Here is a 115,343-nt window from a genome sequence, read left to right as displayed (position 1 = left end):
ATAGTCAGATCATAAAGGATTTGCAGGACGCTGCCCAGGTATTGCCTGATTCCTATACAGGAGCTGAAATAGGACGCGCTACCAAAGGCGCCGCAAGAGGTTACCTTGCAAAAGTCTTTATGTATCAGAAAGAATGGGATAAAGTGCTGGAGCAAACATCCGCAATCATCTCTTCAGGGAGATATAGCCTGGAACCGGATTTTTACCAGCTTTTCAGGATTTCACATGAGAACGGTGTTGAATCCATCTTTGAAGTTCAGAATTATGCCGTTTTAGGTAATGGCGATCTGAGTAACAGCCAGTTTTCGCAGGTGCAGGGCGCGAGTGGTAATGGGTTTGGCTGGGGGTTCAACGCACCATCCGATAGCCTCGCAAGAGCATTCGATGCTGCTGGAGATACCTTGCGGAAAAGAGTTACTATCTTATACAGAGGACAAACAACACAGGATGGCGACTTGATCCTGGCTCCTAATCCAATGGAAGGCGTTACTATTCCACGTTACAATGGCAAATCTTATGTTCCGAAAAAGGACCAGGTGTCAGGCGTAAATGAAGGCGCTGCCCAGAATGTACGCAAAATGCGTTATGCCGAAATTCTGTTAATAGATGCAGAAGCCAAGATCAATAAAGGTGATGTTGCAGGCGCGGCTGCTTCATTGAAACTGGTGCGCGATCGTGCCAAACTTCCTTATATAGCTGCACCAACCATCCAGCAGATCTGGAATGAACGATGCCTGGAATTGGCGATGGAACAAGACCGCTTTTTCGACCTCGTTCGTACAGGTCAGGCAAAAAATGTTCTTGCTCCCTTAGGTTTTACAGACATAAATAGCCTGTTCCCTATACCACAGGCGGTAATTGATATTACAAACGGTACGATTAAACAGAACCCCGGGTACTAATAAACGCACTTAGCAATCAGTGTTTTAAGAGGAAACACAGAGGGAACCTGTTTCCAGGTTCCCTTTTTCTTAACGTTTGTAAATAAATCCATGAGCATGAAAAATATCTTTTACTGTGTCTGCTTTTTATTAACCATTGGTTGCGCAAATGCACAAAAAAAAGATGTCAGAACGCCTGCATTCGATGCAACAAAACGACCTAAAAATCTTTCCGACACAGCACTGCTCGAATTAGTACAAAAACAAACATTTAAATACTTCTGGGACTTCGGACATCCTGTTAGCGGACTCGCAAGAGAACGTAGCAACCAGTCGTTCGACTATGGCAATGAAGTGGTGACAACCGGCGGTAGCGGCTTTGGCATCATGTCTATCATTGTTGCTGCTGAGCGCAAGTGGATCACACGTGAGGAGGCCGCAGGGCGCCTAAACAGAATTGTAAAATTCCTTTGGAAAGCTGATAGCTATCATGGAGTATTTCCGCATTGGCTGGATGGCGCCACCGGGAAAACGATTCCTTTTGGCAGGAAAGATGACGGTGCAGATCTTGTAGAAACTTCTTTTTTATTTGAAGGTCTTTTATGTGCAAGGCAATATTTTAATAAAGACAATCAAACTGAACGGGAGATCCGCGACCGTGTTAACTGGATGTGGGAACAGCTGGAATGGAACTGGTTTACACGTGAGGGACAGGAAGTGTTGTACTGGCACTGGAGTCCGAACAACGGCTGGGCGATGAACTTTCCCCTGCGCGGTTTTAATGAATGTTTGATCACTTATGTGCTGGCCGCTTCAGGTGAGCGTTATCCTGTTACCAGTGCTGTGTACGACAGGGGCTGGGCGCAGAGTGATTTCTTTAAAAACGGGAAGGAATTTTATGGAATAAAACTGCCATTGGGCTTTGACTATGGTGGTCCGCTCTTTTTCTCGCACTATTCTTTTGTTGGACTGGACCCGCGTGGGTTGAAAGATAAATACGCCGACTACTGGGAGCAAAACAGGAATCACACATTGATCAATAGGGAGCATTGTGTGCGCAATCCCAACAACTTCAAAGGATACGGAGCCAATTGCTGGGGTTTGACGGCGAGTGATACCTATAATGGCTACGATGCACATTCTCCAGCGAATGATCATGGTACCATTACGCCAACAGCTGCGTTATCGGCATTTCCTTATACTCCGGAATATTCCATGCAGGCATTGAAGCATTTCTATTATGATCTTGGTGATAAGATATGGAGTGAATACGGCTTTGTTGATGCATTTAACGAGGGGCAGAACTGGTATGCTACTTCACATCTGGCAATAGACCAGGGGCCAATTATCGTGATGATTGAAAACTATAGGACCGGTTTGTTGTGGAACTTGTTCATGAGTTGTCCGGAAGTGAAGAAAGGGTTGAAGAAATTAGGATTTCAGTCGCCCGCAATCAATTAGGCCGGCGGGGCTGTATATAATAGCTAAACTGCTTTGAGAGCTATTTTTCAAAACAATGAGAACTGATGTGGCAAAGAATTTTCTCTTTTATTGTGCTTATTATGATGGGGCTTACTGCCAGGTTGCAGCAAGCCACCTATTGTAATCCCATTAATATTGACTATGGTTATTGTCCCATTCCGAATTTTACCGAATGGGGAAAACATCGTGCTACAGCCGATCCGGTGATTGTCATGTATAAAGGCGATTATTATTTGTTCTCCACCAACCAATGGGGGTACTGGTGGAGCAATGATATGCTCAAGTGGAATTTTGTTTCACGCTCGTTCCTAAAACCCTATCATAAAGTATATGACGATTTATGTGCGCCTTCTGTTTGGGTGCAGGGAGATACGATGCTGGTTTTTGGTTCCACTTATTCCACCAACTTTCCTATCTGGATGAGTACCGACCCCAAGGCCAACCAATGGAAAGAAGCTGTTGATTCATTTGATATAGGAGGCTGGGACCCGGCTCATTTTGTAGATGATGATGGCAAACTATATATGTATAACGGGAGCAGCAACAGATTCCCACTATATGGTGTTGAGCTCAACAGGAAGACATTTCAGCCTTATGGTACAAGAAAGGAATTGTTATTGCTGGATGACAAACGTTATGGCTGGCAGCGTTTCGGTGAATACCTGGATAATACCTTTCTCGATCCATTCATTGAAGGTGCGTGGATGACAAAGCATAATGGCAAGTATTACCTGCAGTATGGCGCTCCTGCCACGGAGTTTAGCGGGTATGCTGATGGCGTTGCAGTATCCAATAGTCCGCTTGGGCCTTTTGTACATCAGTCTATGCCGATGAGTTACAAGCCCGGCGGTTTTGCACGTGGTGCAGGCCACGGTGCAACATTTAAAGATAAATGGAGCCAATACTGGCATGTAAGTACCATGGTTATTTCTGTGAAGAACAGTTTTGAGAGAAGAATTGGGATCTGGCCTGCCGGCTTTGACAAGGATGATGTGATGTATACCAATACTGCTTTTGGAGACTATCCGCATTATTTGCCGGGAGCAGGTGCAAGCGCTTCTTCAAGCTCTATGCACGAAACATTTACCGGTTGGATGTTGCTGAATTATAATAAACCTGTAACCGTGTCTTCTACATTAGGCGGCTATTTGCCTAACAATGCAGTAGATGAAAATATTAAAACCTATTGGAGTGCCAAAACCGGTGATAAGGGTGAATGGATACAAACTGACCTGGGTGATATCTCAACGGTAAAGGCGGTGCAGATCAACTATGCAGACCAGGATGCTGCGTTCATGGGTAAAAAGACTGATATTTGCCATCAGTATAAATTATACTATTCTGCCGATGGAAAGCAGTGGAAAGTATTGGCAGATAAAAGCAACAACAAAGAAGATATACCACATGAATATGTAGAGCTGCCTAAAGAAGTGCGTGCACGGTATATCAAGCTGGAAAATATACATATGCCTACCGGGAAATTTGCGATCAGCGGGTTGCGTGTATTTGGAAAAGGCGATGGCGAGAAGCCGGAAGCTGTAAAGCAGTTTATCGTGTTGCGTACCGAGAGCGATAAACGCAGTGCATGGATAAAATGGGAGCCAGTAGAAAATGCTTACGCTTACAATATCTATACGGGCGTTGCGCCGGATAAAATGTATAACTGTATTATGGTACATAACGCCAATGACTACTTTTTCAAAGGCATGGATAAAGAAAAGAAGTATTATTTCACCATAGAGGCGATTAATGAAAATGGCGTATCGCAACGTATTAAGACAATTGAAGCAGAATAATGGCAACAGCCGGTAAATAGTTATTTCCCTGAAATGCAGGATATTGGTATAGCAGACTGCATTATTCAACATGAATAAAACAGATTTAGAATTATGAAAAAGACAATTGTTATAGCGTGTTCAGTGCTCAGCATGACATCGGTCTTTGCTCAAACAAAGACTGCTTCGGATGCTAAAATGAACAGTTTTGTTACAAACCTGATGGGCAAGATGACAACAGAGGAAAAGATCGGTCAGTTAAACCTGGTAACACCGGGTGGAACAGTGACGGGCTCTGTTGTAAGCTCAGACGTAGACAATAAGATCAGGAAAGGACAGGTGGGTGGTTTGTTTGGTATTACAGGGCCTGAAAAGATCCGTAAGGCGCAGGAAATAGCGGTAAATAATTCCCGTTTGCATATACCACTCATTTTCGGTTTGGATGTTATACACGGTCACAGAACCATATTTCCTATTCCGTTAGGGCTTTCTGCTTCATGGGATATGCCAATGATCGAGCGCAGCGCACAGATCGCCGCAAGCGAAGCAACAGCCGATGGTCTTAGCTGGGTATATTCACCTATGGTAGATATTGCCCGTGACCCGCGCTGGGGACGTATTGCGGAAGGTTCCGGTGAGGATGTTTACCTGGGTTCACAAATTGCCAAAGCAATGGTAAGAGGTTACCAGGGGAATGGGTATGACGGCAGAACCGTAATGGCATGTGTAAAGCATTATGCTTTATACGGTGCTGCGGAAGCGGGACGCGATTACAACTCTACCGACATGAGCCGCATCAAAATGTTTGAGTATTATCTGCCTCCTTACAAAGCTGCTATCGATGCAGGTGTAGGAAGCGTCATGAGCTCATTTAATGATGTAGACGGTGTGCCGGCAACAGCTAACAAGTGGCTGATGACCGATCTGCTGCGCAAGCAATGGGGTTTTAAAGGCTTTGTGGTAACGGACTATACAGCTATCAATGAAATGATAGATCATGGCATTGGCGATCTGCAACGCGTATCTGCCGAAGCATTAAAAGCAGGTATCGATATGGATATGGTGGGAGAAGGCTTTCTGAGTACAACAGCTAAATCTTTGAAAGAAGGAAAAGTAACCCTCCAGCAGATCAATGATGCTTGCAGAAGAATACTGGAGGCAAAGTACAAACTAGGTTTGTTTGAAGACCCCTATCGTTACTGCAATGAAACACGCTATGCAAATGAATTGCTGACAGTGGAGAACAGGAAAGCGGCACGTGAATTTGCTGCCCGTTCTATGGTATTGCTCAAAAACAGCAATAACGTATTGCCTTTACAAAAAAAAGGAACGATTGCATTGATAGGCCCATTGGCCGATAACCAGCGCAATATGCTTGGAACATGGGCGGTATCCGGCGATTTTGACAAAGGCGTCACCATGCTGCAGGGTATTAAAAACGTAGCAGGTAACGATGTAAAAGTGGTTTATGCCAAGGGGTGTAATATCTCTGATGACGAAGAATTCGCTAAAAAAGTGAATGCCTTCGGGGTAGAGATCGATATAGACAAACGTAGTCCCCAGGCAATGATAGACGAAGCGGTTAGTGCGGCAAAGCAGTCGGATGTAGTAGTAGCTGTATTGGGTGAAGCTGCCGATATGACCGGTGAGTCGAGCAGCATGTCGGACATCAGTCTGCAGCCGGCCCAGAAACGTTTATTGCAGGCGCTGAAAGCAACAGGCAAGCCGGTGGTATTGGTATTAATGAGTGGCAGGCCGATGACGATAGTAGAAGAAGATAAAAACATGGATGCTATTCTTGAAGCATGGTTCCCGGGTACAGAAGCGGGGAATGCAGTAGCAGACGTATTGTTCGGCAACTACAATCCTTCCGGAAAGATCACTGCAAGCTTTCCAAGAAATGTGGGTCAGATCCCGGTGTTTTACAACCATAAGAATACAGGTCGCCCTTATCGTGGTGGTGCTCCTAAGTTCAGATCGAACTACCTGGATGTGTCGAATGATCCATTGTATCCGTTTGGATATGGCCTAAGCTATACCACCTTCTCTTACGGTGATGTACGTATCAGCAAACTGAACCCTAAGGGCAATGAAGTAGTAACGGCGACCGTTTCGGTAAGCAATACAGGCAAATATGCAGGTGAAGAAGTAGTACAGCTATACATTACAGACCCCGTTGCAACCGTAACGCGTGCGGTGAAAGACCTGAAAGGCTTTCAGAAAATAAGCCTTCAGCCGGGGGAAACCAAAGAAGTAACATTTAAGATCACCACAGAGGAACTCAAATTTTACAATACAGATCTGAAGTATGACTGGGAGGCCGGAGACTTTATCATACAGGTTGGCGGTAACTCAAGAGACGTGAAATCTGCCAAGGTAAATTGGAGTAAGTAAGCAGGAGTATTCATGAGAAAACGAAGCTGGGCAATAGTCGTTTAGACATGTTTGAACCAGCATCCACAGGGCCGGCCATTGTTTAATGGACCGGCCCTGTTTATTTATTCTACTGCTACCTGGAAGATGATGGGTTGAAAATTATGCATCCTGCATTTTTCCCCGAAGGCAACACCTGGTATCCAGCGCGGTGATTCGCGTATGACCCTTAAGGCCTCTTCAATAACCTTTGGATGAATGCCTTTGGTATCGCCGGAGACTGCAACCTCGCTTACGGTGCCATCAATTTCTACGGCAAAGGAAACATTTACTTTAGCCTGGGCTTCGGTTTGTTTTCTTTTCAGTTTAATGTATTTGGCTCCCACACTGGTATTGATGTTGTGGTTTATATAATTCATCCAGGCCTTGCTGCCGGCTGGAAAGGTGGGTGAAGCAATCAGTTCCTTTTCATCATATTTTTTCAGCGGCAGATCCGGCCGGTCGAATACGTGATCGTCGACGGCTATGGCCTTAATGTTTGTAGCACTGTCTATTCCATAACCAAACCTCGTAAATGTTGTTTTTTTCCAAAGGGCAATACCGCCATTAGACTCCCGTGCGTAGAGGTTCTGTTTTCCTATGGTATTATCTTTACTATGTTCAGGATTTTCGCGAAGGTCTATAGCGTAATAGAACAGCCTTTCTGTTCCATTTGTTTTCAGTGATATGGAGCGACAGGGATGCCGGAGCATGGCAAATGGCGCCTCTCCTTTTTTAACTTCAAGTAAAGTAGTGGTATCGCTGTCGAAATCGATGTAGTAAAGTGTATCCAGTTTTGGAAACTTGTAATAGGCACGTTTCTCCTTCGGGATTATCCACTCTTCGTGTCCGGTTGCCTGGTTATAGCAGTTGCCATTTTTTAGTGTAGACACGGAAGTTATACCGGGGAGCAGGTAATCTTCAATCTCCTTATCGGACATGGCTGAGGTAGAATGAGCTGTCCGGCTGTAGGTGATCTGTCCTTCGAAAAAGTTGTTCTGTGCATTGGCAGACAGTGTGGCGAACAAACAGCAGATGGATAAACAGAAGGCTTTAAATGGCATTCAAAAGGGTTTTGGAGTCGAAGGTATTGTAAACTTTTAATTTAATGGCGGCGATGTAGTGCTTTTAGGTTGCCTTGGAATAACTACGCCTGAGGCTTAAACCAAGATGCTGTAAAAAAGAGACCCAGACGGTGGAAAGCAGTAGTGATAAGCCTGTTATACCCAATCCTGCTTTATACAAGGTAAACGCTATCAACTGCATTTTATAGGCTATTGACAATGCGAGTATGCCAAATTCTCCCGTATGAGAAAGCAATGCACCACCCAGTAAACTTTGCTCCCAGTTAAATTTCAGCAACCTGAAAACAACAGCCGAAAGCAGGCTATTACTTATAAAAACAAGTAAGGTGCCCAGTAATACAAAACTATAATTCTGAAAGAGATAAGGAATGTCGAGCCTCAGGCCGATGGAAACGAAAAACAGCGCTACAAAAAATACCTTGAAGGGATGAAGTGCGTGTTCCAGCCATCTGAAGGTTTTTGCCCTTCCTATGTAAACGCCGGCTATAAAACTGCCTAATGCGCCGCTAAGGCCTGTTGCTTCGGCCATCGATCCAAAACCTAAACAAATGAGCAGGCCGGTGAACACCTGCAGATCATGATCCTTTTCCAAGGATACCAGGAAGCGCGGAGTGATCAACTGCCTTTTTCCTCTCACTCTTTTTAACATGAAAAAGAATGCAATACAGGCTGCAGCGGCTATAACGATAGCGAATATGTTAAGCGTGTTGAAGCTTTCTCCTTTCCATATATTCATAATGGTGAGTACCGGTGCAAATAATACATCCTGGAAAATGAGCATGTTCAATATGGTAATACCAAGGGATGTTTTTAAAAGGCCATTCATGCTCAATAAGTCGCTAACGACGGGCGTGCTGTTAAATAGAAAAAGAATGGCAATAAGTATCACGCTTTCTGTAGGTAAATGAAGCATATAGCCTGCAACAAAAGAAAGCAGGAAACTTAGTGCTATTTTCATGGATTGAGCCACTACAGGTTGCAGTAGCATTGAATGGCTATCGGGTACATTTATTTCCATACCAATGAAAAACATAAACAGTAGTATGCCTACTTCCCCGATGGCTTCTATCTCTTCTGCATTATTGAAAATGCCCGTTACATAAGGTCCTAACAATATCCCGGTTAGGATATAGGCAATGAGGTATGGTTGTTTTAGTTTCCTGAGCAGAAGCATAGCTCCCAGTGTAGTAAGGCACATGATACAAATTGCCCCGGCCATAGTACTCATAGCGTAGAGAAATGGTTTATTCGAGATTCAATATTTTAAATACTTCCAGGGAGATGTAGTGGCTGTTTTCCTGTAAATCGGCTAAGGTGCAGTATTGAGAGGCTAATGTGATGGCCTTTTCGCCGTTGTGTGATATCAAGTTCAGCTGGAAAGGAGCGTGCCCCCACACGTCTACTGCACTGCCTTTCATACATGCGAAGATCTTTTCAGCATCCTTGCCAATACCCTCTAACTGATAGTGGCAGAATGCTACATAGCCTTTAATGGTTTTGATATTTACTTCTATGGAGTAAGATGTTTGCATAAGTACTATACAGATTACAATAACAGGTTTGCACCCGTTTTTACGGGTGCAAACGAGGTGAAAGCCAATAACAGCTTATTTGATCTCTATTAAGCGAGGCGCTTTTTTCTTTGCCGATTCAGTTTTAGGAATAACGAGTTTCAGAAGCCCGTTTTCATACTTCGCCTCGATGTGGTTTTGATCCACTACATCTTTAGGCAGTTCAAAACTGCGTTGGAACGATTGATAGCTAAATTCCCTGCGGGTGTAGTGGTCGTCTTCTTTGGTGTATTGGCTGTCCCTGGAAGATGAAATGGTAAGTGTGTTGCCTTCTAACGTAATTTTGAAATCCTTTTTTTCCATGCCGGGGGCAGCTACTTCCACTTCAAAATTGTGGTCGTTTTCCCTGATGTTCACCGAAGGTACGGTGGTGCTGGTGGACGAGAAATTACTGTTGCCCCAGTTAAAAAGTTCACGGCTAAAGAAATCATCAAAGAGTGGCAGCAAACTTCCATTGCTTCTTTTAACGAGTGTCATAAAACCTCCTTTTTAAGTGTTAAACAATAATATGAATGAACTTATATAAAACCACGATCAAGTGCTGTGCCAGGCCACCAGCTTCAGTTTGCGCCCTTACGATTTGTCATTTTGTACGAAAAAATGACAGTAAAGAATGTCATTTTTTCAAGCTCATCCATAAGGGTGTAATCGTCAGGATTTACTTATTTAACGGCTCTTTGCTTCGCTTCATCCGTAATTGGCGTAAAAAGGTTCACCAGGTTTCCATCCGGGTCCCTTAGTAACAAAGAGCGATTTCCCCACGGCATTGTTGTTGGTGGCTGAACTATAGCGTTTCCCAGGTATTCGGCCAGTTGAGCATAACTTGCATCTACGTCTTCCACCCTGAACTCGATGATCACTGACCGGTTAGCACCTGGAGCCGCCACTGCTTCCCCTCCGAACAAGGACAGCGTATTGGTACTGCCGATCGCCAGGGTCGCCAATGGTGTGCGCAGTTCAGCGAAGTCTTTCGTATATACAGTTAATGGCGTGCCTGCTATTTTTTCATAAAATGCCACTAGCCGCTGAACATCTGTCGTAATGATCCTTGTTGATGTAAAATACATGTGTTGTGTTTTTTGTAAGCACAAACCTAATTGGGGCAAGTGACAACCCTATGTCAGTGGTAAATCACGGCTTATATTTGATACTAATTCAGTTAAAAACATACAGCATTCAGTTTTTGTATTCCTGAACAGCGCAGCTACAGGCATCTTGCACGAAAATCATAAAATGAAACAAAAAGCAATTCAAATCCTCCTGGCACTGTTCCCCGCTTTACTGTTCGCTCAGGAGAAAGCCGTACAAAAGCTCATTAACGGCAAACCTTGCGATACCTGCATTGTGAAATATAACCTCAGCTATTCCAATGTGCTTCCTTATGTATTCATTGGTGCCACGCCAAATCCGGAAAGGTTATACCGGGAATATAGGGCGTTTAAAGAATCGATCCCCGATCAGCCATTTGAGCAGAATATCTTTCTCATTACTGACAGTATTTTAAATGTTGTTTTTCTTACGGGAGAGGATGAAAATGCAGATCGCTCAAAATCATTCTTCAAATGGGACGAAAATTATGACTATAAAGAGATTGAAATAAGCATCGAAAAAAATAAAAAGCAATATGGCGGCTGGCAGACGCTCAGTAATTTAGATTCCATCAAGGACTATAGAATCAGCCGTATCCGTTACAGTGAGAAAACGCAGGGCTATATTGTTGCGAAATGGAAAAGCAGCCACCAGACCGGGGAACTCCACTTCATGTACAACGATGTTGTTGAAATAACACTTCGTAGAAAGAAATCAAAGGAAATATTGCGCAAACTTATCATCAGGCGTCAACTGGATAGGCCTGTACATTTTTTCTATTGGCAATCAGAGATCACTTCATCGAATGTAAAAAAGGTGATACATGACTTCCTGGATATGCCATTACGCAAAGTGAATTTCCTGCGTGGCGATTCGGCTGCCCGGTTTGAGTTAAACCAGGGAAATATTGGTGTACTTTTCTTTAAGTGGCTCGAAACCGGGGAAGAAATCGAATATTCTTTCACGGGAACCGGCGATTGGCAATCCATTCAGCGCCTCAAGCATTCTCTGTCGGAAGGGGCCTTTTTACTGCTTGACCAGGAGGACATACCGCCGGGAAAAACACAATCACTCTATCTAAGGTATAAAGGCCAGCCGGGGTCAATTCATAAAATAGAAATACAGGGAGTGTCGAACATCGGGCAAACTTCTTTTTTCAAAGTAACAGCGGGCTTTATGCTCGCTTTACTTTTGTTTGCAGGATGGTATTTATTAAAGCGGCGCCTGCATAAAAAACAGATAGCGGCACTCAACAGGAAAAATAAAGATATAGAAACACGTTTGTCGTTATTAAGTGGTCAGTTGAACCCACATTTTCTTTTTAATTCACTCCATGCCATACAAGGAACTATAAATAGCAATAATATCGGCGAAGCGAATAATTACATTGGTGATATAGCCCGGTTTATGCGGAATAGCATGGACTATAGCAAGAGAGAATTTGTTTCCTTAGCGGAAGAGCTATATCTGGAAGCCGATTACCTGCAACTGGAACAACGACGTAAATATTTTACATTTGATCTCGTTATCGGTAAGGAGGTCAATGCTTCGCAGATCGATTTTCCGCCACTATTGTTACAGCCGGTATTGGAAAACAGTGTCCGTCATGCGTTTGGGAAACATACGAAGCCGGTTTTACATATTCAAGTCTCCGGGAGCAATCGCGATCTTGTTGTTTCCATTACTGATAATGGTGAAGGCTGGAATATGAAAGGGCGGGCAGAGGGCCATGGGCTTGGACTGGTAAGGAAACGAATAGAACTGATCAATGAAAAAATGCAGCACATGCGAATCTGCATGAACATACGGTCGGTACAAGATGAAGGAACCATCACTACTTTTACATTTGAAAACTGGCTTATATGAATGCTTTAACCTGTTTCATAACCGATGACGAACCGGCGGCTATTGAAAGCCTTAGCAGGCTGATAGAGCTTTATTGTCCTTCGCTGCATATAAAGGGTTATGCAACGAATACAGCGGATGCTGCTGCATTTTTAAATAAGGAAGATGTGGACATTTTGTTCCTTGATATACAGATGCAGGGTGAAACGGGCTTTGATCTTCTGAAACAGTTGAAAGAGCCGGGCTTCCATTTGATTTTTGTTACCGCATTTGATGAGTTCGGCATAACGGCCATTAAATTTTCCGCAACCGACTACCTGCTGAAACCGGTGGATCCACAGGAACTTATTGGCGCTATTCACAAAGTGGCGACACGTAGGCGGATTCAGCAGAAGCAAATGCAGTTGCTGTTGCAAACGCATATGCTTCCGGGTAGCCAGCAAAAGCGGATAGCGCTTGCCGATCAGTCCGAAATAAAATATGTGCTTATTAGCGATATCGTATGCTGCGAGGCAGATAACAGCTATACTACATTTTATATTGGAGACGGTAAGCAGACGGTTATGGTTTCCAAACCCATTGCGGAATACGAAATGCTGCTACAGCCTTACGGATTTATAAGGGTACATCAGTCGTGGTTGGTAAATACTCATAAACTTGAGAGTTATAAACGGGAGGATGGAGGGTTTCTGCGTATGCAAAACGGTATGAATATACCTGTAAGCAGACAGCGGAAGCATTTGCTAAAGGCTTTATAGTGTTGCCATTCACTTTCTAACGGTAACGTTACAATACTAAACACATTGCTTAGCGTTGCAGTTCCATTTCCTTTTAGTCGGGCAGCAAAGGGAAGTGCCCGATTAGGGGTGTTACTTTGCAACGTATGAAAGCATCCGAATAGGCCGTAGCATTTTTCATTTGGTAACAAATGTGGAGCAATATTGTAGTTGACAATTTCAACTTTGCAGTATTGAATCTAAAACGTTTCCAAATGAGAAGACATCTTATCGTTGCTGTATTAGCAACACTGTTTGTAAGCGGACTGAAAGCACAGATTTCCGATACTGTAAAAAATAATTTCTGGCATCGTCAACCGCCGCATTATGGAGCCCAACAGGCTGTAGAAGCAGAGTCTTTGTTTCCGATGTTTTTTACGGGAGGTTACCACGCTTGTGTGGGTTATAGATATGGCAATTGGCGTTTGCGGGCGAGTGTTATCAATGGTGGCGACTATAATGCCGAACCTGCAGGACTAAAAAATCAGAAAGATGATTTTAAGCGCTTTTACAAAACTTCGCCCGGCATCTTCCTTGGATATAACATCTGGAAAAACCTCGAACTCTATACCTTTTTGGAGATGCATACTTTTGCCATCGAGCAAAAATCTACAGGTCTTCGTCAAAACATCCGCAGCAACGATTTTGGCGGTGGCATCAGCTACCAGTTCTTTTTGGGGAAATATGTGTATCTGCAACCCGGTCTTCACCTATACCTGCGAAGCGACAAAAGCCTGGATTTTAATGGTGTAAAATACAATATTCCAAATGCCGATTTCGCCCCTGTTATCCGTATCGGTTTCCGATTGTGGGAAAAACACTAATTAATTTTATAAAGAAAGCAATACCTGATTTAGATACGTGCAGGTTGTTGCCTGTGGTTCGCATAGGTTACGTCAACGATTATCCGGGACCGCTAAGCGTACGTAGGGAAGTAGCGGATTGTGCCACTTTTAAGGAGTACTCAGGGCGTTTTTTGTAACTTCGTTTTCCAATATCTTTTGAGGAAATGAAATGCAGAATTCCGAAGCTCTTAAGAAAGAAATACTGGGAAATTGCAGTTTAACCGAACGGCAGTGGGAAGAATGTTTATGTTCTTTTACCTATAGAAAACTACGGGCAGGTGAACTTTTGTTAAACCAGGGAGATGTTGCCCATTTTGTAGCGTATGTTCAATCCGGCGTTTTGGTATATTACCGGTCAATGGAAACGGGGGATGATTACACGACGGATTTTGGCTTTTCGGGTGATTGGGTATGCGATATGTACAGCAGGCTGAACAGCAGGCCCGCTTCCATCAATATCAAAGCTTTGGAAGATTCGGACGTTTTTATTTTGTATCAAAGCGAACTTGAGAAACTGCTGGTAAGGTTCCCTGCTTTGGAAAAGATGATCCGGATTCTGACGGAAAGAGCATTTTTAAAATTGCTTCATCAATCTTTGCATTTACAGATTATCGATGCCAAAGAACGTTACCTGAAACTGCTGGAAGAAAATCCCGGAATTTTGCAAAAAGTACCTTTGTATCATATTGCCAATTACCTCGGTATCGCGCCGAAATCGCTGAGCAGAATCCGAAAAGAAATTGCGGGAGAATGAGTGGTTTTGTTTTCTGATTTAAATGTTGGATAGGTAGAAGTTGATTATACAGTTGCAGAATATGCCCTCATTTGTTATTATCTGGTTGATGTGGTATGCTAATATGCAATCCCAGCTTTGAACTTTGAAAACAGTTTATACATTTTCGACAGCTTCATCATTCTCCTGAATGACCTGGTAACCGCAATGGAGCGCTTACTAAATCGAAGCAGGCAAATAATGTTTAGTTAACCGGCCCCAATTTTGGCGACTCAACCCCATTATCGCGCATCAACTTAAAAACCTTCCTTCGCCACTGCCTTTTTGCTGCTTTAATATCCTTATTGGGTGGAATAATATTAAGGGCATCAGTAGAATGATAAGGTCGCCCTACTTTAGGTTTATAATCTATGGGATCTGCTGCTAACAATAAATGATAATCAGCGGTGGGGCTAGTTGGTTCATCCAAATCAAAGAGCCACCAGTCTGCCTGAGTCGTAAATCTGGCTTCTTTTTCCGCTAGCGCCTCCATAAGAGTACCCAAGTCGGATTTGTCAGTAATCAAATCCAAATCATATAAATCCTTTTGTGCTGCCCTTGATGAAATACTCATTAATTTGAGATGCCCTATATCTTTTACACTAACCAATCGGTAGCCCTCCACAATGTCAAATTCATCCAGCAAAGGCGCATTTTGAATAATTTCCACCTTAATAGTTTTCGCTCCAACAGCAAGTAAAAGCCTGATAAAACCAAACTGTTCACCCTCTTCCACATTTTCCAGAATACACCTCCTGATCTCAGATGCATTGAATTCCTTTTCGATTTCCGCCATAATATACTCCATACCTGTCTGACCCACCATCTGACCGGAAAACAAATCAAGATCAATAGATTCTCGGTGATTAAAACGCAAGGCAAGATTGGTGCCTCCAGCTAAACCAAAACCCTGCAAAGAAGGTAAAGCCTGTAATCGCGTCAGGGTTTGGCGCAATTCTGTAGAAACCGCATCAACAGTAGACATGAAAATGATTAATTACGTGAAGTATTATACAGCAGACTTACCCAGTCGTTTAGCTAGGGAAAACCTTTTAAAGCGAGGTATGTGGTAACGATCAGCAATAAGTTCACAAACGGTGTTAGGCACCTTTTCTTTTGTATGCTGAAGTACAGTAGCAATTTCTGTGTTAGAATAGATACTTTCCAGCTTGGCAATATCGTCTTTAAAACTATTGCGATCAGTGTAATATAAAGCCCTGGGTATGATTAAATTCATATCCCTTTCAACATCTAATCTATCAGGCTTCATGTCCCAAAATAGGTAAGATGGAAAAATAGTGGCGATATTTACATCCCTTTTCACACTACAAATTTAGTCATTCCTGATATAATAAACAAGAATCAATCGGTATATAAAATATTGATTAATAAATAGTTACGCATTTTCCAATACCTGCACCTAATAGAAATAAGACTTTTGCCCAGATGTACAGTTGAATAGCCCGGTAGGTCGCGGAATTATCGGCCTGAATGCGCTTAAATCTTTCGGTACAGCTTTTCACGCTGCATTCTGTCCCATAATTGACCTGATCGATCATTATGTGGCCAGTGACAGAGGGTTAGTAACCGTCAACCTGCATATTTACAGCGACAGCATACATCATATGGTAATGTTGGCTTTAAAACCGACAGAACATTTTGGCAACGTTGCATATTTTTTAAAAATGCTAAGCTAATTTGGTTTGTTATATACCGATTGGTATATTTGTGTTATGAAGTTCTCGCCACGAAATGAAGATACCAGGCAGTTTATCATTGAAAGTACAGCAGCTATTTTCAATCAGAAGGGGTATTCCGGTACTTCATTGACTGATCTTACTGAGGCAACAAAACTTACAAAAGGAAGCATCTACGGTAATTTTGAGAACAAAGAAGCAGTAGCGGCGGCCGTATTCGAATACAACAGTAAACAGCGTGTTGACGCGATGAACGCAGCAGTGAACGCAGCCATCACTTACCGGGAAAAATTGCTGGTATATGCCACATTTTTCGGCGTTAACAGCGGCAAATTATTTCCAAAAGGGGGCTGCCCTTTCTTAAACACAGGGGTCGAAGCCGACGACACAAACGAAATGATGCGCCGCAAAGTAGCAGACGCTTTGTTAGCCTGGAAAAAACGAATTACGGACCTTATTCTACAAGGCATTGAAGCTGGCGAGTTTAAAGAAGACACCGACGCAAACAGCATTTCAATTTCATTGATTGCTCTTGCCGAAGGCGGTATTTTTATGAGTAGTGTTACCAGGAACCATATATACACACGTGCAGTAGCTGCTACTGCCAGCACCATTATTGGGAATATTTGCCGGACATAAACTTTTTTTTAATCAATGATATACCGAGCGGTATATAAATAACAATAAACAATGAATACTACAAACAACACCGTGCTCATCGCAGGCGGCAGTGCAGGAATAGGATTGGAAATAGCCAAATTATTAGATGCAAATGGTAACACATTAATAATCACGGGGCGCAGCAAAAGCCGGCTTGATGAGGCAGCGTCATTGCTAAAAAATGCTGTTACAATAGTTTCTGATATTTCAAGTGAAGGTGACAGGCTCGCCCTCGCGGAAAAACTTCAGGCGGAATACCCGCAATTAAATATGGTGATAAACAACGGTGCTGCCGCCAGCATATATCCGCTGGTAAATGCACCGGCTGAAGCAATGCCAACCGTACAGCATGAAATAATCACTAATTATGTATCGGTGCTGGCACTCAACAGCTTGCTACTGCCTGTGCTGGCCAGGCAACCGGAAGCGGCAATCGTAAATGTAAGTTCTGTGGTTGCGTACGTTCCTGGTATTTTAGCTACTTACTCGGCGTCGAAAGCAGCCCTTCACTCTTACACACAATCTCTACGATGGGAACTCGGAAAAATACATCCTAATATTAAAGTATTTGAGCTTTTCCCGCCGCTGGTGAATACCGAATTTTCAAAACCGATAGGGGGCGAAAAAGGCATACCTCCACAAGAGGTAGCTCAGGAACTACTGGCAGGTCTTGCAAGCGATACCTACGAGATCAGGGTGGGAATGACAGAACAACTTTATCGCTTGTTTCTATCGTCGCCTGAACAAGCATTTGCGGCTATGCATACATCGGAAAGAAAATAGAATATGCTGAATAGAGTCGTGATAACAGGTTTAGGAATCATTACTGCCGGTGAGTGTACAAGCCTTCCGGAACAATATTGTTTCAGGAACCAACTTTGTGGATACAATTTCGTGATTTGACGCTTCATCCTTCTCTCACCCCATCACCCGGGCTTCTTTGGGCGGATTTAGTTCAAGGAAAGCGATGTCAAGGAGAGGGATGTATTATATCGATTCCCTTTATATGTGTTGTACAGCTTTATATACTGCTCTGGGTTATTCCTTCAAAAAGGACATTGTCTCGAAATTTATATCTCTAACGATTCAATTTTATGGAGAAAAATTTCGGGTATCTGGACCAATTTTAGAAAATCGCCCATTTTTTGTAATTTAGGTTTATGAATAACCGATTATGAACAGTTTAAATATATACACCAAACTGGAAACATTGCCGGCGAACTTAAAGCAGGAGGTCTCTGACTTTATTGATTTCCTTATGCAAAGGTCTTCCTCCAAAAAGAAGAAGATTGTTCCGCAGTTTGGTAGTGCAAAAGGAAAGATCAAAATGTCTTCGGATTTTGATGCACCAATTGATGATTTTAAAGAGTATATGTAATGGAGTATTTGTTAGATACTCATAGTTTCCTTTAGTTCATTAATGGTGACGAACAGCTTTCCAACAAAGCAAAAACAGTTATCACAGATCCGGAAGCAATTAAATATATTAGTATCGCTTCCTTTTGGGAAATAGCTATAAAGCTAAATTTGGGGAAACTGCATCTTGAAATGACTTATCCAGATTTAAGAGAGCAGGTTATAATTAACGGGTTTGAAATATTGCCTATCACATTTGAGCATACAACAACACTAGCAACTCTCGAACTTCATCACCGCGATCCATTTGACAGAATTATTATTTCGCAGGCCCAAAGCGAGCGACTTGTCTTAGTTAGCAAAGATGAGAATTTCAATAAGTACAAATCGTTGAAATTATTGTGGTAATGCCTACCAAGCTTGGTTATATTCTGTACGATTATCGACCTTATTCCTGTTTGATCTTAGGAAACTAGTTATCTTAATGGAATGTTAGATTATCAATTGGTTTTGAACAGCCCGTCTAAAAAAGGATCGGTAACGCTTATATACGTCCCCAAAAACTCATTTTACAGGACCTAAATACTTTCGAGTTAAATTTGATTCGAATACCTTGAACTTAAAGAGCCTTCAAATCCAGTGACTTGAAGGCCCTTTAAATTTTAGTCGGGATGACTGGATTCGAACCAGCGGCCTCTTCGTCCCGAACGAAGCGCGCTACCGGGCTGCGCTACATCCCGAGGGGATTGGGGAGGTCAAAGTTAGAAGGATCCGCTTTTTTGTCAAAAAATCATGAGGCATCCCTGATAAAAATCATAAAAACATGCCGCCGGAGACTTCTATGCGCTGGGCTGTTATCCATTTCGCATCATCGGTGCAGAGGAAGGCTACTACGCTTCCGATGTCGTCGGGCAGGCCAACACGGCCTAAGGCTGTTTGCGAGGCGAGGAGGGCATTTAACTGCGCGTTGTCTCTTACTGCGCCGCCGCCAAAATCGGTTTCGATAGCGCCAGGGGCTACTACATTCACTTTAATACCACGTGAGCCGAGCTCTTTTGCCTGATACCTGGTGAGGGTTTCTATCGCCCCTTTCATGGAAGCATAAGCAGCATAACCAGGCTGACTGAAACGCGCCAGGCCGGATGAAATGTTGATGATGCCGCCGCCGTCGGCCAAATGAGGTAATGCTTTTTGTGTAAGGAAGAACACGCCTTTGAAATGGATGTTCACCAGCGAATCGAACTGCTCTTCTGCGGTGTCGGCAAAAGGGGCGTGATAACCGGTTCCTGCATTGTTCACCAGGTAGCTCAGTTTCTCTGTTTTAAAGGTTGATTTCAGGGTCTCTGCAACCTGCTGCCAGAATGCATCGAAACTGCTGCTGTCGGAGACGTTGAGTTGTAAGGCTGCGCCTTGTTGTCCCTGGTTCGCGATCTGCTGTACTACTTCTTCGGCTTCGTCTTTTTTGCTGTTGTAGGTGATAATAACATCAAGGCCTTTTTGGGCGAGGCTGATGGCCATGTTCCTGCCCAGTCCGCGGCTGCCGCCGGTTACTAATGCTATCTTGCTCATAAATTGTGTTTACAGTGTTATAATAACACAAAGTTGAGCAGGAAAAGGTTCATGATTATGGTGACTGTTTCAGATTAAATGGTGACTACTTCCTTTTTTGAGGCCTCACGAACGGCTTCACGGTATTGTTTGGGTGTCATTCCTTCAAAATGCTTGAAGAACTTGGTGAAATTGGATGGGTCGTACGTGAGCTTCTCCGCAATAGCGGATATGGGGGCATTGGTATTGACTATCAGATCTTTTGCTATTTCCAGGATCCGGTGCTCGAAGAAATAACAGGGAGCTTTTCCGGTGGTGAGTTTAATGGTATTGCTCAGGTGGGTGGGATGAATATGTAATACGGCTGCCAAATCCCTGATCTCGAACATATCGGCTGTTTTGCCGGAGAGGATATCCTCGAGGTGATTGTCTATCGCTTTCAGAAAGTTGGCCAGGATCTCCTCCTGGCGGGCGGCTATCTTTTTGGGTAATTTTATCGTTGCCATCTGCTGTTCCTATTGCTCCTATCGTTTAAAGATACGATTCCGGCAGGTGTTTGCGAATCTATAGTGATTAAATCTCCGGCTGTCTTATACTGAATAGTTTTAATTCTCATGGGATTGGCCGTATAGGGACTGCTCCCCGCTGCTGTTATAGTTTAATGGCTGTTCTTATGATTTAATATTTACGATGCCGCGGATTGGTGCGGCGGTATAGTGATCAATTTTCCGTTACGCTAATATTTACAGCTTGATGGATGATCGCAGCGGGGTTGTGATTGCTATTATTGCTTTTACGGTTCAACAATATGATTTGACGGGGGATGACTGGGGTAAAAACAGTTATGATCTGAGGCGCTGCGGCAACAAATTAGCGAATTTTTTGCCCGGTTTTATCATGGTTGATGCAGGCTGTGCAGCGGTAAGGCTGTAGCATGACGAATGGCACGGTATTTTAATGTTCTATAGTTAGAAAATGAACGGTGATTTCCTGGGTTTTGCATTGTTTTATTCCCCGCCTCTAAGAAAGCGGGTTAAATAAAAAGGAATAAGCGTTCAAACAGAAGGTGTGTCCCATAAGGGGTACACCTTTCTTATGGAAATCAACGGATCGTATTTTTTCATCTTTAATCTTTCACCTATGAGCGACGTAAAAGATCTTTCGAACCAAGAGGCTATCGATAAAATCAAGGAACTGGCGAAGGCCGCAGATATTTGTTTGTTTACTACGGCGTTAACCGAATTGCCGCTTATGTCGAGGCCGATGAGTGTCAGCGAAGTGGATGACAGCGGTAATCTCTGGTTTATGAGCCGCAAGGGCAGTGATAAAAATGAAGATATCGCGGCTGACGACCGTGTGCAGCTTTTCTTTTCCAATAAGGGAAGTTATGAATTCCTGAGTATCTATGGACGCGCGGTAATTGTTGAGGATACGCAAAAAGCAAAGGAACTATGGACGCCCATTGCCAAAACCTGGTTTAATGAAGGGCCTGAAGATCCGGAGCTGACATTGATACGCGTGCACCCGGAAGACGCCTATTACTGGGATACGAAGCACAACAAAGCTGTTACCTTGCTGAGTTACCTGGCCGGCGCTATCACCGGTAAGGAAATGAATAATGGGGTTGAAGGCAAAATAACTGTTTAATTCAGTAAAAAATTCGTACTTCGTGTTGTATAAAACAGCACAAGCTACATGGCTTTCAACTCCCAGGTTTTTAAAACAAGAGCATTAACGGCAGTGATCTTCGCTGCTGTTATGCTGGCAGGTCTGTTGGTAAATCAATGGACCTTTTTCGTTTTGTTTAGTGTGATACATGCCGGCTGCTGGCTGGAATACCAGAAGCTGGTGGGTGAAATAGATCCCGAATACCAGCAGCTGAATGTGCTGCATAAGTATGGGGTGATTATCCTCGGCTGGGGTTTTATGATGTGGATGACGGGTAGCCTTTATCATATAGGCGACTTCCATTTGAATGAAACGGGCTGGTGGATCTTCCTGGGTTGTTTTATTGCTGTGCCTGTTTCCGAGATCCTGTTTTCAAGGCAATTCAATTTCAAACAACTGGGGTACTCGCTGCTGGGGTTCGTATATATTTCTTTGAGCTGGGGACTGATGATGGAATTGCGCAGTCAGTTCACTTATGCCGGCGCCGGTGAATTTGTTGACCTGGGATGGGTTTATCCTGTTGTACTTATCGCCTCTATCTGGATCAATGATACGATGGCTTATATCGTAGGTTCTTTTATAGGGAAAACTCCTTTTTCACCTATTTCTCCCAAGAAAACCTGGGAGGGCACTGCAGGCGGCGCTATCCTGGCTGTGGTTGCTGTTACTTTAGGCGGCTATTATTTATGCGGGTTAAAAGATATAGGGGCCCTGATCGGCATCTCCACTATAGGCGCCGTATTTGGAACTATTGGAGACCTGCTGGAGAGTAAACTGAAAAGGATGGCCGGCGTAAAAGACAGCGGCAGTATTATGCCCGGGCACGGCGGTTTCCTGGACAGGTTCGATTCCCTGTTACTTGCTACTCCTTTTGCATGGCTGTTTCTCCGGTTTTTTATCTAGCGGCGGTTGCTATATCTTTGGCGCTTAAATTCTAATCATGACCATTCACAGAGAAGGATATAAATCTATAGGCATCGGCGCCCTCATCTTCGGTGTCATAAACGTGATATCCTTTACTTTCTTAAGCGGTATCATTCCCTGGCTGGCCGCTGTCATCTTTTTTGTAACGCTTTTCGTTTTTCTTTTCCTGGTTTCTTTCTTCCGCATTCCTAAACGGGGATTGACCATTGACGATAATAAGATCATTTGTCCCGCCGACGGTAAGGTGGTGGTGATAGAAGAGATCACGGATGTGGAGTACTTTAAAGATAAACGCATTCAGGTGAGCATTTTTATGAGTCCTGCCAATGTGCATGTGAATCGTAATGCCATTACCGGAACTGTAAAATACAGCCAGTATCATCCCGGCAAGTACCTGGTGGCATGGCATCCAAAATCTTCTACTGAAAACGAAAGGCATAGTGTTGTACTCGAGAATGCCAAAGGAACCATACTGGTTAAACAGATTGCCGGAGCGCTTGCAAAGCGGATCTGCAACTACCTTAGTCCTGGTCAGCCTGTTCAACAGGGTGAGGAAATGGGCTTTATCAAGTTTGGCAGCCGTGTAGATGTATTATTGCCTGTAGGCACCAAGGTTGATGTTGTTTTAAACCAGGTGGTGAAGGGTGGTGTTACTGTTTTAGCTACCTGGTAATCCTGCTGAAGGACAGCTTCTTACATTCTAAATACCGCTTGTCCTAATTTTCGTGGCATTAACAATCTATTGCAGGAACAGGACTTAATTTTGTACTGTATTATTTGTAATTTGTAAGGGTGGGAGACCTTCTTTCAGAATTAAAAAATAAGCAATGAAACAGTTAATGATACTTTTGGTGGCTGTTGTTGCAGTTACCGCAGTGCGGGCGCAGGTTCATACGGCGCTGGCGCCCGATCAAAACCCGCAGTATATGCAAAGCCAGCAGAAATATATGGGGATCAAAGATTCCCTGCTTGCCGGCTCCAATACAACCATACAGGATACTTACAAGGCGTATGATTTTTACCAGGCGCGCCTGGAGCGTCGTGCGCAACGCAGGGCCAACCGGTACGAGGTGCGCAGGCTGATGGCCGAGAACAGCTGGTATGCCCCCGGTTATTATAACAATGGTTATAACTACGGCGGTGGATACAGCCCGTTCTTTAACAACTATTATGGTTCCGGTTTCTTTCCGCGTGTAGGTTTCCGTACCGGTAACTGGTGGTTCAACTGGTAGTATTTATTGGCCGATGGTTTAACTGAATAAAAAGCTCCAAACAAATAACATGAATAAACGTTTCGTTGTTGCTGCCTGCCTTATGGCGGTTGTTGGCAGCACAGCCCTTTCTTCCTGCTCACGTAAGGTGACCAGGCTTGATCCTTCTGAAACAGTAGATGTAAGTGGTAGTTGGAACAATACCGACAGCCGCATGGTTGCCGATGAAATGATTGCAGACATATCAACGCGTCCGTGGCTGGCGGAGCACCAGGGGAAAACAGGTAAAAAGCCCGTTGTTATTGTTGGCATGGTAACGAACAAAAGCCATGAGCATATAGAAGCGGAAACTTTCATGAAAGACCTGGAGCGTTCTTTTATCAACACCGGCAAAGTATCGCTGGTGCAGAGCGGCAAAAAGCGTGAAGAATTACGTGCGGAACGTGCCGACCAGCAGACCAACGCTTCGGCTTCCACGATGAAGAAGTTTGGATTGGAATCAGGCGCCGATTATATCCTGCAGGGATCTATCAACTCTATTGTTGACGCGTATAAGCGTAAGAAAACGGTGCAATACCAGGTAAGCCTGGAGTTAACCAACCTTCAGACCAATGAAGTTGTGTGGATCGGCGACAAGAAGATCGCCAAATACGTAAAAAACTAATTTAAAGCCTTCAGGTATATGTTTAAGAACAGGCAGGCATGGATAGCTTGGCTATTGATGCCTGTTTTTTTTTCCTGCGCCACTTACCACGAAAGGGTTCAATCTTATTACGATGGATTGCGGGCTAATAATTACCAGCAGGCGAACCGTGTGCTGGTACGTAACAAGCTGATCCAGGCCAGGCGTAACAGGTTGCTGTTCTATCTTGAAAGAGGGTCTGTTGCGCACCTGCTGCACCAGTACGATACCAGTAATTACTATTTCAATCTTGCAGACCAGTTCATGGAAGCTCCCGGCAGCGCATGGGATATTGCTGTTGGCACTATCACCAATCCCATGATGCAAACTTACCGGGGCGAAGACTTTGAACGGTTTATGGTGCATTATTACAAAGCGCTGAATTACCTGTACCTGCATAAGCCGGAAGATGCTATTGTTGAGGCGCGGCGTATTACGCTTACCAACAATGCCCAGAAGGATAAGTTCAACGACAAGAGCAGCCGTTATAGCCAGGATGCTTTTTCCCTGATCATGCAGGGGTTGCTTTACGAGTCGCAAAAGGATATCAACAACGCATTTATTTCTTACCGTAATGCTGCCGATCTGTACCTGCGTCAGCCCGATCATTCGTATTATGGAGTGCCTATACCTGAGCAGCTTGAATTTGATCTGTTGCGTACAGCAGCCATGATGGGTTTTACCGACCAGGTGACTTACTATGAAAAGCAGTTTAATCTGCGTTATAAGCCCGAACCAGCGCTTGCAGGCGGTGAGCTGATCGTTTTCGTGGAAAATGGTTTAGCGCCTTATAAAAAGGAGGATAATTACTTTTTTACGCTTATAAAGAATGAGGCGGGTTTTTTCTTTACCGATAATAATAACCTGCGTCTTCCTGTCGACTTTTCGGTAGGGATCGATGCTACCAATCTTTCTGTCAAGGATATTGGTTTGTTCCGCCTGGCGCTGCCATCGTATGTTATTCGTCCGTTGGGAAATTCGCAGTTTGAGACAAGTGTGGAGGGGAATGTTTTGAATGGCCAGAAGATCCAGGACATCAATTATGTGGCTAAGAATGTATTAAGTGAGCGTACCCTGAAAGAGATGTCGCTGGCATTGAGCCGTCTTCTTTTAAAGAAGCTGGCAGAGAAGCAGGTAAAAGATAAAAATGACGCAGCAGGGTCGGTGCTCGAGATCGTAAACTTTCTTACTGAAAAGGCGGATACCCGTAACTGGCAGTCGTTACCCGCGAATATTTATTACCTGCGGATCCCTTTAAAAACGGGACAGCAGCAGGTGAAGCTCACCAGTGGTGGGAACCTCATTACTACCATCGATGTAGTGGGTAATGGCGGTATGCAGTTTTATAATTATCGCAAAATGTAAGTACCGGTTACAAGGCTACCGGTTGTTGCTGTGGCAACAGGTATTTGAAAATACTCCAGCGTTTCAGGAAAGCGTATTTGTTTTGCTTTTCTTCTTCTCCATGAACTTCAGAGTGGTGTACTTTAAAATAGGCCAGGTTACCGGTTCCGTTCATCTGTACCAGTATGCTGCCATACAGGCGCACGTGGTAAGGGATGCCTTTCTGATAAAAGTGCAGTTCAGCTGCAAACTGTTGTGTGTCTGAAGCTGTGACAGGTAAACGATTGGTGCAGAACACCAGGTTTCCATCGGGATCAATTTCAAAATGATGAAGTAAGCTTACAGGTAGTCTGTGATCGGCTTCGTCATATACATATAACATAGCCTGTTGTAGTTCAGTTATTTTGGTTCTGTAGTCAAACGCGTGAACTGTTTTACTATGAGTTTCCATACGGTACGATTTATATGAAAAGAGTGCTTTTTGCCACGGCTGCTTTGATGTAATATAAGACAAAAATCGTGCACTTTCTTCTAATATGAAATGTATATATGTGTAACAGCTTCTTTCTGTTTAAACGGATTTTTGGAGTAAAAAACAAAGGGAACTTTAGCGCAAATTCGGGGTACGCGTTCCTCAATATTGATTGTAATGACAGTTAGCGGATGACAGATTGGGGTGTTTGGATGGTGAATGGGGAATTGATTGCGGATGATGAATTGTTTCAGGAGTGCGGGCGATCGCCGAAGAGTTTTTTATAGATACTGTTTTGGGAGAGGCTGATGATTTCGCCGGGTTGCATGGAGCCGAGTGTAATGTTTTCGATGCGATAGCGGATGAGGCGAAGTGTTGGGAAGCCAATGGCGGCAGTCATGCGGCGTACCTGGCGGTTCTTTCCTTCTTTTAATACAAGGCTGATCCAGGGTGCGGGTATTTCTTTACGGACGCGGATGGGTGGAACACGCGGCGGCACTTCGGGGGCGGGATCTAAAAGAGCAGCTTTACAGGGAAGCGTATGGTAAGGTTTGCCATCGAGTTGAATGGCGGTGCCTTGCCGGAGTTGTTGTAATGCGTGTTCATTTATATCGCCATCGACCTGAACCCAGTATTCACGTTCATGGAGGAAAGAAGGATGCAGCAAACGATGGTTTAAACGCGTGTCGTTTGTAAGCAGCAGCAAACCTTCGCTATCGTAATCCAATCTTCCTACAGGATACACATCCTTTGGTACGTTGAAGAAATGTTTGAGTGTATGCTTTTCGCCCTCGGCTGAAAACTGAGAAAGGACGAGATAAGGTTTGTAGATGATGAAGTACTTGAGCATAAAATAAAAAGTCCCGCAGAAGCGGGACCTATTATATGGATGGGTTAGTAAGTAAGGGAAAATAAATTCCCGACACAATATTAAAAATAGTTTTTTCTAACGCAAAAAAAAATCACAGGAATTTTATTCACAATTTTTTGGAACCCTGTGAATTACGATGGCTGAAAGGCCCTGCTTTAAAGGGATAGCTCACGTACCCAAGTGTTGTTACTGCAGAGGCGCCGGGAAATGACAATCGCTGAAACTATTGATATAGCTGCATTACAGCGATTGTGTGTTGTAATACATCTATGCTTTTTTAAAGGAACAGGCTGTTGCCGGCGGGTATAAAAAAGGTTATTCAGGCAAGTTGTTTTTGCCAGATTAAATTTTCCGGAAGCAGCATGCCTATTACTACCTTTGGCGTCTAAATAGGACTTGTTTATGAAATTTCCGGCTTCTGTAAGTGTACAGCAAATAGCGGCAATCATTGGAGCAACCGTTGTGGGAGATGCTTCAGCCCAGGCAAATGGCATTAATGAAATTCACCAGGTGGAAGAAGGCGACCTGGTTTTTGTTGATCATCCAAAGTATTATGATACCTGTTTAAAGAGCAAGGCTTCGCATATCATCATCAATACCGACAAGGTTGAAGTACCTGCTGGTAAAACGTTATTGGTGACGGATCAGCCTTTTGAAGCCTATCTTAAGATCGTGAACCATTTTCGTCCTTTTGTTGCTGCAACGGAGCCGGTGAGCGATACATTGGTAAAGGGGGAGCATACGATTGTGATGCCTAATGTGTTCATTGGAAAGCATGTTACCATAGGCAGCAACTGTGTGATCTATCCTAATGTGACGCTTATGGATTACACGGAGATCGGTGATAATGTAGTGATACAGGCGGGTACCGTTATAGGCAGCGATGCGTTTTACTATAACACCAAAAAGGACAGGGAAGTGTGGTATAAGCGGATGCAAAGCTGTGGTAACGTGGTGATAGAAGACAATGTTGAGATTGGCGCAGGCTGTACCATAGACAGGGGCGTTACTGCTTCTACGAGGATTGGCAAGGGCACCAAAATGGATAATATGGTACATATTGGTCATGATACGCAGGTGGGTAAAAACTGTTTATTTGCTGCGCAGGTAGGTATTGCCGGGGCTACCGTTATAGAGGATGGAGTGGTATTATGGGGCCAGGTAGGTGTAAGTAAAACGCTTACTATCGGTAAAAATGCGGTGGTGCTGGCGCAGAGTGGTGTGCCTTCTTCACTTGAAGGCGGCAAAACTTATTTCGGATACCCTGCAGAAGATGCCAGCGTGAAGCGCCGCGAACTGGTATGGGTAAAACGCATTCCTGAGATCTGGGAGAAGCTGAAGAGCTTATAAGTTATACTTCTGCTGCAGTTCGTGGCAGATATTGGTAACGGACTGCTGTAACGGTGTATACCGGAACTGCGGCAGGTAGCTGAGCAGTTTACTGTTATCGAAATATACCCTGGCCTGCGCTGTGTGTGCTGTTTCTTTGGTTAATAAGGGCGCTTTACCTGTGATAAGTCCCTTAACAGCTTCAAGACGCCATACCAGCGCAGCCATAAACGGGGTTACTTTTTTATGCGGTGGTTTTTTGCCGAAGCAGCGGGCCATGTTGCTGAAGAGTTCTCTATAGCTGCTATTTTCGGCACAGAGGATGAAGCGTTGTCCTGCTATATCGCTTTCCATGAGGCTGATCATTGCCTTTACCACGTCGGCAACATCTACGAATCCTGAAACGCCTTCGGTATACCAGGGAAATTCTTTATAGGCGGATTTAAAGAGTCCTGCGGAGCCTTTGTTCCAGTCGCCTGCGCCGAGTATGATCACCGGGTTTACGATAACGGCCTGTAAGCCTTCTGCTATACCGCGCCATACTTCCATTTCGGCGAGATATTTACTTCTGCCGTATTCGCTGTTACTGGATTCGGGCGTCCAGTGCATTGTTTCGTTGATGGTTTGTTCCTTGCGCATTCTTCCAAGCGCGCCTACTGAACTCACGTATACCAGTTTCCGGATGCCGGCCTGTATGCAGGCGTTCACGACATTTGCGGTACCGTTGATATTGGTTTTATAGAGGATGTTTTTATTGGAGGGGTGAAAAGAAACAACGGCGGCGCAGTGGTATACATCGGTGATGTTTTCCATGGCGGGTTCGAGGGTTAAGATATCGAGGATATCGGCCTTTACCCATTCGATCTTGTCTGCTCCCTTAAAGGTTGGAATTTCAGACCGGTATATCGCTCTTATTTTCTGCTGCTGCTGCACCAGGGCTTGCGCCAGGTGCTGACCTACGAGTCCTGTTGCGCCCGTTATCAGTATCATAGTTTGTTCCCTGTTGGTTGATGATCAGTTGTACTCATAAAACCCCTTCCCTGTCTTACGGCCCAGATTTCCTTCACTGACTTTCTGTTGTTGCAGTGCAGAAGGCTTTAGCCTGGGAGGTTGTCCTAATGCCTCCCATACAATATTACTCACGGCAAAGTTAACATCCATTCCTATCAGGTCCATTAATTTAAAGGGGCCCATTTTAAAACCTGTTGCTTCGAGGAGGCGATCGGCCTGGGCGGGATGGGTGAAGCCCTGTTCGGCGAGGCGTAATGCTTCGAGGTAGTAGGGACGTGCTACGCGGTTTACGATAAAGCCGGGTGCATCTTTACATACTACCGTGGTTTTACCCATTGCCTTTGCCAGTTCCCGGAGCTGTGTTATGGTTTGCTGGCTGGTGGCATTTCCTTTTACAATTTCCACCAGTTTCATCACCGGGGCGGGATTGAAGAAATGCAGGCCTGCTACTCTTTCCGGGTGAGGAATGCCTGCGGCAAGACTGGAGATGGAGATGGACGATGTATTGGAGGCAAGGATCGTTGACGGTGAATTGATGGCTGCGAGCTGTGTGAAGAGGGTAGTTTTTATTTCCATTTTTTCTACGATCGCTTCAATGATCACATCGGCGCGGCAGGACTGTATGTCGCTTGTAAAGTGGAGCCTGGAAAGGGTTCCGGCTTTTTCATCGCTGCTTATTTTTCCTTTTGTGACAAGGGTATCGAGACTTGCAATGATCTGTTGCCTGCTTTTTTCAAGCATAGGTTCCGACACATCGAACTGGATGGTGGTGAAGCCTGCCTGTGCAGAAAGCTGGGCTATACCACTGCCCATTGTACCGGCGCCGCATACACAAATTACTGTGGATTGCCTCATTGACATACTTTTTACAAACATACGTCGTTCATAAGATACTTACATCTTATCCACTAACCGCCATAAACTTCGTTTGCAGGATAAATGATTATTATTTTTACACCATGCGACAGTTAGATTTATTTGGGTTTGATTCGGAGCCGCAGCCGGTTGCGCCAGCACAGAAGAAAAAAGCTGTGACGGTTGTTCCTGCGCCGGAACCGGTTACAGCCAGTGCGCCTGACAGCAACACACTTGTTTTTGCCGATGATAAAATAGGAATTAAGATAAAGCTGAAACGCGAGGTTTCGGTTGTGGGTGATACTACTCCCTCTGCTCCTGTTCCTGTTCCCAAAATGGGAGATGTTGAACCAGATCTGGAAAATGAAAATGCTGCTGGTTTGTTACAGCAGTTGACCATAGAGGATGCCATCAGGGAAATCAGCAATGAAGAGAATGAGGTTGGAGACGAGGTTGCTGCGGCAACAGCGCCTGTGGTGGATGAAGCGCCTGTGATGCGTGAAGCGGCTGCGGCACCTGTTGCTGAGGCCGTGGTGAATGAAGCAGCGATAGCACCTGTTGCTGAGGCTATGGTGAGTGAAGTAGCTGCGGCACCTGTTGCTGAGGCCGTGGTGAATGAAGTGGCTGTAGCACCTGTTGCTGAGAGTGGTTTGGTTGATGAAGATGGCTTGACGGATGCGCGTGATCAGGAGGTGGCGGATGGTGTTGTCAGAGTGGAAGAGCCGGAGTTTATAGCATATGCTGAGGCATCGGATGAAGCTTTGGCTGGCGGGCATGTAAGTGTTGATCATATCAATGCTGCTACAGAGGGATATGTGGGTGAAAATGTTGAATTAGCTGCCGCTATTGAAGAAGCGGATGTGGATATTGATCCGGCTTTGACTACAGGGGAGGATCATCCAGTTGAAGATATTATTGTTGCTGACAGTGTTCATGAGGCAGCTGTGGTTGAAGAGGAGATTAAGTTAATTGAGGCGCCTGCTGCTGTTGAAGAAGCTGTTTCAAATGCTGAAGATATATTAGCTGAAGAAGCTATTCATGCTGGCGCAGTGGTACCGGAAGATGCATTGGAGCAAACGCCGGAAGATATAAGAACTGAAGAAGTGCCAGCTACTGATGCTATAGCCGGCATTGATACTGCTGTTATAGCGGATGAAGGTATAAAAGAGGTGAAACCTGTAGTGCTTACAAGGCCTTTCCTTGCTAAACCTGCTATTATCGAGATCAGCAGTGATGCGCCGGAAGAAGCTCCTGTAACAGAGCAGGAACCGGACGGTGTTGCTGTTGAAGCGGCTGCTGTAGCGGAGGAACCAGGCGATGTTGCTGTTAAAGCGGCTGCTGTAACGGAGGACCCTGTTGATGTTGCTGTTGAGGCGGCTGCTGTAGCGGAGGAACCGGACGGTGTTGCTGTTGAAGCTGCTGCTGTAGCGGAGGAACCAGGCGATGTTGCTGTTGAAGCGGCTGCTGTAGCGGAGGACCCGGTTGATGTTGCTGTTGACGCGGCGGGTGTAGCTGAGCAGGAACCGGATTATAAGGCAGAAGATGCTCCTGTTCTAACGGAGTTGCGTGCTGACGCTGTAGAAGAAGTGTCTGCGGCTTTGCCGGATGTGACGGATTCTGTGGAGAATGAATCAACCTTAGTAATGCCGGAGCCGGGTAGTGCTATTGCTGCGGAAGGAGATATTGCGCTGCAGGACGAAGTTGTTATAGCAGGCGAAGAGGCTGTTTCTGCCGGGGCAAATGTAATTGCCGGTGAAGATACTGCTGTCGGGGAAACTGCCGGTGAGGATACTGCTGTTGGGAAAACTGCCAGTGAGGATACTGCTGTTAGGAAAACTTCTATTGAGAATACTGCCGCTAAGTATGCTGCTGTTGAGTATACTTCTGTTGAGTATACTTCTGTTGAGAATACTGCTGTTGGGAATACTGCCGCTAAGGATACTTCTGTTGAGAATACTGCTGTTGAGAATACTGCCGCTAAGTATACTGCTGTTGAGAATACTTCTGCTGAGGTATTAACGCAAGAAACGGTTTTGCAGGAAGCACCTGTTGCTGCTCCTTCTGCGGAGGCGGTGGCTGCGAAAGAGATGAAAGCAGCTGATCCGGCGCCTGAATCGTTGTCGGATATTGTAGAGGAGGTTGCTGCCAGGCAACAACAGCCTGCTAAAATAAAAGCACCTAAACTACAGGCGTCGAAAGAACCTGTTGCTCCCAAGAAAAGAGGGCGCAAATCGTTTAAAGAAATTGATGCAGAGTCGGATCTTATCCAGCTGCCCGATGATGAGGCTTTGTTTGAAAAGCAATATTATCCTATCAGCGTTGTTGCGGGATGGTTCAATGTAAATGCTTCGCTGCTTCGGTTCTGGGAAAATGAGTTCGATATTCTTAAGCCAAGGAAGAACCGCAAAGGTGATCGCCTGTTCCGCCCGGAAGATGTTAAAAACCTGCAGGTGATCTATTACCTGTTGCGTCAGCGCAAGTTTACCATAGAAGGGGCAAAAGAGTATCTTAAAACGAATAAAAAGAAGGCAGATACCAATACACAGCTTATTCAGTCGCTCAACAAACTAAGGGGCTTCCTGCTGGAGTTTAAGGCGAATATACATGCCTGATAGCCTGTTTTACAGGCAGGATGCGGCAGTGTTATACCAATAGCGCCGGCTGTGCGGCATGCAGCAGCTTAAAAGAGCAAGCCATGTATATTACGTTTATCAGGAAGCCTGGGCGTTGGCCTGGTGAATGACGACATCGGTATTGGCTGCGGCAAGGCCTACATTCATTTCTACCAGCAGGGATATTATCGACAGGTTTATTTCCTGGCGCAAGGCGTTGAACTCGTCGTTGGACTGTGTCATGGCGGTGAAGTAGTCGACGGTTATAACATGCGCGTTCTTACCTGTGTCGCTGATGAATACAGCTTTACTTAATACGGCGGATTCCTGGTCCAGTCTTTTCTGAATGGCCGTTACTACCATTCTCAAATCATTTACCGTTGCGGATAGTCCTATTTCAAGACGCAGTTCTACTTTTCGCTGGCTGCGCAGGCTTATATTGTCGAGGATGGTGTCCACCATTTGTTTGTTGGGCACGGTGATGTAGGTCTTTTGATCGGTACGGATGCGGGTGCTGCGCAGTCCTATCCTTTCTACTGCGCCGGTGAAGCCATTTACTTTTACCGTATCGCCCATGGTGAAGGGCTTATCGAAGAAGATGATAAAGGATGCGATCAGGTTTTCGAGGCTTTCTTTTGTTGCCAGAGCTATAGCGGCGCCTACCAGGCTGAGGCCGGTAAGCAGGTTGCTGACATTATAGCTAAAAGAGAAATGTAATACCAGCATTCCTCCGATAAGGATGAGGATTACTTTCAGGAAGTCTTTAAAGAAAACGATCAGTTGGTTATTGGAAGCTTCCTGGCTGGCGGAAGCTTTTTCTTCGAGGATGAGTGCAAAGAACATTACCAGTCTTATGCAAAGGCGGATAAAGACAATAATAAGGATGGCGTTGGCAACGGCATCGAGGATGGTGTGCGTTGTTACGCGGTAGATCTTAAAGTCGAATAACGCGGGCAGGGTTAGTTTATCCAGCGCGATAACGATCATGAACAGTGCGAGAAACCATTCGAGCGGGCTTATGATAAGCTCCATGAATGATTGTTTATGAAAGGTTCTGCCTGCTTTTGAGAAGATCCTGAAAAGCAGGTAGGCCAGGTATTTAGAGACAAACCTTTTCACCATTAAGGCAATGAGGATGGTGATGCCTACTGACAGATAGGTTTGAATGGTATTATCGAAAACGACTTTTTGCAATATGGACTGCATAATCGAACAGATTACGGATGAGTGGTGGCAGTTGTAAGGTGTACGTTTGTGCCATCGAAATAAGCATAGGTAAAGTTAGTGATCCAGTCTCCTAAATTTACGTAACGACTGTTATTGTTCAGCGGGAAGTTGAGCGGATAATGCCTGTGGCCGAAAATAAAGAAGTCGTAGTGATGGGTTTTAAGCACTTCGCGGGAATAGATGATGAGCCATTCGTTGTCTTCGCCAAGGAAGTGTTCATCGGAGGTGCCTGTTTTGGCCCTGCTTTTACGGCTGAAGTAGTTGGCGAGGCCAATACCCCAATCGGGGTGAAGTATTCCGAAGAGCCATTGGCAAAAGCGGTTGCGGAATACTTTTTTCAGGAATTTATAGCCATGGTCGCCGGGGCCGAGGCCATCGCCGTGGCCGATGTAAAATGTTTTGCCATTCCATTCGAACACCCTTGGATCGGCATAGACGGGGATGTTGAGTTCTTTCTGAAGATAACCGCTCATCCACATATCGTGGTTGCCGAGGAAGAAGTGAACAGGGATGCCGCTGTCGGTGATCTCGGCCAGTTTGCCGAGGATGCGTACATACCCTTTCGGAATCACGGTTTTATATTCGTACCAGAAGTCGAACATGTCTCCTACAATAAAGATCTCCTGGGCATCGTGGCGGATGGATTCCAGGAAGGCCACCAGTCTTTTTTCTCTTTCCAGGCTGCGTTCGTAATCGGGAACGCCCAGGTGAAAATCGGAAAGGAAATAAATCTTTTTATTCGGAGCCAGTTTCATTCTTGTCTTTCGCTAATCAATTAAATCGTTCAAAATTAGTGTCTTTCGTTGATTATCCGGATTTGTTGTACCGGGGTGCTGCTTAGCGGGTCAGCTATTGTTGTTTGCCGGTTGTTCTACCAGGAAGCAGAAGACCTCTTTGGGGCCGTGGACGCCTACGACGAGTGTTTTTTCGATGTCGGCGGTACGGCTGGGGCCTGTTGCCAGTGTGAGGAACGAAGGCAGCTGATCGTATTTTTCCTTTACGAGCTGCAGGGCATCTTTGATGTCGTATACCAGCTGACTGGTATAGGCGATACAAATATGCACGGGGGCATATACGCTGGTGGTTCTGCCGCTTTGTTGTCCGCTGCTGAGCAGGATGCTTCCGGTGCGTGCTATGAGGGCTTCACAGCCGGTGATGGAGGCGTCGCAGTTGCGCAGGCTTGTGGCATCGAGGGGTTGTTTGATGCCGTGTTCCGTTAAACTGTTCTTCAATTCCGTTTCGTTGGAATAGAGGTGTTTCCAGCCCCTGTTGGCGATGAGCAGCTGCAGTTGCTGCACCATTTCTTCCATGCTTTCGCAGAACGAAAAGCGGCCTTGCAGCGTCGTAAAGTTTTCGGCAAAGGAGAGTTCCAGCTCCTGTTCTGAGGGTTGGAATACGCTATCGGTTCCTTCACTACCCGGAAAAGGAACAGGCACCGGGTGAGTCAGTGCCTGTCTTATTTTCTTTAAAATAGTCTCTTTTGAAGGAGATATTTTCATGATTAATCTTCTGGTTTTTCTTCTACAGGAAGTTTGTTCAATCCGCCATCATAGGGAGGAACGCCTTCGCTGATGCTGCCGGGTTCTGCATGGTGGTGTGGATTTTCAGGATCTATATCCAGCGGCTTCTTGTCTTCGAAAGGACGTTTGCCGATGAGTGATTCCACATCGCTCTGGAACAATACTTCTTTGGTGAGTAATTGTTTCGCAAGTATTTCTACCTGTGTTTTCTTTGCTTCCAGGAGTGCGATGGTGCGAACATATGCCTGATCGATGAGCTTGCGCACTTCATCGTCGATGAGTTTGCCTGTTTCTTCGCTGTAAGGTTTGGTAAACATATTTTCCTGTGAAGGATCGTAATAGCTTACGTTACCTACTTTATCGTTCATACCGTACACGGTTACCATGGAGTAAGCCATTTTGGTGATCTGCTGCAGGTCGTTGGAAGCGCCTGTAGAGATCTTGCCGAAGAAGATGGATTCTGCGGCACGGCCACCCAATGTCATACAAATCTGGTCCATCAGCTGATCGGTATTGTACAGGTATTGTTCTTTTGGTGTGTATTGTGCGTATCCGAGTGCAGCGGTACCCCTTGGAACGATGGTTACTTTCAGCAGCGGGTAGGCGTGCTCGAGGTACCATCCGCAGATGGCGTGACCTGCTTCGTGGTAGGCGATCACTTCTTTTTCTTCGGGGAGGATGATCTTGTTTTTCTTTTCAAGGCCACCGATCACCCTGTCGATCGCATCCTGGAAGTCGCTCATTTCTACAGCGTCTTTGCCTTTACGGGCGGCGATGAGTGCGGCTTCGTTACAAACGTTGGCGATATCGGCGCCGGCGAAGCCAGGCGTTTGTTCTGCCAGTTTGAAGATATCGAGCTTCTGGGAGATCTTGATAGGTTTAAGATGCACTTTGAATATTGCTTCACGTCCTTTTACATCGGGGCGATCGATGCTGATCTGCCTGTCGAAGCGGCCGGGGCGTAACAATGCGGTATCGAGCACATCGGGGCGGTTGGTAGCTGCGAGGATGATGATACCGCTATCGGTACCGAAGCCATCCATTTCAACGAGCAGCTGGTTCAGCGTGTTTTCACGTTCGTCGTTGCTCATGATGGCGTTACGTCCGCGTGCACGGCCGATGGCGTCGATCTCATCGATGAAGATAACGCAGGGTGCTTTTTCCCTTGCCTGTTTAAAGAGGTCGCGAACGCGGCTGGCGCCCACACCTACGAACAGTTCAACGAAATCGGAGCCGCTCATGCTGAAGAAAGGCACCTGGGCTTCGCCTGCCATCGCTTTCGCGAGTAAGGTTTTACCTGTACCAGGAGGGCCTACGAGCAGTGCGCCTTTAGGAATTTTACCTCCGAGAGCGGTATATTTCTTCGGATTTTTAAGGAAGTCAACGATTTCCATTACCTCCTGTTTGGCTTCGTCGAGGCCTGCCACGTCGGAGAAAGTGATATTTACGCGCGTACCTTTTTCGAACAAGGTAGCTTTTGATTTACCGATATTAAAGATGCCTCCTGGTCCGCCGCCGCCGCCGGGGCCGCCCATTTTACGCATCATGAGGATCCAGATACCTGCGAACAGCAGGATCATGAGAAGGGTATTGAAGAAAGGGCCGTACCAATCGGGGTCTTTCTTTACGTCGATATTAAGATCCGGCAGACCCTGGGTTTTAACGTAGTTAGTAATCCTTTCCCTGAAGGCTTTGAGGTCTTCGACACGGAATTCGAAGAGTGGTCCTTTTGTGTTTTCGAGTTTGCCGCGTTTTACTTTATCGGCGTAGTAAGGTTTTGATAAACTGTCGTTTTTAATGTAAACTCTTACCACCTGGTCGGTCATCACCAGGTCAATTTTACTAACATCCCCTTTCGCCAGCATTTTCAGCTTGAACTCCTGCTCGTCTATAGGGGCGGTACTTGTTGGGCCGAGGTGCATGAGATTATAGCCTACAAGTGCGATGGCTATAATTGCATATATCCAGTAGATGCTGAATTTCGGTCCACGTTTCTGCCCTTTGTCATCCCCCTTGTCCATGTTATAGCCAGGTTTTATTTTTTTTTCATCTTGTGCCATACGATCGTTGCTTCAACAAATTGTATTAAAAGTTTAAATACCGGTACTGCTCCTTATCCTATATGTATAAAAATAAAGCACATTGCTTATTAATCCGCGTGTTCCATCACATTTGCGTCGCTCCACATTTCTTCGAGTCTGTAAAACTTGCGGGTATCGGGCAGCATCACATGAATGACGATGTTCACGTAATCGATGATGACCCATTGTAATGCCTGATAGCCCTCGTGTTTATAGGGGGCTTCACCGATCTCGTCTTTAACGGTGGTTTCAACAGAATCACTGATGGCTTTTACTTGTGTAGTGCTGGTAGCTTCACAAATAATAAAGAAATCCGCTACCGATTCAGGTATTTTTCTCAGATCCAGCGAAACGATATTTTCCGCCTTTTTGGCTTGTATGGCCTTTATGATGGTCTTGAAAAGTTTAGAGTTCCTGGTAAGGTTAGATACATTGCTTTTGGGGCGTGTAGCTAAAACGGATAATGGTGCCAATAATTAAACAAGTTTAAATAATGAATAATTGTAGTTTCGCCTCGTCAAAAATAGTCAATCTTTTGCCTGGAAAGCCATTCAACTACATAATTGGGGAACCTTTTACAGAATTCGCCAGTGTCGATAGCACCAACAACTATGCCATGGCCTTTGTTCAAAATGGAGGCGGAAGACACGGAATGACCTGGTTTGCGCACGAGCAAACGGCGGGAAAAGGGCAGCGTGGTAAAGCGTGGCATATGCGGCGGAGTGAAAACATTATGCTTTCAACCCTGCTAAACACAAGCTGGATGCCGCTTTCAGCCCAATTTTCACTTAGTGTGGCGGTATCGCTGGGCATCTATGATTTCTTTGCTGCTCATGCCGGTGAGGAAACGAAAATAAAATGGCCGAACGACCTGTATTGGCGTGACAGAAAGGCAGTTGGACTGCTTATAGAGAACGTTATAAAAGGCAATATTTGGCAGTGGGCTGTGGCAGGGATGGGCATTAACATTAACCAGGTGGTTTTTGATAGCCTGCAGAACGCGGTTTCGCTGAAACAGATCACGGGAAAGACCTACCCGGTAATAGAGATGGCCAAAACACTTTGTGCCTGTTTAGACAAGCGTTACAAACAGCTTTGTGAGCCGCGGCAAGACCTGGTTTTGCTGGAGGAGTACAATGCTGTGCTCTTCCGGAGAAAGGAAAGAACGCGGTTGAAGAAAGGAAGCCAGGTGTTTGAATGTGTCATAGATCATGTTGACAAGCTGGGGCATTTGCATGTACAGCATCCTGTGTTTGAATCGTTCGTACATGGAGAGGTGCAGTGGGTACTGTGATGCCGGTGTTTGCGGGCGCGTTATGGCGCTTGGGTGAGGATTGGTTTAAGGCGGCTTGTAAACGGCTTTAAGACGGGTATATAAAGCGTACAATCTGGTAGCTGAGCCAGATAGCGGGAACCTGATTTTGCTAAAGGCTTTGCTAAAGGAGAACCTGTTTTGCTAAAGATAAATAATGCTTTTGCTAAAAAAAAGGACGATTTTGGAAGAGGTGCCTTAAAGCATGGAGAAAGCTTCTTTAAAGCTTCTCAGGAGCTTCTTTAAAAAAGTCCGTTTTTTTAGCAAATTTAGCAAACGCCGTTACAGTTCCGGGTGTTGTTTAGTTTTCTTCCAATACCTGCTGTGCCTGGTTTTTGGTATCGGGCTTTGTGATGATCCTGGAGATGTTTCCTTCTTCATTTACCAGGAAGGTGGTGCGGTGCGTGCCCATATGTGTTTTGCCCATGAACTTCTTTTCACCCCATACGCCGTAGGCTTCCACGATCTTTTTGTCTTCGTCGGCCACCAGTGGGAAGGGCAGGCTGTATTTTTCTTCAAACTTCTTGTGGCTTTTTACGCTGTCGACGCTGATGCCTATTACGGCGTAACCTTGTTGCTGTAATGCGGTGTGGTTATCGCGCAGGTTGCAGGCCTGGGCGGTGCAGCCGGGGGTATCGTCTTTGGGATAGAAATAGAGGACTACTTTTTTCCCTTTAAAGTCGTGCAGCGAAATGGTGTTGCCATTTTGATCAACGCCGGTAAAGTCCGGTGCTTTGCTTCCTTCTTTTAGTTCCATTGTTTATGCTTTTGGTTACTTTATAGTTTGTTTACGGTATTGTATCACCGGTGTTTTTTTGTTCTGGAATTGCTGCGCCAATCTGCCAATTGTTTTATGGTCCGGGAAATCAGTTCCGGAGATTGATGCGTGTGCAATTAGTACAGGGTTGGCGTTTTGTTCTTGCCATTATCTTCTCTTTTTGCCGGCCGTTTTTTTCGCCGCCGGTTTTACTGCTTTTACGGGCAGGCGGGTAAAACGCAATTCCTGTACCGTTCTGTTGCCGGCGATGTCCTGTACCGATATTGTCAGGGTGTGTTCGCCTTCGGGGCAATGTTCATCGAACTGGTAGAGGTAATCCTGGGTGCTGTGCGTAAAGAGCAGCCATTTTCCATCGAGCTGAGCGCTGAAGTAGCGGACGCTGCCGAGATTATCGGAGCAGCGGATGCGTAAGGTGGATTGATTGGGAAAGGCTTTACCGCTTTGCCAGCCTATGGTTTTTATGACCGGCGGGATGGTGTCGGCAAGCAGCTGTACTTTCCCGAGGTTTCTGAAACTGGCTTTGTACCAGCCTTCCGGGGTTTTATCTGCTTTTTTTACCATACCGTAGCGGTTGTTTTGCAGCTGCATCACAAGCCTGTCGGCATATGCGGCCATGTTATTGTCTTTGAGCGCCAGTTGTACGGTGTAGTTGTCATGAACGGGTACGGTTGGCTGGTGTAACTGGGCGGTGACGGAGGCTGCGGGCCAGGGTGCGGGGCCTGTTTCGCCGAGTACAAAGGGAACCATATCGTAGAAGGCGTTGGCGCCGAATGTTGCTTTTACCGATGTGCTGCCAACAGTATTGGGCTGGTTGGGCGGAAGGGCAATACTGTTCATGGTAAAGAACAGGTTGTTTTGCAGGCTGGCGTCGTAACGGGCGCGGAACTGGATCACGGAGGCGTTGCCTGCCACGTCTTTTATGAGGATGCGGATAGTATGAATGAGCGTGTCGTTGAGGCGGATAACACCTCTATCGGCGTCGGCGGTATAAACGGAAAGTTTATTCCCGGGCAGCTGGCTCAGGTGCTGGATGGTAGGGCCGGTGCTGCTGTAGGTTTTATAATCGATGCTGCCGTTGAGATAGCGCGTATCGGTATAAGAGAAGTTGTTGAGCTGGAAATAACAGCGCAGGCTGTCGTCGACCCATATTCCTGCTTCATAAACGCCGAAGAGGAAGGGGGAGTTATTGGTTTTGTCTTCGGCCCTGATGCCAAAGCTTACGAGGGGGCTTCCCAGGCGAACAAGGCTGTCGGTGGTACGGTAGCCGCTGGCGAGCCTGGTAACCGGTATGCGCCTGGGCGATGCCTGGTAGGTGCTATAGCGGCGATCGTACCAGTACAGGCCTTGCAGGTAGGGGGCGATATTGTCGGGGACGCCTAAGTCGAACAGCAGGGGGTTGAGGTTATAGCCTGTTCTGCTGTCGCGGATCTCGAAGTGGAGGTGCGGGCCTCCCGAGGCGCCGGTGTTGCCGCTGCGGGCGATGAACTGGCCTTTTTTTACCGGGAACTGGTGGGGCGACAGGGAGAAGTCCTGTTCCCATTGTTCGTCGTGGTACTGTTTGGCTTTCAGAAACTGCTCGAGGGTATCGTAGAAGCTGTTGAGGTGTCCGTAAACGGTGACATAACCGGCGGGGTGCTGGATGTAGATGGCTTTTCCGTATCCGCCCTGTTCAATGGATACGCGGCTGATATAGCCTTCGGCTGCTGCGTAAACGGGGAGGTTCTCTTTTTGCTGGGTACGGATATCGAGGCCCATGTGGAAGTGATCTTTACGCACTTCGCCAAAGTTGGCGCTGAGCTGGAGGGGGATGCCCAGGGGATTGCGGAAATAGCCTTTGGGGTAGGCTTCCGGGCGGTTGGGCTGGGCGAAAACAACACTACAGGGTAAGAGCAATAAAATGAGCAGGTTACGCATGAATCACAATTTATTCTGTTAACCCGCAAAATAACGGGCGACATATCGTTCCGAAAACTTAGTTTTGCGCAATTTATCGTGCCGGTACGGGGTGAAATCCAGACCGGTTTTAAAATAAACCGAGCTTTTTTAAAATTAATCGCATTAGCAGCAAGTACCATGCCCAGAGACAATTCCATCAAATCAGTTTTAATTATCGGTTCAGGACCCATTGTTATCGGACAAGCCTGTGAGTTCGACTACTCCGGCACCCAGGCAGCGCGGAGCCTTAGAGAAGAAGGCATTAAAGTGATCCTGATCAATAGTAACCCGGCTACTATTATGACCGATCCCATGATGGCTGACAGGGTATATCTGTTGCCTCTTACCGTGGAAAGCATTGAACAGATACTGGAAGAAAACCAGATTGACGCGGTATTACCTACTATGGGTGGTCAAACTGCCCTTAACCTGGCCAAAGAGGCTGAGGAGCTGGGTGTATGGGAAAAATACAATGTTCGCCTGATTGGGGTGGATATTAAAGCCATCGATAAGGCCGAAGACCGGGAGAAATTCCGTCAGTGGATGATTCAGCTGGGTGTGCCTGTGGCGCCTGCCAAAACGGCCAACAGTTTTCTCGAGGGTAAAGAGTTTGCCCAGGAAATTGGTTTCCCATTGGTGATCCGCCCTTCTTTCACGCTTGGCGGTACCGGTGGTGGTTTTGTGCATAGCAAAGAATTTTTAGATGAAGCGCTGAACCGCGGTTTATCTGCTTCACCCATTCACGAGGTACTTGTTGAAAAAGCGGTACTGGGATGGAAGGAGTTTGAGCTGGAATTATTACGTGACTCTGCCGATAACGTGGTGATCATTTGTACCGTAGAGAACTTTGACCCTATGGGGGTTCATACCGGTGATTCCATCACTGTGGCTCCTGCGATGACGTTGAGCGATACTGCGTTTCAACTGATGCGTAATACCGCTATCATGATGATGCGCGACCTCGGTAACTTTGCCGGTGGTTGTAACGTTCAGTTCTCCCTGAATCCTGAAACGGAGGAGCTGATCGCTATTGAGATCAACCCCAGGGTGAGCCGTTCTTCTGCGCTTGCTTCGAAGGCTACCGGGTATCCTATTGCCAAAATAGCTGCCAAACTGGCTATTGGTTATAACCTGGATGAACTGAAGAACCAGATCACCCAAACCACTTCGGCCTATTTTGAGCCGGCATTGGACTACGTGATCGTGAAAATACCCCGCTGGAACTTCGACAAGTTCAAGGGGGCAAATGATACGCTTGGATTACAGATGAAGAGCGTAGGTGAGGTAATGTCTATCGGCCGTAGTTTTACCGAGGCTATCCAGAAGGCTTGTATCAGTCTTGAGAATGATGCCATTGGTTTAGGTTACTATGGTAAGAGCCTGATGAAGACCGATGAGCTGGTAGAATATATCAAGACGCCGAAATGGGATCGTATTTTCCGTATCAAGGATGCGCTCATGCAGGGTGTAACGGTAAAAACCATTGTTCAGGCTACGCATATCGACCGTTGGTTCATTTACCAGATCCAGCAGATCTGCGATATCGAGAAAGAGATTGCGCATCATACGCTGGAAAGCTTACCGGAGGCATTGCTGAAAGACGCCAAGAAAAATGGTTTCAGCGATGCGCAGATCGCCAAGCTGCTGAAGACAGATTGCTCCGACGACCAGGTGTATGAGAAGCGCAAGGCGCTGGGTATTACCAGGGTTTATAAAATGGTGGATACCTGCAGTGCGGAATTTGAGGCCAAGACGCCTTATTTCTACAGCAGCTTCGAGAACTAAGGTTAGCAGTAAAATAATACAGCAGGTTGTATCTACCGTATAAAACCGGGATACAACCTGTTTTTTTTGGTTATCTACCCTACTTGTCCTTTCTGATCTCCCGGTAGCTTCGTAGCTTGCATTCCTCATGGAAAAGACTAAACCTTCTGCACAGATATTCCAGACGGCTAACCCGGGCCGCTGGCAACGATTTAAATGGACCGGCCGTATCTTTCTTTTCCTGCTGGTTCTGGCGGCGGGCATCACTTATTTTGCACTCCGCAATGTTTATATGCCTACGTTGCCGCAGTTGAAAGACCGGAGCGAGGCAATGAAAAAGGCGCTTCAAAACAACCAGGTGCTTTACCGGGAATCGAAGCTTGCGAAAGAATACCGCGGTTTCCGCAGTTATATCAAAAAGCAGTGGATGAAAGGCCATGGCTGCGGGCAGCATGGGCCGGTATTGAATCTCAGCAACAGCAATTTGTTTAGTGATAGCCTTGGTATAAGGGCCGCGTTCTATGTGGCCTGGGATGCGCAGTCTTATTTCTCTCTCAAGCGGAATATTTCTCATGTAAATCTTATCATTCCTGAATGGTTTTTTATTGATCCCAATGCCGATACGTTAACTACCAATATCGATGGGCGTGCGCTGGAGCTGGTAAAGAAGGCGGGGGTAAAGGTGATGCCGATGCTTACCAATTTTGCCGGCGACAAGTTCAGGGGCGATGTGCTGCATCGTATTTTTCATGATCCTGCGAAGCAAACCAGGCTGGTGAATGATATTGCGAAGGTGCTTTTAAAGAATAGCTTTCATGGTGTGAATATCGACTTCGAAGAACTGACGGAATCCAATAACGAGCCTTTGACGGCTTTCCTGCATGAACTGCACGATACACTTCAGCTGAAGAATCTGCTGGTGACGCAGGATGTGGCTTGTTTCAATGAAGATTATGATTATCCCAACCTGGCGAAGTATAACGACTACCTGTTCCTGATGGCGTATGATGAGTTCTCTGCTGAATCGCAGCCGGGGCCGGTGAGCAGCCAGAAGTGGATAGAGGCGGCTGTTACCCATATCACCCGGATGCTGCCGAGGGAAAAGGTGGTGTTGTGTATTGCGGGATATGGTTACGACTGGCGTGCGCATGAAAAAGGGCAGCCTGTTACTTACCAGGAAGCCTTAAGTGTAGCCCGGCGTTATGGAGCGGATATCAGGTTTGAGGGTGATTCGTATAACCTGCGGTACGATTACAAAGATGATGACAGTATTCCGCATACGGTTTTCTGTACCGATGCAGCCACCAATTTCAATACGTTACGTTTTGCTACCGAATACGGGCTGGCGGGCACTGCGCTATGGCGCCTGGGAAGTGAAGACAGCCGTCTCTGGGATTTTTATGATAAACCTATGAGCAAAGCGGCTTTGCGGTCGTTTGATTTTAATGAATTCAGCAAGGTGGAGAGCACGAATGATGTTGACTATATTGGTGAAGGCGAAGTGCTGGATGTGGTATCGAAGCCTGTTCCGGGACATATAACAGCAGAGGTTGATAAAGATGAAATGCTGATCAGCGATGAGCAATACGATTCTCTGCCTTCGATGTTCGTGGTGAAGAAATGGGGTAAGCCGGTGGGCAAGAAGCTGGTATTGACCTTTGATGATGGTCCCGACCCGGTTTATACGAGGCAGGTGCTTGATACGCTGGCGAAATATCATACGCCGGCGGCGTTTTTCCTGATAGGCATGGAAGCGGAGAATAATATTCCGCTTGTTCGCCGCATTTTCAGGGAAGGGCATGAGATAGGCAACCATACTTTCACGCATCCTAATATTGCGAAGATCAGCGCCCAGCGTGCTAACCTCGAAATGGATGCTACGCGTTTGATCATAGAATGTATTACGGGGCATAGCACTATACTTTTCCGTCCGCCTTTCAATGCCGACAGTGAGCCGGAGACGATGGAGGAAATGATTCCCGTTGCGTTAAGCCGTGACCGTAACTACCTGGCTATAGGCGAGAGTATTGATCCGGAAGACTGGCAGGCAACGGATGATCCATCGTATAACGCCGATACTGTTTTTAACCGGATAGTGCGTATACATGCGGCCAATGATGGTTCCGTTATCCTGTTGCATGATGCGGGCGGGCGGCGTGATGCTACTGTTGAGGCGTTGCCAAGGATCATCCAATATTTTAAAAGCCAGGGATATACGTTTACAACTATCGGCGATCTGTTGGGTAAAAAGAAAAATGAGCTGATGCCCCCGGTTCCCAAAGGCAGTGGTTACTATATTATCCAGGGTAACTTTTTTGTTGCCGAAGCAGGGTATTATGTCAGTCACCTGTTGTTTGTATTGTTCATTGCTTTTCTTATTCTCAGTACTATAAGAATGCTGATCATGGCAGTGCTGGCGGGTTTGCAGAAGAAGAAAGAAAAGAAGCTGTTTGCCTCTGCCCCTGCGGAAAATACAACAGGGGAATATCCGCTGGTATCTATTATTGTTCCGGCTTATAATGAAGAAGTGAATGTGGAGGCTTCGTTGAAGAACCTGCTGTTGTGCGATTATCCCAACTTCGAGGTAGTGTTTGTTGATGATGGCAGCAAGGATACTACGTTTGAAAAGGTGCAGCAGGCTTTTGGCACACATCCTAAGCTGCGGGCCTTTACAAAGATCAATGGTGGTAAAGCTTCGGCATTGAATTTTGGGATAGCACAGTCGAACGCCGGTTTCGTAGTATGTATCGATGCCGATACGCGGTTGCGGCCCGATGCGGTAGGGCTTATGATGCGTCATTTTCTGTTGCCCGGCGAAGGGCCTAAGGTAGGCGCCGTTGCCGGTACGGTGCGGGTTGGTAATACCGTAAATATGCTTACCAGGTGGCAGAGTATAGAATATACTACCAGTCAGAATTTTGACCGTAAGGCTTTTGCTTATGTGAATGCTATTACAGTGGTGCCGGGTGCTATAGGTGCATTCCGTAAAGATGCTCTTCAGGCTGTGGGTGGTTTTACAACCGATACACTGGCAGAAGACTGTGATCTTACTATAAGGTTGCTCAAAGGCGGATATGTTGTTGCCAATGAGTCGGAGGCGCTTGCGTTCACCGAAGTGCCCGAATCGCTGAAGCAGTTTATGAAGCAGCGTTTCCGCTGGAGCTTTGGGGTAATGCAAACATTCTGGAAGAACAGGGATGCTATTTTTAATTTCCGTTATGGATCGCTGGGATGGCTGGCTTTTCCCGACATGCTGTTGTTCAAGTATGTGATCCCTTTCTTTACACCGCTGGCCGATCTGCTGATGCTGATAGGTGTTTTCACCGGAAATGCTTCACGTATAGGAAAGTATTACCTGCTTTTTATGGTGGTAGATGCGGCTATTGCTTTATTTGCCTTTGCATTGGAAAAGCAGAAGCCATGGCAGCTGGTATGGCTTATTCCACAAAGGCTGATCTATCGCTGGCTGATGCTGGTGGTATTGTTCCGCTCGTTCCGCAGGGCGGTAAAGGGAGAGCTGCAATCGTGGGGTGTATTAAAGCGTACGGGTAATGTAACGGATACTAATATTCCGGGAAGCACCGTTTAACTATATATGACGCATTCAACAAAAGGTATTGTATTAAGGACTGTGAAGTATGGCGAAACCAGCGTCATAGCCACGGTATATACCGAGTTGTTTGGCATGCAGAGCTATATGGTTAAGGGGGTAAGACAAAGCACACGTAAATCGCAGGGCAAGGCTGGTTATTTTCAGCCTGGCGCGATATTGCACATGGAGGTATATCATAATGAGCTGAAGCATTTGCAGTTCATTAAGGAATATAGCTGGGCGTATTTGTATAACGAGGTGTTGTTTAATGTAGTAAAGAATGCTGTTGCCATGTACATCGTGGAGCTGCTGCAGCACAGCCTGCGGCAGCCTGAAGCCAGTCCCGAATTGTTTTACCTGATAGAAGATACGTTGAAGCAGCTTGACAGGGGAACGGGAGCGCTGGTGGGTAACCTGCCTGTTTATTTTACGTTACACCTGGGAAGTGAACTTGGTTTCAGGGTGCAGGGAAGTTTCAGCAGGCAAACCCCTATACTGGATTTGAAAGAAGGGTTGTTTGTAACGGAGCCGCCTCTGCATTCTTATTATGTGAGTGGTGAGCTGGCGCAATATGCTTCGCGTATCAACGATATACAATTCTATAATGATCTTGAAATGATAACGATGCCGCGGATGTTGCGGCGTGAGTTATTGGAGTCGTTGCAGCAATATGTAGAGTTGCATATTGCGGAGTTTACGCCGTTGCGTACGCTGGGGATATTACAGGAGATATTGGGTTAAATATGGAAGGATTTGGTTTGATAAAGAAGTTTAATTTGTAATTTAAACTGTCATTGTTCTTAAACCTTGACTAACTAGCCGGGAATTTTTCATGTATAAGTTTAGGTGTTGGATATTTTATTTGATTCTTACAGGTATCCTAATGGGCTGCAAATTCCAACAGGGGCTTTTTAAAAGCTGAAAGATATCTATTAGAAAGTAGAGGGTGGGTTTATAATCCTATAGCAGGAGTATCCTCCATTTCTATAAAAATAAAATAATATGGATTTTAATGAACTAGTTAAGCTTATTATAGAGCCTACATTGTTTCTTGCTGATTTTTCTGCCGGCAAAGAAATGAGAGGAAGCATAGAGTATGAGCATAGATTGCTTAAATTATCATTCTCATACGATTACAATTCCTCTTATGAAGTTGGTGTCTTCTTAATTTTCAAAGGAAATAATATCTTCTATGAATACAATCAGTTGAAGGTGCTTTATTGCAATAAGGATCTTGACTTAACTGCAATTCAATTGAAAGATGAAGATGCATTGAAAAGATGGCTTTTGAACGTAAACAAAATCCTTAACGAAAACCTGAATGAAGTTATCAATAATGCTGCTGAAGTGAGGAGGAAATTGGAGGAGATACGTCAACTTCAGGTTAATAGATTCCAACAAGAAAGGAAAATCAAAAGATTCAATGAAGCAGTAGAGAAATATTGGAGAGCTAAAGATTATTCTGGGCTTGTGAACTTCTTGAAAGATTACAATAAGCCAATTGAAGGAAGTGTAAAATTAAAATATGACTACGCACTGAAAATGTGCGATAACGGAGAATAAGGTTTGTAAACTTGTGCAATCATCTATTGAAAATATAGAATATTTCCTTCTATAGAAAAAGGGTTCGCTATTCATTTGGCGAACCCTTTTTCTTTCTTTAATACGCTTACAGCAATCCCCGCTGTTTCAGCAACGGTTTAATATCAGGGTCTTTACCTCTGAAGTTGCGGAACATGGTATTGTAATCTTCGGTATTGCCTTTTGATAAGATCATATCGCGGATACGCTGGCCGTTTTCTCTGGTAAGGCCGCCATGTTCTTCGAACCAGGCATAGGCGTCATTTTCAAGCATAGAGGTCCAGGTATAAGCATAGTAGCCTGCGGCATAGCCATTGCTCCAGATGTGGAGGAAGTAGCTGGAACGGTAACGGGGCGGCACCTGTGTTAAGTAAAGATTTGTTTTTTTAAGTGCTGTTGTTTCAAAGCTGTCTACATTTTGTTTGGCGCTGCCGGCAGGAATGGTATGCCATTGCATATCCAGTTCAGAGGCTGCGAGTATTTCTGTTAAAGCGTAGCCCTGGTTAAAGGTTGCTGCTTTTTTGATCTTGTCTTTCAGCGCCTGCGGCATTGCTGCGCCGGTTTTATAATGTACTGCGTAGTGATCAAATACCTTGGGGTCGGAAGCCCAGTGTTCGTTGAACTGTGAAGGAAATTCCACGTAATCGCGGGCTACACTTGTTCCGGAGAGGCTCACATATTTCTGGTTGGCGAAGAGTCCATGAAGGGCATGGCCAAATTCGTGGAACATGGTGGTAACGTCATCAAAGCTTATGAGTGCTGGCTGGCCGGCAGCGGGTTTTGTGAAGTTACATACGTTGTAGATCACAGGTTTGGTACCCATGAGGTGCGATTGTTCTACCAGATTGCTCATCCAGGCACCACCGTTCTTGTTGTCTCTTTTATAGAAGTCGCCATAGAACAAGCCTATCTGGCTGCCGTCATGGTCTATCACATCAAAGACCCTTACATCGGGATGGTATACGGGAAGGTCTTTTCTTTCTTTGAAGGTAAGGCCGTAAAGCAGTTCAGCTGCATAGAATACGCCGTTTTGAAGCACTTTATCCAGTTCGAAATAAGGTTTTATTTCTTCTTCATTAAGATCGTATTTGGCTTTACGTACTTTTTCGGCATAGAGGTTCCAGTCCTGTGCTTCCAGCTGGAAGCCACCGTTTTCTTTGTCTATTACAGACTGGATCTCTGCTGCTTCCTGGCGTGCTTTGGCGGTAGCGGCAGGCACCAGTTTACCGAGCATCTGGCTAACAGCCTGCGGGGTTTTTGCCATTTGGTCGCCAAGTTTCCAGGCAGCATAGTTGGGGAAGCCAAGCAGCTTGGCCTGGGTAGACCTTATTTCTGCAATACGGCTGATGGCTTCGCGCGTATCGTTGGTATCGCCACGTTCAGCACGATTCCAGGAGCGTTCATATAATTTTTTGCGGGTATCCCTGTTGGTGAGTGATTGCAGGGCGGGCTGTTGTGTAGTGTTCTGAAGCGGAAGCATCCATTTGCCCTGTTGTTTGGCATCAGTTGCATTTTGTGCGGCTGCATCTATTTCGTTTTGCGATAAGCCGGCAAGTTCTGCTTTATCATTTACTACGAGGCTGCCTGCTTTGGCGGCTGCCAGCAACTGGTTATTGAATTTGGCGCTTAAAGTAGCTTCTTCCTGGTTCAGTGCTTTCAGCTTGTCTTTGTCGGCTTCCGAAAGTTTGGCGCCGGCAAGTTCAAACTTCTGGTAGTAGTATTCCAGCAGGCGTTTGGATTCGGCATCGAGCTGCAGGGAATCGCGACGGGCGTATAAAGCCGATACTTTGCTGAACAATTTACTGTTCAGATAAATGGCATCCCTGTTGGCTGCGAGCTTGGGTGCCATTTCTTCCTGTACGGCCTGTAGCGTAGGATTGGTGTTGGCGCTGGTAAGCAGGTCGAACACATGGTTGGCGCGGCTTAACAGTTGCCCGCTTTTTTCCAGGGCTACTATGGTGTTTTCGAAATCGGGAGCGGCGGTATTGTCTGCAATCTTTTGCACCTCGGCCTGTTGCTCTTTAATGCCGGCTTCCATAGCGGGTTTAAAATCGCTATCCTTGATCTTTCCGAAATCCGGTACGCCAAAAGGCAGTTTACTGGGAGCATAAAATGGGTTGGAAGCGGTTAAGCTGTCGGAACCCGCTTTGGCGTTTTTGTTATTGCTGTCACACGATATCATCATACTTACTGAAGCTGTGAGGATGAATAATGGAATTTTTTTCACGTGTTTCTGTTTGAATATAAAAGAATGAATTAAGGCAGATATTGTTCTTTGATGGCCAGCACTGTTTCATTGGCGTCAAGCGTGAGGATGAACAGGCCGTTTTCAGCTCTTTGTTTCAGGTATTCAACGGCGGGGAGGCTGCCCTTGCCATTATCTGTTCTAACAGCGGTGAACTCGAATTCAGGCGCCAGTTTCAGCGTTCTTTGTTTCCCGTTTTCATTGAGAATATAATAGTCGTTGGGCAGTGACCAGGTGGTATCTCCGTTTTTAATGATGCGTTCCGCATCTCCGCGCTTTCTGGCGGCGGCGACTGCAGGTTTGCCCATCAGGAACTGAACATAGTCGGCATCGATATAGTAGCTGCCATTTTGCTCATATACTTTGTTTATATAGCAATACTGGCCGGTTTCGGGTTTGCTTTGTGGTTTTACTTCCACTTCTTTAACAACGGGTTGCAGCGTAGCGGCGCTGTCTTGTTCCGTTGCCTTGTTTTCGCGGGTGCTTTCCTGGCAACCTTCTGCCAGCAGCAATGTTGCCAATAGCAGGCCTGGTAAGGATCTTTTCATCATAACATCTTAAATAGCAAATGAATGTAGGAAATTAATCGATACCCTAAATGAAAAGCGGCCCCCGGTTAAAAGGACCGCTTTTTTATCGCGCCATAAAAATATATTCAACCTGCATTAACAGACAGGGCATTGTACTGAAGAGGCAACAAAGATGCATTGCAGGACGGCAATATGTTTACCAAATCAGGAAATGTTTGCAAAAGGCTGATTATGCTGCTGGTACAACTATTGCAGCGCTTCCTGTAAACGAAACTTATGCATGCAACACCACCTAATAATCATTTTGACGAGATCAGGAATACTTTGTCGAAAATTGCAAGGGCTTTACATCCGGAGGATAACGACCTGCCTACGATCATTTGTTCCTGGGGCGACAAATTAAGCGGGGCTGAAACCCTTGACGCCCTGAATTTATGGCTGCATGGATTCCTGGATGCTAAAAAAGAAATGGCGGGCGAAGCGGAAGAAATTAAACAGCTCGATAAACTGGAGCCCAATCCTCTTCCTGCGGATACCAGTGATGTATCGGGCTAAATTTGCAATAAAAAAAGAATGGAAATTTATCAGCAGGCCATATCATTAAAAGAGCGTAAAAGAGGATTTCATCTTATTACGAATGAGATAGTGCAGGCTTTGCCGGAGATAAGTAAATTAAAAGCAGGCATGTGCCAGGTATTTATACGGCATACTTCTGCATCGCTTACTATTAACGAGAATGCAGATCCCACGGTAAGGATGGATTTTGAAACTTATTTTACCAAGGCAGTTCCTGAAAATGATCCTGATTACCGGCATAACGATGAAGGGCCCGACGATATGCCTGCACATTTGAAAGCGGCTATGCTGGGAAGTTCAGTTACCATTCCTATTCATAATGGCAGGCTGGCGCTGGGTACCTGGCAGGGTATTTATTTGTGTGAGCACCGTAATTATGGAGGGGCCAGGAGCATTGTTATAACGGCATGGGGCAGCCCTAAATAAACAAATGGTACCCGCCTGTTAAACGGGTACCGGTATTCGGGGGGATGAAATAACTTAGTTTTGCTGCTATGAGTGGACGATATCGTAACGAAATATATCCTGGTCTCGAAGTAGCCATTATCCTGAAAAAGGATCAGCGATCCGGTAAATTAACCTATGGTGTTGTGAAAGATCTGCTTACTTCTGCACCTTTTCATTCCAGGGGTATTAAAGTACGGCTGGAGGATGGGCAGATAGGCAGAGTTGCACAAATAGGACTCCCGGGCGAAGCGGATGATGCCGATTGAACAAAAATGTAATACCTTATCTACAGGAAGCTATTTAATGAATTTCTTCATACGCAGCCATTCCTCTACCTTAGCCGCAGAGCCATCAGTTTCGCTTACAGCTATCTTGAGGTTAATAACAGATACTTCCAGTTTCTGGGTCCAATAAGCAATATCTGCTGCACGGTGAATATTAATACGGGTATCTTTTTGTACTGATCTAATAGTGGAGGCTTCAGTCATAGCAATCGATTTATAATACACAAGCAATTTAATGTTCTTGCTTTATATGTGCAATTAAAAACGGTGTTCTTTATAATGCTTTCGCTTATTTTGCTGTTCGTACCAATTGATTTTTAACATTTCAAAAAGCGGCCTTTTTGTTCCAGGTAACCCAGGATAAAATACACTATTTGCAGGAGCAGCTTTTAGCGCCTCAGGCACAGGCAGATATACCGCTGCCTGCCGGAATTGCACAAAAAATAGTGGTGCTCCGGCAGCATAAATATTACAGGCACCTGGTGGCAGAATTATATGAGGTTGCAACAACCCAATCGGGTAAACTTAAAAATCCGCTGCGGCTTCTTAATCCTTTGGATGAACTATGGAAAACGGAAAATGTGCAGTATGCCAAATTCTTCACGGCTATCAGCAGGTTTCAGAACCAGATCAAAGAAGGACGATCGGAAGCCGATATAGAGGCATTACGTGCATTGGTAAAAAATCCGGCCGGACTGCCATTTTACAGCCATAATGGAACTGTGTCGGAAAACGTGATCGTGGGTTCACTGCAGCCCGTTAAGATGGGCGAAATGATCCACCAGTTAAAGCTGATGGTAGAGCGCAGCGAAGGCTTTTATACTGTATATGCCCACCTGGTTATCAATGGCCGCGCGGTTGAGCTAAGCGGGCTTGTTACAAAATATGATTATTTTATCAGCAATGAAGAATGGTTATACCTGATTGCCGGGTTCCATTTATTAAAGCTGGTTGATTTCTTCAGGAAACACCAGTACCGTTTGATGATTGCAAAATCCGATTTTGCTTCTTTTCAGCAAAAGCTGCTGGCGCCACTGGAAGAAAAGATTCACATTAATTATTCTTTTGTAAAAGCGGGCACGCCGCAGCAGTTGAAGGAACAGGGTATTCGCGGGCAGGCTGAAAAAATGGTATTCCTTTCTGATGCTGAATTTCATGTAAACATTACCCCGGTAATGCGGTATGGGGATGTGGAAATAGAGGTGCGTTCCAAAAAGCAGATCTATTTGCAGGATAGCAAAGGCAATACTTTCCAGGTGAGGCGTAATGAAAGGGCAGAGGATGAATTTATTGGCATGCTGTTACAGCAGCATCCTGACTTTGCGGAACAGGTGGATAATGAGTTCACCTATTTCTATTTACCTAAAGCCGGGTTGTTGTCCGAAGAGTGGTTTCTGCCCGTATTCGACAGCTGGCGTGAAGCAGGTATACAGGTGTATGGCTTTAATGATATTAAGAACAACAGGCTTAACGCCCATAAAGTAAAGATACAAATTGTGGTCACCAGTGGCCAGAACTGGTTTAATACTTCCATGGATGTTCGCTTTGGCAAGAAAAAGGCAGCACTAAAGCAACTGCATAAAGCGGTTCGCAACAAGAGCCGCTATGTTGAGCTTGATGATGGCACCCTGGGAGTTTTGCCGGAAGAGTGGCTGGCTAAGCTGGATGAATACTTTAGCATTGGCGAAATCATTGACGATTTGCTGTCTACACCTAAAATAAACTTTGCATCCGTAAGCCAGGTGTATGAAGATGCGATGCTGGATGAAACGGTGAAGGAGGAGCTTGCTCACTATGAGCGCGAGTTCAGTTCTCCCGATGCTATCCGTGAAATACCTGTTCCCCACGAGTTGCAGGCTACATTGCGGCATTATCAATGGCAGGGGCTTAACTGGCTCAACTTTCTCGACGAGTTTAGTTTTGGTGGATGTTTGTCTGATGATATGGGATTGGGCAAGTCGGTACAGATCATAGCTTTTATTTTATCGCAGCGGCATAAGGTCGCTACCAATAATAACCTTATTGTTGCGCCTACTTCTTTGCTGTTTAACTGGCGCGATGAAATAGAAAAATGGGCGCCGTCTATCAGAGTTTATACACACCATGGTACTTCACGGACTACGGATGAGCGTGTCTTTCACGACTATGAAGTAGTGCTTACCTCGTATGGTATGTTATTATCGGATAATGCGATGTTTCGCCGTTTCCGGTTTAATTATGTTTTTGCCGACGAATCGCAGAATATCAAGAATACCAATTCCCAGCGTTATAAAGCAATGCGCCTGTTACAAAGCCGGAACAGGGTTGTTATAACGGGAACGCCGGTTGAGAATAACACCTTTGACTTGTACGGCCAGTTGTCGTTTGCATGCCCTGGTTTGCTGGGGAGTAAACAGTTTTTCAGGGATGTTTATGCAATACCTATCGACAGATTTAAGGACAGCCGCCGGGCTAAAGAACTACAACAGAAGATACATCCCTTCATTTTAAGAAGAACAAAGCAGCAGGTTGCTACCGAGCTGCCTGATAAAACAGAGATGCTGCTGTATTGTCCTATGGGTGAAGAACAGCGGAAAGCATATGATGCTTATGAGAAAGAGTTGCGTGATTATCTGGAAGGAGAACGTAACGAGGAGCAGCATGTTACTACAATGCATGTGCTGAAAGGGATCACCAGGTTAAGGCAGATCTGTGATGCGCCGGCTTTGCTGGGCGAGGATGCGGTTCATGGAAATGCTTCCGTTAAAATGGAGATGCTGATGGAGCAACTGATGGAAAAAACGGTGAACCATAAAGTACTGGTGTTTTCACAGTTTGTGTCTATGCTTTCGCTCATTGAAAAGGAATTGGGAAAGCGTCATCTTAAGTATGCATTATTAACAGGAAGCACGCTTAACAGGGAAGCTGTGGTAAATGATTTTAAAAATAAGGAAGATACGCGTGTTTTCCTGCTAAGCCTGAAGGCAGGAGGTACGGGGCTTAATCTTACCGAGGCCGACTATGTATATCTTGTAGATCCGTGGTGGAACCCTGCTGTTGAAAACCAGGCGATAGATCGTTGCTATAGAATAGGACAACAGAAAAATGTAGTGGCAGTACGCCTGATCTGTCCCGATACTGTAGAAGAAAAAATGATGAAATTACAGGCTGCCAAAAAAGAACTTGTACAGGATCTTATTCAGTCCGATGTGGTGGCCTTACTGCAAATGGCGCTTGGCATCTCTCATTGATGCCATAAAAATAATTTATAAAAGACTTTACTCTTTTTTATTTATTTTTATAATATGATGTTATTGCCATTAATTTAAACTACCTGTGGACCGACTACAACACTACATCAATTCCGGTGTCATTGAACAATATGTGCTGGGCCTGCTGAACGACAATCAAAAACAGGAATTCGAGGAACTGCTGTTGCGTTCTCCCGGTTTCAGGGAGGAGGTGCTTATGGCGCAGCTGCTTTTACCTCCGGGTGCTACCGAATGGGAGATACCTCCGCCCATAAGTTTTGAGGAACTGAATTACAAAAATGAAACAAATGAGTTGATCAGGCGCAGGAATGCCAGACACCGCCGGGAAACAGATGCAGAACAATTCATTCCTGTAAATGAAAGATCATCGAAGTATATAGAGGAAGACAAAGGCATTATATGGCTTGCTATTATTTGTGTGGTAGTGATGCTGCTTGGTGCGGGAGCTGTTATCTGGTTTTTACGGCAATGATTTTCAACTGTTTGTATCAACTGGCATCATTTGTGCATATAGCCGTTGCAAAGCCCTGTGTGAGCATCACGGGTTATTTGTAACCAAAAATAAACAAATGAAAAAACATTCGATCAAACTGTTAGCTGCTATTGCGTGTGTGTTTGCAATGGCATTATCGGCAAAAGCGCAAAGCCCCTGGCGCTTGGGCATTGGTGTTAATGTTGGTTCGGGACTTGAAGATCCCAAGCCTTTTGTATTAGGTGGCGACCTTCGTCTTCAGAAAGGTTTAGGAAACAGTGTTAGTGCTATTGTCACTACAGGTTATACGCATTTCTTTAAGAAGGATTTTGTATCCTCTGTAGGTATTATTCCGTTAAAAGCGGGTGTTAAAGTTTTCCCTACTCAAAATTTCTATGTTAACCTGGAAGCGGGTGCCGGTTTTGGTACCAACGACGGGTTTGGTACATCCTTCGTATACTCGCCCGCTGTGGGTGTTGCCTTCCAGAATGGCTGGGATTTTAGTGTGAAATACGAAGAATTTACAAAGTATGATTATACCAAGCAGGTAGCCTTACGTGTGGCGTATGGCTTCAGCTTATAGACGATTTCGATATACCCATTAAATTCAAAGAGGTTGTACTGTTGGTACAACCTCTGTTTTTATAAAAACAAAATACTATTATTTAAGATGCCAGCGCAGCTTTCAACCTGCTTTCCAGCGTTTCGTAATCGGTATAGCCCTTTGCCAGCAGTTGAAATTTGCTTTCTGTAACCTGGAGCAATACACATGGAAAGCCATTTACCTGCAGCTGTTTCACGAGTGAAAACTCATAGGCCGCCCTGTCTTTATACTCCTCGCTGGCCAGCCGGCTGTAGAAGAGCTCTTTATTGATGGAGTATTTCTCCAGCAGGTGTTCATAAGCTGCATCATCTGTAAGGTCGCGTCCTTCGTAATGTAATGCATACTGAAGGTCGGCAGCGAATTCTACCTGTCTTTCGGGATAAAACTCCTTGAAAATACAGAGTGCGATCGCTGGTTTTTCTGAATGGGGAAACCAATCGCTTTCTTCCGCGTTATTGATATGCCAGAGGTAATCGCTGCCAAATCGGATACCGGTATATTCTTCCACAGTTTTATAGGCTTTCTGGATGTATCCTGCCGTAGCTGCAATAGGAACCGGTTTTTCAGGCAGTATCATGCCACCCGACAGCACTTCGGTCTGCAGGTCGGGAAAGTTTTCAGTGATCTTTTTAATTACAGGACTAAACCCATAACACCAGCCGCAATAGGCATCGTAACAATAAAAAAGGATCGGTTTCATGATGCAAATTTAGCAAAGAGCAGCCGGATTATTACATCCGTTGCATTTCCCCTGTCCGGGTGAATGCTTTTACCTATATACATGGGCATACCTATGTGTAAGTAGTTGAAAAAAACTTTAAAGTAAAATTTGCTGAATTGCAATAAGGCGCTATACATTTGCGCCATAACAGACTACTTTACTATCGGCAGCTGGCTGCTGCCCATCCTTAAACTCTGAAGCATGAAATCCGTACGCACGCTGTTGCTGGCTATTGGCTTAGCAACTTCCGTATGCTCTTACGCCCAGTTAGAAGGCGATAAAAGCATTAACCTGCACCTGGGAAGCCAGGGAGCAGGTGTAGAACTGAAGTATAACTTCTACAAAAAACTATCGGCAAGACTGGGAACCAGCATTATTCCTGTAGAAGTAAAGAATGTTATCAATCTTGATAACTTCGATACTGACGACCGTTTTGCCGCAAAATTCACCAATATTCACCTCTTACTCGATTACCCGCTTATTGGCCAGGGTTTTCGTTTTGTTGCCGGTGGCGCTTATTTCCTGAAAGCAAAGGGGACCATTGAGCGTACAGCAAAAGAAGAAGCAGGCTTTGGCGATATTACCTATTCGCCTGAGCAACTGGGTACACTTACAGCAGATGTTGACTGGAAGGGCTTTGCTCCTTATGGTGGCTTTGCTTTTTTCAGAGCTTTCCCCAGGCACCGGTTTAATATTACGCTCGACATGGGTACCTATTACCTTGTAGCACCCAAAACCAGGTTTACTTCAACAGGTATGCTTACCGTTGACGATAAAAGTCAGCAGCAGTTTCAATCTAATATGAGCGAATACAGATGGTTGCCTGTTCTTCAGCTCAATTTCAACTTCAAACTCTAATTATCTGTTTTCATGAATACAAGAAATTCGTTATTTAATCTTGCTGTTGTATGTCTTCTTTTCAGCTGTTGTTTACTGCAGGCCTGTAAGAAGCCAAGTGAGGGAGTAGAGGTAACAGTGAACACCGATATCTATACCAGCCCAATGTTATTTCATTTTGCAAATGCCAGCAGCACCGCTACAACGCAGCCTGCCGACTTTGAGGTAACGGTAACCGGGCAAAATGCGACATCTGTTGTAACGCCTGAAGGTGGAAAAACATTTAAAACAAAAGGTGGTGTGCTGGCGCTGATGCTTGAAAAAACAGCAGCTCCATCTGCGGAACATCCGGTTAATTTTTCACTGGTGGCGAATGTAGAGGGTTTTACTCCTGTAGTACAAAATGTAACTATCATCTCCGATTCTGTTTATACGAAAGAAGTACGCCTGGTAGAGTATGCAAAACCTGCAGATGGTACTTCTGCAAGAGTACAACAGGCTACGCTTTTGTCCGGATCGCTTGTAACAGCTGCAACTATTGCTACATCCACTACAGCTTCTACAACTGAAATGGCGTCTATTGCATTACCGGCGGGAACTAAATTTTTTGCTGAGAACGGCACACAGATCACATCTGGTAATCTGGATGCCAAAGTGGTTTATTATGGTACCGGCACACAGGCGTCATTGGACGCCTTCCCCGGTGGTTTTAATGCGAATAATATCCTTGGCGAGAATGGACAGTCTATCCCGGGTGGCGTAACCTTCGTTACTGCCGGCTTTCTGGCTGTTAACATGAAAGTAGGGAATACTGTAGTGAAAAGCTTTTCACAGCCTTTGCAGGTAACTATGCAAATCAGCAGTACGCTTGTTAACCCTAATACGGGCGTTGTGGTGAAGGCCGGCGATATTATTCCTATCTGGAGCCTGGACGAGAAAACAGGACAATGGAAGTTTGAAACAAACGGAACAATCAGCACCAGCGGCGGCAAGCTTCTAATGACCTACAACATGGCGCACCTCTCCTATTGGAATATCGACTGGCCTTATTATATGAATGGCACCAGTTCTTGTTACAAGAGTTCTTCCGCTCCTGTAAAAGTTACCGTTAAGGCCGGGGTGAATTCTTTTTATGGAAAGATATACCTTGCTACAGCAAGCGGACAGCCGCTTACCACTTATGCCGGCGGTATGGCTACTATTTATAATAACGGAGTTTACAATTTCTACGGAAGCACACCCAATATGACCGGGGTAAAAGTAATAGTAGCTGATCAGTTTGGCGTTAAACTGGCTGAGTCTGCTGCATTCAATCCTTGTAGTACAGGAGAGCTCACCGTTACTGTTCCTTCGTCTGTAACGTTTCCTAAATTAACAACGGTGGATCTGAAGATAAATGCACGTTGTTCCAATAAGAATATTGTAGCTAATGTTACCAATGCTGCGTCTCTTTATTTATGGAACGGAACGGCCTATACCTATTACAAAACCGTTTATGTGTATAATGGTGTTGCGAAATTTAACCTGCTAAACGACCAGCGATACAGGATAGACACTTACTATGGCTCAAAAAGTTATTCTGCTGTTATGGATTTCAAATCTGCGAATTTCAATTTCACAGGCGCAACTACCAACGCAAGCCTGACAGGTGTAGCCACTTATAACAGCGGCACAAATATTTATAGAGCTACTGCTGATATTGCAGTGAACTGTAACTAAGCATTGCCTGCCAGTACTACAAAGGCCGCGTTAATTTTAACGTGGCCTTTGTAGTACTTTACCAGCTGTCCATTACATAACCTGTGATCTTCCAGGCGAGAATGAAAATGCCTGTCATAGCCAGGAGTATTACAATAAGGAAGATTATAAATAGCCGGGTTATTCTTCTTTTTTGCCGGCGGGCCTGTAAAGCGCCGGCTTCTCTTATGTGGCCTGGTAGTAGCCTGAAGGAGGCGTTCATAAGGAAAGGGACAATTAACAGGTCGTCGATGTAGCCGAAAAAAGGAATAACATCGGGTATCGCATCTACCGGACTTACCAGGTACAAAAGAGTAATGCCTATCAGCAGTTTGGGAAGAACCGGGGTGTCCCTTTGCTGAACAGCGTAAAATAATATCAGCGATTCCTGTTTGAATATCCGCCACCGGCGCCCGATAATTCCACCTACTCCCATAGGTTTTTTAATATACCTGTATCAAAGATCGTTCCCACTCCTACCAGCGAGCGGGCGGGGATATTTCTATTAATTGATTGATTATCACCTCAGACCCCGTTGTCTTTTTTTTCCCGTTTTCCGCAAGTCATTTTGCGGGAAAAAAATAATGGCCTGCATTTATTTTTAGTGAATGAAAAACTACGCCCAACTTTTACTGCTTTTATTTTTGAGTGTAAGCGCCAATGCTGCTATCCTGACTGGTGTTGTAACCAATGAGAAAGGAGAGCCCCTTTCTTATGCTTCCATTCTTATTAAAGGAACTACCAGGGGTACCACCGCCAATATGCAGGGTGCTTATACGCTCACGATAGAGCCGGGTATTAACACCATAGTTTGTCAGTATGTTGGATACGAACGGCAGGAAAAGAAGGTCTCTGTTTCAAAAGAACCATTAACGCTGAACTTCAGTCTCCTGCCTTTGCAGGATAATATAGGTGAAGTTGTTGTGAAAGCAGGCGGTGAAGATCCGGCTTATGCAATTATCAGGAATGCGATCAAGATGCGTCCTTCCTATGTTGAACCGCTGGATTCATTTACCAGTGAAGCTTATATCAAAATGCTGATAAAGTTGCGAAAAACGCCGGATAAATTTATGGGACAAAAAATAGATGAAAAAACGCGCAAAGAAATGGGGTTGGATTCGGCAGGTAAAGGCGTCGTTTATTTGTCGGAATCACTTACCAGGCTGGCGATGAAAAAGCCGGGTAAGGCAAAGCTCGAAGTATTATCCGGTAGGGAAAGCGGCAGCAACGGTTATGGTTTTAATTTTCCTTCAGTGATCAACTTTTACGAGAACAATGTGAATGTGATGTCTACAGGTTCAATGTCCCGCGGATTTGTATCTCCTGTTGCCGACGATGCATTACACTATTACAAGTACAAATACAGCGGTTCTTTTTATGAAGATGGCAAGGAGATAAGCAGGATTAAAGTTATGCCTAAACGGAAATATGAACCTTTATTTTCGGGCATCATCAATATTACAGAAGGTGATTGGCGCATTCATAGCCTGGAGCTGTTACTTACCAAAGAATCGCAGCTTACCTTGATAGACTCTATGCTGATCAAGCAAATTCAGATGCCGCTATCGTCTGACATATGGCAGGTGAAAGATCAGGTAATTAGCTTTTCGCTTAATATTCTCGGCGTTGAAATGGCGGGAAGTGCTTTAAATGTTTTTAGTAAATATGATACACTGCCTCAATTTGGAGAGAAATATTTTAACAGGGTGGTTATAAGCTATGATACCGGTGTAAACAAGAAGCCCAAACATTATTGGGATAGCATGCGGCCTGTTCAACTGGAACCTGAAGAGCTCAAAGACTATGCTTTTAAAGATAGCATACATGAATTACATTCCGACCCTGCCTGGGTAAAAGCAAACAAGGACTCCATCCGAAAGGCTGAGGCCAGCTTAAACTTCTCTAATGTGTTTGTAAACGGAATTGAAGTATCCGATTATCATCCGGAGCATCCGTGGAGTTTTAGCTGGGAGCCGTTGGGTTCAATGGTAGAATATAATGCTGTAGAGGGCTATGCTGTAAAAATGAAGGCGAAGTTTCAGCAGAAATGGGGAAGAACACGCCGCCAGTTAAGCTTTATTCCTAACCTGCGTTATGGGACCAGTAACACACATTTTTATGCAGCTGGTAGTTTTGTGTTCTCAGGAATAGCCCGGAATGAAGAAGGCGAGTGGGTAGAAAAGCGTAGTAGCTGGCAATTAAGCGGGGGGAAAAGAGTTACACAGTTTAATCGTAATGAACCAATTACTCCTTTCTTTAACTCAGTTTATACCCTGCTGGAACACCGTGCTTATATGAAGATTTATGAAAACTATTTCGGTGAGCTCCGTTATAGTAAGCGATGGGATAATAGCATGCGTTTCAATGTGGCTGTATTGTATGAAGACCGTCTTCCTTTGGAGAATACATCCAACTATTCTTTCTTTAAAAAGAACCGTGAATTTACCCCCAACTATCCTTACGAACAGTTGAGCAGCCAGTTTTCGCGGCATCAGGCAGTGAGCTTTGATATAGAATGGCAATACCAGCCAGGACAGTATTATATACAAATGCCGGACAGGAAAATAGCATTTGGATCTGACTGGCCTGTTTTTGAAGTTGCTTATACAAAGGGTGTGAAAGATATAGCGGGTAGTGATGTAGACTTCGATAAGTGGCGCGTTTCAATATGGGACAATATCGACTTGAAATTAAAAGGTGAGTTGAGTTATGGAGTGAATGCAGGTGGCTTCCTTAACAGCAAGCGGGTGCCCATACAGGACTACCAGCATTTCAATGGCAACCAGTTGATCTTCGCAGGCCGTTACCTCAACAGCTTTCAGTTGGCGCCTTATTATGCCAACAGCACCACGGCATCGCTGTATGGCGCCGGCCATGTGGAATATCATTTAAAAGGAATGCTTACTAATAAAATTCCGTTGTTTAAACGGTTGAACTGGTTCCTTGTAATTGGTTCCAATACATTTTACGTAAACAGCAACAACAACTATGTAGAAGCATTTGCCGGCCTTGAAAATATTCTTGGATTTTTCCGGGTTGACTTTATTGCGTCGTATCTCAATGGTAATAAGAGTTCTACGGGTATCAGGATAGGATCGCCCTTGTTCTCCGGACCACGTTTCGGCAGAAACTAATTTTTTCAGGATTTTGATTTTTCAAATAATTGTCTACCTTCACTAAACTTTAGGGGTGCCTGTATGGGCTGAGATGATACCCTTTGAACCTGATGCAGTTAGTACTGCCGAAGGGAAAAAGTAAAGACAACTTCATGCGCTTTATATAACTTTCACGCGCCTGCATGTCATTCCTAAAGTTAAAATTGTTACAGGAATGACAATTATCTTAAACAATAGTCCCAAAGAAATTGCCGAACGGGCAACACTCGAAAGCATTGTAGCTGCTGAGCTTGGCAGTAAACGCAATGGCGTTGCCGTAGCAGTGAACAATACTGTAATCCCTAAAACGCAGCACGACAGCTATATCGTGCAGCCAAACGACACTATTCTCATCATTAAAGCAACACAAGGAGGTTAAGCTATGAGTAAACAGGAAAAAATGCCTTCACAGCAGGCTGTGTCAACCGGTGCTATCTCCGGTTCCCGTAAAATTTATGTAAAGGGTCTGCTGCATCCTATCGAAGTGGCGATGCGGGAAATAATGCTCTCGCCAACCAGGCTTGGCAATGGAACGCTCGAAGCCAACAACCCGGTGACTGTATATGATGCCAGTGGTGCGTATACCGATGATAATGTAAACATCGATATCAGGAAAGGGCTTCCCCGCCTGCGCCAGCAATGGATCCTCGACAGGGGTGATGTTGAGCCGCTGAACGAACTTTCTTCAGAGTATGGCCGGCAACGGCTGGCTGACGAAAGCCTTTCTCCGCTTAGGTTTGAGCATATTGCCACTCCTTTGCGCGCGAAAAAGGGGGCCAATGTTTCACAGCTGCATTATGCGCGTAAAGGCATTGTAACTGCCGAAATGGAATATGTCGCTATCAGGGAAAACCAGCGGATCACGGATCTGAAGCAACAGCTGAATGGCTCCTATGAAGTCTTAACACAACAGCACCCGGGACAGAGCTTTGGCGCTAATACGCCCCAGGGATTTATTACGCCTGAGTTTGTAAGAGATGAAATTGCTGCAGGACGGGCTATCATTCCCAATAATATCAACCACCCGGAATCGGAACCTATGATCATAGGCCGGAATTTCCTGGTGAAGATAAATGCAAACATCGGCAACAGCGCCGTCACTTCCTCTATTGAAGAAGAGGTGGAAAAAGCGGTATGGGCCTGCCGCTGGGGAGCGGATACTATTATGGATCTTTCTACCGGCAAGAATATTCACGAAACCCGTGAATGGATCATACGCAATTCTCCCGTTCCTATTGGCACAGTGCCTATTTACCAGGCGCTTGAAAAAGTGAATGGCAAAGCAGAAAACCTTACCTGGGAGATCTTCCGCGATACGCTTATCGAGCAGGCTGAACAAGGTGTTTCCTATTTTACGATTCATGCAGGTGTCTTGCTCCGGTATATACCGCTAACAGCAAAAAGAGTAACGGGCATTGTTTCCCGTGGTGGCAGCATCATGGCAAAGTGGTGCCTGGCACATCATAAAGAAAATTTCCTTTATACTCATTTCGAAGAGATCTGTGAGATCATGAAAGCCTACGATGTGGCTTTCTCCTTAGGTGATGGCCTTCGCCCGGGCTCCATCGCCGACGCCAACGATGCAGCTCAGTTTGCAGAATTGGAGACCCTTGGTGAATTGACAAAGATTGCATGGAAACATGATGTACAGGTGATGATCGAAGGCCCTGGGCATGTGCCTATGCATCTCATCAGGGAAAACATGGATAAACAGTTGCGTGAATGTCATGAAGCGCCTTTCTATACGCTTGGCCCCCTGACTACTGATATCGCTCCCGGTTACGATCACATAACATCGGCTATAGGTGCTGCTATGATTGGTTGGTTTGGTACTGCCATGCTTTGTTATGTAACGCCTAAAGAACACCTGGGACTTCCGGATAAAAAGGATGTGAAAGATGGCGTGATCACCTATAAGCTGGCAGCACATGCTGCAGATCTGGCGAAAGGCCATCCCGGCGCGCAATACCGTGACAATGCACTAAGCAAAGCCAGATTTGAATTCCGCTGGGAAGATCAGTTCAACTTATCGCTCGATCCCGATACGGCGCGGTCATTCCATGATGAAACCCTACCAGCGGATGGCGCCAAGGTGGCTCATTTCTGTTCTATGTGCGGACCTAAATTCTGCTCTATGCAAATAACGCAGGAGATCAGGGAGTCTGCTGCCTCAGGCTTGTTTGAAAAGGCAGAAGAATTTAAAATGCAGGGCAGTAATATCTATTCCTGATGTTAGCTGTAATCTCCAGTCCGCACCCGGTAAAAAATGAAGCGGGTATAATTAACAGCTTGTTTAAAGCCGGCCTGTTTCATTTTCACCTGCGCAAGCCTGCTGCCTCTTTGACGGAGGTAAAAGAGCTGCTTGCGGCTATTGATCCGGAATATTACCAGCGAATAGCGCTGCATCACCATCATGCGCTGGCATTGGAGACAGGGTTAACGCGCTTGCATTTTACAGAAGATGCAAGATTAAAAACTGATAAGATCTTTTGGCGCGAACTGGTGGCGGCAGGATTCAGGTTATCGACTTCGCTTCATGATGTTGAAGCTGCCAGATCGTTGTCCACTTGCTTTAGTTATGCTTTTCTGGGCCCTGTGTTCGATAGCATTTCAAAAACGGGATACAGGGCCAATGTCAATCTCTGCGGATGCAAACAGGTGACAGAGGCTGTGTCGCCATTAATTGCGATAGGAGGCATTGATAAACACAACTGTACAAAACCGCTGCAAATGGGGTTTAAAGGAGTGGCTGTACTGGGTGCCATATGGGAGGATAATAGTCCCCTTGAAGCATTCCGGGACTTGAAAGATCAATGGCTTTCAGACGCAAAGCCATTGTTCCCGCCAATAGTATAAACAAAATTATATGTTTAGTAAACTTCAATACATATCACAGGGAGATACACCCGCAGGGCAGCTTCGGAATATACAAACAGCGCTCGATGCCGGTTGTTCCTGGATTCAGCTGCGCGCAAAAACATTGGAAGAGCACGAGGTGCGCTCGTTGGCTATACAGGTACGCGACCGCTGCAAAGCTTACAAGGCTACTTTTATTGTTAATGATTTTGTGCTGCAGGCAAAAGAAATTGATGCCGACGGTATTCATGTGGGCTTATCCGATATGCCGGTTCCCGAAGCCAGGCAATTATTGGGAACAGGCAAGATCATTGGTGGTACGGCCAATACCCTGGATGACGTGCGGCAACGCATCGCTGAAGGCTGCGACTATATTGGCCTTGGCCCCTTCCGGTTCACCACTACAAAAGACAAACTAAGTCCTGTGCTGGGTGCTGAAGGATATAAGGACATTATAACTGCCTTGCCGGCATCTTTTCCTCCCGTTTATGCGATTGGGGGTATTGTGCCTGACGACATCCCTGTAATAGTAGCTACAGGTGTATATGGCGTTGCTGTTTCCGGTGCTATCACTAATGCGGCAGATCCTACAACATTGGTTCATCAATTTAATCAGGCTTTATATGCAGGTGCTTAATATCGCAGATAAAACATTCCGGTCCAGGCTGTTCCTGGGTACGGGGAAATTTGGTACGCCGCAACAGATGGAGGAGGCGGTGCTGGCTTCACAATCTGAACTGGTAACAGTGGCATTGAAGCGTGTTGATCTCACTACCGATTCCGATACATTACTGGCGCATTTACAACATCCGGGTGTTCACCTTTTGCCTAATACTTCCGGCGCACGTAATGCCCGCGAAGCGGTGTTTGCGGCACAACTTGCAAGAGAGGCGCTGGAAACCAACTGGCTGAAACTTGAAATCCATCCCGATCCTAAATACCTGTTGCCGGATGCTATTGAAACATTGAAGGCTACAGAGGAACTGGCAAAACTGGGATTTGTAATATTGCCTTATATCCATGCCGACCCGGTATTATGTAAGCAGCTGGAAAATGCCGGAACAGCAGCTGTAATGCCTCTGGGGGCTCCTATAGGAACAAACAAAGGACTCCGGACCTTCGATTTCCTGGAAATTATCATAGAGCAGTCTAAAGTTCCGGTAATCATCGATGCCGGCATTGGTGCGCCGTCCGATGCGGCAAAAGCGATGGAAATGGGCGCCGATGCGGTGCTGGTGAATACTGCCATTGCAGTTGCCGGCAACCCTGCAAAAATGGCAAATGCCTTCCGTCTGGCAGTAGAAGCCGGCCGTGAAGCCTATGAGGCAAAACTAGGTGCTGTTCTGCAACATGCACAGGCCAGCAGCCCGCTGACCTCTTTCCTGGAATTATAAAACCGCCCTGTTATGTTCACTAATATTTTCGATACCTATAACTGGCATGAGGTAAAACAAAGTATCCTGGCAAAAACGGGAGAAGATGTTCTTGCTGCACTCCATAAGGAAAAACGCTCGCTGGAAGACTTTAAAGCCCTGCTTTCTCCGGCAGCAATACCTTTCCTGGAACAAATGGCGCAGATGAGCCATTTGCGTACACAAAAGCGTTTCGGGAAAACCATCCAGATGTATGTGCCGCTTTATCTAAGCAATGAATGCCAGAATATCTGTACCTACTGCGCATTTAGCCTTGATAACAAGATCAAACGCAGGACACTTTCCGATGCTGAAATTCTACAGGAGGTAAAGGTTATCAAGGATATGGGTTTTGATCATATCCTGCTGGTTACCGGCGAAGCTATGCATACAGTAGGAGTGTCGTATCTGCGTAATGCTATCAGGTTGGTAAAACCCTTCTTCTCCCATATCTCAATGGAAGTGCAGCCGCTTGATCAGGACGACTATGCGCAATTGGTGGAAGAGGGGTTGAATACAGTACTGGTATACCAGGAAACTTATTTTAAGGAAAATTATAAGAAATACCATCCTAAGGGCAAAAAGTCAAATTTTAATTACCGCCTCGAAACGCCCGACAGGCTTGGGAAAGCAGGTATTCATAAAATAGGATTGGGTACATTGATAGGCTTGGAGGATTGGCGCACCGACTGCTTCTTTACCGCCCTGCATTTGCGTTACCTGGAAAAGCAATACTGGCAAACAAAGTATTCTGTTTCTTTTCCCAGGTTGAGGCCTATAGATAAAGAAAGTACTGGCACTGCCGGGAAAAAATCTTTTGAAACCTATATGAATGATCGTGAGCTGGTACAGCTTATCTGCGCCTGGCGGTTGTTTAGTGAAGAGCTTGAAATTGCTATTTCCACACGTGAACGGGAAGTGTTTCGCGACAATGCAGTAAAATTGGGTGTTACCAGTATGAGCGCTGCGTCGAAAACAAATCCCGGTGGTTATGTGGTAGCACCGGAATCGCTTGAGCAGTTCGAAATATCGGACGACAGGCCGGTAGACGTTATTACAGGGATGATCCGGCGGCAAGGTTATGAGCCCGTATGGAAAGACTGGGATAGATCATTTAGCTGACAATAGAAGCGGATATGTTTAACATAGATGAACTGAACAGGTATATGAAGCAGCTGCTGTTGCCCGAGGTGGGTATTGCCGGCCAGGAGCAATTAAAGCAGGCAAAAGTGCTGGTGGTAGGTGCCGGAGGGCTTGGTTGTCCTATACTCCAATACCTCGCAGCCATAGGCATCGGAACCCTGGGGATGGTGGATGGCGATGTGGTGGATGTTTCTAATCTGCACAGGCAGGTGTTGTATATGAATGCCGATATAGGCAGAAATAAAACAGTTGCTGCTGCCGAAAAGCTGGCAGCGCAAAATCCTCACGTTATATTACAGCAGCATCCGGTATTTCTTAATGAAGAGAACTGTGCAGCGCTGATGAAAGATTACGACCTTATTATAGATGGCTGCGATAATTTTGCTACCCGTTATGTCGTGAATGATACAGCTGTTGCATTAAATAAACCACTGGTATATGGCAGTATTCTTGGATACGAAGCGCAGCTGGCTATCTTTAATTATAAAGGAAGTAAACACCTGCGTCACTTGTTCCCGGAGCCGCCAAATCCTGAAGATGTTCCCAGTTGTTCCGTGAATGGCGTATTGGGTACTGTGCCCGGGATCCTGGGCACACTTATGGCCCAGGCTGCTGTTTCTGTTTTGCTGGGTAATCCACAGTTTGTAAATACATTTATTGTACTGAATACACTCACACTCGATAGGGTGAAGCTGAGTTTTTAGACATCGGCTGCTGTATCTTTTTTTGTTTCAATAAATTTCCTTCTTTCAAGGTTCTGTTATAGTTTTGCCTCATCTTAATCTTTCTTCATTTGAGGCAGCTATTAGCAATTTTCCTGTTCACGGCATTCCTTGCTCAAACATTCAGCAAGGCTTTTGTCGTTGTGGATTATTACGCTAATACAGCAGCATTCGCTCAGAATTGCGTGAATAAAAGCCGCCCTTCCATGCATTGTAATGGTAAGTGCCAGATGATGAAGAAGATGGAGCAGCAACAAAAGAAAGATGCAGAAAATGAGCGCAAAGCGGGCCCTAAGCTGGAAGTCATTTCTTCCAAAGCATTCTTTGCAAGTGTTTCTTTTTATGCAACTGGTACCGCAGCAAGTTTCTTCACTTATAATGATAATGCTGTATTTGATAGGGCAATATCTGTTTTCCATCCTCCTGCTATTAGCTAGTTTATTTATTGTTCAATTACAGAAAGCGAATATTGCTTTCCTGTATCCCCATGTCGTTGATCGCCGGTTCTGCTGAGGCTGATCCGCCTGGTTATGCCTATTGCTTAAACAAAAAATAAATGAAGCATTTAATAACGTTGTTAATGCTAGTGGCTATTCTATGCCCTGCATTTTCACAGCAATCAAATAAAATATCCGGCAAAGTGTATGATGCTATTAGTAAAGAGCCTGTCCAGGGAGCGGTAATATCGGCTCCTGGTGTTCGTGCCATGTCTGATGCCAGGGGCGAATTTCATTTGTTGGCGCAGGGTAAACAAATAACAATTGCATCCGTTGGGTTTGACACCGCTTTTGCAGATGCAAACGGAGAAAAGCTTGCAATAGCATTGCGCCCCCATGACAGGCTGTTGCAACAGGTAGTAGTGAGCGCCAACCGCACTGCCGAAAAAAGAAGCGAGGCACCTGTTGCCATTGCTGTTATAAGTAAGGAAACAATAGACGATACCAAGGCCCAGCGTATGGATCAGCTGCTGAATAAAGTGAGTGGAGTGAATATGATCGCACTTTCTAACGAGCAGCATCAAATGAGCATCCGTCAGCCTATTACCACTAAAAGTCTTTTCTTATACATGGAAGACGGCCTGCCCATAAGAACTACGGGCGTTTATAATCATAACGCCTTATTGGAAATGAATATGGCGGCAGCAAAAACAATAGAGGTGATCAAGGGCCCTGCTTCGGCTTTATATGGTGCAGAAGCCATTGCTGGCGCCGTAAATGTGATCACCCAGGCGGCGCCCGCATTTACTTCCGGCAGCATTAGCACACAAATAGACAATCTTGGATATAAACGTGCCGATGCACAATTGGGTACTTCTCTGGGAAAATGGGGCGTTATTGCAAGCGGTTATTATGCCAACAGATCCAATGGGCCGGTTGACTTTAGCGATTTTCATAAGTCTATCGCTACTTTGCGTACCGACTATAAGCCTAATGATAAGATGAACTGGACCAATACATTAGCTTATCTCGATTATAATGCTGATATGACGGGCTCGTTAGACAGTCTCAAATTTGCCCGTAAAAACTATACTTCCCAGCAAACCTTTACATTCAGAAGTGTTTATGCTTTGCGGTACAAGTCAATGCTCAACTATCAGTGGAATAAACAAAGCAGCTCCAGCTTGTCCTTTCTGTTCCGTGACAATTCTATTAAACAGAATCCTTCCTATTCCATATCCGCAATGCCTAATACTACCGACAAGTCGAAGTACAGGGGCCAGATCAACGAAAATGCTTTTCAAACCTATGCACTTTTTGCGCAACACACGCAACGTTTTAATTGGCTGAACAGTAAAGTTATCGCGGGTGCTACCCTCGACCTGAGTCCTCAGCGCTACAATGCCCGGTTTATTACAATCCACAGGGATATAAACTCTGGAATATATGACAGCTACGCCAATTCTGATTCGCTGCTTAGCAACTATAAAACAGGCATTACCAATATGGCAGGTTATCTCGATTATGAGTTTTCTCCTGTGAAAAATGTTAGAATTGTAACAGCCCTGCGATACGATGCGTTTCGTTACGATTACACTAACAAGTTGCCGGCAAACAAGGTTACCGGCGCCGCTTCCACCGTTAATAACTTCAGCAGGTTTACGCCCAAGCTGGGACTCACTTACAACTATAGAGGTATAGGCTTTTATGGTAACTATAGCCAGGGCTATGTGCCGCCGCAGCTTACAGAGCTTTACAGTTCTACAGCAGTAGCGCCTTATCTGCTTCCGCAAACATTTTTTAATTATGAAGTGGGAGGCTGGTTGTCGCTGGTAAGTAATAAGCTGTATGCCGATTGGAGTATCTATTTAATGAATGGCAGTAATGAGATCATTTCTGTGTTGCAGCCCGATAACACCACAATAAATCAGAACGCAGGAAACACAAGGCATAAAGGGATTGAATACGGGCTTACTTATAAAACGGCGGCGGGCCTGACCGTACGTTTCAGCGGATCCGGTTCAAAACATGCTTTCATCCGGAATGTGGCAGGAGGCATTAACTATAATGGCTATGAAATGAGTGGCGCTCCCCGGTTTACAGGTAACGCAGAAGTGACTTATAAACCCACATGGATAAACGGCTTGAGAGTAAGTGCCGAATGGCAGCATGTCTCCGGCTACTATATGGATGACCTCAATAAAACAAGATATAAGGGATACGATGTTCTGAACCTGAGAACAGGATACCAATGGCACGGGCTGGAAATATGGACAAATGTATTAAACCTGTTTAACCAGTATTATGCAACAACAGCTACTGCTGCTTTCAGGGCCAGTGGTACTACCTATTCCTATAATCTCGCAGACCCCCGCAACATTACAATAGGTTTAGGATATAGGTGGTAGAAATGATATGGAAATAACCGCTTTGAACTTGTTAAAGAAAGAAAATAATGTTTCGCAGAAATATATATAAATGGCATCGGTGGGTATCTGTTATTGTAGCTGTCCCGGTTTTATTATGGGCAGTTAGCGGCTTCCTGCATCCCGTTATGACCAATGTCAGACCCCAAATTGCCAGCCAGGTTTTACCTGTAGAACGCATTGACTCGGGGTACATTAAAATGCCGCTTGCCCAGGTTTTAAAACAGAATGGTATTGATTCTTTATATAGCGTAAGGATAATACATATCGATACAAGCTGGTTTTATCAGGTAAAAACAAATGCCGCAGGACGGCTTGAATATTTCAGCGCCCTAAACGGTAACCGTTTGAAGCGCGGCGATTGGCTTTATGCACAATACCTGGCTAAGTACTTTTTGGAAGGTGTAAAACACGATAGTTTAACCATACACAAACAGAAACCGGCAAACGAACCGGTTTCACAGGACTGTTGTGATGCTGCTACAGATTGTGTGATGAATGCTTCCGGGGCAGAAGTGGCAAATGTGGCGCTTGTAACTGAATTTAATGAAGAATATAAACCTAATAACAGGCTTCTGCCGGTATACTGCGTATCCTTTAACAGGCCCGATGGCATTCGCATATACGTAGAAACAGGACAGAGCCGGTTTTCTGCAGCCATAGACGATAAACGGGCCTTATTTACACGTTTTTTCAGTCTTGTACATACCTGGGGATGGCTCTCTTTTTTAGGACCCGGACGTTTGATTGTTGAAGTAGTATTGATGCTCCTGTCGCTGGCTACAACTATTATGGGGTTGTATATTTTCTTTATTTCCAAGGCCCCCCAAGCAAATAGTAATGGCATTGGTAAAGCACGCCGCCGGCACCGTTTCACCGCGTTATTGGCATCATTGTTTACACTAATGTTTTCCATTAGCGGAGGCTGGCATGTTCTATCACATTTCACTGAAGAAAAAGCAGCCGTTACAAAACAGTATGGGCTCCCCGCCAGTGATGTAAAAATCAACCTGGAACAATGGCAAACATTCGCAAAAGGAAAATTATCAAATATTGGACTGGCATATATAGAAGGAAAGTTTTATTGGCAACTTTATCTGATGCCGGAGTTTACAGGCCCAACGGGTAAAGATCTGATGACGAGTAGGAGCGTTGCTGCGAAGCCAGTGATGTATATCGATAGTTACGATAATACAGTGTTACCCGTTGGCGATGAAACATATGCCCGCAGCCTGGCAGCAGCATTAAGCGGATATAAACGATCAGAACAGGTTGCAGCTGTACCGGTCACGAAATTCAATAGCGAATATAGTTTCATAGATAAACGCTTGCCGGTATGGCGCATCGATTATGGCAACAAAGTTTTTTATATCGAAACATCAACCGCCACACTGGCAAAGAAGCTAACAGCCTCCGGCAGGTACGAAGAACGCTGCTTTGCTTTTTTGCACAAACATCATTTCATGGACTTTGCAGGGAAGGCCTGGCGCGACGGCAGCACTATGCTGGGCGCAGGCTTACAAATATTGATGGTTGTTGTTGGACTTATCCTTTATTTCCGTTGGAGAAACAGGAAGAGAAGGCCAGTTGTTTAGGTGCAGAAAATCAGGCAAGCCGCTGTTGCTGTTACACCTGCTTTTGTTCCTGTATCAGTGGAAGCAGGAAGTAAAACCTGCTTCCCGAACCTTGTTCGGTTTGTACACCAATAGTGCCTCCCTGTGCTTCTATAAATTCTTTGCATATCGCCAGGCCCAGTCCTGTTCCTGAGCGATTACTGCCAGGAATTTGAAAATAACGGTCAAATATTTTATCCCTGTATAAAGGGTCTATGCCATGCCCTTTATCCTGTACAGAAAACAGCAGTTGTTTATTCTGTGGTTTCACCTCTATGATTATGTCGGCTTGCTCGGGAGAATATCGGATAGCGTTGGTGAGAAGGTTGATCAATACCCATGCTGTTTTCTCCTCGTCAGCCTTAACGGGAGGAAGACCTCCGGCTACCTGGCTGTCGAGATGTATATGCTTTAATTCAGCAGGAACTTTTACAGCATCCATTGCATAACGGAGTATCTGGTAGGGACTGCTTTCCTGGAGGTTCAGCTGAATATTGCCCGTTTCTACTTGCGACAGGTTCAGCAGCTCTCCTGTTATTTTCAGAAGCCGGCCTGCATCGTCTTTAATACCTTCTATTAGTTGCTGCTGATCTTCATTCAGACCTCCCGTTTCTTTCTTTTCCAACAATTGAACACCAAGTTTGATGGAAGAGATGGGCGTTTTCAACTCGTGCGAAACAGTTGCTATGAAGTTTGTTTTGGCGAAGTCAAGTTCTTTATAAGGCGTAATATTCCTGAGCAGGATAACATGACCTATTTGCTGCTGTTGCGTTTCACCCGTTGGGGTGATAGTGATATTGATGATGTTCTTTTCAAAATAACTTTCTTTACCGTCGGCATATATCTTCATGCTTCGGTCTTTGTTGCTGGCACCGGGTGACATCATATCCTGTATCAGCGCCCGTATAAGATCATTCACTACGGCAACATCCTGTGCCAGCTGGCCCACCAGTTTGGCTGCAGGTAATCCGCAGGCCGCAATTGCAGCTTCATTTGCAAAAAGAATTCTTTTGTTCTCATCGAGCCCGATAACAGGATCGTGCATGTTATTGATAAGTGTTTCTATTCTTTTCTTCTCGATCAGTAGTTTAGACAGGTTACTGTTATGATACTCTTCCAGCTTCTCCGCCATGGTGTTAAAAGACCTGGCCAGGTCTCCGAATTCATTTTGTTTGTTGAAATGTACCCGTTGGGCATAGTTCTTATTGGCAATTTGCCTGATGCTTTCCGTTAGCTCCCGGATAGGGTTGGCAATATTTCCCGGGAGGTTTACCAACAGAACAAAGGCAATGATGAAACAAAGTGTTCCCGCGGTGGCGATCCATAAAGTAGCAGTATCGGCAGTTGCTGCTGCGATATTGGTTTTACGCTGTATGGCCTGCATATTCAGCAGCATTACCTGCGAAAGATCCTGCCGTATTAAACGTGGGAGCAGGGTGTCGGCCAGGTTGGCTTTGAAAAGCTGGTAATGTTCGGCAAGTTGTTGCGTTGCATCCTTTTCTCCGGTTTCGGTAACATTGGCTTTTTGCAATGCCAGGTTTTCTTCGAACTGGTGTATAGAGCCGCCGGGAAGATGAATGCCATCGAGCGCAAGCATCATTTTACGCGAGTACTCTACCGTGTTATAGTTGGATACCAGGATGTTGCGGGTGTCTTTTTTAAGGATATTGATATATCCGGTACCCAACACAGCCAGCAGCAGGATCAGTGCAGATAGCACCCCTGTTCCCAGTATAAGTTTTGCCTTAATACGCATTATGACAGAATTACAAGATCAATATCATTTGAAGATAGCTTTTTTAGTATTTCGTTGAATACATTGGTGGCCATGATCACTTTAAAAAGATTTAAATGGGGCTTGCCAATACAAATGGTGGTAACCTGCTTTTGCTCCGCTACCTCTATAATGCCTTTCCCTATTTTTTTATGTTTAATACGAATGACCTCTGCACCCAGCTCTGTCGCCAGTTTAAAATTGTTGATGAGGTGTCGCTGAGCCGCCAGGCCTATCTTATCCATTTCCTCTCCCGGCGTTTGCACATATAACAGCAACCACCTGGAATGATAGTAAGAAGCAAGACGCGCCGTTTTCCGGATCACCTTTTTGGCCATTTCATGATTGCTGCTGATGCAGGCGAGAAGACATTCATTGCGCGCATGCACATTCCTCGGAAGAACAGTTTCTATTTTACGCTCTACCTGGCTGGCTACTTCCTTTAACGCAAGCTCCCGAAGCTGAAGGATCTTTTCAGGCTGAAAGAAATTTTGCAGTGATACAGCAATCTTGTCAGGTGCATAGATCTTACCCTCTTTCAGGCGTGACACCAGTTCATCGGCAGTAAGATCTATATTCACCACTTCATCAGCCTGCTGCAAAACACTGTCGGGTATTCTTTCATTTACATTGATGCCGGTGATGTTTTTAATTTCTTCCTGCAGACTTTCTATATGTTGAATGTTAACGGCGCTGATCACGTTAATGCCTTCATCAAGTATTTGCATTACATCCTGCCAGCGTTTTTCATTCCGGCTGCCTTCAATATTGGTATGAGCAAGTTCATCGATGATCACAACCTCTGGATGGAGATTCAATACTGCATGCATGTCAAGTTCTTCCAGCTCCTTGCCTTTATAAAACAATTGCCTCCTGGGAATAACCGGCAGCCCTTCCAGCAAGGCATGCGTTTCGGGCCGGTTATGCGTTTCAATATATCCGATCTTCACATCTACGCCATTCCTGAGTAAAGCCCTTGCTTCCTGTAGCATACGATAAGTTTTACCCACTCCGGGGCTCATACCTATATACACTTTGAACTTTCCCCGGCGCGACTGGCGGATGAGTTTGAGAAAATGTTCTGCATTATTGTCTTTATCCATATAGAAGCTGGTTATTACCGGGTCATACATTACCCGGGATCAGAAAATGATAATGCTTTTGTTCTGCTGCTATCGCAGTTTGGCGTTCGGGATCAAATAACATGGCCGTACATAAACAATTCCTGCATCCTTTACTTTGTAAAATTGCATAATTAACACAGGAAGAACAACCACTCCAGAAGCTTTTATCCCGCGTGATCTCATCAAATGTTACCGGCTCAAAGCCTAGTGCCATATTAATGCGCATAATGGCAAGACCGGTCATAATGCTGAATATTTTGGCTTCCGGGTAAAGCTCGCGCGATAGCTCAAATATCTCTTGTTTAATGGCTTTGGCGATGCCTGCTTTGCGAAAGGCTGGGGCTACAATAAGTCCTGAATTAGATACGAATTTCCCGTTGCTCCACGATTCTATATAAGAGAAGCCGGCCCATTTTCCGTCAATGGTTACAGCTATAACTGCTTTCCCTTCTTCCATTTTATCAATAATAGTTTCTGGCGTACGGCGCGATATTCCGGTTCCGCGGATAATAGCCGATGAAGCGGTTTCCATTGAAATCTGCCTGGCAAAATGAGCGTCTGCTGCTGTGGCTCTTCTGATCTCAATAGCGGGGGATGGCTCAGTTTCCATATATATTTAATATTAATTTGCTCCTCTTTCCAGTATACTGAAAGCAGCCGCGTGTACCCCGGCTGGCTTATTGGTTGGCATTACAACCTGAAGTTGACCGCAACGATCACGCGGTTCTCATTCTTCCTCAGATCTGCTTTCCAGTTAGGATCAATAGCGTCATTGCTGAAACCTGTTTGGGAGGTGGTTCCACCAGGTCCTGCGAAATAGGGCACATTCGCAATACGGTGTGCATACTCAATGCGGAACGTGAAAAAATCGCTTGGCATCACATCAAAGGTGGTGCTAAATTGTCCCATTCTAAGCGCTTTTCCACTGGCTATTGCTATATCATAGTCATTGGGTATGGCGCCTGCTACAGCTGGCGTAAAAGCAAGATAACCGCCTGGGTTGGTTACATAGTCGCCTCTTAAGGTCCAGGCAAGTTTATTATTGTTGAACCACAACCTGTGCGCAAGTGAAGTGCCCATCATATAATTGTCTTTTGCCTTCACCCCGTCGCCACTCTGGAAGCCATAGTGGCTGTTTAAGCTGAAAGCAGCCTGTGATATACCTTTGCCATCTGCTGACCTGTTCTTGTAATAACGGGCAACGATACTGTTGTCGTGGTGAAGGCGGCGTACTTTAGATAATTCCGTAGTACCGCTTTTGCTGTCATTCCCATAGTAGAAATTGGCCACCAGCTGCACATTCTCCGAAGGACGGTAGTAGTTCGAGTTACCAAAGCCTATGTTTTTACTCCAGCTGTTATAACTCTGCCATCCGTTGAGCAGCCATAGTTCTGTTTTAAACTTACGCGAAGGATAATATTGAAGCCTGGCTCCCTGGAAATAGAAAGGAGTGAAGTCACATACCATACTGCGTTGATAGCTCCAGTTCTCTTGTAGTACATAACTCTCAAGACCAATATAGCTCATGAAAATTCCCATCTCCACATTTAAACCATAGTCCACATTGAAATGATACCCTGCTGCTGCTTCTCTTATAAACTTTAGATTGCCGGTGCCTGTGTTACGTCCACGATTAACAGACCCGTCTGCTTCCTGAACAATATGGGTCATGCCACCGGTTTGTAACCACAGGCGCCCGATAACATTCTTGTAATTCGATTCTATACCAATGCTCGCCTGGTTGATGGAGAATTCATTACTCCTGCCGGTTGCGGCAGAAATAGTTTGTGTATTGTCTTTGGGACGTGCAAAATTGTAATTGAAATAGCCATCGAGTAAGGCCACGCCTGTAAAGATGGTTTCCCCGTTCTTATCAGTTACGGTCAGCGGAAAATTTCGTTGCCTGTTTTGTCCATTGATCCAGGTGAGGTCCATTCCCTCGAAAGGTATCTTTGTTTTGGGAATAGAATCCTGCGCCAATGCGGAGCCGGCTAATAATGCGTTTAACGTAAGTGCCGCCGCTCCTGCGAAATACTTGTTCATGTGAGTGTGTTGTTTGCGATTTATTTAAGTTGATCTAAAGCGATGTTGAGTTTTAGCACGTTGATCTTAAGCGGTCCCATCATTTTACCCAATGGCGCTTGCGTATGTGCTTCTACCAGGTCGTAGATCTTTTTTTCGGGGATGTTGCGTACGGCAGCGACCCTTTTTACTTGTATACGTGCACAGGCAGGTGATATATCAGGATCAAGCCCGCTGCCCGATGCAGTTACCATTTCGGCAGGGATCTCTGCTTTCTTGACGCCGGGATTATGAACTATGAAACTGTCTATACGTTCCGAAACCGTCTTCAGGTAGTCGGGGTTGGAAGGCCCTTTGTTGGATCCTGCAGAGCCTGCCGCATTATAATCTACGGCAGAAGGACGTCCCTGGAAGTACTTGTCTTCAGTGAACTTCTGCCCAACTTTCTCATAACCTACAATACGGCCGTTTACACTTACGGTTTCACCTTTTCCTTTGCCGGGCGCCATTTTCGCAATGCCGGCGATCAGCAGGGGGTATAAGACGGCGCATAGTACAATCATTACAATGGTCATCTTGAGTGAAGGGAGGATATACTTTTTCATTATTTTATTTTTAAAGAACTACAGGAAAAAACCCACAAGCAGGTCTATCAGCTTAATACCTATGAATGGAACGATGATGCCGCCCAGTCCATAGATCAGCAGGTTCCTTCTTAACAGGGCGCTGGCGCCTATAGGCTTGTAGGCAACGCCTTTTAAGGCAAGTGGAATAAGAACAGGGATAATGATGGCATTGAAGATTACCGCCGCCAGTATAGCGCTCTCAGGACTTTTCAGGTGCATAATGTTCAGCCCTTGTAAAGCAGGGATGGAAGTGATGAAAAGGGCTGGTACAATAGCAAAATACTTGGCAACGTCATTGGCAATGGAGAAAGTGGTTAAGGTTCCTCTTGTCATCAATAGCTGCTTGCCTATTTCTACGATCTCTATCAGCTTGGTTGGATCGTTGTCAAGGTCAACCATGTTGCCTGCTTCTTTCGCAGCCTGCGTGCCGCTGTTCATGGCAACGCCAACATCGGCCTGTGCGAGAGCGGGCGCATCGTTGGTGCCGTCTCCCATCATAGCCACCAGTTTACCGCCTTCCTGTTCTCGGCGGATATATCGCATTTTATCCTCCGGCTTGGCTTCCGCTATAAAGTCGTCAACACCAGCCTTCTCGGCAATGAATTTGGCGGTAAGAGGATTGTCGCCTGTAACCATTACGGTTTTTACCCCCATTCGTCTTAAACGCTCAAAACGTTCTTTGATGCCGGGTTTAATAATATCCTGTAGCTCAATAACACCTACTACGTCTTCATTTACACTTACTACCAGCGGGGTTCCACCATTGGATGAAATTTGTTGCACGCTTTTTTCTGCTTCTGAAGGAAACAGGTTGCCGGCTTTGGCGGCAATATTCTTAATAGAATCAAATGCCCCCTTGCGTATTCTCTTGCCGTCGATATCAATACCACTGCTGCGGGTTTCGGCTGTAAAGCGTATAAATCTTGCCTGCTCGCTTTGTATGGGCCTTGATTTAACACCCTGTTCAGCTGCCAGCTCTACAATGGACTTGCCTTCGGGTGTTTCATCGGCCAGGGATGATAAAACACAGTATTCAATAAAGCTCCGTTCGTCAACATCCTTGATAGGCCAGAAATGAGTGGCCTTACGGTTGCCGATAGTTATTGTGCCGGTTTTGTCAAGCAGCAAAGTGTCAAGGTCTCCGGCTGTTTCCACTGCTTTACCGCTTTTGGTGATAACATTGGCTCTTAACGCCCTGTCCATACCTGCTATGCCAATAGCGCTTAACAGTCCGCCGATGGTAGTAGGAATAAGACATACGAAGAGCGACACAAATGCGGCGATTGTAATAGGCGTATTGGCATAATCTCCAAACGGCTTCAGCGTAACACATACAATAATGAACACCAGTGTAAAACTTGCGAGCAGAATGGTAAGTGCTATTTCATTGGGAGTCTTCTGGCGGCTGGCGCCTTCTACAAGAGCAATCATTTTGTCAAGAAAGCTTTCCCCGGGCTCGGTAGTTACTCTCACCTTAATGGAGTCGCTTAATACTTTGGTGCCGCCGGTTACGGAAGATTTATCGCCTCCTGCTTCGCGTATCACAGGCGCAGACTCACCGGTAATGGCGCTTTCATCGATCGTAGCAAGGCCTTCTACTATTTCTCCGTCCATAGGAATTAGGTCGCCAGCCTCGCAAATAAAGTGATCACCCTTGCGTAGCTGCGAAGACGACACTACATGTATTTCATTCGTAAAGATCTCCCCCACTGCCATTATCTTTTTGGCAGGAGTGTCCTCCCGGGTTTTACGCAGGCTCTCCGCCTGTGCTTTGCCTCTTGCTTCTGCAATGGCTTCAGCAAAATTGGCAAACAGCAACGTAAAAAAGAGAACAATGAAAACAGCCAGGTTATAACCGGCAGAACCCTGTGCTGCATCCCCTGTAAATACAGCATAAAGCGTTACGGCCAGCATAATGGCTGTTCCTGTTTCAACCGTGAACATTACCGGGTTGCGGAAAAGACTTACCGGGTTTAATTTGAGAAATGATTGCACCAGCGCCTCTTTTACAAGAGAAGCTTCAAACAATTTATTCTTTGTATGATGGCTGGACATAATAGAATGTTTTACACTTTTTATAAGTGATTAGTACAAATTGAAATATTCTGCAATAGGGCCTAACGTGAGGGCGGGGAAAAATGCCAGCGCTGCAATGATCATGATAACAGCATAGGTCATGATGCCAAAAGTTGCCGTATCTGTTTGCAAGGTGCCGGCCGATTCAGGTACATATCTTTTTTTAGCCAGCAATCCTGCAATGGCTACCGGCCCTATGATAGGTATGAACCTTCCCAATGCCATGATAAGCCCTGTGCTTACATTCCAGAAAATATTGTTGTCGCCCAGTCCCTCGAATCCTGAACCGTTGTTGGCAGAAGATGAGGTTTGTTCATATAACATTTCTGAGAACCCATGCGATCCGGGATTGTTAAACCAGGCACCGGGTTTCACAGCCCAGTCTATACCGGGATGATGTGCTGCGAAATAAGCCGACAAAGCAGTTCCGGTTAATATCAGGAAGGGGTGAAGCAGGGCTATAAGTGCCGCAATCTTCATTTCCCTGGCTTCAACCTTACGACCCATAAATTCCGGCGTGCGGCCTACCATAAGACCCGAAATGAAAACTGCTATGATAAGAAAAATGAAATAGTTGAGTAAGCCTACCCCTTTACCGCCATAAAAACAGTTGGTCATCATACCCAGCATTTGCATCGCGCCGGATAATGGCATAGAACTGTCGTGCATCGAGTTTACGGAGCCTGTTGATATAACCGTTGTCATCACCTGCCAGTAGGCCGAAGCAGGTACCCCAAGTCTTACTTCCTTACCTTCCATAGCGCTGGCATCAGCCAGCCCCAGCCTATGTAAGGCAGGATTACCGCCGGTTTCAGAAAGCATACACGGCACCATAAAGGTGAGCATGCCCACCGTCATTACACCAAAGATCACATACCCCATTCTGTTGCGCCTGATGAAATAACCAAATGCAAACACCAATGCCATAGGAAGTATTACCTGGGCAACGATCTCAACCATATTTGTGAAATAGGTTGGATTCTCAAGTGGGTGTGCCGAGTTGGCGCCAAACCAACCGCCACCATTGGTCCCAAGGTGCTTAATAGCGATCATGCCGGCAGCAGGACCACGCGACACCTGAACGCTGTCTCCTTGCAAGGTCACAATGCTGTCTTTGCCATCAAAGCTCGCAGGTGTGCCATTAAACGCCAGCAGGCTGGCTATCACAATGGCCAGCGGCAATAATACACGTGTAATGGTTAATGTAAAGAAGACGAAAAAATTACCCAGCTTTTCAGTGGTCTTATGGGCAAAGGCGCGGAAAAGAACAGCTACTGCCGCTACACCTGTTGCTGCCGATACAAACTGGAGAAAGGTGATCACAATCAGCTGGCTCAGGTAAGTAACACCCGTTTCTCCCGAATAATGCTGCAGGTTACAGTTCACCAGGAAACTGATAGCAGTATTGAACGACAGATCAGGCGTCATGCTCGGATTCCCATCTGGATTTAACGGCAGACTGCCCTGGAATAATAAAATGAAAAAGGCATAGATCAGCCATATCAGGTTAATAGATAACAAGGCTGCCATATGCTGCTTCCAGTTCATTTCCTTTGCCGGGTCTATACCACAAACGCGATAAATAAATCGCTCAAAAGGACGTAAAAAGTCGGTAGGCGTTTTCTCTCCGTTAAATACCCGGGCTATGTATTTTCCCAGGGGAAATGCTATGATCAGCGTAAGAAGAAATGTAATGATAACGCCCGCGGTTTCTGTGCTCATGGGACTATTGTTTTTTACGGTTTAAAATTTTTCCGGCCTTAACAGTACGTATATCAGGTAAATGAAAACGAGCACGGAAACAATAAAAAGGATAGACATCATAACTGTTGGATTATATGTTTGCATGTTAGATCTGTTCAAAAAAATCAATGCATTTGTAAAAAATGTAGAAACAGACCAGGCAGATGATAAAGAGTGCGATTGTTAACATGATATGATTTTTAAAATATTGTACTAGCAACCCGGTTGCATTACCTGCCGCATATAAACAGAGTAAAGCGTAATAGGCATTTTTGCCTGCAGAAGCCGCCATTCCACACTGTTGCACGTCATGCGGAAAATGGAAAAGGAGTAAACAAAAACATTCGTCACGGCAGTTTTAACAAGATTGTTGCCTTTTACATATATCTCGTCAGCCAGCTTCATGCACTTTTGGATGCCACGCATATCATGCGCCTGGCACATCCGCTCGGTATAATTGGTAAGTATATGCAGCGTGTTGTTAATGTTGCAGGCGTTTGTTGGCTCTGCCAGCTCATGCCTTACCTCCGGGATATTGTCAGCTATCAAAGCAGGAACTTCATATTGGTTCATTACTGTGAGTCTCATCATTGCGACATTTTAATACAGTAGTGCCAAACCATATGCCTTTGAACTCCCCTAACTGGTACCACCCGCTCTAATGCAACGCACACAAGGCTTGTAGCGTTTCACTGGTTTACACGTGCCAGGTAAAGGCATAAAAAAACCTTCTCATTTTGAGAAGGTTTTATCAGAATGATATCGATAAGCGTATTATGGTCTCACCAGCTTTTTACTCCAGGCTCCCAGTGCTGCAGCATCAAATTTCTCCTTTTCCATCATGTCTATATCCTTATTGATCATCACCATCTGGTTAGCCTTAAGCGTGTCAGGTGCATTGAACTGCGACTTATAATTAGGCGCTACTTTTAGGGTACCCGATAACACCTGCACTTCTTCCCCCGCTTCCTTAGCCCAGGCAATCACGCGGAAAGAAGCCTTACTCATTACGGTCATAACCAGTAACCTCGACTTTAACACAAGCGGACCTGAATCTTTGTTCACTTCTATATACATATCTCCGTCAACCTTTGCTTCCCTTTGACGGGGATAGCCGGCAGCGGGCTGAATAGTAGCATCCTTATCCAATATCCACACTACAGTACTGTCGGCAAGTGTTTTAGTCTGCACGGGGTTGGGTATTACTTCTTTTTTGGGGCCGGAATACAACGGCTCCGTTATCAGGCTATCCTGTGTCTGTGGTCTGGGTTTGCCGGGTCTGAATACGGCGTAAGCAATGATAGCCAGTAATACCACCAGTGATAACCATATGAAGCGTCCCGCAGGACGTTGTGATGTTGCCATAACGCTCGGAATAAGATAGCAAGGATAATACAATTATGGTAAATCGCCCATGGCCCATTGCAACCCCTTCAGAAAATGCTGCGATATCAGCGGATGACTGAAACTTTCCGGCGTATGGCCAAATGCAGAATAGAACGTCCTTCCGCCATCAAAATTACGATACCACGACATAGGATGAAAGGCCCCCATTTTACCATGCTGGTAACTTCCCTCGTCTATCCGCACCAGGAATTGAAGACTATCAGTTTTCACCGACTTGAAATCATAAATTTCATCACGGTAATTAAAGCTGTCAGGCAAGTGGGCCGATGCAGGGAATTGTTTATCCAGGGTAATGATCTTACCTTCCTGGATGGCCGGATGACTCGCAAAATAAGCCCCCACGAGCGAATTGTACCAGGGCCAGTCATATTCGGTATCGGATGCCGAATGTATCCCTACATACCCGCCGCCTGAACGGATATATTGCTCGAAAGCATTTTGCTGCTGCGCGTCCAGCACATCTCCCGTAGTATTTAACCATACTACTGCAGCGTACTTCGATAAATTGTCTTTGGTAAACAAACCGGCATTGGTGGTAGTGTCTACATGAAAACCATGCTGACGGCCCATTTCCATGAAAAAGGCATTACCCTGCACAATAGAGTTATGATGAAAACCCCTGGTCAGCGAAAATACCAGCACCTGTTTAGGCAGACCGGCCGGAATATCGGAATTGGTTTGACTCGAACAGGTGATAACCACAAGCGCCAGCAGGCAAAGCATCGATCGTTGTATGAATTTCATAAAAGGAAATTTACTGATTTAAACGCAGCGGGGAATCATAGAAGCTAAATATCCCAAAAAAGTTATCTTGCCGTCATGATTGACCAGTTCGTTTACGTCGTCCTTTTTATTGTATTGATAGTGGTGGTGTCGAAATATATGAGCAAAAAGCCCGCCACCCCCCAGTTGCCGGCTAATTATCCCGATCTGCTCCAGCAACATGTTTCCTACTACAGACTATTGCCTCCCATTGAGAAAAAGTATTTCGAAGCAAAAATGAATTACTTCCTGCAACATACACGTATCGAAGGGGTGGGAACTACGGTGGATGATCTTGATAGAGTACTGGTAGCGGCAAGTGCTGTTATTCCCATTTTTGCATTCCCCGACTGGCACTATTATAACCTTACCGATGTATTGCTTTATAAGGACACTTTTAACGAAGAGTTTCATATGGAAGGCGCCGGGCGCGCCACATTAGGTATGGTGGGAGAAGGCGCTATGCAAAACACCATGATCTTATCCAAACCTTCGCTGTATGCAGGTTTCGATATCCACTCCCATAAAAGCCAAACCGGTATACATGAATTTGTTCACCTGCTCGATAAATCGGACGGAGCTACCGACGGGCTTCCGGAAAATCTGATAGGAAAAGAATATGCTTTGCCCTGGTTAAAGCTCATGCACAAAACCATGGCGCAAATGCGGCATGGCAAAACGGATATAAATATCTACGGCGCTACCAACGAGGCAGAGTTCCTGGCGGTAACTGCCGAATACTTCTTCAAAAGCCCCGAAGAACTGAAACATAAACATCCGGAACTGTTCGAACTATTACAGCAGATCTTCCACCAGGATCCCGCCCATCCCTCAGGCAAATAATTCTTTCAGGAAAACCAGCAGATACTGCCACGAACGTTTATCGGCAAGCTCATTATAAGCGGCTCCCTTGGAATTATCATTACCGGCTTTCTTCTCGGTAAAGGCATGTACTGCATTACTGAAAGCAACAAACTGCCAGTCGGCTTTGCTTTCACGCATTTCTTTTTCAAAACTTTGCACATCGGCATCCGGTGCATACGGGTCATCGGCGCCATGTAATACCAGTACCTTTGCATTTACAGGAGTATTGGGCCGCGCAGCCTCCTTGGTAAGTCCGCCATGGAACGAAACAACACCCTTTACAGGCAGCCCGCCACGGGCCGCCTCCAGCGCACCGGTTCCGCCAAAACAATAACCTATTACAACTATTTTTTCAGGATTGGCGCCCTTATCAACCAGCGCCTCTATAGCAGCCTTGATACGCTGCTGGTATAGCTGGTAGTCCTTTTTATACTTGCCGGCAAGCTGGCCGGCCTCCTGGGTATTGGCAGGTTTAACGCCTCCGTAAATATCTGCGGCAAGGGCATAATAACCAAGCTCGCCCAACTGATCTACTACCGATTTTTCGTGGTCTGTAATCCCCATCCATGCATGAATAACTACCACGCCGCCAGGCCGGTTGTCACTCGCAACCTCCACGTCGGCAGGAGGCTCTGCATAATAACCAGTCAGCTTCGTGTCTCCATCGGAATAGGAGAGGTTGCCACCCTGGCTGAAGCCCGATGAAAAGGCTGTAAGCATCGACATCAGGAGTAAGGGTACTTTGCGTATCATAGTTTTTCAAGTTTTTTCTCTTCAATAGTGGCTTCTGCCCGCTCTTTCTTCAAACCCACACGCACAAACGCAAACAGGCTCATATACACATTGGCGATCCATACCAGCGAAAAACCGCCGATCAGGTAACCACGCCACCCCTCCAGCAACAACTGAAAATCAGCAAGCCATAAAAAAAATAAAGCGATATAATGACTGAAACAATATTCGCAGGTAAAAAGATAATACCATTTCCGCTGAAATATAGTCCTGCTCTTCTTACTTCTTTCCACACAAAACTCCCGCGGCTCCCGGAATACCTCTTCATGCGTCACCGTCCAGGCAATACAGGCCACAGGCAACGCCAGTGTGAACAACCAGATGAGTTGCATTGAAACAGACATGAAACAATTTTTTAACCCCCAATCTCTTCCAAAAATGCTGCCACTACATCCCCTATGTCCCTGCTATCCGTCATTCTTCCATCTATTTATTATCTTGCCTAAAATAAATTTATGAAAACCGCTATTGTCATCGGGGGAACCGGCCTCGTAGGAAATGCTTTGGTGCTTCAGTTACTGAATAGCACCCATTTCGGGCAAGTGCTGGTCTTTGGACGCCGTTCTTTGGAACTTGTCCACGAAAAATTACAGGAACATATCATCAACTTCGACAAACCTCAGCTCTGGAAACACCTGGTAAAGGGAGATGTCTTCTTCTCCTGCCTGGGAACTACATTGCGGCAGGCAGGTAGTAAAGATGCACAATACCGCGTCGATTACCAATACCAGTTCTCCATGGCTTCGGTAGCTGCTGAAAACAAAGTGCCCGCCTACATACTGGTGTCCTCCGTAGGCGCCGATAGTAATTCCCGCTTGTTTTACACCCGCATGAAAGGACAGCTCGATGAAGGAGTGAGCCGACTGCCCTTTATCCAAACAGCCATCATCAGGCCCGGTGCGCTCTACGGTAGCAGGAAAAAATTCCGCCCCGGTGAAACCGCAAGCGTAGGCCTGCTAAAACTGTTGAATGCAGTAGGAATTCTTCGAAAATACCGCCCCATTACAGGTAAACAGGTGGCAAACGCCATGATCCAGATCGCACTCGGCGAAAAAAGAGGTGTTACTATATACGAAAACGACCAACTCTTTGAGTTGGCCGTTAAATAGTGAGGGGATGCCCTTTAGAAAAAAGACATCCCCCGCCGTTTTTGTGGGCTAGTACGTAGAGCTTATAGTCCTAGCCCTATTCCGAAGACCCAGGGATTACTTTTTTCTGCGGGTTTTATCCTGCCGAGGCTATTCATAACAAACAATCGTATTTAATAACAAACAATCGAAAACTAATCTTTCTTCAATGACACAAAACTAATGGCCACACTATCCGTGGGAAATGATAACATTCAGTTTATCATATGATTTTTATCAGCTCCCCAGGCTGGCATGCCGCTTGACGCTATTTTAGTTCCCAAACTCACTTACCTCAACTTTAAATAATTCTTTTAACCATGACTAGTTTTAAACCTACTTACACCCTCGGAAGCGATTTTACCGTGAACCGTATGGGCTTCGGTGCTATGCGTATCACCGGTAAAGGCATCTGGGGACCGCCCGCCGATAAGGAAGAAGCTATCAAAGTATTGCAAAGAGCCGTTGAACTCGGTATCAACTTCATAGATACCGCCGATAGCTACGGCCCCAACATCTCCGAAGAGCTGATCGCAGAGGCCCTCTATCCTTATCCCGAAGACCTCGTGATAGCCACCAAAGGCGGCCTCCTCCGTACAGGACCCGATCAATGGCCTGTTAATGCACATCCCGATCACCTCAAAGAAGCATTGCACGGCAGCCTCGAACGATTGAAACTCGACTGCATTCAACTATACCAGTTGCATCGTATCGATCCCAATGTCCCTTTCGAACAAACGCTTGAATTCTTGCAAAGAGCCCAGGAAGACGGACTCATCGAACATATCGGATTGTCGGAAGTAAGTGTGGCTGATATCGAAAAGGCACGCACCTTCGTCGATATTGTCTCTGTTCAAAACATGTATAGCTTCAGTAACCGTAAATGGGAAGCAGAGCTGCAATATTGTAAGGAAAACGGCATCGCATTTATTCCATGGTATCCATTGGATGGTGGCAGCGCCGAATCGCTGAAAGCCCTCGAAGCCTTTGCCGCCAATAAAGGCATAAGCCTCCAGCAATTAGCGCTTAGCTGGCTATTGCATTATGCTCCCAACATCCTGCTTATACCCGGCACTTCCAAAGTAAAACACCTCGAAGAAAACTTCGCGGCTCAAACCATCCGCCTCACCGCCGATGAAATGATAGCGCTCGATGAAATAGCAAAAAAATAAGTCAACCTGTCATGTCTGCGAAACACTAATGAAATTAGCAGAGTATAGGATGAGTATACGATCAGTATAGGATAAGTGCACAAAGAGCCTGCTCAAAAAGCAGACATATTGTCTCTGTTACTAAAATCTTTATCAGTAGAAACAACGAAGCCGGAGATAATTTCCCCGGCTTCGTTGTCATATCACATCTGTAACATAATTCTACCATCTGCCATCCACTCTCTCCACCCCATTCAATCCCTCGTCCACAACCAACACGCCCGGCTGTCTCCCCTTTTCAAAACTGCCATACCTGTCCTGCAACTGCAGCGCCTGCGCCCCGTTAAAAGTGGCCCATCGCAATAACTCCGCTAAGGTTAGATCAGGAAAATGAGTTTGTAAAGTCTTTAATTCGGCAAGAATACTCAACTGGCGATTGCTGGCCAGGCTGTCAGTACCAACCGTAATAGTGCATCCCATTTCTCTCAGCAGCCCAACAGGAGGCACCTGGTTTTCAATATAAAGATTCGCATTAACACACAAGGTCCAGAACAGTTGCTGGTGATGTAATTGCGCCTGCTGTAATGCCAGGCTAATATCTTCAGTAGTACTGCAGGTGTTATGAACCAGCAGCACCTGTGCCGGTCGGTCAAGCAGCGGCAGCCAGTGACGAAGTGAACGGCAGCCGGGGGCCTGGTAAAACGAAATATCAGCTCCCAGCATACTATACAACTGCCGGAAGGCAGAGTCGCCGGTAACAAAAAAAGCATCCTCTTCCGGGGTTTCCTGGTTGTGTACCGATGTTATTTTGCCAGCGCTATGTTCATTGATAAGCGAAAACAAAGCCGGGGAAACCGAATACGGCGCATGAGCCGTAATGGAGCCGTTTAAGCCGGCAGAGTTGAAAGCTTCCAGGTTTTGTACCGCCTGCGCCATCCGCGCACCAGCGCCAGCAGGAATAAAACCGCTGACTTCCATAAAGTTATGATATGTGAGCCTGCCCTTTTCCTTCTGTTGTATGGTATGAGTAGTATTACAGATATCGCCAACCGCCACAACCCCGCCGCGGTACATTTCGTCCTCTCCGGCAACGATGGCCTCCGCTATCTGCTCCGGGGCAAAACTGCGCTGCTGCATAACGCCGGTCACAAAATTCACTAGCCCGGTAGATTCCGGAAGCAGCGCCTTCATATGACTCAATTCCAGGTGGCAATGGCAATTCACGAACCCCGGGCTAACAATGCCATTCACCTTCCGGATATCATCACCCGCATCTTTTTCGGCAATAATTGCTGCTACTTTTCCCTGCTCATCCGTAATCAGTACCTGCTCAGGCCCCAGCATTTCCCGGCCGTCGAAGAGCCCGCTACCCTGAATTTTTAAGTATGCCATAAAGCCAAAGTTACAGGAGATGCCGGATGCCACTGAAAACTCTTAATTTTGCCGCCGCTCCGGGCCAATCTGCCGGAGATAGAAAATCATACACAATGTTAGATCAACTAGACGGCATTAAGGCCCGTTTTGAACAGATAGGGATAGCACTTACCAACCCAGAGATCATTAATAATCAACGGGAGTTCGGTAAAATGAGCAAGGAATACAGGGATTTGGAGAAAATTGTGAAGCCCTATGAAGAATATCGTAAGGTGATGGCCGATTATACCTTCAGCAAGGACGCCCTCAATGGCAGCGACGAAGAAATGCGTGAGCTGGCCAAAATGGAACTGCCCGAACTCGAAGAGAAAAAAGAAGCGCTGGAAAAAGAATTGACCAAACTGCTGATCCCCAAAGATCCGCAGGACGATAAAAACGCAGTACTGGAAATCCGCGCCGGTACCGGTGGCGACGAGGCTTCCCTGTTCGCAGGCGACCTGCTGAACATGTACCTCCGCTATTGCGCTAAAAAAGGCTGGAAAGCAGCTATCGTCAGCGAAAGCGAAGGCACCGTGGGTGGTTACAAAGAGGTGATGGTAGAAGTAACCGGCGAAGACGTTTACGGAACCCTCAAATTCGAAAGTGGCGTTCACCGTGTACAAAGGGTTCCCAACACCGAAACACAAGGCCGCGTTCATACCTCCGCAGCTACCGTGGCAGTAATGCCCGAAGCGGAAGAAGTGGATTTCGAACTCAACCCTTCCGACGTGAAAATGGAAACCTCACGAAGCGGTGGCGCCGGTGGTCAGAACGTTAACAAGGTGGAAACCAAAGTAATGTTGACACACATCCCAACAGGTACCGTGGTTATCTGTCAAACAGAACGTACACAGCTCGGTAACCGCGAAAAAGCGATGACCATGCTCCGTACACGTTTATACGAAGAACAGGTGCGCAAACAGGAAGAAGAGATCTCCCGCCAGCGTAAAACGCTTGTGAGCACAGGCGACAGAAGCGCGAAGATCCGTACCTATAACTGGCCGCAGGGACGCGTTACAGATCACAGAATTGGCTTAACTTCCTACAATCTCGACGCTGTTGTCAACGGCGAAATAGAGGAATTTATCGAAGCATTGCAAATGGCAGAAAATACTGCTAAAATGACTAAACAAGACTAAGCATGGAACAACTGTTGCAACAGATTGAGGTATTAAAGCAGGAAATAACCGCTTTCGAAGCAGACGGTAACGACGCCGCCGAATCTTTCCGCATCAAATATCTCGGCACAAAAGGCATCATCAAAGGCCTTATGGGCGAGATGAAAAATATTCCCAACGACCAGAAAAAGAACTTCGGACAGGTGATGAACGACCTGAAACAACACGCCGAAGACAAATGGGAAGCCCTCAAAGGCAGCGATAACGCCGCCGCCGACACTTCGCTCGCTTACGACTGGACCCTCCCGGGTTCCACTGTAGACGTTGGAAGCCGTCACCCCATCAGCATCGTCCGCAATCAGATAGTATCCATCTTCAAACGCCTGGGCTTTGCAGTAGCTGAAGGCCCCGAAATGGAAGACGACTGGCACAACTTCACCGCATTGAACATGCCTGAAAACCACACCGCCAGGGACATGCAGGATACCTTTTACATTCTTCAGAACCCCGATTGGGTCCTGCGTACACACACATCGAGTGTGCAGGCCCGTGTAATGGAGAAACAAAAGCCGCCGATCCGCATCATATGCCCCGGCCGTGTATATCGCAACGAAACCATCAGCGCCCGTGCGCATTGCTTCTTCCACCAGGTAGAAGGTCTATATATCGATGAACACGTAAGCTTTGCCGATCTGAAACAAACCCTTTACTTCTTCGTTCAGGAGATGTTTGGCAAAGACGTTAAAATCCGTTTCCGCCCATCTTATTTCCCATTCACCGAGCCCAGTGCCGAAATGGATATCAGTTGTACGGTATGTGGTGGCAAAGGCTGCTCATTATGTAAACACACCGGCTGGGTTGAGATCCTCGGTTGTGGTATGGTGCATCCCAAAATGCTCGATAACTTCGGTATCGACTCTAACAAGTACACCGGCTTTGCATTCGGCATGGGCATGGAGCGTATCTGCCAGCTCAAATACCGCGTCAACGACCTCCGCCTCTATTCTCAAAACGATGTCCGCTTCCTCCACCAGTTCACCGGTGAAGTCTAGCATACATATAACATGATAAACAGCAAGCCCGGAACGTTGTTCTGGGCTTTTTTGTTGCACTGATTGGGAGTACGGCTTTCAGGAGTTTCCTTCTTAATTTCTTGTGATAAGACTACGCTGCTTGCCGTAACTTTATAGACGAAGCTACAGGCTTCTGTTTTTTATTTGCTCTCGTGGAATTTTAGAGTAGAAAAATTAGTGAAACCAGGGAGAGAAGAACTGAACCCATACCTTAAATTAATTAAACTATTGCGATATAGATGTTTGCGGCAAATTGGAAACTGCAACGAACACGTAATCTGGAGTATAACCATAGTATAAAAAGAAAAAAGGCAATGCCAGTTTCCCGGCAAAGCCTCCAATACAAATATACCAATATATTTTGCATTACTCATACTAGCTTGTTTAAAAACATCCCAAAATAAGCGCTCAATTTTTAGGCTATTGAAAATGAGTTGATTGCAAACTCGAACTTCCCTAAATGGCAGTCATTATTTCCTAAAGATCCCCCAACTGCGGCCTTAAAATAATCTCCTCTACACAAGCCTGCGGCGATAAAAACGCCGCCGTATAAATCATCGAAGCAATATCCCCCGCCTCCATCAATCGCTTCGGATCAACACCCGACCCCGCCCACGAATCAGTATAAGCCGCTCCAGGGTACACCGTCGTCACCTTGATATTATAAGGCTTCATCTCCTCCCGCAGGTTCTGCGAAAACCCCGCCAGCGCAAACTTGCTGATGCTGTAAGCCCCTCCATTCGCATAAGCCTGCAGCGAGGCAATAGAACACATGTTGAAAATATGCCCGCGCCGCGCTTCCATCATAGCAGGCAGCAATGCCCGCGTCAGATCATACGCGCTGAATAAATTGGCCGCCATCAGTTGCTCCAATACGCCTTCCGGCTCATTATGTACACTGCCCGGGATAAACTGCCCCGCATTATTTACCAGTATATCCACCGTAACTTCCTGTTGCTTTATCCATTCAGCAAAAGCCGTAACCTCTTCCTGTACACTTAAGTCGGCGGCGAAATGCTGCACATTGGTACGCGGAAAACGCGCCTGCAGGTCCATCGCAAATGCCTTTAGCGTCTCCTCATTCCGTGCACAAAGAAAAATGCCATGCCCTTGTTTATCTTCTCCAAACTTCTCAGCAATCGCTTTGCCCAGCCCCTTCGATCCTCCGGTAATAACAATATTCATAACATAGGTATTTACAAGCTCAATTTTAATAGTCTTACCTTTGCAATACTATACCAGACATCAGATTTCGCCAAATAAGACATTTTCATGCGCTATCGACACTTGTTCTTCGACCTCGATCATACGCTTTGGGATTTTGAAACCAATGCTAAGGAAACCCTGATGGAACTGCATGGCATCAATAACTTATCAGAAAAAGGCATTATCGATACCGAGCTTTTCTTTGAACGTTATAGCTTCCATAATAAACGCCTCTGGGAACGGTATGAAAAAGGATTCATGAAACAGGAAGACCTGCGCTGGAAAAGAATGTGGTTTACACTCCTCGATTTTAAAATAGGAGACGATATTTTGTCCAAAGCCATGTCCGCCCAGTTCCTGGAACGGCTGCCCTTCAAAAAAAGACTCTTCCCCTACACTGTAGAGATCCTCGATTACCTTATCAATAAAGGATATCAGTTGCATCTCGTAACCAATGGTTTCGATGCCGTACAGCACAACAAGCTGAAGAGCAGTAATCTTCAGCATTACTTCGGAAAAGTGATCACCTCCGAAGTCAGCAACAGTCTTAAACCCAAAAAGGAAATATTCGACTACGCGCTGCAGGTAACAGGCGCGTTAAAAGCAGAAAGCATCATGCTCGGCGACAACCTCGAAGCCGACATCCGCGGCGGCAACGACGCAGGCCTCGATACAGTTTTCGTAAATCACCTGAAAATCGAAGCCCACGTTCCCTCAACCTATACCATCCACCATCTTAAAGAACTCGAAGACATCTTCTGATATGTCTATCTCCTTTAACACAACAGTAGCCCTGCGAATAGGTTATATTGTGTTTGCGATATTGGCTTATCTCATCCCCTGTCAGCTTTTCCCGGTTAGTTATCAGGTTGCTGATATAGAAAATGAAAAAGTAGCTTTCAAAGGAGACGAAGAAATAGGCACTTGGGATGAATACTATACAATGGTGTACACAGACTCAGACGAAAGTTTCAGGATCCCCAACAGGTATCTCAAAGAAGAATTCAACATTGGGGATACATTTGTTGTTGCCAGGAACCTGGTGCTGAAACCTGCGCTAGTTAATAAACGCCACAGTACATATGTATACCCCGTTGCGAACCACGATAAAATAGAAGCGTTTGTTCTTTTCTTCACAGCCCCTGCGCTGCTTACATTGGCTATTTGGAGACGAAAGCATTACGCCCGCGATTCGTCGGCAATACTCATATTATGTACTATACTGGTTATCATAGTCCTGGCATATTACATAATATAGACTACCCCTTTGCTGAAAGAAAATCAAATGCTCCTTTCCTTAAATGAATCCCATACTCCATCCATGCTTTAAGGCAGGCCAGGAAATTAGTCCACCCTTCAGTATTACTGATTACCCACTTTAAACCCACGTCATCGATAGGAGCATCCTTTTCCGTGATAGCTATTATCGTAGAGTTATTGCTGGCTTCGGTCAATGTCATTTCAACGAGCATCTCCCTGGTCCCGTTATCCCAGTGAAACGAGATATATTTATCCTGCTCTATATTACCCACGCGTACAGGAAATGAATCCGGAAATTCAGGGAAAGTCCACTCCACAGTTTTACCTGCATCTAAACGGCCAGACCCTTTGCTGATAAAATACTGGCTCATCTTATCCGGATCTGTAATAGCATCAAAAACTTCGGCTGCCGGTTTTTGTACCTGGATTTTGGCTTTTGCAACAAGTATCTGATCCATATGATAATTCTTTTGATTGATATAATAACCCTATCATGTATAAATCAGCGCCATAAATATGCCATCACGAAATACGCATGGCGCTTTGCAACAACTACAATACTTTACTATTTGCAGAAAGCATAGCGCTATATCGGTCGCGGTAAGCATAAGCCAGCACAAGATGACCCACCAATAAAAGTATTGCCACCAATAATCCGTCAGGCAATACAAATGCGTGATACAGAACAATGTTTAGCGTTACCGGAAATAAAACCACGTTAGCCAGCGGAACAAACCTGCCAACCAGGAAAGCAATGGCGCATACCAGCTCAGTGATCTTTATAAGCGGAAACAGGTAGCGCGATACCATAAGCCCGTCCATAAAAGTTTTTACATCACCGCTTAATGCGGGCATAGGAACAAGTTTGAATAATACAACTACAGAAGAAAAAAGGAACATCAGTCCCATAAGTATCCTGATGATAATGACAGCAATTCTCATAACTATTACAGTTTAAAATGTTGTAATAAGGGCTGCTAAAAGCCGCCCGGGTATTTAATGTTTATTCGGATAACCAAATGTACATCTAATATAAAGCCCCCAAAAGGGGGATTTAAGACAAAAAAAGGGGTGGTTCAGACAGATAGTGAGGAGGTCGCTTCACCTTACAGAAAAGCATAAAATAAGGGGCCGTATCAAATTATGATACGACCCCTTATGTATAATATGCCTGGCTATCTTATGCAGTCACCCGCATACACATCCTAAAGCTTCTCCTTAAAATAATCAGTGATCTTCTGCATCAAATGCACCCTGTCCTTACCCAGCACATTATGCAAATGACCAGGATAAACAAAATAATCGATCTGAGTTCCATTATCAACACAGGCTTTCAGAAAATCAATGCTATGCTGCCATACAACAACATCATCATTGGTGCCATGTATCATCAGTAATTTACCCTTTAAATTCTTCGTTTTTGTAAGCAGGTTCGAAGCTGCATACCCTTCGGGATTTTCTTCAGGAGTATCCATATAACGCTCCGTATACATAACCTCATACATACGCCAGTCGATAACAGGACCACCCGCTACACCAACTTTAAATACATCGGGATGACGCAGCATAAGAGAGGTGGTCATAAATCCGCCAAAGCTCCATCCATGAACCCCCATACGCTGTGCATCTACATAAGGAAGTGCCTTCAGATAGTCAACCCCCTTCAGCTGGTCTTCCATTTCAACAGTCCCCAGCTGACGGAAAGTAGCCTGCTCAAACGCGAGCCCGCGGTTCGAGCTGCCACGGCCATCCATCGTAAATACAATGAATCCCTGCTGTGCCATATACTCATACCAGAGGTTGCCGCTGGCAGGAAATGAATTGCGGATCAGCTGTACATTAGGACCATTATACAGGTAAACAATAACAGGATATTTACGCGTACTGTCGAAATGGGTTGGTAATATCAGCTTGCCATAAAGGATGGTACTGTCATCCGCAGCCTTTAACTGCACAGGACGTATCACAGGCCTGTCAAAATCTTTCAGCGGATCAGGCGAAGAGTGTAGCTGCTGATCATATTTTCCCTTGATCTCCGAAACCCGGACAACATAGGGAACAGTCTCTGAACTATACTTGTCTAACAGGAATAAACCGTTTGTGCTGATGGTCGCATCATGCCACCCGGCAACAGTGGTCAAACGTTCTTTCTTTTTACCATCGATACTGGCGATATAAACCTGCTTCTCCAGCGCACTGGCTTCGGTTGAAGTATAAATGATCTCACGTGTCTTCTCACGAAACCCGGTAAGTTCATTTACCATCCAGTTGCCTTTGGTAAGCTGCTGTACCAGCTGCCCGCCGGTATTGTAGAGATAAAGGTGCTGGTAGCCGTCACGTTCACTCCACCAGATGAACTGGTCTTTATTCCATGGAAGAAAACTGATACTATGCCTTGGCTGAATATAACGTGGATGCGTTTCTTCAAATAAAGTCTTAACCAGGCTGCCGGTAGACGCCTGGTATTGATTGAACCAAACATGATTCTGTGCACGGTTTAACAAGGCAATATATACCTGCTGCCCATCCGGAGCCCAGCTTACAGCAGTAAGATACTGGTCGGCAGGTGTTCCCGTTTGCATAAAGCGGGTGCTGCCGGCAGCAATATCATAAACACCCAGCGTCACCTGGTGCGAAGTCCTGCCCGCCATGGGATATTTGATCTGCTTTACCTGGGCCGGAGTAACGCTCCAGTCAGGAATAGGATAATCGCTCACCATCTGCTGATCCATCCTGTAAAAAGCAACCTTGGTCCCATCGGGAGAGAAGAAGATCCCATGATCTATCCCAAACTCTTCACGGTGTACACTCTGACCATTTACAATACCCGCTGCCGTATCATTCGTAATCTTAACAGTATTGCCATTGCTGTTCCGCAAATACAGGTTATTGTCGATAGTATAAGCAGCATGACGGCTCTTCTCATGTATAAATACATTTTCCGCAGCCGCAGGTAAATGAAACCACAGGCTGTAGTTTACGCTGCCATCGGCAGCGAACGAACAACGGTAATAATTGCTGTCCCTGCTAAACCAGGCTTCTGTCGGTGACAACCAGTGAAAAACAGGCATCCACCGGAGTGTAGAATCATGAAACAGCTGCCAGCTCATATTACTGACACGGAACAAAAGCTGCTTTTTGCCGGAAGGCAACAAGGTTTTCTCCCACACGAATTTTTTCTCGGCAGTAACAGTCAGCTGCGAATACGCCTGTTCGCCAGGTATCCATTCCAGCTGCATAAGCCGCGAAGGAGCGAGGTTCTGACGTAAGCCATTAGTGGCTTCAGCCATTGTATATTTTCTTTCCTGTGCACAAACCGTTGTGAACGAAAAGAATAAAATAATCCATAAACAAGAATTACGCATGAGCCTTTTCTTTAATTGGAAATATATATATCTTTAATAACACGACCATTAAACATTGATTATTATGACAACCCGTTACACATCTAAGATTAGTCTGGGCCTTTGGATTCCGGTATTTACAGCCTGGTGCGGGGTAATTGCACTCATGATAATACAACGTGTTTGGGTCATGGTGCCCCTGATGCTGCTGGGCGCGGCATTTTCCGCCTATTGCACTTTTACCATCCGCTATGTCATTGACGACGGTAATCTAACCATCACATGGGCATTCTGGAAGCAGATCGTTAAAATCGATTCCATCAGGAAGATAAAAGAAACAAACAACCCGCTTAGCTCACCCGCCGCGTCCTTCGATCGCCTCGAAATCCTCTATAACAAATACGATACAGTGATGATCTCTCCCAACGACAAAGAATCCTTCATTCACCAGCTAACCGCCATAAATACCAACATACAGGTACAATCAAAACGGAAGAAATGAACAACCCGTTAAAACACACACACAACCTGTGAGCACTAAATAGAATCGTAGATCACCACTTTCTCAAAGAATACGCGGAACTCCTCCAGGAAAGCCTTGTGTAAGGGATGCACCTGGTACACATCATGACCAGCCATATCTTCAAAGAAAATCACCAGCGAAAATGTATAAGTAGTATCTACCACCGCGCGACTGATACTGGACGGTTCACCTACATGAAATGTCTTTACCGTCTCAACTTTTTTAAGTCCTTCAAGACTTTCACGGAACGCCGCTTTTTGCGCTTCTGTTATATCCGCTTTCAGCCAGAATAATACATGATGTGCCAGCATAGAAAAATTAATTTTTTGCAAGATAACGTTCAAACTTCGTAGTTCTGCCATCTACGTTATAAATACCCTTTAATAGCTATTTACAAAGCAACCGCCGCAGAATATTTTTACGAAAATTAAAATCCAATGTCCGCCGTTAAAAAACATGCAGCCCTCGCGGCTGCCGTCATCCTTTTTGCGTCCTGCGTAAATTCTAAACCCACGTACGACTATACTTACATCAAACTAAGTAACAAAGGAAAATTCCAGGCGCCGTAACAAGGCGGAAACTGTATCTGCCGCTCACAAAGGCAAACCGGTAAAGTGCAAAAAAGCCATCATACCGGCACATCTCTGTTTTCCGCAGTAACAAACCGGTCCCAATGCAGGGGAAATGCAATGCCGGTATCGGCTGTGGAAAGCAGAGATCTTATATCGCTTGTTCAGGATGCTCCCTTAATAGCTTCCTTGTATAGTCTAATCCTATCTGGTAAATGGCCTCAAAATGTTTGAAATCAAAAATGCCATACTGGCTCAGATCTTCAGGTTCAATAAACCGGCTGCATAACTGCCGCGTAAAGCTGATCTGCTCCCGTATCGCCATCAGCAGCGTGCGCTCTATATTGGCACGCAGACTGTTGTCAGGCTTATAAGGTTTAAGTGGATTTACATGAACGCCTATGATGTTTTCATACGCCGGCACCAACGGTGTGGCAGGCAAATTACCCGACAGCCCGCCGTCAACATAAGGAATGCCGTCAATCTCCACTGCCTGGAATAAAAGTGGAATGCTCGACGCCGCAAGAATAGCAGGAATAAGAGGCCCCTTGTTAAAGATGGTTTGTTGCCCCGTAATAAAATTGGTGGCAGTAACATGAAGCGGAATCTTCAATTCTTCAAACGTAGTATGTCTCAAATGCTGCTTCATCGCCATTTCTACAGTTTTCAGCGATAAAAACCCCGAGCTCATATTTTTCCATTGCATCGATACGCCTATACGCGTATGTCTTACCAGTTCAAGCACTTCATCAGGAGTATAACCGTCACAGATAAAAACTGCAACAATAGATCCTGAACTCGTTGCAGAAATAACCTCCGGGAAAATTCGGCATTCTTCAAATGCTTTCAGCACCCCAAGATGCGCATAACCACGGGCGCCGCCACCCGATAGAACAAAAGGCCGGAAAATAGGCTCCTTGGCGATATTGGCGTTCATAATGCTAATATAGGAAGAGATGACTCTCCCAAATAAAAAATCCCGGCCGCACAAAACGACCGGGATCAATATAAGATCTGTCTGTTTCCTGGATCCTTAAAAAGCGCTCTCCCTCAATTCCTGACCCGCTGCCTTCTATCTTTAGATCCCAAGCTTCCCGCGAAAATCTTTCGTTATCGCATTCTTATTCAGAAGGATAGCAGTTGATTTATACTGAACAAAAGCCTTGGTCACATACAGGTAACCTTTGTAGTCGTTCGATTCACCCCAGGAGTTCTTTACAATATAGTACTCACGGCCATTCTGATCCTTCGCAAGACCTACGATCTGCATACCATGATCATCCTGTGTCGTATAGTTGTCAAAAGCTTCCTGGCGCGCCTCAGGAGTAATAACTCTTTCAGGCTTAGGTCCATTGAAAATATTGGCTTTCTCGATAGACGTCATTGCTTCAAATTCTTTTTCAGGAACATAAGCAACACCATTGGCCCAACTGAAGTATTTTTCACTTACATCGGTTGCCCAGCCTACACTGTAACCGCTCTTCAAAGCGTTATCTATCAGGTCGGTTAACTCGGTCATCTGTACATTGTATGCATAGTCGAAGCTCCAGTTGTCAGGAACAGGAAGAAATACTTTCTGGTAGAAAGGTTTATCCTGTAAAGAGGTCAGCTCAACATAATCGGAAGCCTTAAGACCTATTACCTCTTTTGCAAAAGATTGCGGAGTATAAGTTTTACCGTTGTACTGGAATTGCTCAGGAACTTTACCCAGGTAACTGTCCAGCACTGCCGTGAAAGCAGGCAGCCAGTTGGCTGTTAACTTGCCGTTCGCATTTTTGATGACACCGTCAAGCATACCTTTCAGTACATCCTGCATCTCTGCAAACTTGTTGACGCTGGTTCCATAGTTTAAACCGGAGTAAACAGACTGGGGTAAAGCACCATACTGGCCATAGATATTAACAACATCATGTAACTCTCCGCCGTCGCCCCAGTTCAGGGAGCCATGCATACGTACATAGTTTTTCGCTTTTTCAATATACACGCAACGCGCAGTATATATTTCCGCGATGTCAACAGGTTGTTTACCCGCTTTTATCATTTCCGATTCCAGGAAGGAATTCCCCGAATAGCTCCAGCACGTTCCGCTGCTGCCCTGGTTTTTTACCGACGTCCTTTCTATGTTGATAACTGTGGTAAAATTGAATTTCTCTTTCGAAGCATCGCTCTTATTAGCGTTCAATGAGTTTACCAGGTTGTCCTGCGCCCATATCCCGCTACTCATAGGCACCAGCGCCAGCAGTAGTAAATACTTTTTATTCATAAACATGTACTCAGTTTTAAAGAGCCGCTAAGGTAGGGCATCACACGTAACAATTCCTTCACGTAAAGCAAAGGGCTGTTCTAAAGAGTTGTTAAAGCGCACCTCCCATAACGCCTGATAACCAGTAGCATCCCATTCCATGAGTGGAAACACTCAATTATTTTACTGTTGTAAAACGGCTCCCTTTCCTGCCCACCCCAAAGCCGCTCTTAAGCCGTCTTAAAGCCGCCTTAAAGCCGCTCCCAAACCATTGCTCCCAAACAAACTCCCTCCAAAACCCCGTAACCCACCCCCGGTAATTCAAAACTCCCAACCCTTTCTAATCAATACAGAGCACCACTTACAGCCCTCTAAACACTCCCAAACCCGCTTTTTTAAAGGCTTTTACAACACAAGTAAAAAATAGATGCAAATTTTTTATTGAAAATCAGCAACTTACGAAACATGCACGTAAAATTACTGCTCAAAAAATAGGATTTTTAGAAAATACACGCCTACCTTTGCACTCCTGAAATTTTCAGGGGATTTACTACCGGTGGGATAGCGCCGGGCGCCTCAAAAAGGCGTTTCACTTTAAAAAGAATAACAAAATGAGCAAACTTCATTTCACAACCAAGCATGCAAATGCGGCTACCGTACAACGCAATTGGTACGTTGTGGACGGTACTAATCAAACCGTAGGACGCGTGTGTTCAAGAATCGCTTCTGTTCTTCGCGGTAAGCACAAAGCTTCTTACACACCGCATTTCGACGCGGGAGATTACGTGATCTTCATTAACGCTGATAAAGTAGTTTTCAGCGGTAACAAATTTGAGGACAAAACATACATTAACTTCTCTGGTTATCCAGGTGGTAAAAAAGAAGAAGCTGCTAAGGACCTCATCAAACGTCGTCCCGATGCAATCATCGAACGTGCCGTAAAAGGTATGTTGCCTAAAAACCGTCTGGGTCGCAAAATGATCAAGAAACTGTTCGTTTATGCAGGTGATCAGCATCCGCACACCGCACAACAACCTAAGGAGTTAAAATTCTAATTCTCAAAACCGTAAAGGCTAAGCAGTAATGCCCGCGCCGATAAAGTTGAAATAAATGGAAAAACAAAAAAATGCAGTTGGTCGCCGTAAAGAAGCCGTAACACGCATCTTCATCTCTAAAGGTGAAGGCAAGATCACTGTCAACAATAAAGACTATAAAGAATATTTTCCGCTGGTTTACCTGCAAAATCAGGTAGAAGCTCCCCTCAAAACCGTTGAATCTATCGATAAATTCGATGTTAAGATCAACGCAACTGGAGGTGGCTTGAAAGGCCAGGCTGAAGCAGCTAAACTGGGTATTGCCCGCGTTCTGATTGAAGTAAACCCTGAATTCCGCCCCGTCCTTAAAGCGGCAGGTCACCTGAAACGCGATCCCCGTGGTGTGGAACGTAAAAAGTTCGGTCACAAAAAAGCGCGTCGCAGCTACCAGTTCAGCAAACGTTAATCCGTTTCCTGTATGGGTTGCAACAGCAGCTTAAACAATTATTCAAAATATTTCAATCATAATTTGACAATGGAAAATAACACTTCATTACAACAACAATTACTCGAAGCCGGTGTACACTTTGGACACCTGCGTAAGAAGTGGAATCCTAAAATGTTGCCTTACATCTTCGCCGAGAAGAAAGGTATTCATATCATCGACCTCAACAAAACCGTCGACCACCTGCAGGAAACTGCAGCTGCTCTCAAGCAAATTGCTAAAAGCGGTAAAAAAATCATGTTCGTAGCCACTAAAAAACAGGCAAAAGAAATCGTTAGCGAATGCGCTAAACGTGTAAACATGCCTTTCGCTACAGAACGCTGGTTGGGCGGTATGTTAACAAACTTCAACACTGTTCGCAAATCCGTTAAAAAAATGCAGAGCATCGAAAAAATGCTCGCCGACGGTAGCGCTGAAAGCCTGACTAAAAAAGAACGTCTTACTTTAAGCCGCGATAAAGACAAAATGGAAAAAGTACTAGGTGGTATCGCACAACTCGGTCGCCTCCCCGCAGCTTTATTCCTCGTCGATATCGGGCACGAACACATCGCACTCGCCGAAGCTAAACGTCTTGGTATCACTACTTTCGGTATGGTCGACACAAACTGCGATCCTAACAAAGTAGACTACGCAATCCCTGCAAACGACGACGCTACTAAATCTATCGCTATCATCACCAACTACGTCGTTGCCGCTATCGCCGAAGGCCTCGCCGAACGCCAGGCTGCGAAAGAAGAAGACGTAGAAGAAGTGGATAACGAAAACGAAAAGAAAGCAGCACGCATCCAGGCCGAAGCTGAAGCCGAAGCAGCACGCGGTGGTAAAGTTCGCGGCGGTCAGCAACCTAAACGCCGTGTTCCAGGTGGCGCTAGCCGCAGACCAGGTACACCAGGCACTGGCGGCCCTCGCTAATCGCATATAATAGTTGAATGTTAAATGAACGCTGAATAACATCATCTTCATTTAACATTCAACTTGCCTCTTTATACCAAAAAACAGTTTATGTTGATGCCCCGAATGCATAGAACTCTCCCGCATTCATCCTTCAACATGTAAAATATAGAAAGCATTATGTCTTCCGCAACAATTACAGCCGCAGATATTAACAAATTACGCCAGGCTACAGGCGCTGGTATGATGGATTGCCGTAAAGCATTAACTGAAACGAACGGCGATTTCGAAGCTGCTATCGACTGGTTACGTAAGCAAGGCCAGAAAGTTGCTGCTAAACGTAGCGACCGTGAAGCGAAAGAAGGTGTTGTTTTAGCTAAAACAACTGCCGACAACAAAACAGGTATCGTTCTCTGCATCTCTTGCGAAACTGACTTCGTTTCCAAAAATGCTGAATTCGTAGCCTTCGCTCAAAGCATTGCCGACGCAGCAATCGCTAACGACGTGAAAAGCGCTGAAGAACTGAACGAAGTTGCTATCAACGGTGCTAAGGTTTCCGACCTCATCAACGATAAACTCGCAGCTATCGGCGAAAAAATAGGTATAAGCAAATTCGAAAGAGTGGAAGCGCCTTTCGTTGCTTCTTATATCCACGGCGCAAACCGCATGGGCGTTCTCGTTGCACTCAACAAAGAAGCCGCTGAAGCTGGTAAAGACGTAGCAATGCAAATCGCAGCTATGAACCCTGTAGCAGTGGATCCCGAAAGCGTTTCTCCTGAAACCGTAGAACGCGAAAGGTCTATCGTTACTGAACAAATTCAGCAGGATCCTAAAATGGCCGGTAAACCAGCAGAAATGATCGCTAAGATCGCTGACGGTAAACTTAACGCCTTCTTCAAAGAACAAACACTCATCGCTCAGCCTTTCGTAAAAGACGCTGGCAAAAGTGTTGGCGAATACCTGAAATCAGTAGCCGCTGATCTCAAAGTGATCGAATTCAAACGCGTTGCTTTAGGGTAATCCCCCAAAGCCCCAAATAATAAAAGCCGTCTCAGTCATCATTGAGACGGCTTTTTTATTGCCATACCACAGCATACCCGGTAATCCCTGAAACCCAACCCGCAATACGAAAATATCCCCGGGATGATATCATTCTTACCTGCTAATAACCAACATATTAGTTCAATACAACAGGCAAACGGCACACCGGCATACAATGCCGGGTAAAAGACGGCCAAAAGTACCTGCCCGATTTATGTTACATTTGTTGCCTTCTTCTATCATTGCATAAAGGAACGTATGGACGAGCAACAACCCGGCCTTGGTCAAAAAATAGCCAGACTTAGAAAAGCAAAAGGATTAACCCAGGAAGAACTGGTTGAAAAATGCCACCTGAACGTGCGCACACTTCAACGCATCGAAGCCGGAGAGGTGACCCCAAGAAGCTACACTATCAGGCTCATATTAAATGAGCTGGGCCAGGACATTCCCAAAACAGAACAGCAGGAAGTGGAAATCGGCGCCGATACCACGCCCAGCAACGTTCAGCCAGGCAATAAAACCACATTCCGGAAGCTCTCCTTTTACGTTCTCGATTTATTTAATCTCAAAACAAATGCAATGAAAAAATTAACCATCCTTTCCTCAGCCGTTCTCGTCATTTTTGTAGTGGTCTTCTCCGCCTGCTTCAGCACCAAAAAAGCCGCAACGCCCGATGCCACATTGGTAGGTACCTGGCAGCTTTTCAAAAATGGCTTCCCCGATACTGCCTATGGCAACGTGCCAGGCCAAATACGATATAAAATAATTACGCCCGGCCATTTTATGGTAACCGATATCCAGGTGAAAGATAACACCATGTACGCCGCATTCTTTGGCACGCTTACCGTCGACACACAAAAAGGTACTTATTCAGAGAGCCTTCGCACAGCAGGAACAGGTTACAAACATAATCTTAGAGAAGAACCCTACCTGTATAAATTCAAGATCAACGGCAACTTCCTTTACACTACAGGCATCAATAACAACTACAACGAAGTCTGGAAGCGGATCGATTAACGCTTTCTCTTCTCAGCCTTCCATTCTATCCGCGTCTTTAGTTGATGACGGATACAATAATTCTGAACCGCGTCCAGGAAAGCCTCGCCGTATTTAGCCAGCTTAATAGCACCGAAGCCGCTGATCTTCGCAATATCACTCGAAGTAATAGGTAAATAGGTCGCCAGCTCGGTTAAGGTAGCGTCAGAAAATACAATGTAGGGAGGAACATTTTCCTTAACCGCTATTTTCTTGCGCAGCAGCTTAAGCTCCTCGAACAGGTCATTCTCAGGCTGAGGGGCATCCCCTTCCATCGGTATACTAACGGTTACCCCGGTCTCTTCATCTATCACAGTAGTGTAAGAAATGCCGGCGCCTCTTTCTTTGGAAACTTTCTTTTCTTCAGAAATGGTAGTGAGTAGCACCGTTTGAGCGCCCCGCAGTATCTGCCAGCTGCTTTCAGTAAGCTGCAACAGCGGGTATTCCCCCTCCGATTGCTGCAGGTGCCCCAGGTGTATCAGCTCCCTTAGGAACGAACGCCACTGGTCTTTCGAAAACTCTTTACCCGCACCCCAGGTCTTGAGCGATTGATGAAAAGGTTTAACAGTACTGCTGCCTCGTAGGAAATCTATGACGTAGTTCATTCCAAAACGTTCCTGTAAACGGCTTACAGCGCTTAGCGCCTTTTGGGCCGCTATCGTCATATCGGTTTTAACAGCATCGGTCAGGCAAACATCGCAGCTGCCGCATTCATTGCCCGCCGCTTCCCCAAAATAGTTCAGCAGGAACTTCCGCCGGCACGTGCGCAGCTCACAGTAGTCGGCCATCTTACGCAGCTTCTGCAACAGTATGGCCGACTGCTCTTCGTTGTCCTCCACCTTGGCAAAATTCCGCAGCTTGAACAAATCGGCAGCGCTGTAATAAAGAATAGCCTCACTCGCCAGCCCATCGCGCCCCGCACGTCCCGTCTCCTGGTAATACCCCTCCAGGTTCTTAGGCATATCGGTATGTATCACATAACGCACATTGCTCTTGTTGATGCCCATTCCAAAAGCAATCGTAGCCACTATAATACGAATCTCATCCCTCAGAAACTGCTCCTGCCGCTGGTCACGCACACGCTTCTCAAGGCCGGCATGGTAAGCCTCTGCCTGAAATCCTCTCGCCTGTAACTTCGCAGCAAGATCCTCCGTATTCGCGCGCGACAAACAATATATAATACCCGCATCTTTATCATGTGTCTTCAGGTAGGCACATAACTGCTCGAAATAATGCTTGCGCGGCTTGATATAATAAGAAATGTTAGGCCGGTTGAACGAATTCTCAAACGATGTATAATGGCTGAAACCAAGCTTGTCTATAATGTCTTCCTTGGTGCGCTTGTCCGCTGTCGCAGTTAACGCAACCACCGGAACAGAAGGAAACTGCTTTTTCAGCTCACCCAGTAAAAGATATTCCGGCCTGAAATCATGACCCCATGAACTGATACAATGCGCCTCATCTATCGCAAACAAACATACCCGCGTGTTTTCCTTCAGGTAATGAAGGAAATTCCGCTCACCCAAAAGTCGCTCCGGCGAAATATATAATAACTTCAGATGGTCTTCCCGCGCAGGCGAATGCTGCGAAGGCAAACGCTGTAAAATAAGCTGCTGCTCATTCAGCGATAAAGTGGAATTCAAAAAGGCCGCTTCAATACCATTCAGATGCAACGCATCCACCTGGTCCTTCATCAGCGCAATAAGCGGAGATACTACGATGGCCAGCCCATCCATAGCCAACGCCGGCAACTGGTAACAGATCGATTTGCCGCCACCCGTCGGCATCAATACCATCGAATCTTTGCCCGCCAGCACATTTTCAATAATAGCCTGCTGGTTATGCCGGAAGGACGTAAATCCAAAATGATCTTTGAGCAACTGTTCCAGCCTGTCGGTATTTGCAACGATGCCATTCATCTCAGCCCAATTAGACTATGAAGATAGGCACGAACACAACGTTTTCCCCAACGGTCTTTGAATTTTCGGCACGATTCTTAAAATAAAGATCAGCGTTCCCCGCATCGGAACATTTATTCTTACCACTATGATGATCTCTACCAACTTCAGGCTTAGCAGGATCGTACAATACACCTGGAAAACCGACCTGGTGATAACGCTCTCCTGCGTAGCCGCATACTTTATTGATAAACACCTGCTTGTAAAGCATTTTGTGCTGCCCGCCATCGTCCCTACGGTCCTCGGCTCGGCCATAGCCTTTTTCATAGGCTTCAACAACAACCAGGCATACGACCGCTGGTGGGAAGCACGGAAAATTTGGGGAGCCCTCGTCAACGACTCCCGCAGCTGGGCACGCAATGTCCTGAGTTATGTGAATGCCGGCGACGGGAACCACGACGTTAAAACAACTCAGAAAATAATGATCTGCCGCCACCTCGCATTTATCTACGCCCTCAAATCAGCTTTACGCCCTCAGAACGACAATACCTTCCGCAAATTCCTTTCCCCCGAAGAACACGAAAAGGTGATTGCACATTCTAACGTCCATAATGCCATCCTGGTCTTGCAGTCGCAAAGCCTCCAACAGCTCTCCGAACAGAACGCTATCGATGGCTTCCGCTTCCTCGAACTCAACCAGATGCTCGTAAACTTTACCGACTCTATGGGACAGGCAGAACGTATTAAAAATACCGTCTTCCCAACCATCTATATCTTTTTTACCCGCGTATTCATATGGCTCTTCACCATCCTTTTCACCATAGTCTGCGCCCACGAGATCGGCGCCTGGTCCATTCTCATGGGCGCCGTTGTTGGCTTTGTATTCCATATTACCCATTATAACGGTATCACCCTCATCAACCCCTTCAGCACGCTAACCACAAGTATCTCGCTCAACCAGATCTGCAGGACCATAGAAATTAATTTGCTCGAGATGCTCGGTGAAGAGGAAATTCCACAACCCGTAAAGCCCATTAATAATGAGTATATTATGTAAGCCGGCAACAGCCTGTAATGCCCATGGGTACTGCATCTCAGGTATACCACGGCAGCAGGAGAACGCAACGCCCCGCATGCCGGCAACAGCAATGAAATATAACCACAACAGCCGTCACAGCAGCTGTTTGCAAAAGGTATGATTTGGCATTTGGTTAAAAATTCAGGTTATTTGCACGCGAAAACTTCTTTACATACTCAATCCATATTCATGCTTCCTAAATACAAACGTATCCTTCTGAAATTATCAGGAGAGGCTCTCGTGGGCGGATCCAACAATGGTTTCGATCCATTTGATCCCCGTGTTATCGAACAGTATGCAAACGACATTAAAGCAATCACCGACCTGGGTGTTCAGGTTGCCATCGTGATCGGAGGCGGTAATATCTACCGTGGAATGAATGAACATGACAGCGGTATCGAAAGGGCGCATGGCGATTATATGGGCATGCTCGCCACTATGATCAATGGAATGGCTATGCAGGCAATGCTCGAAAAAATTGGCGTGTACACCCGCCTGCAAAGCGCTATTAAAATGGAACAGATTGCCGAACCATACGTACGCCGCAGGGCGATCCGCCACCTCGAAAAAGGCCGCGTGGTCATCTTTGGCGCAGGTACAGGTAACCCTTACTTTACTACAGATACCGCTGGCTCACTGCGCGCTATCGAAATAGGAGCCGACGTTATCCTCAAAGGAACGCGCGTAGATGGCATCTATACCGCCGACCCCGAAAAAGATCCCAACGCAACTCGCTACGAAAGCATCAGCTTCCAGGAATGTATCAGCAAAGGATTGAAAGTGATGGATATGACAGCCTTCACACTTTGTATGGAAAACAAACTCCCCATCATCGTCTTCGATATGAACAAACCCGGCAACCTGCTGAAAGTAGTAGAAGGATTGAGTAATGTCGGCACCTTGGTAAGCTAAGCAAAATATGATTCTTATCATAAATCCCGCCTTCCCGGCGGGATTTTTTTGTGCCCCCTTACAAGTACGATACCTTTGATGCAGAAAAATTGCTGTTACTATGTCTATCCAAAGAGCCATTGCTGATATCCGCACCGACTATAGTCTGAAAACGCTTGATGAGTCTGTTATCGCTCCCGATGCCATCGACCAGTTCACCACCTGGTGGAACGAAGCCATCGATAGTGAGATCGAAGAAGCCAACGTTACAACCGTTGCCACCGCTACAAAAGACGGTATCCCCGATGCACGTATCATCCTCCTGAAGAGTTACGATAAAAAAGGCTTCGTGTTTTTTACCAACTATAACAGCGTGAAAGCACAGGAACTCGCAGAGAACCCCAAAGCTTCCATGATCTTCTTCTGGAAAGAATTACAACGCCAGGTAAGGGTCTTCGGTACCGTCGAAAAGATCTCCGCCGCCGATAACGACGAATACTTTAATTCCCGCCCCGAAGGTAGCCGCATCGGTGCCTGGGCTTCCCCACAGAGCCATGTGATAGCCGACAGAACCATCCTGGATCAAAAAATAGAAGCCGTTAAAGCCGAGTTCGCAGGCAAACCTATTCCTCGCCCCGAATTCTGGGGAGGATACCTTATTAAGCCCGAAACGGTTGAATTCTGGCAGGGTAGAAGCAGCCGCCTGCACGACAGGATCAAATACACGCGTCAAAATAATAACTGGAAGATCGAAAGGTTGGCGCCTTAGTATTCCATACCAACTTACAGCACCCCGCCTGCCTGTTATTATTCGGAATCTGAACAGCGCAGGCCTTAACTCCCAATTGAAAAAAAACGCTGGATCAATCTATAGATTGCCGGCGTTTTTTAATGAGTTGATTTCACAGGCTGCTGAATAAGATACATCAGTAACATACGCAACCGATGCATGCCAATAATACAAATGCCTGATACCTTACGCAAATGCTCGGTATCAGGCATTCTATATTTTAAAAGTAAGTCATAACTATTATGCTTTCTTTTCTTCAGCTTTTTTAGCAGCAGCAGGCCTTGCAGGACGGCTTTTGCCAAAAGAACCCTTGAAAATTTTGCCTTTTTTAGATTTTTTGTCACCTCTACCCATGATTAGGATTTTTAAACTGGTTTTGAAATTAATATTAGGACTGCGAATTTCGCGAAAATCCCCGAACTGCAAAGATTAAAAATAGATGGCGGAATACCACCCCATAAACTGCCCGCCAATGCCCCCGGCACATACGCACAAAAAAATGGCGCGTTCGGTGAGAACACGCCATCCGGAGTGATATTTCAATCCCTTCTTATAATTTGGCCGACAGCTCTTTACCAGCTTTGAAGCGGGCTACTTTTTTCGCCTTGATCTTGATAACGGCGCCTGTTTGAGGATTGCGACCTGTACGGGCTGCTCGTTTCGACACAGAGAAAGTACCAAAACCTACCAGGGTAACCTTTCCACCGCCTTTCAGGGTCTTTGTTACGGCTTCTATAAAAGAATCAATAGCCGCATTTGCCTGGGTTTTAGTGGTGCCTGCGTCTTCGGCGATTTTAGCAACCAATTCAGCTTTGTTCATAATATGATTTTTTTCTTAGTGATTAAGTGAAACAAATTTATTCGCTTTTATCAACCAGCAAAATTTTTTTTAAATGATCATTCCCCCGACAAAATGGCTGAACCTCAATATTAGCAAGCTTTGACACACTTACCCTTCCCTTAATTCAGGAGTGCGATTGTCGGCTTTTTCGCTAAAATGCAGTTCCCATCTGCATTACAGGGAAATGACCCCGAACAGCTGAACTACGCCTGTTTTTACCCCTCAGCCCCGCACGCGCTAATCAACAATTTCCATCAGACTGCGGAACGAGATCACCCGCTCCCCCCATTTTACATGGGTAGCCTCCCGTAATACAGGCGCATGCGCATTGATATAATGATTATACCGCGCCATCGTCGACGTATAATACTGGATCGCATAAGTAGGCCCCTCCGTCTCATCAATGTCCAGCACACGCACAAACTGATGCTTGTCAAAACAACCCGTACCAAGCACCGCAGGCATATGCGTCTCTTCCATCCAGGCCCGCCACTCCTCATGAATGCTCCAGTCTACTTTCGTTGTGATGTTATAGATATACATAGGCTCATTATTTTATTTCAAGATATATCGGACAATGATCACTGTGCTTTACATCAGGATAGATACACGCATCGGCAAGCCGCTCCCGTAAAGGCTCGGTAACGGTAATATAATCTATACGCCAGCCCTTGTTCTGCAATCGCACCGTCGGAAAACGCATGCTCCACCAGCTGTACTGGTGCGGCTCCGGCCTGAATACCCGCAACGTATCTATAAACCCATGCTGCAAAAACTTGTCCATCCAGGCCCTTTCTTCAGGCAAAAATCCCGAAGAATTTTTATTGCCCTTAGGATCATGAATGTCTATCTCCTTATGCGCAATATTGTAATCGCCGCATACCACCAGGTTCGGACGCGTCTCACGCAATACCTGCAGGTATGCATAAAACTCATCAAGCCACTGGTATTTATAGGTCTGGCGTAAATCGCCGCTTGTTCCCGAAGGAAAATAAGCATTTACAACACTGATATCACCAAAATCAAGACGTATCACACGCCCCTCGGCATCGCTTTGCATAATGCCATTGCCGAAATAAGTATTGTCAGGATGTATACGTGTAAAAACCGCCACACCGCTATATCCTTTCTTCTCCGCCGAAAACCAGTAAGTACTATACCCCAAAGCCTCTATCGCAGCATAATCTACATTGTCCTTATGCGCCTTGGTCTCCTGTAAACAGATGATGTCTGCCGGATCGGTCTTGAGCCAATCGATAAAACCCTTGGTAATAGCACTGCGTATGCCATTGACGTTATAGGAAATGATGCGCATGTTAAAATGAATTATTGCTGCAATGTAATACATCAGTTATACATAACTTGCATGACTGGCATAAATTATAAGATCGTAATATGAATAAAGCTCCGGAGAGAATTATACCTGCTGATGCTGATAATGCTTACCTCGAAGGCCCTAAGCCACGAATGAATGAACTGGTCTTCGCCTGGGAGGTTTTTACTGGCTTTCTGAAAGGTTTCCGTACACTGCATTTCGTTGGCCCCTGTATCACCGTTTTTGGATCTGCCCGCTTTAAACCAGGCCATGCCTATTATGAAGCTGCCGTAGAATTTGGTAAACGTATCGCCGGAATGGGAATGACCACAATGACAGGCGGCGGTCCCGGTATCATGGAAGCCGCCAATAAAGGCGCATTCGAGAACCAGGGTATGTCCGTAGGTTGTAATATTATATTACCACATGAACAGCACGCCAACCCATATGTGCACAAATCCATTAATATAAAGTACTTCTTCGTCCGCAAGGTCTTGCTCGTAAAATACTCCTACGCATTTATTATCCTGCCTGGCGGTTTTGGTACTATGGATGAATTCTTCGAAACGCTTACCCTCGTTCAAACGCGTACCATCAGCGATTTCCCTATCGTGCTCTTTGGTACCGAATATTATAAACCCCTCCTTTCCGCTATGGAAGATATGGCCAAACAAGGCACCATCTCCCCCGAAGACATGAACCTGGTCCTCATCACCGACGACATCGATGAAGCCATCGCCCACGTGTCCAGGTATATCTCTTCTAATTATAAAGTCAAAAGAAGGAGATGGGGAAATAACAAATGGTAAATACTACCAACCCCCAAATTGTAAATGGCATTTTGCTAAAAAAAGACGGGCTTTCGATAAAGCATCCTTAAAGCATGGTAAAAGCTTCTTTAAAGCTTCTCAAAAGCTTCCTCGAAAATCTCCGCTTTTTTAGCAAAAGACCACTTTGCTAAAAATTACTAAGGAAATCGCACCCCGGAAAAGCTGCAGGGTTACCTGATCTAAAAAAATATCCCCCTTTTTGATTTCCGAATCAGCACTTTCCCCTACTTTTGCACCCCGTTCAAACGGAGAGCTCTTTAAAAGGTAATGTTCTGATGCTCAAAAGCAGTTACTAATAACCTCTTGGTTCCGGATTTACACCGGGTACATAATCTAAGTTTTAATTACTGATCACTAATGCTGGTTTCTGAATACTAAGTTTCACTTAGCTTTCTGAAATAAATTTTCAGAAGATGATTTTTGAAACAAAAGAAACCCTTACCTTTGCAACCCGATCGAAAAAATAAGATCATAGTTCATTGAAAATCAAATAGTTAGGTAGAAGGTTTTAAAAATAATTCTAAAAAACATTTGATTCGTAAAGTAAAAAAGCTTTACCTTTGCAACCCGCTCGAAAAGCGATCAAGTTCATTGAAAATCAAATGGTTAAATAGAAAGGTTCTAAAAAATATTTCTAAAAAACATTTGGTTGATAAGCGAAAAAGTCTTTACCTTTGCAACCCGAATCGAAGGAAACGGTAGCAAACAGAAGCAAAAAGCGCTGAAAAAAATAGAAAGTGTTAAGGCGATAAGGCCTGAAGAGATCGGATCTCTGACATGATCAAAAGTTTTGAACGAAGCAGTAGTGCTGAGTTTAGAATAAAGTTCTTTGAAAGAATGGAAACAACAGTACTTAAATAGCAATATTTAAGGTAAGTAACAAACGTAACACAATTTAATCCGACAGTTAATTTCGAGAGATATTAATAGTTGGGACAAACAAAACA

Annotated in this window: 112 protein-coding genes, 1 tRNA gene and 1 riboswitch (1 of these 114 running past the window's edge); of the genes, 61 read left to right on the top strand and 52 right to left on the bottom strand. The window is 45.4% G+C overall.

Annotated elements, in window-relative coordinates; genetic code table 11:
* The 4 genes from ESB13_RS21935 to bglX form a co-directional block, all read left to right on the top strand.
* Window positions 1–902: the 3' portion of a RagB/SusD family nutrient uptake outer membrane protein gene (locus ESB13_RS21935; RefSeq protein WP_220399746.1), read on the top strand. It extends 547 nt beyond the left edge of the window; 902 of the gene's 1,449 nt are visible here — the last part of the coding sequence; its start codon lies off the left edge, out of view; the stop codon is at window positions 900–902.
* Window positions 903–998: 96 nt separating this feature from the next.
* Window positions 999–2,342 carry a glucoamylase family protein gene (locus ESB13_RS21930; protein WP_129005891.1) on the top strand — a complete coding sequence of 448 codons (1,344 nt, stop codon included), beginning with the start codon at window positions 999–1,001 and terminating at the stop codon, window positions 2,340–2,342.
* Between the two features lie 65 nt (window positions 2,343–2,407).
* The gene (locus ESB13_RS21925; RefSeq protein WP_181955317.1) at window positions 2,408–4,159 is read left to right on the top strand and encodes a family 43 glycosylhydrolase; all 1,752 of its coding nucleotides are present in this window, start codon (window positions 2,408–2,410) and stop codon (window positions 4,157–4,159) included.
* A 93-nt stretch (window positions 4,160–4,252) separates the two neighbouring features.
* The gene (gene bglX, locus ESB13_RS21920) at window positions 4,253–6,532 is read left to right on the top strand and encodes a beta-glucosidase BglX (RefSeq protein ID WP_129005889.1); all 2,280 of its coding nucleotides are present in this window, start codon (window positions 4,253–4,255) and stop codon (window positions 6,530–6,532) included.
* A 104-nt stretch (window positions 6,533–6,636) separates the two neighbouring features.
* Here bglX and ESB13_RS21915 read toward each other — a convergent pair whose 3' ends face one another.
* From ESB13_RS21915 to ESB13_RS21895, 5 genes are all read right to left on the bottom strand, one after another.
* Window positions 6,637–7,614 carry an energy transducer TonB gene (locus ESB13_RS21915; RefSeq protein WP_129005887.1) on the bottom strand — a complete coding sequence of 326 codons (978 nt, stop codon included), beginning with the start codon at window positions 7,612–7,614 and terminating at the stop codon, window positions 6,637–6,639.
* Between the two features lie 64 nt (window positions 7,615–7,678).
* Window positions 7,679–8,863, bottom strand: coding sequence for a cation:proton antiporter (locus ESB13_RS21910; RefSeq protein WP_220399745.1), 1,185 nt, complete (start codon window positions 8,861–8,863; stop codon window positions 7,679–7,681).
* Between the two features lie 16 nt (window positions 8,864–8,879).
* Window positions 8,880–9,167: a hypothetical protein gene (locus ESB13_RS21905; RefSeq protein WP_129005885.1), complete on the bottom strand. Its 288-nt coding sequence runs from the start codon at window positions 9,165–9,167 to the stop codon at window positions 8,880–8,882.
* Window positions 9,168–9,242: 75 nt separating this feature from the next.
* Window positions 9,243–9,683, bottom strand: coding sequence for an Hsp20/alpha crystallin family protein (locus ESB13_RS21900; protein ID WP_129005883.1), 441 nt, complete (start codon window positions 9,681–9,683; stop codon window positions 9,243–9,245).
* 185 nt (window positions 9,684–9,868) lie between these two features.
* A complete protein-coding gene (locus tag ESB13_RS21895) occupies window positions 9,869–10,273 on the bottom strand; it encodes a VOC family protein (protein ID WP_129005881.1) in 405 nt (134 codons plus the stop codon).
* Between the two features lie 166 nt (window positions 10,274–10,439).
* Here ESB13_RS21895 and ESB13_RS21890 point away from each other — a divergent pair, with 166 nt between their 5' ends.
* The 4 genes from ESB13_RS21890 (at window position 10,440) to ESB13_RS24235 (ending at window position 14,515) form a co-directional block, all read left to right on the top strand.
* Window positions 10,440–12,161 carry a sensor histidine kinase gene (locus ESB13_RS21890; protein ID WP_129005879.1) on the top strand — a complete coding sequence of 574 codons (1,722 nt, stop codon included), beginning with the start codon at window positions 10,440–10,442 and terminating at the stop codon, window positions 12,159–12,161.
* Window positions 12,158–12,898 (top strand): LytR/AlgR family response regulator transcription factor, encoded by a 741-nt coding sequence (locus ESB13_RS21885; RefSeq protein WP_220399744.1) that lies wholly within the window; start codon window positions 12,158–12,160, stop codon window positions 12,896–12,898. Before ESB13_RS21890 ends, ESB13_RS21885 begins: the two co-directional genes overlap by 4 nt.
* Window positions 12,899–13,131: 233 nt before the next feature.
* Window positions 13,132–13,740, top strand: a complete 609-nt coding sequence (locus ESB13_RS21880; protein ID WP_129005875.1) for a hypothetical protein — start codon at window positions 13,132–13,134, stop codon at window positions 13,738–13,740.
* Window positions 13,741–13,930: 190 nt separating this feature from the next.
* Window positions 13,931–14,515 carry a Crp/Fnr family transcriptional regulator gene (locus ESB13_RS24235; protein ID WP_129005873.1) on the top strand — a complete coding sequence of 195 codons (585 nt, stop codon included), beginning with the start codon at window positions 13,931–13,933 and terminating at the stop codon, window positions 14,513–14,515.
* A 223-nt stretch (window positions 14,516–14,738) separates the two neighbouring features.
* On the opposite strand, the gene ESB13_RS21870 is transcribed toward ESB13_RS24235, so the two are convergent.
* Complete coding sequence (locus ESB13_RS21870) at window positions 14,739–15,518, bottom strand: nucleotidyl transferase AbiEii/AbiGii toxin family protein (RefSeq protein ID WP_129005871.1); 780 nt, start codon at window positions 15,516–15,518, stop codon at window positions 14,739–14,741.
* Between the two features lie 24 nt (window positions 15,519–15,542).
* Window positions 15,543–15,857: a DUF6922 domain-containing protein gene (locus tag ESB13_RS21865; protein ID WP_129005869.1), complete on the bottom strand. Its 315-nt coding sequence runs from the start codon at window positions 15,855–15,857 to the stop codon at window positions 15,543–15,545.
* A gap of 409 nt (window positions 15,858–16,266) precedes the next feature.
* Between ESB13_RS21865 and ESB13_RS21860 the strand changes: the two genes are divergently transcribed.
* From ESB13_RS21860 to ESB13_RS24345, 4 genes are all read left to right on the top strand, one after another.
* Window positions 16,267–16,869 (top strand): TetR/AcrR family transcriptional regulator, encoded by a 603-nt coding sequence (locus ESB13_RS21860; RefSeq protein WP_129005867.1) that lies wholly within the window; start codon window positions 16,267–16,269, stop codon window positions 16,867–16,869.
* A 51-nt stretch (window positions 16,870–16,920) separates the two neighbouring features.
* Window positions 16,921–17,673 (top strand): SDR family oxidoreductase, encoded by a 753-nt coding sequence (locus ESB13_RS21855; protein WP_129005865.1) that lies wholly within the window; start codon window positions 16,921–16,923, stop codon window positions 17,671–17,673.
* Window positions 17,674–18,064: 391 nt separating this feature from the next.
* A complete protein-coding gene (vapB, locus tag ESB13_RS21850) occupies window positions 18,065–18,268 on the top strand; it encodes a type II toxin-antitoxin system VapB family antitoxin (RefSeq protein WP_129005863.1) in 204 nt (67 codons plus the stop codon).
* 38 nt (window positions 18,269–18,306) lie between these two features.
* Window positions 18,307–18,654 carry a type II toxin-antitoxin system VapC family toxin gene (locus ESB13_RS24345; protein ID WP_220399752.1) on the top strand — a complete coding sequence of 116 codons (348 nt, stop codon included), beginning with the start codon at window positions 18,307–18,309 and terminating at the stop codon, window positions 18,652–18,654.
* A 258-nt stretch (window positions 18,655–18,912) separates the two neighbouring features.
* On the opposite strand, the gene ESB13_RS21840 is transcribed toward ESB13_RS24345, so the two are convergent.
* The 3 genes from ESB13_RS21840 to ESB13_RS21830 all read right to left on the bottom strand — a co-directional run bounded on the left by ESB13_RS21840 (window position 18,913) and on the right by ESB13_RS21830 (window position 20,300).
* Window positions 18,913–18,986: transfer RNA gene (locus ESB13_RS21840), tRNA-Pro, on the bottom strand.
* Window positions 18,987–19,059: 73 nt separating this feature from the next.
* Window positions 19,060–19,815: an SDR family NAD(P)-dependent oxidoreductase gene (locus ESB13_RS21835; protein ID WP_129005862.1), complete on the bottom strand. Its 756-nt coding sequence runs from the start codon at window positions 19,813–19,815 to the stop codon at window positions 19,060–19,062.
* 74 nt (window positions 19,816–19,889) lie between these two features.
* On the bottom strand, window positions 19,890–20,300 hold the full coding sequence (locus ESB13_RS21830) for a helix-turn-helix domain-containing protein (RefSeq protein WP_129005860.1): 411 nt from the start codon (window positions 20,298–20,300) through the stop codon (window positions 19,890–19,892).
* Between the two features lie 634 nt (window positions 20,301–20,934).
* On the opposite strand from ESB13_RS21830, the gene ESB13_RS21825 reads away from it, so the two are divergent.
* The 6 genes from ESB13_RS21825 to ESB13_RS21800 all read left to right on the top strand — a co-directional run bounded on the left by ESB13_RS21825 (window position 20,935) and on the right by ESB13_RS21800 (window position 25,644).
* Complete coding sequence (locus ESB13_RS21825; RefSeq protein ID WP_129005858.1) at window positions 20,935–21,441, top strand: pyridoxamine 5'-phosphate oxidase family protein; 507 nt, start codon at window positions 20,935–20,937, stop codon at window positions 21,439–21,441.
* A gap of 48 nt (window positions 21,442–21,489) precedes the next feature.
* Entirely contained in the window at window positions 21,490–22,365 is an 876-nt protein-coding gene (locus ESB13_RS21820) for a phosphatidate cytidylyltransferase (RefSeq protein ID WP_129005855.1), read from the top strand.
* 37 nt (window positions 22,366–22,402) lie between these two features.
* On the top strand, window positions 22,403–23,059 hold the full coding sequence (locus ESB13_RS21815) for a phosphatidylserine decarboxylase family protein (protein ID WP_129005853.1): 657 nt from the start codon (window positions 22,403–22,405) through the stop codon (window positions 23,057–23,059).
* 154 nt (window positions 23,060–23,213) lie between these two features.
* Window positions 23,214–23,618, top strand: coding sequence for a hypothetical protein (locus tag ESB13_RS21810; RefSeq protein WP_129005851.1), 405 nt, complete (start codon window positions 23,214–23,216; stop codon window positions 23,616–23,618).
* 49 nt (window positions 23,619–23,667) lie between these two features.
* Window positions 23,668–24,261 carry a penicillin-binding protein activator LpoB gene (locus ESB13_RS21805; protein ID WP_129005848.1) on the top strand — a complete coding sequence of 198 codons (594 nt, stop codon included), beginning with the start codon at window positions 23,668–23,670 and terminating at the stop codon, window positions 24,259–24,261.
* An 18-nt stretch (window positions 24,262–24,279) separates the two neighbouring features.
* Window positions 24,280–25,644: a COG3014 family protein gene (locus ESB13_RS21800; protein WP_246022654.1), complete on the top strand. Its 1,365-nt coding sequence runs from the start codon at window positions 24,280–24,282 to the stop codon at window positions 25,642–25,644.
* A 7-nt stretch (window positions 25,645–25,651) separates the two neighbouring features.
* Here ESB13_RS21800 and ESB13_RS21795 read toward each other — a convergent pair whose 3' ends face one another.
* Together ESB13_RS21795 and ESB13_RS21790 are read right to left on the bottom strand one after the other, a co-directional pair.
* Window positions 25,652–26,074 carry a hypothetical protein gene (locus tag ESB13_RS21795; RefSeq protein WP_129005847.1) on the bottom strand — a complete coding sequence of 141 codons (423 nt, stop codon included), beginning with the start codon at window positions 26,072–26,074 and terminating at the stop codon, window positions 25,652–25,654.
* A 271-nt stretch (window positions 26,075–26,345) separates the two neighbouring features.
* Complete coding sequence (locus tag ESB13_RS21790; RefSeq protein WP_129005845.1) at window positions 26,346–26,945, bottom strand: pseudouridine synthase; 600 nt, start codon at window positions 26,943–26,945, stop codon at window positions 26,346–26,348.
* A gap of 423 nt (window positions 26,946–27,368) precedes the next feature.
* On the opposite strand from ESB13_RS21790, the gene ESB13_RS21785 reads away from it, so the two are divergent.
* Window positions 27,369–28,316, top strand: coding sequence for a UDP-3-O-(3-hydroxymyristoyl)glucosamine N-acyltransferase (locus tag ESB13_RS21785; RefSeq protein WP_129005843.1), 948 nt, complete (start codon window positions 27,369–27,371; stop codon window positions 28,314–28,316).
* On the opposite strand, the gene ESB13_RS21780 is transcribed toward ESB13_RS21785, so the two are convergent.
* Both ESB13_RS21780 and ESB13_RS21775 read right to left on the bottom strand, forming a co-directional pair.
* Window positions 28,311–29,285, bottom strand: coding sequence for an NAD-dependent epimerase/dehydratase family protein (locus ESB13_RS21780; RefSeq protein WP_129005841.1), 975 nt, complete (start codon window positions 29,283–29,285; stop codon window positions 28,311–28,313). The two genes, ESB13_RS21785 and ESB13_RS21780, sit on opposite strands and share 6 nt — an antisense overlap.
* A gap of 24 nt (window positions 29,286–29,309) precedes the next feature.
* Window positions 29,310–30,161, bottom strand: coding sequence for a 3-hydroxyacyl-CoA dehydrogenase family protein (locus ESB13_RS21775; RefSeq protein ID WP_246022653.1), 852 nt, complete (start codon window positions 30,159–30,161; stop codon window positions 29,310–29,312).
* Between the two features lie 104 nt (window positions 30,162–30,265).
* Between ESB13_RS21775 and ESB13_RS24135 the strand changes: the two genes are divergently transcribed.
* A complete protein-coding gene (locus tag ESB13_RS24135; RefSeq protein WP_246022652.1) occupies window positions 30,266–32,773 on the top strand; it encodes a MerR family transcriptional regulator in 2,508 nt (835 codons plus the stop codon).
* Window positions 32,774–32,872: 99 nt separating this feature from the next.
* Here the strand turns inward: ESB13_RS24135 and ESB13_RS21765 are convergent, their stop codons facing one another.
* The 5 genes from ESB13_RS21765 to rsfS all read right to left on the bottom strand — a co-directional run bounded on the left by ESB13_RS21765 (window position 32,873) and on the right by rsfS (window position 38,074).
* Complete coding sequence (locus ESB13_RS21765; RefSeq protein WP_129005837.1) at window positions 32,873–33,979, bottom strand: mechanosensitive ion channel family protein; 1,107 nt, start codon at window positions 33,977–33,979, stop codon at window positions 32,873–32,875.
* 11 nt (window positions 33,980–33,990) lie between these two features.
* Window positions 33,991–34,755 carry a UDP-2,3-diacylglucosamine diphosphatase gene (locus tag ESB13_RS21760; protein WP_129005835.1) on the bottom strand — a complete coding sequence of 255 codons (765 nt, stop codon included), beginning with the start codon at window positions 34,753–34,755 and terminating at the stop codon, window positions 33,991–33,993.
* A gap of 90 nt (window positions 34,756–34,845) precedes the next feature.
* Window positions 34,846–35,499, bottom strand: coding sequence for a LutC/YkgG family protein (locus ESB13_RS21755; RefSeq protein ID WP_129005833.1), 654 nt, complete (start codon window positions 35,497–35,499; stop codon window positions 34,846–34,848).
* Window positions 35,500–35,501: 2 nt separating this feature from the next.
* Window positions 35,502–37,541, bottom strand: coding sequence for an ATP-dependent zinc metalloprotease FtsH (ftsH, locus tag ESB13_RS21750; protein ID WP_246022651.1), 2,040 nt, complete (start codon window positions 37,539–37,541; stop codon window positions 35,502–35,504).
* 128 nt (window positions 37,542–37,669) lie between these two features.
* Entirely contained in the window at window positions 37,670–38,074 is a 405-nt protein-coding gene (gene rsfS / locus ESB13_RS21745; RefSeq protein ID WP_129005830.1) for a ribosome silencing factor, read from the bottom strand.
* 20 nt (window positions 38,075–38,094) lie between these two features.
* On the opposite strand from rsfS, the gene ESB13_RS21740 reads away from it, so the two are divergent.
* The gene (locus tag ESB13_RS21740; RefSeq protein ID WP_129005828.1) at window positions 38,095–38,895 is read left to right on the top strand and encodes a biotin--[acetyl-CoA-carboxylase] ligase; all 801 of its coding nucleotides are present in this window, start codon (window positions 38,095–38,097) and stop codon (window positions 38,893–38,895) included.
* Window positions 38,896–39,214: 319 nt separating this feature from the next.
* Here the strand turns inward: ESB13_RS21740 and bcp are convergent, their stop codons facing one another.
* Both bcp and ESB13_RS24230 read right to left on the bottom strand, forming a co-directional pair.
* Entirely contained in the window at window positions 39,215–39,670 is a 456-nt protein-coding gene (bcp, locus tag ESB13_RS21735) for a thioredoxin-dependent thiol peroxidase (RefSeq protein ID WP_129005826.1), read from the bottom strand.
* Window positions 39,671–39,838: 168 nt separating this feature from the next.
* A complete protein-coding gene (locus ESB13_RS24230) occupies window positions 39,839–41,605 on the bottom strand; it encodes a peptidoglycan DD-metalloendopeptidase family protein (RefSeq protein ID WP_129005824.1) in 1,767 nt (588 codons plus the stop codon).
* A gap of 159 nt (window positions 41,606–41,764) precedes the next feature.
* On the opposite strand from ESB13_RS24230, the gene carB reads away from it, so the two are divergent.
* From carB to ESB13_RS21710, 4 genes are all read left to right on the top strand, one after another.
* Complete coding sequence (gene carB, locus ESB13_RS21725; RefSeq protein WP_129005822.1) at window positions 41,765–43,411, top strand: carbamoyl-phosphate synthase large subunit; 1,647 nt, start codon at window positions 41,765–41,767, stop codon at window positions 43,409–43,411.
* 127 nt (window positions 43,412–43,538) lie between these two features.
* A complete protein-coding gene (locus tag ESB13_RS21720) occupies window positions 43,539–46,979 on the top strand; it encodes a polysaccharide deacetylase family protein (protein WP_129005821.1) in 3,441 nt (1,146 codons plus the stop codon).
* 6 nt (window positions 46,980–46,985) lie between these two features.
* The gene (recO, locus tag ESB13_RS21715) at window positions 46,986–47,723 is read left to right on the top strand and encodes a DNA repair protein RecO (protein WP_129005819.1); all 738 of its coding nucleotides are present in this window, start codon (window positions 46,986–46,988) and stop codon (window positions 47,721–47,723) included.
* Window positions 47,724–47,984: 261 nt separating this feature from the next.
* Window positions 47,985–48,545 (top strand): hypothetical protein, encoded by a 561-nt coding sequence (locus ESB13_RS21710; protein WP_129005817.1) that lies wholly within the window; start codon window positions 47,985–47,987, stop codon window positions 48,543–48,545.
* Between the two features lie 106 nt (window positions 48,546–48,651).
* On the opposite strand, the gene dcp is transcribed toward ESB13_RS21710, so the two are convergent.
* Window positions 48,652–50,790, bottom strand: a complete 2,139-nt coding sequence (gene dcp, locus ESB13_RS21705; RefSeq protein ID WP_246022650.1) for a peptidyl-dipeptidase Dcp — start codon at window positions 50,788–50,790, stop codon at window positions 48,652–48,654.
* A 29-nt stretch (window positions 50,791–50,819) separates the two neighbouring features.
* On the bottom strand, window positions 50,820–51,359 hold the full coding sequence (locus ESB13_RS21700; RefSeq protein WP_129005815.1) for a hypothetical protein: 540 nt from the start codon (window positions 51,357–51,359) through the stop codon (window positions 50,820–50,822).
* Window positions 51,360–51,614: 255 nt separating this feature from the next.
* Here ESB13_RS21700 and ESB13_RS21695 point away from each other — a divergent pair, with 255 nt between their 5' ends.
* The 3 genes from ESB13_RS21695 to ESB13_RS21685 all read left to right on the top strand — a co-directional run bounded on the left by ESB13_RS21695 (window position 51,615) and on the right by ESB13_RS21685 (window position 52,627).
* Window positions 51,615–51,893 (top strand): hypothetical protein, encoded by a 279-nt coding sequence (locus ESB13_RS21695; protein ID WP_129005813.1) that lies wholly within the window; start codon window positions 51,615–51,617, stop codon window positions 51,891–51,893.
* An 18-nt stretch (window positions 51,894–51,911) separates the two neighbouring features.
* Window positions 51,912–52,340, top strand: a complete 429-nt coding sequence (locus ESB13_RS21690; protein ID WP_129005811.1) for a secondary thiamine-phosphate synthase enzyme YjbQ — start codon at window positions 51,912–51,914, stop codon at window positions 52,338–52,340.
* 68 nt (window positions 52,341–52,408) lie between these two features.
* Window positions 52,409–52,627 carry a YwbE family protein gene (locus ESB13_RS21685; protein WP_129005809.1) on the top strand — a complete coding sequence of 73 codons (219 nt, stop codon included), beginning with the start codon at window positions 52,409–52,411 and terminating at the stop codon, window positions 52,625–52,627.
* Window positions 52,628–52,657: 30 nt separating this feature from the next.
* Here ESB13_RS21685 and ESB13_RS21680 read toward each other — a convergent pair whose 3' ends face one another.
* Window positions 52,658–52,849: a DUF3606 domain-containing protein gene (locus ESB13_RS21680; protein ID WP_129005808.1), complete on the bottom strand. Its 192-nt coding sequence runs from the start codon at window positions 52,847–52,849 to the stop codon at window positions 52,658–52,660.
* Between the two features lie 137 nt (window positions 52,850–52,986).
* Here ESB13_RS21680 and ESB13_RS21675 point away from each other — a divergent pair, with 137 nt between their 5' ends.
* The 3 genes from ESB13_RS21675 to ESB13_RS21665 all read left to right on the top strand — a co-directional run bounded on the left by ESB13_RS21675 (window position 52,987) and on the right by ESB13_RS21665 (window position 56,951).
* Complete coding sequence (locus tag ESB13_RS21675; protein ID WP_129005806.1) at window positions 52,987–55,875, top strand: DEAD/DEAH box helicase; 2,889 nt, start codon at window positions 52,987–52,989, stop codon at window positions 55,873–55,875.
* 85 nt (window positions 55,876–55,960) lie between these two features.
* Window positions 55,961–56,368, top strand: coding sequence for a hypothetical protein (locus tag ESB13_RS21670; RefSeq protein ID WP_129005804.1), 408 nt, complete (start codon window positions 55,961–55,963; stop codon window positions 56,366–56,368).
* Window positions 56,369–56,465: 97 nt separating this feature from the next.
* A complete protein-coding gene (locus ESB13_RS21665; protein ID WP_129005802.1) occupies window positions 56,466–56,951 on the top strand; it encodes an outer membrane beta-barrel protein in 486 nt (161 codons plus the stop codon).
* Window positions 56,952–57,033: 82 nt separating this feature from the next.
* Here ESB13_RS21665 and ESB13_RS21660 read toward each other — a convergent pair whose 3' ends face one another.
* Window positions 57,034–57,672, bottom strand: a complete 639-nt coding sequence (locus ESB13_RS21660; RefSeq protein ID WP_129005800.1) for a DsbA family protein — start codon at window positions 57,670–57,672, stop codon at window positions 57,034–57,036.
* A 222-nt stretch (window positions 57,673–57,894) separates the two neighbouring features.
* Here ESB13_RS21660 and ESB13_RS21655 point away from each other — a divergent pair, with 222 nt between their 5' ends.
* Together ESB13_RS21655 and ESB13_RS21650 are read left to right on the top strand one after the other, a co-directional pair.
* Window positions 57,895–58,551, top strand: a complete 657-nt coding sequence (locus ESB13_RS21655) for a hypothetical protein (RefSeq protein WP_129005798.1) — start codon at window positions 57,895–57,897, stop codon at window positions 58,549–58,551.
* Window positions 58,552–58,563: 12 nt separating this feature from the next.
* Window positions 58,564–60,249, top strand: coding sequence for a hypothetical protein (locus tag ESB13_RS21650; RefSeq protein ID WP_129005796.1), 1,686 nt, complete (start codon window positions 58,564–58,566; stop codon window positions 60,247–60,249).
* A gap of 58 nt (window positions 60,250–60,307) precedes the next feature.
* On the opposite strand, the gene ESB13_RS21645 is transcribed toward ESB13_RS21650, so the two are convergent.
* Window positions 60,308–60,703 (bottom strand): YkvA family protein, encoded by a 396-nt coding sequence (locus ESB13_RS21645; protein ID WP_129005794.1) that lies wholly within the window; start codon window positions 60,701–60,703, stop codon window positions 60,308–60,310.
* Window positions 60,704–60,875: 172 nt separating this feature from the next.
* Between ESB13_RS21645 and ESB13_RS21640 the strand changes: the two genes are divergently transcribed.
* From ESB13_RS21640 to ESB13_RS21590, 11 genes are all read left to right on the top strand, one after another.
* Window positions 60,876–63,401: a DUF5686 and carboxypeptidase regulatory-like domain-containing protein gene (locus tag ESB13_RS21640; protein WP_129005793.1), complete on the top strand. Its 2,526-nt coding sequence runs from the start codon at window positions 60,876–60,878 to the stop codon at window positions 63,399–63,401.
* A 41-nt stretch (window positions 63,402–63,442) separates the two neighbouring features.
* Window positions 63,443–63,535: riboswitch (TPP riboswitch) on the top strand.
* 62 nt (window positions 63,536–63,597) lie between these two features.
* The gene (gene thiS, locus ESB13_RS21635) at window positions 63,598–63,801 is read left to right on the top strand and encodes a sulfur carrier protein ThiS (protein WP_129005792.1); all 204 of its coding nucleotides are present in this window, start codon (window positions 63,598–63,600) and stop codon (window positions 63,799–63,801) included.
* 3 nt (window positions 63,802–63,804) lie between these two features.
* Complete coding sequence (gene thiC, locus ESB13_RS21630; RefSeq protein ID WP_220399742.1) at window positions 63,805–65,652, top strand: phosphomethylpyrimidine synthase ThiC; 1,848 nt, start codon at window positions 63,805–63,807, stop codon at window positions 65,650–65,652.
* Window positions 65,652–66,278, top strand: coding sequence for a thiamine phosphate synthase (locus ESB13_RS21625; protein ID WP_129005791.1), 627 nt, complete (start codon window positions 65,652–65,654; stop codon window positions 66,276–66,278). The genes thiC and ESB13_RS21625 overlap by 1 nt, the downstream gene beginning before the upstream one ends.
* Window positions 66,279–66,288: 10 nt before the next feature.
* Entirely contained in the window at window positions 66,289–66,915 is a 627-nt protein-coding gene (locus ESB13_RS21620) for a thiamine phosphate synthase (RefSeq protein WP_129005790.1), read from the top strand.
* The gene (locus ESB13_RS21615; RefSeq protein ID WP_129005789.1) at window positions 66,902–67,672 is read left to right on the top strand and encodes a thiazole synthase; all 771 of its coding nucleotides are present in this window, start codon (window positions 66,902–66,904) and stop codon (window positions 67,670–67,672) included. The genes ESB13_RS21620 and ESB13_RS21615 overlap by 14 nt, the downstream gene beginning before the upstream one ends.
* 12 nt (window positions 67,673–67,684) lie before the next feature.
* Entirely contained in the window at window positions 67,685–68,812 is a 1,128-nt protein-coding gene (thiH, locus tag ESB13_RS21610) for a 2-iminoacetate synthase ThiH (RefSeq protein WP_129005788.1), read from the top strand.
* A gap of 14 nt (window positions 68,813–68,826) precedes the next feature.
* The gene (locus ESB13_RS21605) at window positions 68,827–69,537 is read left to right on the top strand and encodes a HesA/MoeB/ThiF family protein (RefSeq protein ID WP_129005787.1); all 711 of its coding nucleotides are present in this window, start codon (window positions 68,827–68,829) and stop codon (window positions 69,535–69,537) included.
* A gap of 89 nt (window positions 69,538–69,626) precedes the next feature.
* Window positions 69,627–69,992 carry a hypothetical protein gene (locus tag ESB13_RS21600; RefSeq protein WP_129005786.1) on the top strand — a complete coding sequence of 122 codons (366 nt, stop codon included), beginning with the start codon at window positions 69,627–69,629 and terminating at the stop codon, window positions 69,990–69,992.
* Between the two features lie 119 nt (window positions 69,993–70,111).
* A complete protein-coding gene (locus tag ESB13_RS21595; protein ID WP_246022649.1) occupies window positions 70,112–72,400 on the top strand; it encodes a TonB-dependent receptor in 2,289 nt (762 codons plus the stop codon).
* A 47-nt stretch (window positions 72,401–72,447) separates the two neighbouring features.
* Complete coding sequence (locus ESB13_RS21590; RefSeq protein WP_129005785.1) at window positions 72,448–74,013, top strand: PepSY-associated TM helix domain-containing protein; 1,566 nt, start codon at window positions 72,448–72,450, stop codon at window positions 74,011–74,013.
* A 31-nt stretch (window positions 74,014–74,044) separates the two neighbouring features.
* Here the strand turns inward: ESB13_RS21590 and ESB13_RS21585 are convergent, their stop codons facing one another.
* From ESB13_RS21585 to ESB13_RS21535, 11 genes are all read right to left on the bottom strand, one after another.
* Window positions 74,045–75,787 (bottom strand): sensor histidine kinase, encoded by a 1,743-nt coding sequence (locus ESB13_RS21585; protein ID WP_129005784.1) that lies wholly within the window; start codon window positions 75,785–75,787, stop codon window positions 74,045–74,047.
* Window positions 75,787–76,908, bottom strand: a complete 1,122-nt coding sequence (locus ESB13_RS21580; protein ID WP_129005783.1) for a sensor protein KdpD — start codon at window positions 76,906–76,908, stop codon at window positions 75,787–75,789. The genes ESB13_RS21585 and ESB13_RS21580 overlap by 1 nt, the downstream gene beginning before the upstream one ends.
* Before the next feature lie 22 nt (window positions 76,909–76,930).
* Entirely contained in the window at window positions 76,931–77,539 is a 609-nt protein-coding gene (locus tag ESB13_RS21575; protein ID WP_129005782.1) for a GNAT family N-acetyltransferase, read from the bottom strand.
* An 80-nt stretch (window positions 77,540–77,619) separates the two neighbouring features.
* Entirely contained in the window at window positions 77,620–78,972 is a 1,353-nt protein-coding gene (locus ESB13_RS21570; protein ID WP_129005781.1) for an outer membrane beta-barrel protein, read from the bottom strand.
* A 20-nt stretch (window positions 78,973–78,992) separates the two neighbouring features.
* Window positions 78,993–79,556 (bottom strand): K(+)-transporting ATPase subunit C, encoded by a 564-nt coding sequence (locus ESB13_RS21565; protein ID WP_129005780.1) that lies wholly within the window; start codon window positions 79,554–79,556, stop codon window positions 78,993–78,995.
* 18 nt (window positions 79,557–79,574) lie between these two features.
* Entirely contained in the window at window positions 79,575–81,632 is a 2,058-nt protein-coding gene (kdpB, locus tag ESB13_RS21560; protein ID WP_129005779.1) for a potassium-transporting ATPase subunit KdpB, read from the bottom strand.
* A gap of 30 nt (window positions 81,633–81,662) precedes the next feature.
* The gene (gene kdpA, locus ESB13_RS21555; RefSeq protein WP_129005778.1) at window positions 81,663–83,375 is read right to left on the bottom strand and encodes a potassium-transporting ATPase subunit KdpA; all 1,713 of its coding nucleotides are present in this window, start codon (window positions 83,373–83,375) and stop codon (window positions 81,663–81,665) included.
* Between the two features lie 21 nt (window positions 83,376–83,396).
* Window positions 83,397–83,474, bottom strand: coding sequence for a K(+)-transporting ATPase subunit F (kdpF, locus tag ESB13_RS24340; protein ID WP_407920915.1), 78 nt, complete (start codon window positions 83,472–83,474; stop codon window positions 83,397–83,399).
* Window positions 83,475–83,609: 135 nt separating this feature from the next.
* Window positions 83,610–83,987, bottom strand: coding sequence for a DUF7674 family protein (locus ESB13_RS21545; RefSeq protein WP_129005777.1), 378 nt, complete (start codon window positions 83,985–83,987; stop codon window positions 83,610–83,612).
* A 183-nt stretch (window positions 83,988–84,170) separates the two neighbouring features.
* Complete coding sequence (locus ESB13_RS21540; RefSeq protein WP_129005776.1) at window positions 84,171–84,761, bottom strand: FecR family protein; 591 nt, start codon at window positions 84,759–84,761, stop codon at window positions 84,171–84,173.
* A 33-nt stretch (window positions 84,762–84,794) separates the two neighbouring features.
* Window positions 84,795–85,547: a ThuA domain-containing protein gene (locus ESB13_RS21535; protein ID WP_220399740.1), complete on the bottom strand. Its 753-nt coding sequence runs from the start codon at window positions 85,545–85,547 to the stop codon at window positions 84,795–84,797.
* A 75-nt stretch (window positions 85,548–85,622) separates the two neighbouring features.
* On the opposite strand from ESB13_RS21535, the gene ESB13_RS21530 reads away from it, so the two are divergent.
* On the top strand, window positions 85,623–86,408 hold the full coding sequence (locus ESB13_RS21530) for a M90 family metallopeptidase (RefSeq protein WP_129005775.1): 786 nt from the start codon (window positions 85,623–85,625) through the stop codon (window positions 86,406–86,408).
* Here ESB13_RS21530 and ESB13_RS21525 read toward each other — a convergent pair.
* Window positions 86,397–87,182 carry a dienelactone hydrolase family protein gene (locus tag ESB13_RS21525; protein WP_129005774.1) on the bottom strand — a complete coding sequence of 262 codons (786 nt, stop codon included), beginning with the start codon at window positions 87,180–87,182 and terminating at the stop codon, window positions 86,397–86,399. The genes ESB13_RS21530 and ESB13_RS21525 overlap by 12 nt on opposite strands.
* Window positions 87,179–87,565, bottom strand: a complete 387-nt coding sequence (locus tag ESB13_RS21520) for a hypothetical protein (protein ID WP_129005773.1) — start codon at window positions 87,563–87,565, stop codon at window positions 87,179–87,181. Before ESB13_RS21520 ends, ESB13_RS21525 begins: the two co-directional genes overlap by 4 nt.
* Window positions 87,566–87,676: 111 nt before the next feature.
* Here ESB13_RS21520 and ESB13_RS21515 point away from each other — a divergent pair, with 111 nt between their 5' ends.
* Window positions 87,677–88,330: an NAD-dependent epimerase/dehydratase family protein gene (locus ESB13_RS21515; protein WP_129005772.1), complete on the top strand. Its 654-nt coding sequence runs from the start codon at window positions 87,677–87,679 to the stop codon at window positions 88,328–88,330.
* A gap of 338 nt (window positions 88,331–88,668) precedes the next feature.
* A complete protein-coding gene (locus tag ESB13_RS21510) occupies window positions 88,669–89,520 on the top strand; it encodes an aldo/keto reductase (protein ID WP_129005771.1) in 852 nt (283 codons plus the stop codon).
* A gap of 201 nt (window positions 89,521–89,721) precedes the next feature.
* Here the strand turns inward: ESB13_RS21510 and ESB13_RS21505 are convergent, their stop codons facing one another.
* Entirely contained in the window at window positions 89,722–90,891 is a 1,170-nt protein-coding gene (locus ESB13_RS21505) for an amidohydrolase family protein (RefSeq protein ID WP_129005770.1), read from the bottom strand.
* A 95-nt stretch (window positions 90,892–90,986) separates the two neighbouring features.
* Here ESB13_RS21505 and prfA point away from each other — a divergent pair, with 95 nt between their 5' ends.
* Both prfA and ESB13_RS21495 read left to right on the top strand, forming a co-directional pair.
* On the top strand, window positions 90,987–92,051 hold the full coding sequence (prfA, locus tag ESB13_RS21500) for a peptide chain release factor 1 (RefSeq protein ID WP_129005769.1): 1,065 nt from the start codon (window positions 90,987–90,989) through the stop codon (window positions 92,049–92,051).
* Between the two features lie 2 nt (window positions 92,052–92,053).
* The gene (locus ESB13_RS21495; protein ID WP_129005768.1) at window positions 92,054–93,082 is read left to right on the top strand and encodes a phenylalanine--tRNA ligase subunit alpha; all 1,029 of its coding nucleotides are present in this window, start codon (window positions 92,054–92,056) and stop codon (window positions 93,080–93,082) included.
* 498 nt (window positions 93,083–93,580) lie between these two features.
* On the opposite strand, the gene ESB13_RS21490 is transcribed toward ESB13_RS21495, so the two are convergent.
* Window positions 93,581–94,288: an SDR family NAD(P)-dependent oxidoreductase gene (locus ESB13_RS21490; protein WP_129005767.1), complete on the bottom strand. Its 708-nt coding sequence runs from the start codon at window positions 94,286–94,288 to the stop codon at window positions 93,581–93,583.
* 87 nt (window positions 94,289–94,375) lie between these two features.
* Here ESB13_RS21490 and ESB13_RS21485 point away from each other — a divergent pair, with 87 nt between their 5' ends.
* Together ESB13_RS21485 and ESB13_RS21480 are read left to right on the top strand one after the other, a co-directional pair.
* A complete protein-coding gene (locus tag ESB13_RS21485) occupies window positions 94,376–95,071 on the top strand; it encodes a YjjG family noncanonical pyrimidine nucleotidase (protein ID WP_129005766.1) in 696 nt (231 codons plus the stop codon).
* Window position 95,072: 1 nt separating this feature from the next.
* Window positions 95,073–95,567 (top strand): hypothetical protein, encoded by a 495-nt coding sequence (locus tag ESB13_RS21480; protein ID WP_129005765.1) that lies wholly within the window; start codon window positions 95,073–95,075, stop codon window positions 95,565–95,567.
* 1 nt (window position 95,568) lies between these two features.
* On the opposite strand, the gene ESB13_RS21475 is transcribed toward ESB13_RS21480, so the two are convergent.
* The 3 genes from ESB13_RS21475 to ESB13_RS21465 all read right to left on the bottom strand — a co-directional run bounded on the left by ESB13_RS21475 (window position 95,569) and on the right by ESB13_RS21465 (window position 98,934).
* A complete protein-coding gene (locus ESB13_RS21475; protein ID WP_129005764.1) occupies window positions 95,569–96,027 on the bottom strand; it encodes an SRPBCC domain-containing protein in 459 nt (152 codons plus the stop codon).
* Window positions 96,028–96,121: 94 nt separating this feature from the next.
* Complete coding sequence (locus ESB13_RS21470) at window positions 96,122–96,511, bottom strand: DoxX family membrane protein (protein ID WP_129005763.1); 390 nt, start codon at window positions 96,509–96,511, stop codon at window positions 96,122–96,124.
* Window positions 96,512–96,774: 263 nt separating this feature from the next.
* Window positions 96,775–98,934 (bottom strand): S9 family peptidase, encoded by a 2,160-nt coding sequence (locus ESB13_RS21465; RefSeq protein WP_129005762.1) that lies wholly within the window; start codon window positions 98,932–98,934, stop codon window positions 96,775–96,777.
* A 64-nt stretch (window positions 98,935–98,998) separates the two neighbouring features.
* Between ESB13_RS21465 and ESB13_RS21460 the strand changes: the two genes are divergently transcribed.
* Window positions 98,999–99,415, top strand: coding sequence for a PH domain-containing protein (locus tag ESB13_RS21460; protein WP_129005761.1), 417 nt, complete (start codon window positions 98,999–99,001; stop codon window positions 99,413–99,415).
* A 35-nt stretch (window positions 99,416–99,450) separates the two neighbouring features.
* On the opposite strand, the gene ESB13_RS21455 is transcribed toward ESB13_RS21460, so the two are convergent.
* The 3 genes from ESB13_RS21455 to ESB13_RS21445 all read right to left on the bottom strand — a co-directional run bounded on the left by ESB13_RS21455 (window position 99,451) and on the right by ESB13_RS21445 (window position 102,268).
* Window positions 99,451–99,747 carry a Dabb family protein gene (locus ESB13_RS21455; protein WP_129005760.1) on the bottom strand — a complete coding sequence of 99 codons (297 nt, stop codon included), beginning with the start codon at window positions 99,745–99,747 and terminating at the stop codon, window positions 99,451–99,453.
* Between the two features lie 409 nt (window positions 99,748–100,156).
* Window positions 100,157–100,942, bottom strand: a complete 786-nt coding sequence (locus ESB13_RS21450; protein ID WP_129005759.1) for a patatin-like phospholipase family protein — start codon at window positions 100,940–100,942, stop codon at window positions 100,157–100,159.
* Window positions 100,943–101,083: 141 nt separating this feature from the next.
* On the bottom strand, window positions 101,084–102,268 hold the full coding sequence (locus ESB13_RS21445; RefSeq protein ID WP_129005758.1) for a C1 family peptidase: 1,185 nt from the start codon (window positions 102,266–102,268) through the stop codon (window positions 101,084–101,086).
* Window positions 102,269–102,858: 590 nt separating this feature from the next.
* Here ESB13_RS21445 and rplM point away from each other — a divergent pair.
* From rplM to ESB13_RS21415, 5 genes are all read left to right on the top strand, one after another.
* Window positions 102,859–103,302 carry a 50S ribosomal protein L13 gene (gene rplM / locus ESB13_RS21440; protein WP_129005757.1) on the top strand — a complete coding sequence of 148 codons (444 nt, stop codon included), beginning with the start codon at window positions 102,859–102,861 and terminating at the stop codon, window positions 103,300–103,302.
* A gap of 55 nt (window positions 103,303–103,357) precedes the next feature.
* Window positions 103,358–103,747, top strand: coding sequence for a 30S ribosomal protein S9 (gene rpsI, locus ESB13_RS21430; RefSeq protein WP_129005756.1), 390 nt, complete (start codon window positions 103,358–103,360; stop codon window positions 103,745–103,747).
* Between the two features lie 69 nt (window positions 103,748–103,816).
* Entirely contained in the window at window positions 103,817–104,698 is an 882-nt protein-coding gene (gene rpsB / locus ESB13_RS21425; RefSeq protein WP_129005755.1) for a 30S ribosomal protein S2, read from the top strand.
* A gap of 159 nt (window positions 104,699–104,857) precedes the next feature.
* Window positions 104,858–105,697: a translation elongation factor Ts gene (gene tsf, locus ESB13_RS21420; RefSeq protein ID WP_129005754.1), complete on the top strand. Its 840-nt coding sequence runs from the start codon at window positions 104,858–104,860 to the stop codon at window positions 105,695–105,697.
* Between the two features lie 279 nt (window positions 105,698–105,976).
* A complete protein-coding gene (locus tag ESB13_RS21415; RefSeq protein WP_129005753.1) occupies window positions 105,977–106,735 on the top strand; it encodes a helix-turn-helix domain-containing protein in 759 nt (252 codons plus the stop codon).
* Here ESB13_RS21415 and recQ read toward each other — a convergent pair.
* The gene (gene recQ, locus ESB13_RS21410; protein ID WP_129005752.1) at window positions 106,732–108,672 is read right to left on the bottom strand and encodes a DNA helicase RecQ; all 1,941 of its coding nucleotides are present in this window, start codon (window positions 108,670–108,672) and stop codon (window positions 106,732–106,734) included. The two genes, ESB13_RS21415 and recQ, sit on opposite strands and share 4 nt — an antisense overlap.
* Before the next feature lie 127 nt (window positions 108,673–108,799).
* On the opposite strand from recQ, the gene ESB13_RS21405 reads away from it, so the two are divergent.
* The 3 genes from ESB13_RS21405 to pdxH all read left to right on the top strand — a co-directional run bounded on the left by ESB13_RS21405 (window position 108,800) and on the right by pdxH (window position 111,389).
* Window positions 108,800–109,708, top strand: coding sequence for a bestrophin family protein (locus ESB13_RS21405; protein WP_129005751.1), 909 nt, complete (start codon window positions 108,800–108,802; stop codon window positions 109,706–109,708).
* Window positions 109,709–109,918: 210 nt separating this feature from the next.
* A complete protein-coding gene (gene pyrH, locus ESB13_RS21400; protein ID WP_129005750.1) occupies window positions 109,919–110,641 on the top strand; it encodes a UMP kinase in 723 nt (240 codons plus the stop codon).
* Window positions 110,642–110,741: 100 nt separating this feature from the next.
* Window positions 110,742–111,389: a pyridoxamine 5'-phosphate oxidase gene (gene pdxH / locus ESB13_RS21395; protein WP_246022648.1), complete on the top strand. Its 648-nt coding sequence runs from the start codon at window positions 110,742–110,744 to the stop codon at window positions 111,387–111,389.
* Window positions 111,390–111,650: 261 nt separating this feature from the next.
* On the opposite strand, the gene ESB13_RS24125 is transcribed toward pdxH, so the two are convergent.
* From ESB13_RS24125 to ESB13_RS21375, 4 genes are all read right to left on the bottom strand, one after another.
* Window positions 111,651–111,836 carry a 30S ribosomal protein THX gene (locus tag ESB13_RS24125; protein WP_246022647.1) on the bottom strand — a complete coding sequence of 62 codons (186 nt, stop codon included), beginning with the start codon at window positions 111,834–111,836 and terminating at the stop codon, window positions 111,651–111,653.
* Window positions 111,837–111,960: 124 nt separating this feature from the next.
* Window positions 111,961–112,230 (bottom strand): HU family DNA-binding protein, encoded by a 270-nt coding sequence (locus ESB13_RS21385; protein WP_129005749.1) that lies wholly within the window; start codon window positions 112,228–112,230, stop codon window positions 111,961–111,963.
* 258 nt (window positions 112,231–112,488) lie between these two features.
* Window positions 112,489–112,794: a DUF4286 family protein gene (locus ESB13_RS21380; RefSeq protein ID WP_129005748.1), complete on the bottom strand. Its 306-nt coding sequence runs from the start codon at window positions 112,792–112,794 to the stop codon at window positions 112,489–112,491.
* Window positions 112,795–112,801: 7 nt separating this feature from the next.
* The gene (locus ESB13_RS21375; protein ID WP_129005747.1) at window positions 112,802–113,566 is read right to left on the bottom strand and encodes an exodeoxyribonuclease III; all 765 of its coding nucleotides are present in this window, start codon (window positions 113,564–113,566) and stop codon (window positions 112,802–112,804) included.
* A gap of 80 nt (window positions 113,567–113,646) precedes the next feature.
* On the opposite strand from ESB13_RS21375, the gene ESB13_RS21370 reads away from it, so the two are divergent.
* Entirely contained in the window at window positions 113,647–114,375 is a 729-nt protein-coding gene (locus tag ESB13_RS21370) for an LOG family protein (protein WP_129005746.1), read from the top strand.
* Window positions 114,376–115,343: the final 968 nt, after the last annotated feature.

This window comes from Filimonas effusa, from assembly GCF_004118675.1.
GTDB classification, from domain to species: domain Bacteria; phylum Bacteroidota; class Bacteroidia; order Chitinophagales; family Chitinophagaceae; genus Filimonas; species Filimonas effusa.
The sequence above is the reverse complement of the archived record's forward strand: the minus strand, read 5'-3'. Positions and strand labels throughout refer to the sequence as shown.

Excerpts from the sequence above, each read along its gene's own strand:
- ESB13_RS21505 (WP_129005770.1), bottom strand. The coding sequence starts at position 90,891 with ATGGCATACTTAAAAATTCAGGGTAGCGGGCTCTTCGACGGCCGGGAA.
- ESB13_RS21930 (WP_129005891.1), top strand. The coding sequence starts at position 999 with ATGAAAAATATCTTTTACTGTGTCTGCTTTTTATTAACCATTGGTTGC.
- ESB13_RS21855 (WP_129005865.1), top strand. The coding sequence starts at position 16,921 with ATGAATACTACAAACAACACCGTGCTCATCGCAGGCGGCAGTGCAGGA.
- ESB13_RS21535 (WP_220399740.1), bottom strand. The coding sequence starts at position 85,547 with ATGAAATTCATACAACGATCGATGCTTTGCCTGCTGGCGCTTGTGGTT.
- ESB13_RS21515 (WP_129005772.1), top strand. The coding sequence starts at position 87,677 with ATGAAAACCGCTATTGTCATCGGGGGAACCGGCCTCGTAGGAAATGCT.
- ESB13_RS21820 (WP_129005855.1), top strand. The coding sequence starts at position 21,490 with ATGGCTTTCAACTCCCAGGTTTTTAAAACAAGAGCATTAACGGCAGTG.
- ESB13_RS21620 (WP_129005790.1), top strand. The coding sequence starts at position 66,289 with ATGTTTAGTAAACTTCAATACATATCACAGGGAGATACACCCGCAGGG.
- ESB13_RS21640 (WP_129005793.1), top strand. The coding sequence starts at position 60,876 with ATGAAAAACTACGCCCAACTTTTACTGCTTTTATTTTTGAGTGTAAGC.
- ESB13_RS21575 (WP_129005782.1), bottom strand. The coding sequence starts at position 77,539 with ATGGAAACTGAGCCATCCCCCGCTATTGAGATCAGAAGAGCCACAGCA.
- recQ (WP_129005752.1), bottom strand. The coding sequence starts at position 108,672 with ATGAATGGCATCGTTGCAAATACCGACAGGCTGGAACAGTTGCTCAAA.
- ESB13_RS24135 (WP_246022652.1), top strand. The coding sequence starts at position 30,266 with ATGCGACAGTTAGATTTATTTGGGTTTGATTCGGAGCCGCAGCCGGTT.
- ESB13_RS21495 (WP_129005768.1), top strand. The coding sequence starts at position 92,054 with ATGGAACAACTGTTGCAACAGATTGAGGTATTAAAGCAGGAAATAACC.
- ESB13_RS21450 (WP_129005759.1), bottom strand. The coding sequence starts at position 100,942 with ATGAACGCCAATATCGCCAAGGAGCCTATTTTCCGGCCTTTTGTTCTA.
- ESB13_RS21415 (WP_129005753.1), top strand. The coding sequence starts at position 105,977 with ATGGACGAGCAACAACCCGGCCTTGGTCAAAAAATAGCCAGACTTAGA.
- ESB13_RS21760 (WP_129005835.1), bottom strand. The coding sequence starts at position 34,755 with ATGAAACTGGCTCCGAATAAAAAGATTTATTTCCTTTCCGATTTTCAC.
- ESB13_RS21520 (WP_129005773.1), bottom strand. The coding sequence starts at position 87,565 with ATGTCTGTTTCAATGCAACTCATCTGGTTGTTCACACTGGCGTTGCCT.
- ESB13_RS21510 (WP_129005771.1), top strand. The coding sequence starts at position 88,669 with ATGACTAGTTTTAAACCTACTTACACCCTCGGAAGCGATTTTACCGTG.
- bglX (WP_129005889.1), top strand. The coding sequence starts at position 4,253 with ATGAAAAAGACAATTGTTATAGCGTGTTCAGTGCTCAGCATGACATCG.
- ESB13_RS21710 (WP_129005817.1), top strand. The coding sequence starts at position 47,985 with ATGGATTTTAATGAACTAGTTAAGCTTATTATAGAGCCTACATTGTTT.
- ESB13_RS21625 (WP_129005791.1), top strand. The coding sequence starts at position 65,652 with ATGTTAGCTGTAATCTCCAGTCCGCACCCGGTAAAAAATGAAGCGGGT.
- ESB13_RS21900 (WP_129005883.1), bottom strand. The coding sequence starts at position 9,683 with ATGACACTCGTTAAAAGAAGCAATGGAAGTTTGCTGCCACTCTTTGAT.
- prfA (WP_129005769.1), top strand. The coding sequence starts at position 90,987 with ATGTTAGATCAACTAGACGGCATTAAGGCCCGTTTTGAACAGATAGGG.
- ESB13_RS21590 (WP_129005785.1), top strand. The coding sequence starts at position 72,448 with ATGTTTCGCAGAAATATATATAAATGGCATCGGTGGGTATCTGTTATT.
- ESB13_RS21665 (WP_129005802.1), top strand. The coding sequence starts at position 56,466 with ATGAAAAAACATTCGATCAAACTGTTAGCTGCTATTGCGTGTGTGTTT.
- ESB13_RS21530 (WP_129005775.1), top strand. The coding sequence starts at position 85,623 with ATGATTGACCAGTTCGTTTACGTCGTCCTTTTTATTGTATTGATAGTG.
- ESB13_RS21545 (WP_129005777.1), bottom strand. The coding sequence starts at position 83,987 with ATGATGAGACTCACAGTAATGAACCAATATGAAGTTCCTGCTTTGATA.
- ESB13_RS21445 (WP_129005758.1), bottom strand. The coding sequence starts at position 102,268 with ATGAATAAAAAGTATTTACTACTGCTGGCGCTGGTGCCTATGAGTAGC.
- ESB13_RS21540 (WP_129005776.1), bottom strand. The coding sequence starts at position 84,761 with ATGGCAACATCACAACGTCCTGCGGGACGCTTCATATGGTTATCACTG.
- ESB13_RS21485 (WP_129005766.1), top strand. The coding sequence starts at position 94,376 with ATGCGCTATCGACACTTGTTCTTCGACCTCGATCATACGCTTTGGGAT.
- ESB13_RS21490 (WP_129005767.1), bottom strand. The coding sequence starts at position 94,288 with ATGAATATTGTTATTACCGGAGGATCGAAGGGGCTGGGCAAAGCGATT.
- ESB13_RS21780 (WP_129005841.1), bottom strand. The coding sequence starts at position 29,285 with ATGATACTGATAACGGGCGCAACAGGACTCGTAGGTCAGCACCTGGCG.
- ESB13_RS21615 (WP_129005789.1), top strand. The coding sequence starts at position 66,902 with ATGCAGGTGCTTAATATCGCAGATAAAACATTCCGGTCCAGGCTGTTC.
- pyrH (WP_129005750.1), top strand. The coding sequence starts at position 109,919 with ATGCTTCCTAAATACAAACGTATCCTTCTGAAATTATCAGGAGAGGCT.
- ESB13_RS21835 (WP_129005862.1), bottom strand. The coding sequence starts at position 19,815 with ATGAGCAAGATAGCATTAGTAACCGGCGGCAGCCGCGGACTGGGCAGG.
- vapB (WP_129005863.1), top strand. The coding sequence starts at position 18,065 with ATGAACAGTTTAAATATATACACCAAACTGGAAACATTGCCGGCGAAC.
- ESB13_RS21645 (WP_129005794.1), bottom strand. The coding sequence starts at position 60,703 with ATGGGAGTAGGTGGAATTATCGGGCGCCGGTGGCGGATATTCAAACAG.
- ESB13_RS21925 (WP_181955317.1), top strand. The coding sequence starts at position 2,408 with ATGTGGCAAAGAATTTTCTCTTTTATTGTGCTTATTATGATGGGGCTT.
- kdpB (WP_129005779.1), bottom strand. The coding sequence starts at position 81,632 with ATGTCCAGCCATCATACAAAGAATAAATTGTTTGAAGCTTCTCTTGTA.
- ESB13_RS21570 (WP_129005781.1), bottom strand. The coding sequence starts at position 78,972 with ATGAACAAGTATTTCGCAGGAGCGGCGGCACTTACGTTAAACGCATTA.
- ESB13_RS21890 (WP_129005879.1), top strand. The coding sequence starts at position 10,440 with ATGAAACAAAAAGCAATTCAAATCCTCCTGGCACTGTTCCCCGCTTTA.
- ESB13_RS21525 (WP_129005774.1), bottom strand. The coding sequence starts at position 87,182 with ATGATACGCAAAGTACCCTTACTCCTGATGTCGATGCTTACAGCCTTT.
- bcp (WP_129005826.1), bottom strand. The coding sequence starts at position 39,670 with ATGGAACTAAAAGAAGGAAGCAAAGCACCGGACTTTACCGGCGTTGAT.
- ESB13_RS21595 (WP_246022649.1), top strand. The coding sequence starts at position 70,112 with ATGAAGCATTTAATAACGTTGTTAATGCTAGTGGCTATTCTATGCCCT.
- kdpF (WP_407920915.1), bottom strand. The coding sequence starts at position 83,474 with ATGTCTATCCTTTTTATTGTTTCCGTGCTCGTTTTCATTTACCTGATA.
- ESB13_RS21915 (WP_129005887.1), bottom strand. The coding sequence starts at position 7,614 with ATGCCATTTAAAGCCTTCTGTTTATCCATCTGCTGTTTGTTCGCCACA.
- ESB13_RS21480 (WP_129005765.1), top strand. The coding sequence starts at position 95,073 with ATGTCTATCTCCTTTAACACAACAGTAGCCCTGCGAATAGGTTATATT.
- ESB13_RS21370 (WP_129005746.1), top strand. The coding sequence starts at position 113,647 with ATGAATAAAGCTCCGGAGAGAATTATACCTGCTGATGCTGATAATGCT.
- ESB13_RS21775 (WP_246022653.1), bottom strand. The coding sequence starts at position 30,161 with ATGAGGCAATCCACAGTAATTTGTGTATGCGGCGCCGGTACAATGGGC.
- ESB13_RS21815 (WP_129005853.1), top strand. The coding sequence starts at position 22,403 with ATGACCATTCACAGAGAAGGATATAAATCTATAGGCATCGGCGCCCTC.
- ESB13_RS21565 (WP_129005780.1), bottom strand. The coding sequence starts at position 79,556 with ATGAAAAAGTATATCCTCCCTTCACTCAAGATGACCATTGTAATGATT.
- ESB13_RS21655 (WP_129005798.1), top strand. The coding sequence starts at position 57,895 with ATGAAATCCGTACGCACGCTGTTGCTGGCTATTGGCTTAGCAACTTCC.
- recO (WP_129005819.1), top strand. The coding sequence starts at position 46,986 with ATGACGCATTCAACAAAAGGTATTGTATTAAGGACTGTGAAGTATGGC.
- ESB13_RS21790 (WP_129005845.1), bottom strand. The coding sequence starts at position 26,945 with ATGCTCAAGTACTTCATCATCTACAAACCTTATCTCGTCCTTTCTCAG.
- rplM (WP_129005757.1), top strand. The coding sequence starts at position 102,859 with ATGAGCAAACTTCATTTCACAACCAAGCATGCAAATGCGGCTACCGTA.
- ESB13_RS24235 (WP_129005873.1), top strand. The coding sequence starts at position 13,931 with ATGCAGAATTCCGAAGCTCTTAAGAAAGAAATACTGGGAAATTGCAGT.
- ESB13_RS21690 (WP_129005811.1), top strand. The coding sequence starts at position 51,912 with ATGGAAATTTATCAGCAGGCCATATCATTAAAAGAGCGTAAAAGAGGA.
- ESB13_RS21795 (WP_129005847.1), bottom strand. The coding sequence starts at position 26,074 with ATGGAAACTCATAGTAAAACAGTTCACGCGTTTGACTACAGAACCAAA.
- ESB13_RS21460 (WP_129005761.1), top strand. The coding sequence starts at position 98,999 with ATGACAACCCGTTACACATCTAAGATTAGTCTGGGCCTTTGGATTCCG.
- ESB13_RS21660 (WP_129005800.1), bottom strand. The coding sequence starts at position 57,672 with ATGAAACCGATCCTTTTTTATTGTTACGATGCCTATTGCGGCTGGTGT.
- rpsI (WP_129005756.1), top strand. The coding sequence starts at position 103,358 with ATGGAAAAACAAAAAAATGCAGTTGGTCGCCGTAAAGAAGCCGTAACA.
- thiC (WP_220399742.1), top strand. The coding sequence starts at position 63,805 with ATGAGTAAACAGGAAAAAATGCCTTCACAGCAGGCTGTGTCAACCGGT.
- ESB13_RS21385 (WP_129005749.1), bottom strand. The coding sequence starts at position 112,230 with ATGAACAAAGCTGAATTGGTTGCTAAAATCGCCGAAGACGCAGGCACC.
- ESB13_RS21375 (WP_129005747.1), bottom strand. The coding sequence starts at position 113,566 with ATGCGCATCATTTCCTATAACGTCAATGGCATACGCAGTGCTATTACC.
- kdpA (WP_129005778.1), bottom strand. The coding sequence starts at position 83,375 with ATGAGCACAGAAACCGCGGGCGTTATCATTACATTTCTTCTTACGCTG.
- ESB13_RS21605 (WP_129005787.1), top strand. The coding sequence starts at position 68,827 with ATGTTTAACATAGATGAACTGAACAGGTATATGAAGCAGCTGCTGTTG.
- ftsH (WP_246022651.1), bottom strand. The coding sequence starts at position 37,541 with ATGGACAAGGGGGATGACAAAGGGCAGAAACGTGGACCGAAATTCAGC.
- ESB13_RS21810 (WP_129005851.1), top strand. The coding sequence starts at position 23,214 with ATGAAACAGTTAATGATACTTTTGGTGGCTGTTGTTGCAGTTACCGCA.
- ESB13_RS21765 (WP_129005837.1), bottom strand. The coding sequence starts at position 33,979 with ATGCAGTCCATATTGCAAAAAGTCGTTTTCGATAATACCATTCAAACC.
- ESB13_RS21680 (WP_129005808.1), bottom strand. The coding sequence starts at position 52,849 with ATGACTGAAGCCTCCACTATTAGATCAGTACAAAAAGATACCCGTATT.
- ESB13_RS21650 (WP_129005796.1), top strand. The coding sequence starts at position 58,564 with ATGAATACAAGAAATTCGTTATTTAATCTTGCTGTTGTATGTCTTCTT.
- ESB13_RS21470 (WP_129005763.1), bottom strand. The coding sequence starts at position 96,511 with ATGAGAATTGCTGTCATTATCATCAGGATACTTATGGGACTGATGTTC.
- ESB13_RS21830 (WP_129005860.1), bottom strand. The coding sequence starts at position 20,300 with ATGGCAACGATAAAATTACCCAAAAAGATAGCCGCCCGCCAGGAGGAG.
- ESB13_RS21475 (WP_129005764.1), bottom strand. The coding sequence starts at position 96,027 with ATGGATCAGATACTTGTTGCAAAAGCCAAAATCCAGGTACAAAAACCG.
- tsf (WP_129005754.1), top strand. The coding sequence starts at position 104,858 with ATGTCTTCCGCAACAATTACAGCCGCAGATATTAACAAATTACGCCAG.
- ESB13_RS21380 (WP_129005748.1), bottom strand. The coding sequence starts at position 112,794 with ATGTATATCTATAACATCACAACGAAAGTAGACTGGAGCATTCATGAG.
- ESB13_RS21700 (WP_129005815.1), bottom strand. The coding sequence starts at position 51,359 with ATGATGAAAAGATCCTTACCAGGCCTGCTATTGGCAACATTGCTGCTG.
- rpsB (WP_129005755.1), top strand. The coding sequence starts at position 103,817 with ATGGAAAATAACACTTCATTACAACAACAATTACTCGAAGCCGGTGTA.
- ESB13_RS21405 (WP_129005751.1), top strand. The coding sequence starts at position 108,800 with ATGATGATCTCTACCAACTTCAGGCTTAGCAGGATCGTACAATACACC.
- ESB13_RS21455 (WP_129005760.1), bottom strand. The coding sequence starts at position 99,747 with ATGCTGGCACATCATGTATTATTCTGGCTGAAAGCGGATATAACAGAA.
- ESB13_RS21910 (WP_220399745.1), bottom strand. The coding sequence starts at position 8,863 with ATGAGTACTATGGCCGGGGCAATTTGTATCATGTGCCTTACTACACTG.
- ESB13_RS21895 (WP_129005881.1), bottom strand. The coding sequence starts at position 10,273 with ATGTATTTTACATCAACAAGGATCATTACGACAGATGTTCAGCGGCTA.
- pdxH (WP_246022648.1), top strand. The coding sequence starts at position 110,742 with ATGTCTATCCAAAGAGCCATTGCTGATATCCGCACCGACTATAGTCTG.
- ESB13_RS21585 (WP_129005784.1), bottom strand. The coding sequence starts at position 75,787 with ATGCGTATTAAGGCAAAACTTATACTGGGAACAGGGGTGCTATCTGCA.
- ESB13_RS21685 (WP_129005809.1), top strand. The coding sequence starts at position 52,409 with ATGAGTGGACGATATCGTAACGAAATATATCCTGGTCTCGAAGTAGCC.
- ESB13_RS21465 (WP_129005762.1), bottom strand. The coding sequence starts at position 98,934 with ATGCGTAATTCTTGTTTATGGATTATTTTATTCTTTTCGTTCACAACG.
- ESB13_RS21580 (WP_129005783.1), bottom strand. The coding sequence starts at position 76,908 with ATGGATAAAGACAATAATGCAGAACATTTTCTCAAACTCATCCGCCAG.
- ESB13_RS21870 (WP_129005871.1), bottom strand. The coding sequence starts at position 15,518 with ATGTCTACTGTTGATGCGGTTTCTACAGAATTGCGCCAAACCCTGACG.
- ESB13_RS21825 (WP_129005858.1), top strand. The coding sequence starts at position 20,935 with ATGAGCGACGTAAAAGATCTTTCGAACCAAGAGGCTATCGATAAAATC.
- ESB13_RS21860 (WP_129005867.1), top strand. The coding sequence starts at position 16,267 with ATGAAGTTCTCGCCACGAAATGAAGATACCAGGCAGTTTATCATTGAA.
- thiH (WP_129005788.1), top strand. The coding sequence starts at position 67,685 with ATGTTCACTAATATTTTCGATACCTATAACTGGCATGAGGTAAAACAA.
- ESB13_RS21880 (WP_129005875.1), top strand. The coding sequence starts at position 13,132 with ATGAGAAGACATCTTATCGTTGCTGTATTAGCAACACTGTTTGTAAGC.
- ESB13_RS21905 (WP_129005885.1), bottom strand. The coding sequence starts at position 9,167 with ATGCAAACATCTTACTCCATAGAAGTAAATATCAAAACCATTAAAGGC.
- ESB13_RS21785 (WP_129005843.1), top strand. The coding sequence starts at position 27,369 with ATGAAATTTCCGGCTTCTGTAAGTGTACAGCAAATAGCGGCAATCATT.
- ESB13_RS21805 (WP_129005848.1), top strand. The coding sequence starts at position 23,668 with ATGAATAAACGTTTCGTTGTTGCTGCCTGCCTTATGGCGGTTGTTGGC.
- ESB13_RS21720 (WP_129005821.1), top strand. The coding sequence starts at position 43,539 with ATGGAAAAGACTAAACCTTCTGCACAGATATTCCAGACGGCTAACCCG.
- ESB13_RS21885 (WP_220399744.1), top strand. The coding sequence starts at position 12,158 with ATGAATGCTTTAACCTGTTTCATAACCGATGACGAACCGGCGGCTATT.
- ESB13_RS24230 (WP_129005824.1), bottom strand. The coding sequence starts at position 41,605 with ATGCGTAACCTGCTCATTTTATTGCTCTTACCCTGTAGTGTTGTTTTC.
- carB (WP_129005822.1), top strand. The coding sequence starts at position 41,765 with ATGCCCAGAGACAATTCCATCAAATCAGTTTTAATTATCGGTTCAGGA.
- ESB13_RS21695 (WP_129005813.1), top strand. The coding sequence starts at position 51,615 with ATGCATGCAACACCACCTAATAATCATTTTGACGAGATCAGGAATACT.
- ESB13_RS21755 (WP_129005833.1), bottom strand. The coding sequence starts at position 35,499 with ATGAAAATATCTCCTTCAAAAGAGACTATTTTAAAGAAAATAAGACAG.
- ESB13_RS21800 (WP_246022654.1), top strand. The coding sequence starts at position 24,280 with ATGTTTAAGAACAGGCAGGCATGGATAGCTTGGCTATTGATGCCTGTT.
- ESB13_RS21740 (WP_129005828.1), top strand. The coding sequence starts at position 38,095 with ATGAATAATTGTAGTTTCGCCTCGTCAAAAATAGTCAATCTTTTGCCT.
- thiS (WP_129005792.1), top strand. The coding sequence starts at position 63,598 with ATGACAATTATCTTAAACAATAGTCCCAAAGAAATTGCCGAACGGGCA.